Source organism: Bacillus sp. PSXD-155, from assembly GCF_049310765.1.
GTDB lineage: Bacteria > Bacillota > Bacilli > Bacillales > Bacillaceae_G > Bacillus_A > Bacillus_A cereus.
Window position 1 is genome coordinate 1 of the sequence record NZ_JBMOWC010000017.1, and the last position, 115,343, is coordinate 115,343.

Below are 115,343 nucleotides of genomic sequence, written 5' to 3' on the forward strand. Positions count from 1 at the left end.
ATAAATGAAGAAGAAATAATTAATAATAAAGAATTAGCAATAAATATCACTTTATTAGATTTTTGATTTTTAAAATGGTAATAAAGTAAAAGACCACAAATAGTAGAAACAATCCATATTGTTAGACCGTAAGGAGTCGTTATTTTTTCAAAATCGAAGATCCAAAAGTAAAAGATGACTATGTGGCAAGTTACTAGTAGAAATGTTGATGGAAGCATTATCTTTTTATTTAAAATCATTTGTTATCCCCCCCTTATGTAAATATTACCAAAAGGGTGTGGGTTTTAATATATAATAAGGAAGAAATACATCTTTAATTAACTTATTAAATGGAAAAATCCCTTATAGAAAAATCTATTTCTACAAGGGATAATAATGTTTTTATTAGAAAGACTGATTTTGAGCAGGTTTAATAAATTGTTCAGGGTTTTCAACAAGCCCACATACAGCGCATTGGACGCGGTATGTAGGTCCTTGATAGGCCATATGAAAAGCATTCATCGTTTCATTTGTGTATTCTTCTTCTACTTGACCAGTTTGTGGATTTAATTTGACTGGTTTTACTTGTTGTTCAAGAATATTAAAGCGAGTACGGTTCGTTTTACAGCTTGGACATAGCATTGGTTCCATATGTATACACCTCCATTTGTATCATTTCTTAAAATCTTTAATTTTATGCAAGCAAAAAACTTTCTCAATATAAATAGGTGTTTAATGTATTTAAAATTCAGAAAAAATAAAATATAATAAAAGTACGAACTGGTTATGTCCAAACCAAATCTCCTGTTTTATGCCAATAAGCTGGGGGCCGAGAAATCGGCCTCATTTTTTTTGCTCATTACTACAAGGAACAAGGTTTTTGTGAGACTTTTGTCGAAATTTTAGGGATAGATATAAAGGGGGATGTAAAATGGATTTGAAAATGAAGTACATCATTTTATATGTAGAAAAGTTTGAGGAATGTTTAAAATTCTATAAAGATATTTTACAGTTACCTATAAAAGCAGAGCACGGTACATATATTGAATTTAATACTGGAACTACCATTTTAGCGATGAATACGCGGCAAGATGTGAAAGAATTAACAGGACTACCGCTTACAGAAGGTGAATTAAAGTCTTCTCATTTCGGATTAGGATTCGTTGTTGAGAATGTACAAGAAACGATTGAGCAATTTAGAGAACAAGGAATCAAGATTTTAGTTGAACCTATTGTAAAACCGTGGGGACAAACAATTGCCTACATTGCTGATCCAGATGGAAATTATATTGAAATTTGCAGTTCATTAGAATAGAGGGAGAAAGAGAGATGGGATTTCCAAAACTAGAAACAGAACGTTTACTCTTAAGAGAACTTACACTATTAGATGCAGAAACGATGTTCCAATATTTTTCGAAAGAATCAGTTATACGTTATTTCGGAATGGATTCTTTTGAAAATATTGAGCAAGCGAAAACAACGATTCAAACGTTTAAAAATCGTTATGAAGAGGGCAGTGTATTTCGCTGGGGAATCGAGAAAAAAGGGACGGGCCAATTAATCGGAACGTGCGGATTTCATTTAATTAATAATAATCATAAACGAGCTGAAATTGGTTATGAATTAGATGATACATATTGGGGACAAGGATATGCATCGGAAGCATTACAAGCGATTTTAGCTTACGGATTTGAAATGTTGCAACTGATAAGAATCGCAGCGGTTGTATATGTAGAAAATAAATCTTCTCAAAAGTTGTTAATAAAAGCAGGATTTCAAGAAGAAGGATTACTTCGAAAACATATGATTCAAAATGGAGTTGCTCATGATACCATTTTATATTCTTTATTAAAAGAAGAGTGGAAGAAGTAATGAGTACAAACGAACTTATAACGATTATGAAGAATCATAGGGAAAATAGATTCATTTTAGGTATAGATGGTTTAAGTCGTTCAGGAAAAACAACATTCGTAGCAAATTTAAAAGAAAATATGAAACAAGAAGGCATTCCGTTTCATATTTTCCATATTGATGATCATATAGTGGAGCGTAATAAACGATATCATACTGGATATGAAGAATGGTACGAGTATTATTATTTACAATGGGACATTGAATGGCTAAGGCAGAAATTTTTTCAAAAGCTACAACATGAAACAAAATTGAAATTACCTTTCTTTCATGAAGAAAAAGATATATGTGAAATGGAAAAAGTACAGATTCCTATTGTAGGCGTAATTGTTATTGAAGGAGTTTTTCTGCAGCGAAAAGAATGGAGAGATTTCTTTCATTATATGGTCTATTTGGACTGTCCAAGAGAAACAAGGTTTCTACGTGAGAGTGAAAAAACGCAGAAAAACCTTTCAAAGTTTGAAAATAGGTATTGGAAAGCAGAGGATTATTACTTAGAAACGGAATTGCCGAGGGATAGGGCGGATTTAGTCATAAAATGATTTGAACATAGAAGGTGAATAGAATGAATATTTTATGGGATTTTGATGGAACGTTATTTGATACGTATCCTGCATATACAATGATGCTTTCTGAAATATTAGGTGATTTAGTAGAAAAACAAGAAATATACAAAAACTTAAAAATATCATACTCTCATGCAATTCAGTATTATAATATTTCATGCGAGCAGGAAGAAAAGATTAAAGTTTTGAAGGGAAAATTCACGTCAAAAGATATGAAACCTTTTGCAGGTGTCGAAGAGGTTTTGAAATTTGCAAATAAAAATGTGATTATGACCCATAAACATAGGGAAGGAGTTATGGGCATTTTAAAATATTACGGCTGGGAAAAATACTTCGTAGATATGGTTACAATTGACGATGGCTTTCCTCGAAAGCCAAACTCTTTAGCTTATAATCATCTGCATAAAAAATACAATATTGATTTAGCTATTGGAGATAGAGAATTAGATTTATTACCTGCAAAAGAATTAGGTATTTCAACATGTATGTTTCAAGGTAATTGTGATGTAGCGGATTATTCTTTATCACATTACTCGGAGTTTTTTAAGGTAGTGAGTGATAGAGAGTTTTCTTTATAAAAAAAGTTATTAATAAAGACTGTATCTTTCATTTTAAAGGTACAGTCTTTATTTTTTAGAGCTATTATATACCAATTGCCGTGGATTAAAGAATGATTGTATATCTTTAGTAAAGAAATAGTCAGGTTAGTTGTTAGATAGAAATAAACTGACAGATAAAGTGATAGTGTCCGTTTTATCTGCTTTTTATCATAACCAAATTATGGTTATTCATGTTAATATAAACTCATAGCTATATAGAAGGGGTGGGATTAGTATGAAAACAGAAATAGTTCCTAAAAAGAAGTACAGTATAATAAGCTATATATCTTTACTCATCGGCATTTTGTGTTTTCTATTCGTTTTTATAACGCCAACAAGGATAGCGAATGCAGGTAATATAGTTGGAGATTATATTACAATTGCCCTGACAGGTGTAGGTATCATGCTTTCAATAATCACAATGACGAAAAAAACAGAGAAGAAGGGGATTGCTATCCTTTCATTAATACTGTCCTCATCATTTTTTATATTTTGGATCATAGCGATTATCCTATTGTTTACTGGTCAAATTAGTTTTGCGCCGTAATGTGAAATAAAAAGAGTCCTTTTCGTATGATAACGGGTATAGTTACGGGAGTGAAAATATAAAATAACATACAAATTAGGGATGTAAATCACTTATGATTTAGTATCCCTTTTTTTATTGTTATTTCAGTGTTTAAGCGCTTTTATATAGTTAAATAGCGTTCTAAATAATAAGATAAATGGAAAATTTATGTTAAAATAATTATAGAGATTGTGAAAAAATGTTCTTAAACTAGCGTTCAGATTACTTTAAGAAGGTTTTTTCAAAGGAAATGGTAAATATCATATTTTGAAGGGGTGATTGTAGTGGATTAAGTGATTTTTTTAATCTTGGTTAAATACTTTGAAGATAGGGGTTTATAACTATGAATACAAAACTAATAATAGTAGAAGGGTTACCTGGATTTGGAAAATCAACCACTGCAAAGCTAATAAATGAAATTCTAAGCCAAAATAAAATTGAAGTTGAACTATTTTTAGAGGGAAATTTGAACCACCCAGCCGACTATGATGGTGTATCTTGTTTTAATAAATTTGAGTTCAATAGATTATTATCTAACAGTGGAGATTTTAAAGAAGTGCTCCTTAAGAAAGTTCTAAAAAAAGGAAGCAATTATTTATTACCATACAGAAAGATGAAAAATGAGTTTGGTGACCAGTTTTCGGACGAATTATTTAACATTATTTTAAAAAATGATATATACGAATTACCATTCGATAAAAATGTTGAATTAATTGCTGACAAATGGAATGACTTTACTGAAATCGCTCTAGAAGACAATAAGGTTTATATCTTTGAATGTTGTTTCATACAAAATCCATTAACTATTGGGATGATTAAATATGGTGAACAAAAAGAAAAAATAATAAATTATGTAATGAAAGTTGCAAAAATCATAGAGAATTTAAACCCAATGTTATTGTATGTAGAACAAGATAATCTTGAATTTTCATTTAGGAAGGCGTTAAAAGAAAGAACTCCAGAATGGTCCACAGGAATTATCGACTATTACACTAACCAAGGCTATGGGAAAGAACATCACCATTCAGGTGTAGAAGGAGCGATAAAAGTTCTTGAAGCTAGAAGGAATTTAGAATTAGAAATATTCGATATGTTAAAAATGAAAAAAGAAACAATCAATAATACAAAATATGAAATTGACTCATATAGGTCAATGTTAAAAGATAAGTTAGCCATACAAATGGTGAAATAGCTTTTTACACTAACTGGTGCTTTAGTTGAAGAAGGAAATAAAAAACGCTCAGAATATTTTCTGAGCGTTTTAGTTTGTTATTTCTAATGTTTATTAGCATTTTTCTCTTCCTAAACTGAACCCATTACTCGTATGAAGGACTCCTTTTATTCGGTATCTTTAGGTTGATATTCTAAAATATCCCCCGGTTGGCATTCTAATGCTTTACATATTGCTTCTAAAGTTGAAAAACGGACTGCTTTTGCTTTTCCATTTTTCAAGATAGAAAGGTTAGCCATTGTAATTCCAACCTTCTCCGAAAGTTCTGTTACACTCATTTTTCTTTTTGCTAACATTACATCAATATTAATAATAATTGCCATATTATTCACCTCAGACCGTTAAATCATTTTCTGATTTTATATCTATAGCATCTTTTAATAGTCTTTGGAGAACGGCAGCAAAGACCGCGATTACCATTGAAGCAAAAATCATAATCATTCCGATAATAATAATGCCAGGGGCATCATCTCTCTCTGCCACGAGATAGAAAAGTGGCATACCTAATACATATAATACACTAATTGCCAATGCGCTGTACTTAATATTTTTTAAAGCTTGAACAGATAACTCTGAGAATGCGTTGTTTTTATCAATATAGTTTAAAAGCTTAAATGTTTGGTACAGTGCGAAGTAATAAGGTATTGCTGTTGCGTATAAATTGATAAATACAAGATATTTAATATATGAAATATCTGGATATAATTCTGCGGCGAAATTTCCTATTTTAGGGACTAAAAAAATGCACATAGCAAGAACGGGGATTCCGATCAGAATCACAACGGTCTTTAAAAAGAGTGTGGATCCTTGTTTCATAAAAAGCACCTCATTTATTTATTATCTTATTAATTTAACATGAAATTTATTGTTTAACAATAAATTTTTATTCCTTTTAATCGAGGATTTATTGTTAAACATGTAATTAATGAAAAGGATGCTAAATCTTTTTTATAAGATAGATGACACATACCGGTATTTAATTAAGGAAAGAAAGAGAAAGTAACTATTGTTAGCTTTATGAGAATTGGGAACTAATAAAACATATGTAGGTTGTGGAATGAAAAAGGAAATAAGGTGTATTGAAATGAATGCAAAGTTTATGGAGGAACAATCATGGTTAATTATGGTGTGAAGATGAAAAAATTACTATTAGTGGGGGCTATAATAGTAAGCGTATTAAGTGCGGAAAGTATGATGAATTATCATGCGGCCAAAGCTAAGCTGAAAAAAGTAGAACACCAGCCTAAAAATATAATTATGATGGTTATGGACGGAACGAGTTCAACGGCGACAACATTGGCTCGCTGGTATAAAGGGGCACCGCTTACGTTAGATCAAATTGTAACAGGAGGTGTTCGTACGTTTTCGGCGGAATCAGCTATTACAGACTCAGCGCCAGCAGCAACAGCATTAGCAACTGGAAATAAATCGAATTCAGGATATGTAGGCGTACTACCTTCTATTGTAAATTCACCTAACTTAAAGCCAATAAAAGAAGAGGACAAGTTACGGCCGGTCGCAAACGTATTGGAAGGTGCAAAACGTACTGGCCGTGCAACTGGAATTGTTGCTACATCTGAAATTCAGCATGCTACTCCGGCGGGATTCTCGGCTCACCATGTCAATCGCAAGCAATTTGACGTAATTGCGAAGCAGCAAGTATATCAAAATATAGATGTCGTATTAGGCGGGGGAAAAGCGGCGCTGCTACCTATGAAAAGTAATGGAATCCGAAAAGATGGTGAAAATTTAGTAAAGGTGATTCAAGACAAAGGATACGATTTTGTTGAAACGAAAGATGCGTTATTGAACTCCAAATCTAATAAAATTTGGGGCTCTTTCTCAAATCATGCTCTTGCGTTTGATATAGATCGTATAGCAACAAATCCAGAACAACCAACACTTTCTCAAATGACAGAAAAAGCAATTCAAACATTATCAAAAGACAAAGATGGTTTCTTTTTATTCGTAGAAGGTAGTAAGCCTGATTGGGCAGCTCATGCTAATGATCCAATTGGGATGATTAGTGATGTATTGGCATTTGATGAAGCGGTAGCAAAGGCGTTACAATTTGCGAAGAAAGATGGGGATACGATGATCATCGCTTTAACTGATCATGGTAACAGCGGCATCTCTATAGGGAATAGGAATACGACAAAAGGATACAATACTACACCGATTTCTGCATACATTGATCCATTGAAAAAGGCGAAAATGACACTTGAAGGAACTATAAATAAATTGAAATCTGATTTATCAAATGTAGAAGATGTAGCTAAACTATACGGTTTGGATAATCTAACTCATGATGAAAAAGAAAAATTAAAAGCGGCAAAAAAGAAAATAGATGTAGGACGAATTCTTACTACATTATTGGCTAATCGTGCAAATATCGGCTTTACGACAGGAGGACATACAGGTGAGGATGTATTTTTACATTCTTATGGACCTCAAAAACCAGAAGGCTTAATCCAAAATACAGACATTGCGAAGACGATGGCGAAAGCGATGGGCTTTAACTTAGAAGAAGTAACGAATAAAATATTTTTAGAGAGTGAACAAGCCTTTAAGAAAGTCGGTGCAACTGTAACAGCTGACAAAACCGAAGGAGCAAACTCGTTACTCGTGGTAAAACATAATAAAGTAGAAGCACAACTATTTGGTAACAAAAATATAATTCGTATCAATGGTAAAGGGTATGAATTAGGAAGTATTATTGTAGAGAGTAATGGAAAGTGCTATGTACCAGAAGAAGCAATTCAACTATTTGTAAAGCATTCTCGTTAAAAAATTGCCAACCAGTTAAGCTAACTGGTGGCAATTTTTTGTGTTTATTCTAAATATAAGGGTTCGGATTGTTTTGGAAAGTTTTCCAGATGAGACTTGTATAAATGTGAAAGGGGAATTATATTTTTTTCATACATTAAAAAATTTCGTTTTGTAGAATAGAGAATTTATACATATAGTAAAGTCTAATGTATTATCAATTAATATTTACGAAAAATATATTAATACTTTAGAATTTCTTTAATTTTCGTTATTTTTTATTTAATATTATTCGTTATATTTATAATGTGTTTATTGCAATTTATCGTATTGAAGCGCAGTTTTATATAATTATAAAGCAATCATTAAAATAAAATCTCCACTAGAGTAAATTTATTATTTTTTTTGCTTCTTATTTATCCCGCTATTTGCCGGACAGTAAGACCCCCACCTCAAAATTAAGCGAAAGCAAAGAAGTTAGGTGGGGGTCGGGCTGCCTGTAAAAGCCCGATTGGTGAGGGCTGATTAAAGTTTCACTTTATTTACGAAAATTATTATGCAGCTAAGAAAACTGTAATTTATTGAATTAGAGATATATTAGAATTTAGTTGAAGAAAGAGAGAGGGAATAAAATGAATATAGTGCACTTACGTCCTAAACAGCGGTCTAAGTATCGTATTATGCTAGGGAAGTGGTATTACTCTACAAAGAGGTACATTCAGTGGTTAGTAGACGGAAAAACATATGCAAAAAGGCTCCAACAAGAAAAGCTACCTTGTACAGCAATTCAGCATCGAACGATATTACTTCGTAAGCTCAAAGATGTAGATATGTGGTATCAACAGAATAAGGTTGTTAATTTGAAAATTGCTGTTAAAAAACTAAATGGTATCGTCATTAGACCGGGAGAAACATTTTCTTACTGGCGTTTAATAGGTAAGCCAACGAGGAAAAAAGGGTATGTAGAAGGTATGGTATTATATTATGGATCTTTTCAAACAGGTATTGGAGGGGGTCTTTGTCAGCTTTCGAATTTAATATATTGGATGACTTTACATACACCACTGACAGTAACCGAACGATATCGTCATAGCTTTGATGTCTTTCCTGATTCTAGGCGAACTCAACCGTTTGGGAGTGGGGCGACTTGTTCCTATAACTATTTGGATTTACAAATTAAAAATGAAACGGACCAGCCGTATCAACTTCACCTTTATATGACAGATGAACATTTAGTTGGTGAATGGAGAACAGTCTATCCGCAACTTTATCAATATGAAGTGTATGAGAAAGAACACTCAATTCAACCTGCATACTGGGGCGGTTATATACGACATAATGTGATTCAACGTAAAGTATATAATCAACAGAAACAGTTAATAGAAGATCAATATGTAACAGAGAATCACGCTATAATGATGTACGAACCACTATTAGCTTGTAATAATGAGATTAGTGAGTAATATGGTAACCCATAGATTAAATAGTATAGAAAATATTTAATTCTTATTTTTACTAAAAAAGTTCACTGTTATTTATAGGAGAGTTTGTTTTTCTATCTTATGTATTTCACCCTGCATAAAAAATATTTCTCAACATTTTATTTGTTGAAAAAGATTGAATATTCGTATTATAACGAATATTATGTTGTTATCGGCAAAAAACGATAATTTGCAGACACTGGGGAGGAAATACATTGAAAAAGAAAAAGAAATTAAAGCCATTAGCGGTATTAACAACAGCTGCAGTACTAAGTAGTACGTTTGCTTTTGGAGGTCACGCTGCGTATGCTGAGACACCAACATCATCTCTACCAATAGATGAGCACTTAATACCGGAGGAGCGTTTGGCAGAAGCGCTAAAACAACGGGGGGTAATTGATCAATCTGCATCACAAGCTGAGACGTCAAAGGCTGTCGAAAAATATGTTGAGAAAAAGAAAGGGGAAAACCCTGGGAAAGAAATCTTAACAGGAGATAGTCTTACACAAGAAGCTTCTGATTTTATGAAAAAAGTAAAAGATGCAAAAATGAAGGAAAATGAACAGGCACAGCAGCCTGAAGTAGGCCCAGTAGCTGGGCAAAGTGCTGGATTGAATCCAGGAAAATTAAATGGAAAAGTACCTACTACATCAGCGAAGCAAGAAGAATACAATGGAGCTGTTCGAAAAGATAAAGTACTTGTTTTACTTGTAGAATTTAGCGATTTTAAGCATAACAATATTGATCAAGAGCCAGGATACATGTATTCTAAGGACTTTAATCGTGAACATTATCAAAAAATGTTATTTGGTGATGAACCATTCACTTTATTTGATGGATCGAAGATTAACACATTTAAGCAATATTATGAAGAACAATCTGGTGGTAGCTATACAGTTGATGGGACTGTAACAGAATGGCTTACTGTTCCAGGAAAAGCATCAGATTATGGTGCTGATGCGGGTACTGGTCATGATAACAAGGGGCCTTTAGGACCAAAAGATTTTGTGAAAGAAGCATTAAAAGCAGCGGTAGCAAAAGGAATCAATTTAGCAGACTATGACCAATTTGATCAATACGATCAAGATGGTGATGGAAATAAAAATGAGCCAGATGGCATTATTGATCATTTAATGGTTGTACATGCTGGCGTTGGTCAAGAAGCTGGCGGTGGTAAATTGAAAGATGATGCGATTTGGTCACATCGTTCAAAACTAGGTTCAAAACCATATGCAATTGATGGCACGAAATCTTCTGTTTCGAACTGGGGCGGAAAGATGGCTGCATACGATTATACAATCGAGCCTGAAGACGGAGCAGTTGGTGTGTTTGCGCATGAGTATGGTCATGATTTAGGCTTACCAGATGAATATGATACAAAGTACTCAGGACAAGGTGAACCTGTTGAGTCATGGTCTATTATGAGTGGTGGTAGCTGGGCTGGAAAAATTGCAGGAACAGAGCCAACGAGTTTCTCACCACAAAATAAAGAGTTTTTCCAAAAGAATATGAAGGGGAACTGGGCGAATATCCTTGAAGTAGATTATGACAAACTTAGCAAAGGCATCGGTGTTGCAACATATGTAGATCAAAGTACTACAAAATCTAAACGACCTGGAATCGTTCGTGTTAACTTGCCGGACAAAGATATAAAAAATATCGAATCGGTGTTTGGTAAGAAGTTCTATTACAGTACAAAAGGAAATGACATTCATACAACACTTGAGACACCAGTATTTGACTTAACAAATGCAAAGGATGCTAAGTTCGATTATAAGGCATTTTACGAACTTGAAGCGAAGTATGATTTCCTTGACGTATATGCGATTGCAGAAGATGGAACGAAGACACGCATTGATAGAATGGGCGAAAAAGATGTAAAAGGCGGCGCAGATACAACTGATGGTAAGTGGGTTGATAAATCATACGATTTAAGCCAATTCAAAGGAAAAAAAGTAAAACTGCAATTTGAGTACTTAACAGATATTGCAGTAGCTTATAAAGGATTTGCGTTAGATAATGCAGCCTTAACTGTAGATGGAAAAGTTGTTTTCTCTGATGATGCAGAAGGTCAGCCAGCAATGACGTTAAAAGGCTTTACTGTGTCTAACGGATTTGAACAGAAAAAACATAATTACTATGTAGAGTGGAGAAATTATGCTGGTTCTGACACTGCGTTACAACATGCACGTGGCCCAGTATTTAATACAGGAATGGTTGTATGGTATGCGGATCAAAGCTTTACAGATAACTGGGTAGGCGTTCATCCAGGTGAAGGATTCTTAGGAGTAGTAGATTCTCATCCAGAGGCAATTGTAGGGACATTAAACGGACAACCTACTGTGAAGAGCAGTACGCGTTATCAAATTGCCGATGCGGCATTCTCATTTGATCAAACACCAGCATGGAAAGTAAATTCACCAACTCGCGGTATCTTTGATTATAAAGGATTACCAGGAGTGGCAAAATTTGATGATTCTAAGCAATATATCAACAGCATTATTCCTGATGCAGGACGTAAGTTACCAAAATTAGGACTGAAGTTTGAAGTGGTAGGCCAAGCTGAAGACAAGTCTGCAGGTGCGGTTTGGCTTCATCGATAAAATAAGGTAAAACGAAGAGGAGCTGCCATAAGTCGGTGAAACTGACTTATGACAGCTCTTTTCTTCTTGTGAAAAAACTCTCTGTTTTTTTATGTACTTATTGGAAAAATTCGAAGTTTCTTTGATACATAAAATGCTCCGTCTGTCCAATTATAGAAGCTATTTTGGACGTAAGAAATTTGTAAGTAATGAGTAAGAAAAAAGAGATTTTCATAGTATAAAATATTTATTATAGCTACTTTTAACACCTGATACTAATAGTGTGCTATAATATGAATTAGCAACAAAAAGGAAAGGAATTAGAACAATGACCTTAGAAAATACTAAAAATTTAAAAAAACAAGTTGCTCCTTTTGAAAAATCAACGATTAAAAAAAGTGTTTGGCAACTGATCAACACAATCGTGCCATTTATTATTTTATGGTACCTTGCTTATAAAAGTTTGTCAGTTTCTTATTGGTTAACATTAGTTCCAGCACTGTTAGCCGCTGGATTTATGACAAGGATTTTCATTATTTTTCATGATTGCACCCATTATTCGTTCTTTAAAAGTCGACGTGCAAATAGAATAGTTGGAACGTGTATGGGTGTTTTAACATTATTCCCATTTGATCAGTGGGGGCATGAACATTCTATTCACCACGCTACAAGTGGTAATTTGGATAAGAGGGGTACAGGGGATATTTGGACGCTTACAGTTGATGAATATGTAGCTGCACCATTTAGACTTCGTTTAGCATATCGTTTATATCGCAATCCATTCGTTATGTTTGGATTAGGTCCGATTTATGTTTTCTTGCTTAAAAATAGATTTAACCGAAAAGGTGCAAGACAGAAAGAACGTATGAATACTTATTTGACGAATATTATAATTGTTGCTGTAGTAGCTATACTTTGCTGGGCAATTGGGTGGCAATCGTTTCTTTTAGTACATGGTACTATATTCTTAATAGCAGGTTCAGTAGGGATTTGGTTGTTTTACGTACAGCACACATTTGAGGATTCTTATTTTGAAGAGGATAAAGATTGGGAATATGTGAAAGCGGCAGTGGAAGGAAGTTCTTTTTATAAGCTTCCTAAAATTTTGCAATTCTTAACTGGTAATATTGGATTCCATCATGTTCACCATTTAAGCCCAAGAGTACCTAACTATAAACTAGAAGAGGCACACAATAATACGCTTCCGTTGAAAAATGTACCAACGATTACGCTTGCTACAAGCTTACAATCACTCCGTTTCCGTCTTTGGGATGAGAAAAGTAACAATTTTGTTAGCTTTAAAGATGTCAAAAATATAATTAAAAATAATGTTTCTGTTCGAGTGAAATCTGAACTATAATTGCATCGTATATAAAACTCCCCTTAATCATTTTCGATTTAAGGGGAGTTTGTGTTTAAAGAGTAGATGCCAGATAAGGAGAAAAATTAAATGATTCAAATTATAATTGAAGCAGATTAGGAATTGCTCGTACGTAAGTACAAATATAAGATGACAGTAAATGCATTATGTTAACAAATTTATAGTAAATGGGGAATCGTACAACATTATATCCAAAAATAAGAAAAGACTTGAACGGAAATTCCATTCATTTTTCTTGGTGTTCCTCATTCCATACACTTAAATAGGACGCATATTCTAATTCATCTGGATTCTTATGTAACATAGAAATGAATTCTAATTTATTTCCATCACAATCTAGAAAGTATACACTTGCAGCAGGCATCCACCTTTGGACAATTGGCTCTTGATTTCCTTTTCCTTGACTTCCTATCACTGCTATTCCACGTTCCTCTAACCACGCTTTAGAAGTCATTAAAAACTCTAAATTTACACCAAAAGCAAAATGTCTCGGCTCAAAGTCTTCAATGTTATGTACTTCCCATAGTCCAAGCATTTGTTGTTTATTTTCTCCGACCCAAAAGAAAGCCACTCTTCTTTTGGAGAATTTTCTTGCTAACGTTAATCCTAGCTTGTTTTGATAGAAATTTATTGCGTTTTCTAAATTTCTTACATGTAAATGAGTTTCGTATATGTTCTGTATTATTATGATCATTCCTTTCTTTATTGGTAACTACCAATTAAATAGTGAATGTAATTCTAAAGTTGAAATATGTATAAGCCTAGTAATGTACATCTATATCCGATATACCTATTTACTATTATATTGAAATTGGAATGTGATAAATCCCACTGAGGTAGTAAGTGTTTAAATGAACACTCTACTACTTTTGTAGGAGAGGGGATATATCTATTAAATTCAGATGAAATCATATTTAAATAATGAAAAACGCTATTCTTTTCGTAAGAATAGCGTTTTTTTATGTTTTTAAGTTGGTGGCCATAGGGTAGAATTTGAAAAATGAGGATTTACAAAGCTAAGAAGTTTAACTCCAAAAAAAAATCGATTTCCTGTGGAGTTAAAGGAATCGACTTTTTTATTTACCTTGATGTATTAACGCAGCTGTTAACTTAATAGTAAATAAGTAGAATCCACTATTTCTCCCAAAGTTCGATCAATCGACCTTCAGGATCCTTAATCCAAATAAACTGTCCAAATTCACTGATTTCTTCTTTCTTCTCAAGAGGTACACCAATATTCTCAAGATGCTTTATAGTCTCGTTTAGATTATGTACTTCGAAATTTAACATCACTTGTTGTTCTTTTGGAAAATAATTGTCATTCTCTGTAAAGAAAGAAAAGATGGTCTCATTTCCTAACAGGGGTTTAATCACAGTTCCATTCCAATCTTCTATATCAAGTTTCAACACTTCACTGTACCATTTTTTTATAACTTCAAGATTCTTAGTTCTCCAAAATATTCCTCCAAAACCTTTTATCATCGTATCTAACTCCTGTCTGTCTTTAAATATATATTAAATATATCAAAACAAAACAGTAATAGTAAGCAGAATCATCAACTTATGAATAGTAATTGTTAGTATTATAGTATTTACTACATTAACACTTTCTACAACATCATTAGCAGAACTTGAAATTTCGGGAAAGGTATAGAAATGCTCATTTTTCAACCCAAAGTTCACCTGAGCAATCCAGAACTTAAAGTGTTATAAATAATTCTTTCAATAGTAGGGGGAAATGAGAGAAGGAACGATAAAAGACCACACATGAAGTGAAACGCCATGTGTGGTCTTTTATGTATCGTCAAATATTACGAAGTCTCGCTAATTTTAGTTTCACTATGAGTGTTAGTAGAATTTCTTTTCTTAACTTTAAAGTGATAGTAAGTGTAGCAAAAGATGATAAATGGGACAGTGCAATAGATTCCAAGTCGTTGTTCTGGGATAAAAATAAGACTGATTAATATAATGCCATACAATCCAAAACCAAGAATTGGTACGAGTGGATAAAGTGGCGTTTTAAATTTTAAGTCTTCTAATTTTCCGCCGTCTGCTAAATAATGTTTGCGGAAAAAGAATTGAGAAACACAAATTGACATCCAAACAATAATGGTAATGACTCCGGAAATTGAAATGAGCCACAAGTAAACAGTTTCAGCAGCTACTACGCTTGTCAAAAGAGAAAAAGCAGAAATAGCTATCGTCATGATTAAAGCGTTGAGAGGAATCCCACGTGATGATAATTTCTTTAAAAAGGCTGGAGCCATTTCGTTTTTTGATAAAGACCAAAGCATTCGAGTAGCAGCGTATAGTCCTGAGTTTGCAACAGAAAGAACAGCAGTAAGAATAACAAAGTTCATAATATCAGCTGCATATGGAATACCGATATTATCAAAAACAGCAACGAATGGGCTCTTTGTTAATCCAGCTTCTTCCCAAGGAATTAAAGCAACAAGAACAAAGATTGCTAAGACGAAGAAAAACATCGTGCGCCATATAATATTTCTAATAGAACGAGGTAAAGTTTTTGCTGGATCTTCACTTTCACCTGCTGCGATTCCAACAAGTTCTGTACCTTGGAAGGAATAGTTGACTGTAACCATTGTTAAAAGAATAGCGGCAAGTCCATTTGGGAATAAACCACCATGATTTACGAAATTTGATAATAGCGGAGCGGGTTCGTCACCTTTTAAATCAATAAAACCGAACATAGCGGCGCCGCCAAGAATAATGAAAGCGATAATGGCAGATACTTTTATACTTGAAAACCAAAATTCTGTTTCTGCATAACTACGAGCAGATAACGCGTTAATAGTGAAGATTGTAACGCCAAATATTAAACACCAAACCCAAACAGGAATATCAGGAAACCAGCGCTGCATTGTAATGCCGGCAGTTGTAAATTCAAGACCGGTCGTATTCGCCCAGCTTAACCAATACAACCATCCGATTGTAAAGCCAGTTGCAGGATTGATGAACTTAGTGGCATATTCTTGGAAAGAACCTGAAACAGGCATGGCTACAGCAAGTTCACCAAGACATAGCATAACGAAATACATTAATAATCCACCGGCCATAAAGGCAAGTACGGATCCGCCAGGTCCAGCTTGACTTATAATAAAGCCAGATCCGTTAAATAACCCCGTTCCAATCACACCACCGAGTGCAATCATGAATAAGTGTCTACTTTTCATCGTCCGTTTTAATTCATTGTTTGTATTGCTTACTTGCGCCATTGTTTTCCTCACTTTCATAGTTGATAGAATAAAGTTTGATGTTTTTCCGTATTATGGAATGTATTCCGTGATGTGAAATCTTGTTATAATTTTCAGATAATTAAAAAGAAAAGTCAATATTTTTTTGTTTGCGTTTTCAATTCTTTGTTAGTGATATGTTTTTATTGTTAGAAAATAAATAAATAGATTGATTTCATTTCGAATGTTTGCTAAATTGATAGTTAATTAAGCATACTAACATATTACGAGTAAAGTTGAGGCGAGTTATGGTACAGTCCATTGATCGAGCGATAAGTATTATTAAATTATTGAATTCTACAAATGAAAAAGAGTATTGGGCTATTTCTGATATAGCTGATGGAACACATCTCCCGGTTAGTACAGTACATAGATTACTTAACTCTTTAATGGAGCATGGGTTAGTTACACAAATTTCAGAGACAAAACAGTACAAAATTGGACCAATGTGGATGGAAATAGGGTTACGTCAATTGGAGAAGGTAGACTACAGATCTGTTGCAAGAGAAGTGATGAAACGTTTAGCTGCTGAAGTGGAGGAAAGTGTCTATTTAAATATTCCAAACGGAACACATTCTATTATCATTGAAAGAATTGATAGTCCTTTAAAAATTCGAGTTATCGATAATCTAGGGGAACAAATTCCACTTTCAATTGGTGCCGCAAATAAAACGATGCTTGCCAATATGAAAACGAATGAAATGGAACATATTGTAGAAAATTTACTTTCTTCATTACCAGAACAAAAGCAAATTCTTCTTAATCAAATAAAGCAAATAAAAAATGAAGGATATGCTGTCAGTTATGGTGAAAAAACAGAAGGGACAGCTTCAGTAGCTGCACCTATTATCGGATTTAATCATAAAGTAGTAGGAGCATTAAGTGTTGGGTTAATTAGTCATCGTATTAATGATGATCGACTATCTTTTCTTATTAGCAAGGTAAAACAAGCGGCTCATGAAATATCAATAAAAATCGGCAGTACATCAGAACTATAATTTTGATAGCTGTCGTCATTTTTTTATTCATATATTGGAATTAGTTTTCATAATGCGGAAAAATAGGGGGATTTATATGTCAAAGTGGCAATCAAAAGAACAATTGATTCAATTATTAAGCAGTCTTGTTGAAATTCCTAGTATTACCGGTTCAGAAGCTGAAGTAATATTGCCAGACTTTGTTGTGGAACAGTTATCTGATTTACAGTACTTCAAAGAAAACCCGCATCATTTACAAAAAAATCCGACAGGGGACGGACGATATTTTGTTACAGCACTAGTAAAGAAAAGCGATAGTACCAAAAATACTGTAATTCTAGTAAGTCACTTTGATGTTGTAGATGTACAAGATTACGGAGTGTGGAAAGAAGATGCATTTAATCCTAAAAAGTTAACATCTATGTTTTATTCTCATAAAGATGAACTTCCAGACCATGTACGTGAAGATATAGAACATGGGGAATGGCTGTTTGGTAGAGGAACAATGGATATGAAATGCGGTCTAGCATTACAAATGGCAATGATTGAACAAGCATGTGAAGGAAGATTCGATGGGAATGTTCTTTTATTGGCTGTACCAGATGAAGAAGTGAATTCTGTAGGGATGAGGGCCGCTGTTCCAAGACTGTTAGATTTAGCTAGAGAGCATAACTTAGATTATAAAACGGTCTTAAACTCAGAGCCTATGTTTTCAAGACATCCTGGTGACCAAAATAAGTATATTTACACTGGCTCTATAGGTAAAGTGTTACCTGGTTTTCTTTGCTATGGAAAAGAGACACATGTAGGTGAACCTTTTGCAGGCTTAAATGGGAGTTATATGGCTTCATTAATAACAGCAGAATTAGAGTTAAACACAGACCTTTGTGATATTGTAGAAGGGGAAGCGAGTCCTCCGCCAACTAACTTACTTCAAAGGGACTTAAAAGAGGATTATTCTGTACAAATTCCGCATCGTGCAGTTACATTATTTAATTTGTTTTTATTAGAAAAATCAATGACAGATGTAGTTTCATTGTTACGTCAAAAAGTAACGAAAGTAGCAGAGAAAATAGAAGAGTCGTATGAAAAACATGCATATCGTTTTTCTAAATATAATCCATTTATACCACCTAATCTCAAAGTAAATGTATTAACTTATGAAGAGCTTATCACATATGCAATTGAGCAACATGGACGAGAAAAAATAAATCATATTCAATCTAATATTATAAAAAATAGAGGAGATAAAGATGATCGTGCGGTAACGATTGATTTAGTAGATAAATTAGCGATTTTATGTAAAGAAAAGGCACCGATGATTGTACTTTTCTTCGCTCCGCCGTACTATCCAGCTGTGAGTTCACGCAACAATCCTTTAATAAAAGAGGTAGTTGTAGAAATGGAAAAGTATGCACATTACAATCATAAAATTACATTTGAAAACCAAAATTATTTTGGGGGGATTTCAGATTTAAGCTATGTAGGCTTGCAGTATCCACTGGATTCAATGAGTTCGCTTGTAGACAATATGCCATTATGGGATAAAGGTTATTCAATTCCGCTTCAGGAATTAGAAGAGTTTGATGTTCCAGTATTAAATATGGGGCCGGTAGGAAAAGATGCACATCAATGGACAGAACGTCTAGATGTAAACTACGCATTTGAAACGCTATTAGATATGTTACCGAAATGCATTGAAAAATTATTAGTTTCTAATAAAATTACACAATCATAGTAGGGAATAGGTAAGGGATAAAACAGAACCTGTAAAGAAGATTCGAATGAAATTATTTTAATATAATTAAAACTGAAACGGCCAAACTCAAGTATATATGAGTTTGGCCGTTTATCATGTAGTGAATTTCTAATTAAATTCATATGAATTCATAGCTAACGCGATCTCTTTTACAGTTTTACTTTTTAGTTTGACCAGATAGTTCAACAGACTTTTGCGTACAACGCTGCATAGCTGAAATAATCGCTGTTCTCAGTCCTTTTTCCTCTAATGTTGCTACAGCTTCTATTGTCGTTCCGCCAGGAGAACAAACCATATCTTTCAATTCACCTGGATGTATTCCTGTTTCTAGTACCATTTTTGCAGAGCCTAACACAGCTTGAGCAGCGAATTTATATGCTTGATTTCTTGGCATACCATCTAGTACAGCAGCATCTGCCATCGCTTCTATAATCATATATACATAAGCTGGTGAAGAACCACTTACGGATGTGACAACATCCATTAATTTTTCACTTACGATCTCTGTTTGACCAAAACTATTGAAAATGTTTAGTACATCTTCTAAATCTTTTTCTGTCACCATTTCATTCGGGCATAATGCAGACATTCCTTCTCCAACAAGAGCAGGAGTATTAGGCATTACCCTTACAACCTTTACTTTTTTATTAAAGGCATTTTCAGTACTTTCAATACTTTTCCCAGCAGCGATCGTAACGATGATAGCATCGTTTTTGATTACTTCTTTTATTTCATTAATTATTGACGCGTATAGGTCTGGTTTGATTGATAAAATTAAAATATCAGCATTTTTAGCTACTTCATTGTTGTCGGTAGTTGTAGTTAGCCCATATTTTTCACTAGCATTTTTTAAATTAGCAGTGTTTAAATCTGAACAAATAATTTGATTTGAAGACACTATATTTTTGTTTATCATTCCGCCAATCATAGCCATTCCCATATTTCCGCAACCGATGAATCCAATTTGTTTATCCATAATAACTCAATCTTGCTCCTTTTATAATCAATTATATCGGTTTGATATTATTTTCTTAGAATAAGAATAACATCCCTGTGCAATATAAAGAAACATTCTAAGAGAATATATTCCTTTTTGCAACACTAAAAGATAAAAATTAATTATATTCGACATTATGTAAACATATACACTATAATTTAAGATTTTATGTTTATGAATATGAGTTAAACTTATATCATTTTGTATTTTCATTCAGTAGGGCGATAATTTCATACAAATAACTTGCGGCTCTATTTATTTTTAAAAATACCTCTTGACACCGAATCGAACTATATCGCATAATATAAAAAAATTAGATTGAAAATCGTTGAAGGGAATTAGTACATATGTCTTCTTGCGAAAGAGAGTGGAATTCACCGGCTGAAAGATTCCTCGTATAGAATATATCGAACCTATCCCTGAGTCTTAAATGAAAGTTTAGGCGTTCGCCTGCGTTATAGGCACCAAGTGGATATCTATGTATATCAATTAAGGTGGTACCGCGGAACAATGACCGTTTCGTCCTTTTTATTTTATTAAGGGCGAAGCGGTCATTTTTATTTTGCTCTTAAATACTTCAGTGCAGCATTGATGAGAATAGATATAGTTACAAAGTGAATGAAGTGTAATTTATAAAAAACTTTGATTTTAGACTTGGGGGATAAAAAAGTGAAAAAACAACGAGTTGTTGTAAAGATTGGGAGTAGTTCCTTGGCAGATAGTCACGGAGGCATCTCTACAGAACAGCTTTCAGATCACGTTGCCGCATTGGCTCGGTTGAAAGAAGATGGGCACGAGGTTGTGTTAATTACATCTGGAGCCGTCGCTGCAGGTTTTTCAGCGCTAGGATATCCTAGCAGACCTGTAACGATTAAAGGGAAACAGGCTGCAGCAGCTGTCGGACAAAGTTTGTTAATGCAGGCGTACACGGAGGAATTCCGTAAATATGGCATCGTTACTGCGCAACTTTTGTTGACGAGAAGTGATTTTTCTAGAAAAGAACAGTATAGTAATGCTTACGCTACGTTAGGAGAATTATTAAACCGTTCCGCTCTTCCAATTATTAATGAAAATGATTCCATCTCTTTAGAGGAGCTGACGTTCGGTGATAATGATATGCTGTCAGCTTTAGTAAGCGGGCTTGTTTCGGCGGATATGCTTATGATCTTTACGGATGTGAACGGGTTATATGACAAAAATCCTCAGAAAAATGCGGATGCAAAAAAATATTATTTTCTTCCTGAAGTTACGGAAGAAATTTCTTCTCTTGCAGGAGATGCTGGCTCAAAACTTGGGACTGGTGGTATGAAATCAAAAATCGATGCTGCAAAGACAGCACTCTCTCTTGGTGTGAGTGTATTTATCGGGACAGGACGTGGACAGGAAAAGTTTGTAGATGTTTTGAAGGGTAAGGGTGATGGAACGTATGTTGGTAATGCTCCTCAAAAAGAAATGAAGATGAACAAGCAATGGATTGCCTTGCATTCGCTTGTTAGCGGACAAATTGAAGTAGATGCTGGGGCGGCTACTGCCATCATTCAGCATGGTAAGAGTTTACTTCCAGCTGGTGTTACGAATGTATCAGGATTTTTCCAAGTGGGTGAAGTTGTAGAGGTTGTAACGCAACAAGGGCGCGTAATAGGAAAAGGACAATGCACATATAGTGCAGAGGAACTAAGAGATGTAAAAGGTATGCAAAGCCAAGATATTCAAGTAAGAGGCGAGAGACATAGTTATGAAGTCATCCATAGGGATCATTGGGTTTCACTTTAAAAAGGAGGAAATGAAAATGAATGAAGTGTTGGCAAAGGGGATAAAAGCAAAAGAGGTTGCTAGAGAACTTGTGCTTAAAACTACAGATCAAAAAAATGAAGCACTTGCTGCAATTGCTAATCAGCTGATAGTAGAAACAGCTTATATTTTAGAAGAAAACAAACGGGATATTGAAGAAGGTAAGGAGAAAGGATTTTCTCATTCACTCCTTGATCGCCTTTTGCTGAATGAACAGCGAATTGTTGATATGACAGAGGGTATTAAGCAGTTAATTGAATTACGTGATCCTATTGGAGAATGTGTAAGTGCATGGGAACGACCAAATGGACTATCTATTCAGGAGATGCGCGTACCACTTGGTGTTGTCGGAATGATTTATGAGGCAAGACCGAATGTAACTGTTGATGCTGCTACAATTTGTTTAAAAACAGGAAACGCAGTAATACTACGTGGTAGTTCTTCTGCTATCCATTCTAACAAAGCCATCGTTAGCGTTATTCACCGGGCGCTTAAGCAAACTAGCTTGCCTTCAGAAAGTGTACAGCTCATAGAAGATACAACGAGAGATAGTGCAAAACAGTTGTTTACATTGAACGAGTACTTGGATGTTCTTATACCAAGAGGCGGTAAACAATTAATTGATACAGTAGTGAGAGAAGCGTCTGTTCCAGTACTTGAAACAGGTGCGGGAAATTGTCATATATTCATTGATGAAACAGCAGATAAACAAATGGCGTTTAATATTATTATAAACGCAAAAACACAGCGTCCATCTGTATGTAATGCAATTGAGACGATTGTACTTCATGAGAATTGGGCAGAGCAATATGGTAGCGAGTTGTTTTCTTCCTTGAAGGAAAGAGGGGTGGAGCTACGTGGTGATAATAAAGCAGTGGCAATTGATACTTCTATCTTACTTGCGACAGAAGAAGACTGGGAAACTGAGTTTTTATCTCTCACACTAGCAGTGAAAGTGGTTTCCACTGTTGAAGAAGCGATTCATCATATAAATACGTATGGATCTATGCATTCTGAAGCAATTATTACTGAAAACGAGGAAAACGTCAGCAAGTTTTTTACTTCTGTAGATGCCGCGGCACTTTATCATAATGCATCGACTCGTTTTACAGATGGATCCGAATTTGGATTCGGAGCGGAAATTGGTATCAGTACACAAAAGTTACACGTAAGAGGACCAATGGGGCTTCCAGCATTAACTTCTACAAAATATGTGATTCGTGGAAATGGACAAATTCGAAAATAATAATAAAAGACACTCAATTGGCTTGAGTGTCTTTTATTATAAAAATTATTTACCATACAAATAGCCCAACGAGCATAGCACTTAATAAAGAAACAGCCATCCCGCTAACAAGAAGCTTCCAAACATTTTTACCGATGACTGATGATTTTTCTCCGCCAAATAATGAATTGTAAGTTCCGTAAATCATACCTACTGTACTAAAGTTAGCAAAAGAAGCTAGAAATGTCGTTGCAACCGCAACCGTATGCGGTTGTAGCGACTTTAAGTTTGATTTTAAATCCATCATTGCAACAAATTCATTCGTCGTTATTTTGATCCCCATTAATTCAGCTACATACATAGCATCACTGCCTGATAAACCGAGTAAAAATGCAAAAGGACTAAAGATAATGGAGAAGATTTTTTGAATTGTTAACCCCGTTACAAAAAAGCCTAAAATCCCATTTAAACATGCTGTTAAAGCTACATATCCAATTACCATGGCTAAAATAACGATAACCATATTCATCCCGACTAACATACTGTTTGAAATAGTAGAAAAGAAATCCTTTTTTTCATGTTTGGAAGGTGTGTAAACAACGTCTTCTTCTTTCGAAACTTCCACAGGATTTAATACATTGGCTAAAATTAATGCGTTAATACAGTTTAATGGGATTGCGCTGAAAATATATGTTGCTGGAACCATTGATAAATAAGCACCAAGAATGGATCCGCTAACGCTACTCATACTCATAATTCCAAAAGTCAACAAACGATTTTCTTTTAAAACAGATAATTGATCACGAACAACTGCAAGTGCTTCGGTGTTCCCTAAAAACATCATTTGAATGGAAAAGAAACTTTCTAACTTTGGCAAACGAGAAATCTTTGAAATAACTGCACCTACTTTATCAATAATCCAAGTTAAGATTCCGAAATAAGATAGAATATCGAAAAAAGTAATAACAAAAATGATAGGAAGTAATGCACTAAAGAAGAAATCAATGTGTGGACTGTCCATAGCGGAAGGAAATGCAAATCGAATACCTTCGTTCGCGCATGCCAGTAGCCAACTGAAAAATGACGCTATTTTATTAATGATAATACTGCCTAGCTTTGTGCCTAACATAAACCACGTAATAAAAAGCTCCAATAGGATGAGAATTACAATTGGTCTCCATTTTATATGTTTTTTATTAGGCGAACATAAGAAAACGATTAATATGACAACGAAAATCCCTAACATATTTAATATGAAATGCATGTCAACCACTCCTTGAGCTTTATTATTTGTATATAAAAAAGCTCTTATTCTTCTTAATTTAGAATGAATGTGGTTTAATTTATATTTTTGTAAATTCTAAAAATATAGAAGGTGAAATTCAATAAAAATAGAATTTAATACATAGCAAACAAGGAGGGGATAAAAATGGAGGTCTATCACATAGCGAGTAAAAAGAGGGAAACATACAACGTTCAGGTGAAATATTCGATACTTTTCGAATGTGCACTTGGCATTGCAGCAATTACTCATAAAAGGTTAATTGATACTCTTGAAAAGACTGAAAGTGAATGGAAAGGAATTAGACAATCATTAACAGATGAGATGGAAGAACACTTACAGTTTGTAGAAGAACATAATACGTGGAAAGCATTGCTTCAGTTATTGTATGAAGAGGATTTTCAAGATTTATCGCAGTTTCATGCTAAAATCGATTCACTTTCAGAAGAAGGTTTGAAGTATATATGTTTACCGTTTTTAGGAGAGAAGTACCAAGAAAAAAGAACTTTAGCGGCAAGTGGAAACGTAACTGCAATACATGAACTAATGGAACTGACACAAGAACATCAGTTTTTCTCTACGTATATTCGTTTTATATGTGATGTTGATGTCCAAGTGCTGAAATCTCATTTAATTGCTGTTATGACAGGTTGGTATGAGAGTGTAATTAAGAAAGAGGAAGAAGAAATACTTTCTATATTAAAACGAGATTATGAAGCAAAAAATGAAATGAATAAAAAGATGAAGCCGGAAGAGTTTGTCGAATGGACGACTGGCGGAGTGAACTATATGCCAGAGCCAAGTGTTCATCACGTACTTCTTATTCCGCAAATGACGTACAGACCGTGGAATATTGAAGCAGATATTGAAGATACGAAAGTATTTCATTATCCAGTTGCGAATGAAAGCATTCATCCCGAAGATCCGTATGAACCGAATTATTTTTTAGTTCAAAAACATAAGGCTCTTGGGGATGAGGCGAGATTGCGAATTGTAAAAATGTTGTTTGAAAAAGAACGTACATTACAGGAAATAACGGAAAGATTGCAGCTTGGTAAATCGACAGTACACCATCATTTGAAATTGTTACGTGCAGCGAAGTTAGTTGATATACATGACGGAAAATATGTATTAAGAAAGAAAGCAGTACAGTCTTTAGCGAAAGAATTAGATATGTTTTTGAATAGATAATTAACAACGAGAATGTACATAAAGGGAGGAATATAAAAGAAAAGTTGGTGTGTGAAATTGAAAAATATATTGAAAAATCGTTCGTTCCTTTTTATGTGGATTGGTAGTGCAATCTCTGAATTAGGAGGGGCTTTCGGAACGTTATGTAATTCAATTCTAGTATATGAGTTAACAGGATCAGAAATGGCTTTAAGTAGTATGTGGTTATTATATTTCATCCCATCACTCATATTGCAATTAATAAGTGGCCCATTTATTGATAAATGGAGCCGGAAGTGGATTATGATATTTTCACAATGGATACGAGCGTCCGTATTTTTATTACCCTTGGTGATGCTAGTTTCGGGTAGTATAGAAGTTTGGCACATTTATGTTGTTCAAATTGTAGTGGGACTTATTACACCACTTTATACACCTGCAAGTCAAGCAATTACACCGAGCGTTGTAGGGAAAGAACAACTTCAAGATGCAAATGCGTACATTGATGGAATGACTCGCCTTATGATGTTTCTTGCGCCAGTATTAGGCGGAGTAGTCATTCATTTCATTGGAACAGAACTTACATTATCTTTCGTATGCATATGTTTATTTGTTAGTGGTGCTTTCTTATTTTATATAAAAGAAAATAGAACGTCGCAACCTATTCGGAAAACGTGGCTAGAACAGTTTCTTCACGGTTTTACATATTTTTTCACAAAACCAATCATCGTTTGGCTCGGTATATTTCTTACTTTCGTGCAATTTGGAGTTGGGGTAACGATGGTTACAAATCTTCCTTATATAAAAGACGAGCTATCAGCGGGATATGTAGAATATGGTTATTTTATGGCCGGATTCCCACTTGGCTATGTAGTTGGATCTATACTAGTCGGAAAAGTAACATATAAAAGCCGGCGTATACTTATGCTCGGAGGATTGTTTATAGGGGGACTCACATACATTTCACTAGGTTTTAACCACAGTATTGTAATAGCGGTAATAATTGAAATAGTTGCAGGTGTTTGTATTGCATTTTTCAATGTTCATAACACGACAATATGCCAACAAACCGTCCCAAATAATATGATAGGACAAGTATTTTCAGTGCGTTTATTTTTTATACGATCCGCTATGCCATTAGGTGTGTTAGTAGGAGGAATATTGAGTGAAATGTGGGGAGTAAGAGCGCTATATGTAATCATCGGTGCAATTATATGTGTTACATCTTTAATAGGGATGTTACTTCCATATTTCAAATTTTTAGATGAGGCGATAGAAAAGAAATCAGCATAATTTAAAAAATTAAAATTTTACAATTGAAAATAATTATCATAATCAATTATAATAGGAGAATACTAGTATTCGTATAACAAAGAGGGAGTGGGATATATGTTTATCGAAACGAAAACATTTACAGTAAAAGAAGGTACATCAAATATAGTTGTAGAACGTTTCACTGGAGAAGGTATTATTGAAAAATTTGAAGGCTTCATCGATTTAAGTGTTCTCGTGAAAAAAGTAAGACGCGGCGACGAAGAAGTTGTCGTAATGATTCGCTGGGAATCTGAAGAAGCATGGAAAAACTGGGAAACAAGTGAAGAACACTTAGCTGGACATAGAGCGGGCCGTGGTAAACCAAAACCAGATCATATTATTAATGTGGATCATGCGGTTTATTATGTGAAATCATCGAAATCGGCTTATCAACAGTCGTAATATACAAGCAGAGGATACATGTTGTAGAAGCAAACATGTATCCTCTTTTTTATTACTGGGGGGATGTAAATGATAGGAAATCTTTCATTCATTAAAAAAATGTTCTAGGATATAGAAAAAAATATTAGACTTATAAAGCATAGTCTTAGATGGAACGCTTGAATATCTTGCCTTACATATTTAAGGGTTATGAAAATGAGTCTATATCCCTTCTGTTTAAAAGGAGATGAGTACATGAAGCTGAATCATTTAAATTTATGTGTTGATGATTTATCAGAAGCGAGACATTTCTTTGAAACATTTTTTGATTTTCAATTTTTGGAACAAAAAGGGAAAGCACTTGTAGTTATGAGTGATGAGAGTGGATTTATACTTGTGCTAAGTGATCCAAAAGCATTTAAAGGGAATAAGGAAGTTACGTATCCGGAAGCTTTTCATATTGGTTTTTTAGTGGTAACTACAAATGAAGTGGATCAAGCGTATAATCGTTTAGTAGCAGGCGGCATTGAAATAGATAAGGAACCTTATTCGATGCGAGGTAGTAGTTATGGTTTTTATTTTACAGTATTTAATGGCTTATTAATTGAAGTGTCTTGTCTTGATTATAGAGAAGGTAAGAAAGTTTCAAAGCTTAATAGTAATCATCAAGAGTAATCATTTGAAGGTGTATAGAATCTAAGTATGTATCATATTAGAAGATGGATTAAGCAAGCTTCACTGTAAAGTAAAAAAGACAGACTAATAAATAGTCTGTCTTTTTACATTAATTCTTCACATCATCATAAAGTTCAAGTGCCTCTTTCACATTCAATCCATTTTTCACAATGCCATGTATCGCTTGGATCATCGCAGCTGGGTGCTCGGATTGCCATATGTTACGGCCCATATCTACTCCAATTGCACCTTCTTGCAGCGCATTGTACGTAATGTTTAATGCGTCTTCAATTGAATCTAGTTTTGGGCCACCCGCGATGACGACTGGGGCAGGGCATGTGCTCGTTATTTTTTCGAATCCTTCGCAGTAATACGTTTTAATAATATCAGCACCCATTTCAACACATACGCGGGAAGCAAGTGCTAGAAAGCGAGCTTCACGTTTTTGTAATTCTTTTGCGACTGCGGTAATGCCGAGTACTGGTAGGCCGTAATCGTGAGCCTCAGAGACTACATTTGCGAGATTCGAAACAGTTTGTGTTTCATAGTCTGATCCGACAAAAACAGAAACGCCAACGCCAATTGCGTTTTGCTTCACTGCTTCTTTCACAGGTGTAACAATTGTTTCATTCGCTAAATCTTTACCGACGACAGTAGCTCCGCCAGATACACGCATAACCATAGGTGTACTGCAGTTTTCAGGAATACAGGAGCTAAGTACACCGCGCGTTAAAAAGAGGGAGTCTGTATAAGGAAGTAAGTTTTTAACTGTTTCAAGTGGTTGTTCTAGCCCGTGAATTGGCCCTAAAAAGTAGCCGTGATCTATTGCTAACATAACCGCTCTACCATCAGGTAAAATTGTATTTAATCGATTTTTAAATCCCCAAGTCATTCAAAATCACTCCTTCGTTAATGTTGGATTTTCCGTTTGTACCGTATCTTTATTTGGTAAATGTGGTGACTTTATAAAAACAGCTTTAAAAGGTTTGTTAGAATGGTTAATCAGATAGTGAGATTCATGAGGGCGAACTTGCAGGACATCACCTTGTTTAATCGGAACTCTTTCGTTATTTACATAGAAGTCTATTTCACCTTCTAACGCATAAAAAACTTCTTCACACGTTGTATGGTAATGATTTTGAAACTCTTGCCCAGGCTGAATGACAACAAGACCAAGATCAATATTCGGGCCTTGTATTAAATATTTCGGCCCGTTATCACCGAAGCGATAGGAGAAATCATTTTCATTCGCTTTTAACATACAGTTCACTCCTTTATGTAAATGAGTTACAGTGCACCAGGTGCAATCCACATATGTGTTGTAAGTCCTTTATCAGCTAAAGCGAGCTGACTGCTATACACGGTTTTCCATGTTTCATAGAATTCTTTGTATAGCTCGTGATTTTCAGTGATTGGTTCAAATGTATTTTCCCACTGTACAAATTGTTCGGCAGTCTCTTCCATAGATGAATATATGCCAGCGCCAACTCCAGCAGCAATCGCAGTTCCTAAAGCAGCTGCTTCTTTCACAACTGGTACTTTTACAGGAATGCCGAGAACGTCTGATAGAATTTGTGGCCATAGTTGCCCTTTAGCGGCACCGCCAGCAAAAATGACTTCAGAAGGGAATGTACCAGTAAGATTTTCAATTAGTTTTAAGTTTCCAAGTGTAACGAAGGCGGCATTTTCTTCAATAGCACGGAACATTTCTTTTTTTCCGCATTTGTCAGCGTCTAAACTTAAATTTAAGAATGAAGGTGCGGCATGACGCCAAGAAATGTAGTTCATAACGTTTGAAAAAGTAGGGATAATACCATATGAACCGACAGGTACGTCTTTCGCTTGTTCTTCTAATAATTCATAAGCGTCTACACCGAGTTTTTCAGCGAGCTTTTTTTCTTCTTGGCAAAAAGCGTCTCGAAACCAACGCATAACGAGGCCAGGGAAAAAGGCAATCGTTTCATATTGCCAAAGGTTCGGAACGACGTGACAATTTACTCGAATTGCAGCATTTGGATCCGTTGTTGACTCTGTAATATTCACTTCCTGTTGCCAAAAGCTGCCGCCGCATATTAAAGTTTGATTTGGTTTTACGACTCCAGTCCCGAGTGATGCCATTTGAGCATCACCGCCACCAGCGACGACAGGAATCCCTTCAAGTAAACCAGTTAGTGCTGCACACTCTTTTGTAACATTACCAATCACAGTGCCAGCTTCATTTACTTTTGGTGAAAATGGCAACGTTATACCACATTCTTTAGCGACTTCGTTATCCCAATTTCTATTTTGTAAATCAAAGATTCCAGACGTACAACCGTTGGAAGGGTCGATTTGCAGTACGCCGCTTAATTTATACAAAATCCAATCATTTAACATCGAAAAGGATTGAATATTGTTGTAGATGTCTGGTTCATGTTTTTTAATCCAAAGTAGACGTGGTAAAGCACCTAATGAAAAAGTTTGCCCAGATTTTCTGTATAAATCTTCTTCAAGATGTGAGCGGATTTCTTTTAGCTCACTAACTTCAGCGGATGCACGGCCATCAACATTTGCACATGCCCATATTTCTTGCCCATTTTTATCATATAAAACAAAACCTTCTCGCATACTTGTAGCGCTAATAGCTTGAATAGAAGAGGGAAGTATATTACTTTTTTGCAGAACTTCTTTCGTACACTGTTGTACAAGTTGCCAGTTTTCTTCTACATCAAAATTCATAGAACCGGGGTAACGAGGATCAGTTTTATGAACCCATTCTTTTTGACTTACTGCAATTTGATTGCCATGTAAATCAAAAAGAACAGCTCGAATGCTTCCTGTACCAGCATCGAAAGCTAATAAAGTAGACATTAAGAATCACCTTCCTTTCTTAATAAGGAGAGCGCAGTTTCTTCATCAGTAATTAATGTATGAATAAATTTCCCTTTTAAAGCCCCATATATGGCATCTATCTTTTGAGTACCTCCAGCCACACCAATGACATGCTTCATGCTGCGAAGAATCGTAAGTGGTGTGCCAATTAGACGATTATGATGCGAGAGCTCTAATAAATCACCATTCGTATTATAAAACTGTCCTAAAATATCGCCCGCCCCGTTTTGACTTCGAATATATGTCATTTCACGTAGCGTTAATTTTTCTTCTTTTACAATCGTAGCGTCTTGAGATAACCCGCCAATACCGACAACTGCCGTATGTGCAAGTGAAGCGACATGAAGCATATCTTTCACACTTGGTTCTGATAAAATACTTTGTGCCATTTCAGTAGAAGATGCTAGAAAAGGAGTAGGAATAATATGAAGATCACCTTGCATGTAGTGTAAATAGTTTTGTTTTCTTGGAAGATAGTGGTTTACTCCGCCTGTTAGCGTTACGAATGAAAGATTAATAGAACTTTCAAAATGAATGTTTTCTAGCATTTTACTTATTGTTTCACCCCAGCCGATGCCGAGTAAATCACCTTGTTGGAGATGAGTCTCTAAATATTGTGCAGCGGCTTTTCCGAGAGAAGTAGCATAATTGTCTATTGGAGTAGGGATAATAAAGGCATCTTTCAAGTGGAACTTTTTCATTAAGTCACGTTCAATGCTCAAGCAATGCAAACCGGTTCCTTTTACGTGAAATGTAACGATACCTTCACTGCGTGCCTTATCTAATAACCGGACGACTTTATTTCTTGAAATATGAAGAAGTGAAGCAATCTCTTGTTGTGTTAATTGATCTTTATAATAGTACCAGGCTACTTTAGTTAATAAATTTTCTTCAAAGTTCAGCTGTGACATACTCTTCATCCCTTTCAACAATTGACCAATGCTTAAACATATGTAGCATATATTTTGTTTATTCCAGTTGAAACGATTAATAGCACATTGAAAAAAGTGTTCTAGATATGAAAAAAGGAATATACAATGCTACAAAACAAGTAGAACAAATAATCATTTTCTCAAAAAATGTTCTGGATAGAGGCAGGTGACATCATGTGGAGAATGTGCCCTTATTACAAGTGAAGAAAATGAGTAAGGCGTTTTCGAATCAACTTGTGCTAAAGGAAGTGAACTTACAAGTAGAGCATGGTGATATATACGCTTTAGTTGGTGGCAATGGCGCCGGGAAATCGACATTAATGAAAATATTAACGGGGTTATATTCGTATGATAGTGGAGAAATGTATGTGAAAGGAAAGAGACAGCAGTTTGTAAATCCAAAAGAAGCACACCAAGAAGGGATTTATTTAATACCACAAGAACCGCTCATTTTTCCGCATATGACCATTGAAGAAAATATATGTATCGGGTTAAAAGAAAAGAAAAAGAAACTAAAAGTACAGATTCAGCAATTGATTAGCAGCTTAGGATGGGATATTGACCTTAATAAACTAGGAGGAACATTATCGATTGCGCAACAACAGTTAGTAGAAATCGTTAGAGGATTAATAAGAGAAGCTGAGATTCTTATTCTAGATGAGCCAACATCGACATTAACAACACACGAAATTAAGAGTCTTTTTGTGTTGATGAAAAGTTTACAAGAAAAAGGAATTGGGATGATTTATATTACGCATCGTTTTCCAGAAATCTTTGAAATTGCCAACAAAGTAGCAATACTACGTGATGGAATGGTTGTAAGCCAAGGTGATGTATGTGACTATACATATGACATGCTGATGGAGGGACTATTGCCAAAAGGATATAAACAGAAAGAGAAAATAGAAGTAGTTCAAGAGACAGCAAAGACGAAAAAAATATTAGAAGTGGTTGATATAAATGGTCACGCATTCGAAAATATATCATTCACTGTACATGCGGGTGAGGTTGTAGGTGTTGCTGGCATTATAGGATCTGGCAGAACGGAATTAGCAGCAGCGATATTCGGATTGAAAACTATAAAATCAGGGTCTATCTTATTGGGTGGAAAATCAATTGATACGTGTTCTTTGCATAAAAGGCTAGACGAAGGACTAGTTTATGTGCCAGAGGATAGGGCGAGGAATGGAATTTTCTCAATTGCTTCTGTTAAAGAAAATATTGCAGCAGCAAGTTTATATCAAAATAATCGCTTTTTTATAAATCAAGAAAAAGAAAGCGCTTTAGTTAATTTGTTTATAGAACAATTCCGAATTGTTGTACAGAATATGAATGAAGAACTCGCATCTTTATCGGGAGGTAATCAGCAAAAAGTCGTGCTTGCGAAATATCTCGCGTGTAATCCGAAAATTATTATTCTTGATGAACCGACTCGCGGAATTGATGCGAAAGCAAGGCTTGAAGTGTATGAGACGATAGAAAAAATGAAAAGGGAAGGACACGCCATATTATTCATTTCTTCAGACGTTGAGGAAATTGTCCAATTAGCTAACCGTGTATACGTCATGCGAAATGGTCAATTTGTTTCTCATTTGGAGAAAGAACAAATAAGTGTAGAAGAAGTTACACGTCTTGCATACGGAGGTGTAATGGAATGAAACGTATGTATAAAGTGCACGAAACGTCTATCATACTGTTACTACTAATTTATATAGCTATTGTCGGGATAATAAATCCTAATTTTGTTCAGTTTAACTCATTATCATTAATGATGAAATCAAGCGTTATTTTAGTCGTTCTAGCAATTGGCCAATCGTTCGTTTTATTTACGAAAAATATAGACGTATCAGTTGGCTCAATTATGGGATTAAGCGCGGCAGTTTGCGGGATGTTGTTAACGAACGGGTATAATGCATTCATGTCAATTCTTGCTGCGATAATGCTTGGTGCTATTATCGGTTTCATAAACGGGATTGGCGTTGCAAAGTTTCGGGTACCAGCCATTATTATGACATTAGGGATGCTAGGAATTGTTAGAGGTGCAATGTTAATCTTCACAGGCGGGAAGTGGATTGAAGATATTCCAAACGATTTTAAGCAGCTGTCATCTATCATCATTCTTGGTTTACCTATAACTGTATGGTTCGTTTTTATTATTTTACTACTACTATACTTCTTTTTAAGAAAAGTGCCATTGGGAAGATACTTTTATGCGGTAGGTGATAATGAAGATGGCGCGAGGCTTATTGGTATACCTGTTAATAAAGTGAAGATATATGCGTTTATGATTTCAGGCATAAGCGCTGCGCTCGCTGGTTGCATATTTGTTATGAATATCGGGTTCGTCCCAAATCAAACAGGTACAGGATTAGAATTACAAGTAATCGCAGCCGCTGTACTAGGAGGAATTCATTTAAAAGGAGGAACAGGTTCTATATTTGGAGCCGCATTAGGAGCATTGTTTCTAGAAGTGATAAGCAGCTCACTCGTCTTTTTAAAAATACCAGCATTTTGGAATAATGCCATTTCAGGCTTTTTATTATTACTCATCATCATATTAGATAGTGTTATGAAAAAGTGGAAGGCAAAAAGGAGGATGAATCTATGAAGTATTTATATAGATGGGAAGGGGTTCTAATTGTATTACTTCTTATAGAATTCATCCTTTTTAGTTTTATAAATAGTGATTTCTTAAATATTAGTAATCTCCTTTTTAGTACAAATGATTTCCTATTTATCGCAATTGCGGCGATACCAATGACTTTCGTTATTGTAACAGGAGGAATTGATGTATCGGTCGGATCAATAATGGGGCTCACTTCGATCTTGATTGGTGTACTTTGGATGAACGGAATACCTATTTTGTTTGCTGTCATAATCGCCCTAATAATTAGTTGTTTAGCAGGAGCTTTAAATGGACTCATTATAAAAATGACAGATGTAGAACCACTAGTCGTTACACTCGGAACGATGTTTTTATACGGAGGAATTGCGCTTGTCATTTCAGGAGGGGCGGGTGCTTCTGGATATGAAGGGATAAGCGGTTTACCTGATACTTATGTACAACTAGCAAATGGTAGTTTTATAGGAATACCCAATTTATTATGGTTACTTATTTCATTAACAATTGTATACACAATTTTGTTTCACCGAACGATATATGGACGCTACGTAAAATTAACAGGTGCGAATGAAAATACAGCAAAATACACCGGGATTAAGACGAAGAAAGTAGTAATCATTGCTTACATACTTTCTGGGTTAGGAGGTGGATTAGGGGGAGTTTTCTTAACTGCATATTTCGGTTCTGCACGTGCTGATATAGGAAGTGAAACAATATTACCAATCATTACAGCAGTCGTATTAGGCGGGACACTTATTACAGGGGGAAAAGGAAGTATTTTCGGTACTGTACTTGCAAGTATTTTTATAGGCCTTATGCAATATGGCCTACAAATGACAGGCTTAACAAATGAACAATCAAATGTCGTAATAGGTATTATCCTTATTCTTTCAGTTATTATGAGACATTTCAAATTACATCAATTTTTAGCGGGGAAAAGACAGAGTTGGCATAAGGGGGAAATGTCATGAAGAGAAAACTAGGGATTGTATTGATTGTATGTATTTGTTTAATAGGTTTAATCGCTTGTTCCAGTCAAACGGCAGATAAGAAAAAAGCGGATGATGTGAAATTTGCATTTATCCCGAAATTAACTGGAGTTGGCTTCTTTACATCGGGCGGTGAAGGAGCAAAGGAGATGGGAGATAAGCTAGGCGTACAAGTGAAATATGATGGGCCGTCTGAAGCGAGTGTATCAGGGCAAGTAAAGTATATAAATAATTTTATTAACCAAAATTATGATGCACTTATGGTTTCCTCTACATCAGTTGATGGTTTATCGCAATCATTGCAACGTGCTAAGAAAAAAGGAATGACTGTCTTAACGTGGGATTCTGATGTGAATCCCAAAGACCGTTCTTTTTATATAAGTCAAGGGACACCAGACCAACTTGCTAACTTATTAATTGAAATGACTTCCAAGCAAATTGGAGATAAAGGGAAAGTAGCGTTCTTTTATTCTAGTCCAACAGTAACGGATCAAAACCAATGGGTAACGAAAGCGAAAGAAATTATTAAAAAGAAATATCCGAACTGGGAAATTGTAACGACGCAGTACGGTGAAAATAATGCACAAAAATCTTTATCCGTAGGGGAGAACATATTAAAAACGTATCCAGATATTAACGCAGTTATTTGTCCAGATGCAACAGCACTCCCAGCTATGGCGCAAGCAGCTGAAAACTTAAAAATGGATAAAAAAGTAGTGGTAACTGGATTTTCTACACCGAACGTTATGCGTGATTATGTAAAACGAGGAACAGTACAACAATTCGGATTATGGGATGTCAAACAGCAAGGTGCGTTGGCAACTTATGTAGCAAATGAGATTGTTGTAAAAGGAAAGAAGTTAAAAGTAGGGGATAGCTTTGAAGTAAAAGGAATCGGAAAAGTGAAAGTAGAGCCAAACTCCATTCAAGGATATGATTATGAGGCAGAAGGAAACGGAATTATCGTATTGCCAGAACGAGTTGTATTTACGAAAGATAATATTGATAAGTATAATTTTTAGTAGACAAAAAAAACGTCCGAATATATCGGACGTTTTTTTATTTCTTCATTAATTATGAACAGTTTCTTTTTCGTTTAATCCAAGTGTACGACCAGTCGAAGTGTGAAGATCTTGGAACAATCTTGGATTTTCAGTTAGTGAAATGCCATATGAAGGAATCATTTCTTTTATTTTTTCTTCCCATTCTACCATGCGGCTTGGGAAACATTTTTCTAATACTTCAAGCATGACGTGAACAGCAGTAGAAGCACCTGGTGATGCACCTAGTAATGCGGCGATTGAGCCGTCAGCTGCACTTACTACTTCTGTACCAAATTGAAGTGTTCCTTTACCGCCAGCATCAGTATCTTTAATTACTTGTACACGTTGTCCAGCAACTACAATATCCCAATCTTCACTTTTCGCGTTCGGAATGAATTCGCGTAATTCTTCCATACGTTTTTCGTGCGATAACATAACTTGCTGAATTAAGTATTTTGTAAGTCCCATTTCTTTTACACCAGCAGCTAACATCGTTAAGACGTTATTCGGTTTTACAGAACCGATTAAGTCAAGGTTTGAGCCAGTTTTTAAGAATTTAGGTGAGAAGCCTGCGAATGGTCCAAACAGTAAAGCTTTTTTATTGTCTATATATCTCGTATCTAGATGAGGTACAGACATTGGCGGAGCGCCAACTTTAGCTTTACCGTATACTTTCGCATGATGTTGCTCTACAACTTTTTGGTTTTTACATACCATAAATAGTCCACTTACCGGGAATCCTCCGATATGCTTTGATTCAGGGATACCAGTCTTTTGAAGTAGAGGTAGACTACCGCCACCGCCGCCAATAAAGACGAATTTAGCAGTATGATGCTCAATTTTACCACTATTCATATCGTGTACTTTTACTTCCCACAAACCATTTTTCGTGCGCTTAATATTTTCGACACTATGCTTGTAGTTTAGCTCGACATTTTTTGTTTTTAAGTAATCAAACAACATACGTGTTAATGCACCGAAGTTAACATCTGTTCCAGAGTCAATCTTCGTTGCCGCCATCGGTTCATTAGATGTGCGGCCTTCCATAATGAGTGGAAGCCATTTTTTTAATGTTTCAGGAGCATCAGAAAATTCCATTCCTTGAAACAGTGGATTTTTTGAAAGCGCTTCAAAACGGTTTTTTAGAAATTCAACATTTTTTTCCCCTTGTACTAAACTCATATGAGGTAGTGGCATAATAAAATCTTGTGGATTACGAATTAATTTGCTCTTTACAAGATATGCCCAAAATTGTCTTGAAAGCTGGAATTGCTCATTCACTTTTACAGCCTTACTAATATCTATAGATCCGTCAGATTTTTCGGAAGTATAGTTCAGTTCGCATAGCGCAGAATGCCCTGTACCTGCATTATTCCATTCGTTAGAGCTTTCTTCCCCGGCACTTGCGAGTTTTTCAAAAACTTTAATTTCCCATTCTGGTGCTAATTCTTTTAGTAATGAGCCTAACGTTGCACTCATAATTCCTGCACCAATTAAGATAACGTCTGTTTTTTGCTGCATGTTGCTCATGATAATCTCTCCATCCCCTATATTGGCAAAAAAGTGTAGGTGTTTTCTATGTCTAAGCCGTAAAAGAGAAACACCGCCTAGGCCCCACCTAGGTGTATACCTTTTTTGTCTCAATTATATAACCATCTCATACTCTATTATAATAATTAATAGACTAAAATATCTAGTGTTATCTGATAATTTTAAACTATTTAACGTTTTATTCGCTAAAAATCTTATTTAACAAGCTCTTTTAAGGTGATAAATAGAAAAAAATTACAGTTTGAAATTATCTCGAAAAAGCTTACGTATCCTTAAGTGACTAAATCGAGTACCTTTTTATGGGATTATTCTTTCTGTAATGGTAAGATTATTCTGAAAAATAAAAAGGAGGGACTCTAATGTGTACAAAAGAACAAATTTCAAACTTATTTCGAAACTTTTCAATAAAGGAATGTAAAGGGTCAAGTGATTTATATGAATATTTATCAATGAAAATTGCTGAAGATGAGGAAGTACTTACACTATCGTCCTGTGCTCAGGTAGGTCAACCAGTCCCAAACTTACTATTAGGTGCAGTACATTATTTATTGTTAGCAGGGAAAGAACATCATTTAAAAACGTATTATAGTAGTTTAGTTGAAAATGCCGATACAAATTTAAATAAAGCTTTTGATCATTTTAAAGATTTCTGTAAAGAGTACCGAGAAGAAATCATTACATTGTTACAAACGAAGCTCGTTCAAACGAATGAAGTAAGACGGTGTGCATACTTATACCCAAGTTTCTGCTACATATTTAACAAAGTGAAGAAGCCGTTAGCGTTAATTGAAATTGGGACAAGTTCTGGGTTGCAACTGTTCTGGGACCAATATAGTTATTCGTACGGGACGGATGAAATGTACGGAAATATAAATTCAAATGTGCATGTAACTTCTGAAATAAGAGGGGAGAATGTACCGCATTTTCTAAAAGAAAGCCCATCTGTCGTAGAAAGAATCGGACTGGACTTACATGTGAATGATTTACATAATGAGGAAGATTATTTATGGTTACGTGCTTTAATTTGGCCAGAACATAAAGAAAGGCTTGAGATGTTTGATCAAGCTGCATCTTTAGTGAAAAATGAATCTGTCCAATTCATAGAAGGAGACGGTGTAGAGCTATTATCATCTATTATTGAACAAATAAGTGAAGAAGCTGTTATTTGTATTTTCCATACACACGTCGCAAATCAAATACCAGAACAAGTAAAACATAAGTTAGAAAAACAAATACAAGAAATTGGCGCAAAACGTGATGTATTCCACCTTTATAACAACATGTGGGATCGTGACCTTCATATTGATTATTATATTAACGGAAACGAATATCGTGAAACGGTTGGAGAAACAGAAGGGCATGGGAAATGGTTTAGCTGGAAGATTGGAAATGAGACGCCTATTTAGATTAATAGGGGCGCCCTCACTTGTAAAAGGTGGGGCCATAGGCTCAATCATGGACTAAATGGTTAAGGAAATAAATTTATTAGTAACATACAAAAAAAGCTTCGGAGAAATCCTAAGCTTTTTTTGAATTACATTTAAACCCCATAATGGATCATGTACTTCTGTTCTGCTGCGGCTTGTACAATTTTTGAAGCTAACTCATTCAGCTCATCATATTTTCTGAAGAACTTTGAAGATGTAACTGTTTCATAGAAAATTGCTAATGATTCAGGCGGGATAATTGTAATACCGTAATGAGCTAAACCGTGTTCTTGATTTTTGACTGTATGAAAGTAGGTTTTCATAATTGATAAATTTCGATTTAAGCTACTGATAATATCATCATCAACAGAAATACAATGATATTTCTCTGGTGTATAATCTTCGTAATTTTTTTGAGAAGTAAAATCGTCAATTATTCCAAAATCATGGACACATGCCATCATTATCATCCTTTCAGCTTTAATAAAGTGAGTTCTATTAAAGTAAAATGGTCATTCGTTTAAGTGTAATAGAAATAGTTATGTAGTTCATAAAATATCTTCGGTTCTTCTTCGTGAAGACAGTTTATTTATCGATAAACTCATCGGGAGCCCAAGTGGCGATTTCATTCCCAGGTGCAGCGACTACAAGCCATTGCTCACATAGAACACCAGATTGCCAACATTCATAATAATCATGAAAACCATTTACAAAAATAATTTGTCCACTCTCTAATGTAATAATTAAATGAGGGCTTTCTAAGCCGAGTCGTATATCGGTAACTTTTTGTTTTCTTATCTTAAATATTCTTCTTCCTCAGAATAAACTTCAAATTCATCTTCATTTAATGGGTATCTTTTTTGAAGTTTATTAAATAAACACCATTTGGATTCGATATTGATATATAATTGTCCGTCATAATCAACTGAGTCGTGAAAGTTTGTGAAATGAATCTTTATAGCGGCTGGAGAAATACCAAATTGTAATCCATCAACTTGTGATCCGATGAATAGATTTTTTAGCACTTTTTCAGCGTAAATTTTATCCTCTTGATTCATTCTTGAAATCCTCCTTTTCTTAAAAATATACCTTATATTTTTATTGTAATAAATAAATTTTCATGTAAAATGAACCTTTTGTGAAAAACGAGCGAATATAGTGTGAAAGATCACGAGAGGGGAACGAAACTTTGGATGAAGTACAATTAAAAGAATGGCTATATAAAAGAAAGTATGTTGCCCAAAAAAGAGTTTGAGAAAGTGTTACTTTGGATTGTTGAATAGATATTTAGCAAAAAAAAGTAACTAATAATTATGTTATGTAAACTTAGTTTATAAAACACCCATTTAAAAAATGGATGTTTTATATTTTGATATATTAGGTGGAATATATAGTTTAAAAAAGCGGAATACTTTGCGGAAAGTTAAAGACATTTTTCGGATCATATTTTGCTTTTACTTCCATTAATCGGTCAAAGTTGCAACTGAAGTATGCATCTGGCCAATTTTTAATGGATAGGTCAGGAGTATTAACATAGACACCTTTTGTAAATGGAAGCATTGCCAAACGGAAGTCTTCAACCCATCGAATACTTCCACCAGCACCTTCTGGTTGCTCCCAAGTAGCGAATATTGACATGTTTGATAGTGCTTTTCGGTAAAAGTAAGCAGTCGCCTCATTTGGCACCTCAGCAACAGCACCGCCTAATCCGTGGAAAAATACGGAGGTGGTGGAAAAGGGAGGTGCATTATTAATAAAGTGATCGATAATGGATAGTCCTTCTTCTGGTAATAGTTCATATACATATGGACCAACACTTTTAAATGGTAAAGGTGTTGCAGGTTGCTTCTCAGCTATTTTCGCTGCTGCTTCTGCCCATGGTATTTCTTCGATAGTTACTTGCAGTGGTGAACCGGCTTCTAGTAATGGCTGTAGTAGCGACTGCAATTCTTGTACAGAACCGAGAAATACACCTTGCATTAATAATGATGGTTCTAATCCTGCAGACATAAAAAGAGTAGTTGTAAGTCGTTTATTAGCGCAAGGTAGCGTATATTCTTGCCAAGAGGTTAATACAGGTTTTAAATCTGATATCCCCCAGCTTATTTCTGCAAATCCTACCGTATTAATTTTATGTGTTCGAAACTTAAACGAAGTACATATTCCAAAGTTACCACCACCAGCACCGCGCGAAGCCCAATAGAGATCGGAGTTACACTTGGCGTTAGCGCGTATTATACAACCATTCGCGTCTACCATTTCTAATTCAAGTAAATGATCGAGAGTTAATCCAAACGGACGAGAGAGAATACTATGTCCGCCACCTAAAGTAACACCTGCAATCCCGGGAGTAGGACAAACACCACTCGGCACAACTAATCCTTCAGCAGCAAGTGTTTCAATTAAAGAAATATTTCTCCATCCAGTCCCGATAGTTACAGTTCCATTATTGTGATCTATTTCTAATTGCTTCATTTCACTTACATCAATTACAAGACCAGCATTACTGACGGATAATGCCTCATAATTATGACGTCCAGAGCGCATGCGTATAGGAACGTTATGTAGCCTTGACCAGCGAACAGCGTTTACTACATCCTGCGTATTTTGAGCAAAAACAATGATTAACGGAAATTTGTTGAAGAATGTATTGAATTCTTCACGCGCTGAATTATAATCAGGATCATTAGGTGTAACGATACGACCAGTAAGTTCAATTTTTTGATTATTCATTTCAGTCATCTCTCCTTGACGTGAAATATTAATAATGTGGAAATACAGAACATAAAGAAGAACTGACAATACTTTATAAGTAAATGAATAAAGGAAAAGGATTATTCCAATAAAGAAAAAGGCAGTGCTACATAAGTAGCACTGCCTTTTTGTAATTATATGTATGTGCTCAAAATTTCCCCAGGTAATCCATCAATCTCACAAACTTTCTCCGATGTAAAACCTACGCTTAGTAAAATTTTGCGAGAAGGGATATTATTTGGATCGATCATTGCTTTTAGTACGTTTACATCTGTTTGCTTCGCTATTAAAGCTAGTTGTTAATTTTTGATTATGTACGTACATACAATGTGTAATTAAGTGAATGATTAACATAGTAATTACAGAAAAGGGTGAATGAAGCGTATGAATCAATTTGAGCAAATGATGTACGTTGGTGTCATCATGTCTATTGTACTATCCGTAATGATTTTAGGGTCCTTATATTATAATCCTCGACTTTCATTAACTGATTATCCGAAAGATATTCAAAAAGTAGTTTTTCCAAAATCGATTCATGAAAAAAAGCAAACCATTTACTTTAATATTGTATACAATACTATTCTTTTCGGTTGTCCTTTCGTTTCTACATATATATTACATAAGCATGAAAAATTATTGTATATTGATGCTTATTTACACACTTTTGGTATTTTAATGATTTTCAATTTAGTAGATTTACTTATAATTGATTGGCTAATTTTTTGCTGGATTACTCCAAGGTTTGTTGTGATTCCTAGTACGGCAGGTATGAAAGGATATAAAGATTATAAGTTTCATTTAAGAGGGGCTATAGTCGCTACTCAAATTTTAGCAATCGTAAGTTTATTTTTGGCGGGAATTGCAACAACTATTTAGTGTGAAGAAGGGCATGAAGCTTTTATAAAAGATAAGGAGATTTATAATATATAGAATTAGAAATAAGAATTTGTTAGTATTGAAGTGAGGAGTTTTAATAACAGTATATTAAGCCGTATTAATATACTGTTGCAAATGTTTTGATATTATGTAAAATTATACAATTTTACAGAGACATTTGATAAAATTCAAAAAAATATAATGGAGGCTAATATGAAAAAAGTAATTGGCGCAGCAACAGCAACTATTTTTGGATTGGGGGCGTTTACCACAACTGCTACCGCAGAAACAATCGTAACAGCAGATGTACTTAACGTACGTGAAAAACCGACTACAGAATCAAAAGTGGTCGAAAAAGTAAAGAATGGGCAAGAGTTAAAAGTCATCAATACCGAAGATGGCTGGTCAAAAATTGAATTGGACGGTAAAGAAGTGTTTGTAAGTTCGGAGTTTACAAAAGATGTGTATCATGTAACGGCGAATTTGTTAAATGTACGTACCGAAGCAAACACAGATTCAGAAATTCTTGGCAGACTAAAAAAAGATGATGTAATTGAATCAACGCATCAAGTAAAAGACGGATGGTTGGAATTTGAGTATAAAGGAAAAATTGCTTATGCAAACGTTTCTTTCCTATCAAGTACAGCACCAACTGAAAAGAAAACTGAAGAGAAAACGAAGCAAGTAGCGAAAGTACAAAAATCAGTTAAAGAAAAGAAAGAAGTAAAGACGCAGAAAGTAGCAAAAGCGAAAGAAACAACGAAAGCACAAGAAATAGTAAAGCCTAAAGAAGAAGTAAAAGTTAAAGAAGAACCGAAAGCACAAGAAATAGTAAAGCCTAAAGAAGAGGCAAAAGTCAAAGAAGAAGTAAAAGTTAAAGAAGAACCGAAAGCGCAAGAAATAGTAAAGCCTAAAGAAGAGGCAAAAGTCAAAGAAGAAGTAAAAGTTAAAGAAGAACCGAAAGCGCAAGAAATGGTAAAGCCTAAAGAAGAGGCAAAAGTTAAAGAAGAAGTAAAAGCTAAAGAAGAAGAAAAAGCGCAAGAAATAGCAAAAGCAAAAGAAGAAGAGAAAGCAAGAGAAATAGCAAGAGAAATAGCAAGAGCAAAAGAAGAAGAGAAAGCAAAAGAAATAGCAAAAGCAAAAGAAATAGCAAAAGCAAAAGAAGAAGAGAAAGCGCAAGAAATAGCAAAAGCAAAAGAAGAAGAGAGAGCAAGAGAAATAGCAAAAGCTAAAGAAGAAGAAAAAGCGCAAGAAATAGCAAAAGCAAAAGAAGAAGAGAAAGCAAGAGAAATAGCAAAGGCTAAAGAAGAAGAGAGAGCGAAAGAAGTATCAAAAAACAATATACAGTCTGCTAAACGTGAATTAACGGTAGTAGCGACAGCGTATACTGCTGATCCAAGTGAAAATGGTACATATGGTGGACGCGTTTTAACTGCGATGGGGCATGATTTAACGGCAAATCCGAATATGAGAATTATCGCAGTTGACCCGAAAGTAATCCCATTAGGATCTAAAGTATGGGTAGAAGGTTATGGAGAAGCTATCGCTGGTGATACTGGAAGCGCAATTAAAGGTAATCGTATTGATGTATTAATGGGGTCAAAAAGTAAAGCTATGAATTGGGGAAGAAAAACTGTTAAAGTAAAAATTTTATAGTAACTATAATGATCCAAATAGAAGTCAGTTCTCTTTATTGAGGCTGGCTTTTATTTTTTTAGTGGAAGTATAATAGGATTTTTAAATGACTTATTAATAAACCTGTAATAAAACATAAAAATTGTCTCATGTTTAGAAAAACTATTAAGAATGAGGTAAGGAAGTAGAACAGAAAGTTATTGAGAAGTAGAGAAGAATAGTATGTTGAAAACGAAGGGTTAACGTATAATGAAATATATAAATCGGATCAAATCGTTTACTAAACACTTTCACTCATAATAGTGTAATTAAGTTCAAAGGATAGGTGTATTTCATGAAAGAAGTAAGAGAATATATTGAAACAAAGAAACAAGGTGTATTGGAGTTGCAAATAAAAGAAACGGAAGAAAAGCTAGGTGCTGCTTTCCCAAATCAATATAGGGATCTTATTAAATTAGTTAATAATGCTGAAATAGGGGAATGGATACTATATCCGATTAAAGATAATAGAAATGTAACAAAAACTTGGGATGATATTGTTAGACAAAACATTGACATGAGAGATGAGTCTATGCCAGAAAATCTTATCATAATTGGTGACGATGGTTCAGGGGATAAATTGTGCTTTAAAATAAATAATGGAAAAATGGATGATAAAATATATATTTGGTATCACGCGGATGACGAAATGGAAGAAATATCTCCGAGTTTAAAAGAATTTATTATGGAAACTATTCAGGAAGACGATGTTTTTTAGTCTTAATTATTATCATTTTGTGAATCATTCTTATAAAAGGCGAGGATAGAATATGACAATAGAATTATATGGCGTACATTGTAATGAGCGGAAAGGGTATAGAGTAATAGAGGGAAAAGATTCATATAATCATTACTTTGGCGGTCAAGATTGTAATTTGCCAGTATGTAAGTTATGCGGTGAGAAGATGCATCAAATTCTCTGTTTTGATTTAAAAGATGGGAGACTTGCTGAACTTAAAAGTAATGAACTAAATATTTTACCATTCGTTTCATGCTTGAACTGCGCGATGGTGTGGGAACCGCAATATTTTCAGTTAAGTGATGGAGGTAAAACAGTTCAAATCATAAAGCAGAAAAATACAGAAGAATGGATAATGGAAGAGGAAGATAAGTTACCAGTTTCATTACCAAAAACAACGGTAAAGCTTATAAATATGAAAAATGAAGATATACCTACAGATGAAGATAGTTACTGGGAAGCTTTTGACTTGTTCGGTTCTGAATATGTATGTAGATTATTAGGGGCACCATTATATGCGGATCTTCCAGAGCATTTGGCGTGTCCAACTTGTTCTAAAGAGATGAAGTATGTTGCTACAATTACACAAGATATCGAGGAACGTGAACTTATTTCAGTAGTTGATTTCCAGTTCGGGGAAATGAATATATACTATTATTTATGTAAAGATTGTTCAATTATAAAAACGGAAACACAAAGAACATAACAAGGCTAACATATTATATTAGTCTTGTTTTTGTATCGCAACATCATTAAGAATCGCATCAAATATATCTTTTTGCGTAAAGTTATCTGTAAAAATAGTTTCTCTGGAAACCTCAATTGTATCGTGCGGAGTATACCATTTTTGTAGGGAATCTTCACCAAATTCATGTCGTTTGTCCCTTGTGTTATGTCGTCTAATGGTTTCCTCGAGTGATAAATCAAAGTAATATGTAAATGCATTTCCATCAAAATAACGAATTAATTCTTTCAACATATCACCGTATCTACGATTGTTTAAAATACCTTCTAAAATAACAAACTTACATTTTCCTTTTCCGTACTTCGTAATTTCAAATAGTAGATCATGAGATAAGTTCCCCATCGTGTCGTGTACTCTTAACATATCTCTACGCACGACGTCTTGAGAGACTAAAAGTGTACCTTGTCCGAAATGTTCTTGTAGTTGCTTTGCAATCGTTGTTTTACCACTTGCGGAGTTTCCTCTAAGAATGATTAAAGTGGATGTAAGTATAGGTTTAGACATAATGTATTCCCCCAACGGTATTAATTATATAGAAAATTTTAATAAATAAAGTGAGGAAAGTGTATAATTAATATGATGGATATTTAAGGAGGGGATTAGATGGGGGGTATATTAAAAAATGCACAACCTATATGGAAACGGACTTGGTTTCGTTATCTAGGGGCATTTTTTATTGTTCAGTTACTGTTTATTTTGTGTGAAATAACTGCGTGGGCACCAAACTTTAGGCCAGGCGGAGAGTTTTTTAATAGAATATTAAATTCTCAATTTTTCACTGAATGGTTCACACTCTATACAATCCCGCAATTTAACGTATTTACAGCATTTTTTGCGATTACATTACTACCATATGCATTAGTAGGTGCAATGAAAGATGTAACATCAAGAAAAAATATAAAGGAATAATAGAGGTATAATATGCTTTTTCAAAAAGAAGGTTTATTGATTAGATACGTAATGGAAAATGATGCAGCTATCATTTCTAAATGGTTAACGGACCCAGCAGTCCTGCGGTATTACGAAGGACGAGATAATCCGCAATCTGTAGCAAAGGTGCTTGATCATTTTATGCATAGTCCAAACAGTAATGAAAATAGATGTTTAATAGAATTTGATACCGTTCCGATTGGTTACATACAAATGTACCCAGTTGATTCAGAGTGGAAAGCGATATATGGCTATAAAGAATCACAAAATGTATGGGGAATGGATCAATTTACCGGTGAACCAGCCTATTGGGGAAAAGGAATTGGACAAAAACTCGTTCAGGCAGCAATTACATACATTATGGGTGAAATGGGAGCAGAAGCAATCGCAATGGATCCGAAAGTAAATAATGAACGAGCGATAAAGTGTTATGAAAAATGCGGATTTAAAAAAGTAAAGATTTTAAAGGAACATGAGCTGCATGAGGGGGAACTAGAAGATTGTTGGATGATGGAATACAAACAATTATAATGAATATGCAATGGCTTATATAAACGAAGGGAGCTGTGCGAAATGAAAAAAGCATTAATCGTAATTGATGTGCAAGCCGGTATGTATACAGCTGGAATGCCAGTACATAATGGGGAAAAGTTTTTACAAACATTGCAAGAGCTTATTGGGGAATGTCGTTCAAATGATATTCCAGTTATTTATGTCCAACATAATGGTCCTAAAGACCATCCGTTAGAAAAAGGTACGGATGGATGGCGAATCCATCCGACCATCGCTCCGCAAGAAGGGGATGATATTGTTGAAAAGACGACGCCAGATTCATTCCATAAGACAAACTTAAGCGAAGTGTTACAAGAGAAAGGAATTGAACACGTTATTCTTTCGGGAATGCAAACAGAGTATTGTGTAGATACGACAACGCGCAGAGCATGTAGTGAAGGATATAAAGTAACGTTAGTGAGTGATGCGCATAGTACATTTAATACAGAAGTGTTACGTGCTGAAGATATTGTGAAACATCATAACACAGTATTGGGAGCGTTTGCGGATGTTGTTGCATTAAAAGACTTGAAAGTGGCTGCCTCTAAATAAGAGGCAGTTTTTTTTATTAGAAAAATAGCGTCAAATATTGTCGGTAAGTCGATATTTTGAAATAATCGTTTATATAATTTCACGTACCATAATGAAAAAATACAAAAAAGGAGCACCACATAATTAAAAAGGGCGCTCCTGCATTAAAATGTTACTTCTTCTTGTCTTTATCCAATATATTTTGTTCTTCAGCAAACTCCGTACCATATGCAAAGCGGCGATTAATACGAATGTTATCATTGTTGTGCCTTGTATGAGAGTTAGAGAAGCGATGAACGATTACTTCAGATAAAGTGAAGACGATGGCAGAAAGGATACTGCCCCATGCAATTTGCATATAGTTGTCTAATAAAATATTACCGAAAATCCATACGCTTAAATATGTTAATAAGAAATCCGACATAATGGCACCAGTATTGCCAATTCGATTTAAAATAATTTTATCAACGAACATGTAGGATACGATTGTAACAAAGAGACTGAATGAAATAATTTGAACAAACGTTGCAGGGAAAAATAAAGCAAGCCCAATGCTAAATGCGATAATGCATGATATAAACTTGATAAGCACTACTGTGAAATCATTCAAAATTTACACCTCCGATTTATACATAGTTTTTCAATAAATTCTGTAGTTCATACATTGTAACGGATTTATTTACATAAAACTTTTTCATGTTCGGAATTTAGTCTAAATATTATAAAAATAACGAAAAAATGTTATAGTAAAATGAGAGTGTATGACATTTTTAGGTAAGGGGGAATCCAGGATGTGGATTACTTCAGAAGTAGAAATTCCAGATGAGTTAATTGATCACATTGAGCAAGGAAAGTTAGTGTTATTTGTTGGAGCGGGAGTTTCTATGAAAGGGAAATCAAACTTACCAAATTTTGATGATTTAGTTGATGAAATTGCAAAAACGTTATATGTCGAAAAGCGTGAAATAACAGAACCACATGATTATTATCTTGGTAAAATTGCGAAAACAAAAGATGTACATCAAGTCGCAAGAGATCTTGTTCATATAGAGAAATCAAAACCGAATCCATTACATTATGCAATTCCAAGGTTATTTCCTTTAGATACAGATATCCGCATTGTAACAACAAATTTTGATCAACATTTTACAACTGCAATTAAAGAAATAAATAGAGATATCAATGTTTATTACGCTCCAGCTTTACCGACTGGGAGAGCTTTTAAAGGTCTTGCTTATATACATGGTAATGTAGAACAGGAGAAAGAGGCTTTAATTTTAACAGACGGTGATTTTGGAAGGGCTTACTTAACGGAAGGTTGGGCGAGAAGATTTTTAGTCGATCTATTCTCAAATTACACCGTTTTATTCGTTGGATATAGTCATAATGACCCAGTAATGAAATATTTAGCAACTGGTTTACCACCAAGTACAAGACGATTTGCTTTTGTCGCACAAGGAGAAAATACGTACCACTGGGAACATTTAGGGATAAGACCGATTGTGTATCCGAATAAAGTGAATAATCATCAATCTCTCGTAAAAGCAGTAAAACGCTGGGCGGAATTAATGGGTGATAATTATATTACGAAAAGAATGCGTATTCGGGATATTGTAACGGTTCCCCCGTCAGTAGAACAGGAACAATTATCATACATAAAGCAATCAATTAAAAAAATTGAAACAGTTCGTTACTTTGTGGAATTTGCTCACGATTATGAATGGGTCGAATGGTTAGAAGCAGAAGGTAAATTACAAAATTTGTTTATGCTTACGCCAAACTATAATGAAGTAGATGAATTACTTGCAGAATGGTTAGTGGAACAATTTCTTTTTAGTCATCAGAAAGAATTATTTCAATTAATTTATAAAAACTATTCTAAAATATCAACGTTATTATGGAAAACAATTTGTAACTACTTAAACGAAACGAAGAGTGAGATGGACCCATTGTTGTTTGCCAGGTGGACACTCCTTTTATTAGAAACTGCTGAAAAAGATAGTAGCTCTATAGAAAAGATTTCTAAGTTATTGCAAAAATGTTCTTTTCCTGAGCATAAAGAAATTGCCTTATTGTTACTAACTTTTATTTTAGACGGAAAGCTGAAGTTGAAACGTGTAAGAAAATGGGGAAATGATACGCAAGAATCAATAGAACTCGAGGAATCGAGTCGCTTACCAGTATCTACATTTTCTCATGTGGAGCAAATTTGGAACGAAAAGATGAGGCCATATATCGCCTATTATGCTGTTCCAATTATGATGATCGGATTAGAAAAATTGAGAATGTTGTCGTTAAGACAAATGGCACTGAAAAAGAGAAATAAGGAAGATGTAGAAAAAGAATTTCATCAAAATGATCTTGCATTTTTAATACAAATTGTAAAAGAGTGTTTAACTTATTTATGTGAAAACAATGAGAAAAAAGCGGATTATTATATTACAGAAATGATAGAAGCGAATAGTGTACTTCAAAAGCGAATTGCAATTGATGCGATGAATAAAAATATTTTTGTTCGTGTAGATGACAAAATGAAATGGTTGTTACAGGAAGGACTTCTTTTAGATTTCACTTATAAACACGAAGTTTTCCAACTTTTAAAAAGTCATTATGCACATTGTTTAGAAAAAACAAAAGAAGAAGTCACTCGAACTGTAATAAAGCATCTTACAGAAGAGAGGGTATTTGATGCATGTCTCGTATTAGACTTATTATTCAAGTGTGATTCAAATAGTCCATCTACGGCAAATGGGTATGAGTTAATGAAGCAAAAGCATCCTCATTTTCATTCTGAACGATACAGTGTACAAAAGAAAGAGGATACAGCGCAAAGCATTACTTGTAATGTAACAGCTGACGGATTATTGCAGCTGAAAGATGTTGAAATTATGAAGCAAGTTCGGCAATTTTCGCAAGATGGTGTTTTTGAACAACGCCATTTTTTAGAGATGTTATCAAAAGCATGTAAATTGAATACAGAGTGGAGTATTTCATTCGCATATCAATTAGTAGGAGTGCAAGAAATAAGTAATGAAGTATGGTTTGTTTGTATTAGAGAATGGCGAAATAACAGAGGATTGACAAATGATCAAATCCAAAAAATTATTCCGTTATTGCAGAAATTTGTTAGAAATACTGCTTTTCATTGGTTAATTAGTAGTTTTCTATATGAAATTAGTAATCGACTAGAAGAGTTAGAAGAGAATAGTATACGTGTTGTAAAACGCTTTGCTTTTTCAGTGTTTCCTCAAGTTATGAAAAGTGATACGGATTTTAAGCTTGGAAAACAAGATTTTTACAATGAATCAATTCAGCATCCTGTTGGAAAAATGACGGCTGTATTATTAAAGTTGTTATCATATGATCATTTATACGATCGTAATGTATATGAATATTTATTTTTATTTGAAGAACAAGTAAGAGTTAATTCAGTACGAACAAACTTTATGTTTGCTCGTTTAATAGCAGATATTACATTTCTATATCATATTGAAAAGCAATGGTGCCGAAAATATTTGTTACCATACTTAGATTTAAAAAAACAAAATGAAATTACGGAATATGCATGGGCTGGTTTATGTTACACGCAAATAAATTTACCTTTATTTACAGAAATGAAGCGTTTTATTAAGTATGCGATAGAACATTTGGAAGTATTACATCCGCATACGAGGGAAGCTTTCTTGAAGTGGCTTAGCTTTGTATTTATTAAATGTGTACTATATTGGGAGCAAAAAACAGATTGGTTATACCCTTTACTCATACTAGAAAATGAAGAAAATAAAATTAAATTTATGCAGTTTTTATGCTATTACGTCAAAACATTAAGTGTAAAAGAACAACAAAAATTTTGGACAGCTTGGCTCAGTGTATTTTTGCGAGAACGACCAAAAATGGGTGAGATAACAGCGAGAGAATATGTAATGCTTTTACGTATTATTTTATACATGGATGAAATATTAGAAAAAGGATTATGTATTATGTCTCGTGCATTTTCAAGTGTAAATGGTAAATGTACAGGTGAGGAAATGAAGCAGTTATTGATTGAAATGCTTCATAAAAAAGAAAGTATGAAAGCGCATAAAGAAATGTTTGCAAATGTGTTTTTTATTTTACTACAAACATGTCAAGAAGCCGTTTTATTTGAAAAAGAAATCATACAAATAAAAGAATTATTAGTTCAGTATGAAGTAGAGGAATATGTTTTACATTTACTAGAAAATGAAATAATTCGCATAGGAATTGTAATGGGTGATTTACAAGAAGAATTATAGGACGAAAGTGGAATTTAAAAAAATATATAAAAAGTTGTTGACAGTGTTTTGAAAAGCGTTCTATAATACGAATCATACTTATTCAATTTCAAAAACATTTGAATAAACAAAGTGCAATGAAGAGATCACAGTAGTGGTTAGTCTTACTGTAACAGAGAGCTGGTGGTTGGTGTGAACCAGTACAGGGATAATCATGAATTACAGTCTTGGAGCATCTTTTTCGTAATAAAGATAGTTTGTCTTTATGAGGAAAAAGCGGTCAATTGATCGTTAACAGTGAAGAGAGGTAGACGGAAAGTTAGTCTACAACTAGGGTGGTACCGCGATAAATATCGTCCCTACTGATTTATTCAGTAGGGACTTTTTGTATTTTAGTGGTCCAACTTGAAAATAAAATAGTCATGCATTGAAAGGAAAAGCAGTAGTTGTTGTTTCCCTGTAACAGAGAGCTGGTGGTTGGTGCGAACCAGTACAAAAACAAGAGCGAATTACAGTCCTGGAGCATCTTTTTCGTAGTAAAGATAGTATTGTCTTTATGAAGGGAAAGACGGTCAGATGATCGTTAACAATGAAGAGAGGTAGACGAAAGAAGTCTACAACTAGGGTGGTACCGCGATAAATATCGTCCCTACTGATTGGATCAGTAGGGCTTTTTTGTACAAAAAAGTGGCTTTTTAACTAGTAGTTCATGTCTTTGTACGAATTATTAGTTTAAAATAAGAAGAGGTATCGATTCCACTATAAATTTGTATAATTAACCAGTTCAGAAAATAGAGAATCTTTTATTCTCTTACTATACTTTTAAAACATTAGAGGAGGATTTCCAAATGGCAAATCATGAATTAGATCAATTACGTAAACAGGTAGATGAAATTAACTTACAACTATTACACCTTTTAAACAAACGTGGTGAAATCGTTCAAAAAATTGGAGAGCAAAAGCAAGTACAAGGTACGAAACGCTTTGATCCAGTACGTGAGCGTGAAGTACTTGATATGATCGCAGAGCATAACGAAGGACCATTCGAAACATCAACAGTTCAACATATTTTCAAAACGATTTTCAAAGCAAGCTTAGAGTTACAAGAAGATGATAACCGTAAAGCGTTACTAGTATCACGTAAAAAGAAACAAGAAAATACAATCGTTGATGTAAAAGGTGAATTGATTGGAAACGGAACACAAACGTTCATAATGGGACCTTGTGCAGTAGAAAGCTTAGAGCAAGTTCGTCAAGTAGGGCAAGCGATGAAAGGCCAAGGCTTAAAATTAATGCGCGGTGGTGCATTCAAACCGAGAACATCTCCATACGATTTCCAAGGTTTAGGAGTAGAAGGACTACAAATTTTACGCCAAGTAGCAGACGAGTTCGACTTAGCAATTATTAGTGAAATTTTAAATCCGAACGATGTTGAAATGGCATTAGACTACGTTGATGTAATTCAAGTTGGCGCACGTAACATGCAAAACTTCGATTTATTACGAGCTGTAGGTAAAGTTAACAAACCAGTATTATTAAAACGTGGATTAGCAGCAACAATTGATGAGTTCATTAACGCAGCGGAATACATCATTGCGCAAGGTAACGATCAAATTATTCTTTGTGAGCGTGGTATCCGCACATACGAAAGAGCAACACGTAACACATTAGACATTTCTGCAGTACCAATTTTAAAGAAAGAAACACATTTACCAGTTATCGTTGATGTAACACATTCAACTGGACGCAGAGATTTATTATTACCAACAGCGAAAGCAGCACTTGCAATTGGCGCAGATGCAGTAATGGCTGAAGTTCATCCAGATCCAGCAGTTGCATTGTCAGATTCTGCACAACAAATGGACATTCCAGAATTCCATAGATTCATGGATGAGTTAAAAGGTTTCAAAAATAAATTATCTTAATTCCATATCATATATGCGTTGAAGAGGAAACAGTAGTGCTTATCTCACTGTTAAAGAGAGCTGATGGCTGGTGTGAATCAGTACAAAGGTAAGCATGAATTACAGCCTTGGAGCATCTTTCTCACAACTTATGGAGGGGAAGACGGTCAAACGATCGTTAAAGAAGAAGAGAGGTAGACGACAGTTGTCTACAACTAGGGTGGTACCGCGATAAACATCGTCCCTACTGAGCGCTCAGTAGGGACTTTTTTGTACAAAAAAATAGTAAAGGGGCAAGAGAAATGAGATACATTACAGCTGGAGAATCACATGGACCGCAGTTAACAGTTATTTTAGAAGGTGTACCAGCAGGTTTGACACTTACGGCGGAACATATTAATAAAGAATTATTAAGAAGACAAAAAGGTCATGGACGCGGAAGACGCATGCAAATTGAAACAGATACAGTTGAAATTGTAAGTGGTGTTCGTCACGGGATGACACTTGGATCACCGATTACGTTAATCGTAAAAAATGATGATTTTAAACATTGGACGAAAGTAATGGGTGCTGAGCCAATTTCTGAAAAAGAAAGTAAAGACATGAAACGTACAATTACAAAACCACGTCCAGGACATGCGGATTTAAATGGAGCAATTAAATATGGTCATCGTGATATAAGAAACGTATTAGAGCGCTCATCTGCAAGAGAAACGACAGTTCGTGTAGCTGCTGGTGCAGTTGCAAAACAAATTTTAAGCGAATTAGGCGTAAAAATTGCAGGACATGTTCTTGAAATTGGTGGAGTAAAAGCAAAACATATTTCAAACTTACCGATTGAAGAAATTCAAACGATAACTGAAAACTCACCAGTTCGATGTTTAGATAAAGAAGTAGAGCAAGAAATGATGGATGCGATTGACAACGCAAAAAGTAGCGGAGATTCAATCGGTGGTATTGTGGAAGTTATTGCAGTAGGTATGCCAATTGGCGTTGGTAGTTACGTTCATTACGATCGTAAATTAGATGCAAAACTTGCTGGTGCAATTATGAGTATAAATGCATTTAAAGGTGCTGAAATTGGCGTAGGTTTTGAAGCGGCAAGACAACCAGGAAGTAAAGTGCATGATGAAATTCTGTGGGATGAAGAAAAAGGATACACGAGAAAAACGAATAATGCCGGCGGTTTAGAAGGCGGTATGACAACAGGTATGCCAATTGTCGTAAGAGGCGTTATGAAGCCAATTCCTACATTATACAAACCGTTAGCAAGCGTTGATATTGATACGAAGGAAGCATTCCAAGCGAGTATTGAAAGATCTGATAGTTGCGCAGTACCAGCAGCGGGTGTAGTAGCTGAATCTGTTGTGGCATGGGAACTTGCAGATGCACTAGTCGAACAATTCGGAAAAGATCGTATGGAATTATTAAAACAAAACATTATGCAACACAATAACTACGCAAAAGAATTTTAATAAAAAGGTGGGTTTAACGTGCAAGTAAAAGATCAACTATCATCATTACAACCATATAAACCAGGTAAATCACCAGAACAAATGAAAGAAGTGTACGGAGATCATTCGTTTGTGAAATTAGCATCGAATGAAAATCCATTCGGTTGTTCACCGAGAGTTTTAGAAGAGTTGCAAAAATCTTGGTTGGAACATGCTTTATATCCTGACGGAGGTGCTACGACGCTCCGTCAAACAATTGCAAATAAGTTACATGTACAATTAGAACAAGTACTTTGTGGTAGTGGTTTAGATGAAGTCATTCAAATGATAAGCCGTGCAGTACTTAAAGCAGGAGATAATATCGTAACGGCTGGTGCAACATTCCCGCAGTACCGTCATCATGCAATTATTGAAGGCTGTGAAGTGATAGAAATTCCTTTAAATAACGGTGTATACGATTTAGACGAAATTTCGTCAGCGGTAAATAATAATACGAAAATCGTATGGATTTGTAATCCGAACAACCCGACGGGCACATATGTGAATGAGCAAAAATTAACTCAATTTATTGAAGGCATTAGTGAAAATACGTTAATTGTCATTGATGAAGCGTACTATGAATACGTAACAGCAAAAGATTTTCCTGAGACATTACCGCTTTTAGAAAAACATAAAAACATTCTTGTACTTAGAACGTTTTCTAAAGCATACGGATTAGCTTCTTTCCGCGTTGGATATGCGATCGGACAGGAAGAGCTAATTGAGAAATTAAATGTCGTACGTTTACCATTTAACGTATCTTCATTAGCGCAAAAAGCAGCTACGATTGCTTTTGGTGATGACGAGTTTATTGAAGAAATAGTTCGCGTGAATACAGAAGGATTACAGCAATACGAGAGTTTCTGTAAGGAAAATGAAATACCATTTTATTCGTCACAAACTAATTTCATCTTCTTACCGGTAGATAACGCCGGAGAGATTTATGAAGCTTGTGCACATGCAGGGTTTATTATTCGTCCATTCCCAAATGGTGTCCGTATTACAGTTGGAACAAGGGAGCAAAATGAAGGAGTGATTTCAGTGTTAAAACAACACTTTGAAAATAAAAAAAGTAAGTCTCGAGATGAGGCAAATGCGTAAAAAGGTAGTATTAATTGGAACAGGTTTAATAGGAGGCTCTCTCGCCTTAGCAATTAAGAAAGAGCACGATGTAACGATAACAGGGTACGATATATTTCAAGAGCAAGTAGGGCGTGCAAAAGAATTACACGTAGTAGATGAAGTAGCAGTTGATTTACAGCGTGCATGTGAAGAGGCACATTTAATTGTTTTTGCTTCTCCAGTTGAAGAAACGAAGAAGCTATTACACAAACTTGCGTCATTCCGTTTACGAGAAGATGTTATAGTGACTGATGTTGGTAGTACAAAAGGGTCTATTATGAACGAAGCGGAAGCTTTATTTTCAAAGGAAGTTTCTTTCATTGGGGGACATCCGATGGCGGGTTCTCATAAAACGGGAGTTGAAAGCGCAAAGGCGCATTTATTTGAAAATGCATTTTACATTTTAACACCGATGAATCATGTACCAAATGAACAAGTAGAAGACCTTAAAGTATGGTTAAAAGGAACAGGATCACATTTTCTTGTTTTAAATACAGAAGAACATGATTATGTAACAGGGATTGTTAGTCATTTCCCGCATCTTATCGCAGCAGGTTTAGTAAAGCAAGTTGAGAAACATGCAGGAGATAATCCGCTCATTCATCAACTCGCTGCTGGAGGTTTCAAAGACATTACACGTATCGCATCTAGTAGTCCGAAAATGTGGAGTGATATTGTAAAGCAAAATCGAGAGCATTTAATGGTATTATTAAAAGAGTGGATCTCTGAAATGGAAGGTTTATATAAGACAGTTTCTACCGGAGATGCAGGCGAGATTCAAAACTATTTTGCAGATGCGAAAGAATACCGTGATTCTTTACCAGTAAGAAAGAGTGGTGCAATTCCTGCCTATCACGACTTATACGTTGATGTATTAGATAAGGTGGGGGCATTGGCTCATATTACGAGTATTTTAGCGCGCGAGGAAATTAGTATTACGAACTTGCAAATATTAGAAGCGCGTGAAGGACTGCTTGGGGTATTACGTATTAGTTTCCAAAGGGAAGAAGATCGTATGAAAGCAAAGCTAGCGCTTGGAGAAGAAGAATACCAAACTTATGAAACAATTTAAATGAGAAGGTGAAAAACGTGAAAGAAAGAACAATACAACCTGTTAATAACGGATTGAATGGCAATATTACAATCCCAGGTGATAAATCCATTTCACACCGTGCTGTTATGTTCGGTTCGATTGCAGAAGGGAAAACAACAATTAAAGGTTTCTTGCCCGGTGCAGACTGTTTAAGTACTATTTCATGTTTTAAAGAAATGGGAGTAGAAATTACGCAAAACGGTGATGAAGTTATTGTAGTTGGTAAAGGATTAGAAGGTTTACAAGAACCGAAAGCTGTATTAGATGTTGGTAATTCTGGTACAACAATTCGATTAATGTCAGGTATATTAGCTAACACACCATTTTTCTCTTGCGTACAAGGTGATGAGTCTATCGCAAAAAGACCGATGAAGCGTGTAACAAACCCATTAAAACAAATGGGTGCAAACATTGACGGCAGAGAAGAAGGAACATTTACACCGCTAACAATACGTGGCGGAGATTTAAAAGCAATTGAATATATTTCTCCTGTTGCAAGTGCACAAGTAAAGTCAGCTATTTTACTTGCAGGTCTTCGTGCAGAAGGTGTAACAGCTGTTACAGAACCACATATTTCACGCGACCATACGGAAAGAATGCTTGAAGCATTTGGTGTTAAAGTAACTCGCGAAGGGAAAACAGTGAAGCTGTCAGGTGGACAAAAATTAACAGCAACAGACATTCAAGTGCCAGGTGACGTATCATCAGCAGCATTTTTCTTAGTAGCAGGTGCAATCATCCCAAATAGTAAACTAGTATTACAAAATGTAGGAATGAATCCAACTCGTACAGGTATTATTGATGTTTTAGAGAAAATGGGTGCTACGTTCACTGTAGATCTAATTAACGAAGGGGCATCAGAACCAGCTGCAAATATTACAATTGAAACATCTTCATTAAAAGGAATTGAAATTGGCGGAGATATTATCCCTAGATTAATCGATGAGATTCCTGTAATCGCATTAGCGGCAACGCAAGCGGAAGGAATTACAGTAATTAAAGATGCACACGAATTAAAAGTAAAAGAAACAAATCGTATTGATACAGTCGTTGCTGAGTTAACGAAACTAGGAGCTCGCATAGAAGCAACTGATGACGGCATGATCATTTACGGAAAATCAGCTCTAAAAGGCAATACAGTAAATAGTTATGGTGATCATCGCATCGGAATGATGCTTGCGATTGCTGGCTGCCTGGCAGAAGGAAAAACAATTATTGAAGATGCAGAAGCAGTAGGTGTATCATATCCTACATTCTTTGATGAACTTCAAAAGTTAGCTAAATAATAAGGATGGAAAGCAGATACGTGATGTATCTGCTTTTTTTGTTAAAACGTCTTTCTAATTTCACTTACCGAACTACAATAGAAAGAATTGTGATACAATTCAAACAGGGAATGGAGGAGAATTATATGAATGTCATACAATTAAAAGAAGATAAGTTCAGAGAAGCATTATGTTTATCAGAATACGCTTTTCAATATAAAGTAGATGAGGAACGATTACAGCAGCAACTTACAAAGATGAAGGAAAGTCATGAAATATACGGCATTATGGAAGGGGAAGACTTAGCAGCAAAACTACATCTTATTCCGTTTCATATTTACATAGGTAAAGAAAAATTTAAAATGGGTGGCGTTGCAGGGGTAGCGACGTATCCTGAGTATAGAAGAAGTGGGTATGTAAAAGAGCTACTTCAATATTCACTTCAAACGATGAAAAAAGATGGCTATACAGTCTCTATGTTACATCCATTTGCGGTTTCATTTTACCGTAAATACGGCTGGGAACTTTGTGCGAATTTAGTCACATGTCATATGACTAAGAGCGATTTATTGATGAAAAAACAAGTAAATGGCACTGTGAAACGTTTCAATAAAGAAAATCATCCAGAAGAAGTCGAGAAGCTCTATGAAGCATTTGCAGAACGTTTTTCAGGTATGTTAGTTCGAGAGAAGAACTGGTGGTTTCAAGCGGTTTATGATGATTTAACATTAGCGATTTACTATGATGAAAATAAAAAGGCAGCCGGTTACATGTTATACAAAATAGAAAACTATAAAATGACAGTAGAAGAATTTGTACTACTGCATAATGAAGCACGAAATGGTCTGTGGAACTTTATTTGCCAGCATGATTCTATGATTAAAGAACTTGAAATGACAGTAAGTGAAAACGAACCGTTGCTATATTCATTGCAAGAGCCACGCGTGAAGACAGAAATAAAACCATATTTTATGGGAAGAATTGTAGATGTAGAGCAGTTCTTAAAACAATATGAGTTGAGCTGGAACAATGTACAGCAAGAAGTGATTCTACACATTACAGACGCATTTGCTCCGTGGAACAACGTATCAGTGAGGCTTGCGAATCATGAAATAACAATTATGAAAGAGGAAACAATAGATAAAGGAATTAAGCTGGATATTAACGCATTATCTACAATAATGTTTGGCTACAAGCGTCCGTTAGAACTTAATGAACTAGAATTCATTAGCGGAAGCGAAGAGGAAATACAAGCATTTGAGAATATAGTTCCAGTACGTAAAGCTTTTATTTATGATTTCTTTTAAGCTTTAAATAGGAAATTGGGCTGTCCCAAACAAAATTTGGGACGGTTTTCTCTTTGGTTCTCGTTTTTGTCGGTAAGTCGATGTATTCTAAAAACCGCTGATATAAATTGATTCACAAACAAGGGATTAAAATTGCAACTATACGTAGTTACGCACTTGACTTTTAGTCCTTGTAATTTATAATTAAAAACGGAATGAATTTTCATTCCTAAAAATAGAGGTGGAAAAAATGGCTAAAAACAAACAAGAGGATATTTTTGATGCTGCGATGCAACTTTTTGCAGAGCGTGGTTACGATGGTACGACAATTCCAATGATCGCTGAAAAGGCAAAAGTCGGTGCGGGTACTATTTATCGCTATTTTGAAAATAAAGAGGCACTAGTTAACTCATTATTTTCAAAAAGTATGTTAGAGCTTTCTGAAATGATAAAAACAGATTTTCCTGTTGAAGCAAATATTCGTGAACAGTTTAGTCATACGTACAACCGTTTATTTGAATTTGCGAGAAACAATGTGGACGCTTTTTTATTTACAAATTCTCACTGTGACAGTTATTTTCTTGATGAACAAAGTAAGAAAATATTTGACGATTTTATAGGCTTCTTTATGAATATTATTGAAGATGGAATCGCAAAAGGTTTTCTTCGTCCATTGCCTCCAGTTGCTTTAATTATTATTGTATATCAGCCGCTAGAAGCATTAACGAAAGTAATTGCAACAGGGCAATTAGAATACTCGAAAGAGTTAGTAAAAGAATTGGAAGAAAGCTCTTGGAATGCTATTAGAATCATTTGATTCTATAGCTTTATAAGGACAGGAATGAATATTCATTCCTAAATAGATTTAAAAAATGAAAGTAGGAGAGGGTATTTGTGCAACCAAAGGAATGAACGTTCATTCCTAAAAATAGTTTCAAAATAATAGGAATGAATATTCATTCCGGAACTAACATTATACTTTCAAAATGGGAGATGATTAAAATGAGTAAGCTAAAAAATTGGAGAAGTTTATCTTTTCTATTATGGATAGTTATTACTATTACAATGATCGTAACGATGCCTAATATGGATAAATTAGTGAAAGAAAAAGGGCATATTACGATTCCGAATACAGAGCAAAGTAGTATCGCTGACAAAATGATAAGAGAGATGGATAAAGACGGGACAGAAAAATATGATGTTATAGCTGTTTTTAATAGTGGAAGTAAAGCAGCTTTAACAACTGAGCAAAAAGATGAAATAATAAAAACAATCAACGCTTTACAAAATGAAAAAGAGCAATTAGGAATTAAGGAAGTTGTTTCACATTTAGATAATAAAGACTTGGAAAAACAATTGATATCTAAAGACAATACGACCATTTTAACGCAAATTTCTGTAGATAAAAAACATGGTGAAATATCAAAAATTGCAAATGGGCTTCATAATAAAATTAAACCGAAGGGAGTTAAAACGTACTTAACAGGAAGTGATTTAATAGCGGGTGATTTTCTTACATCCTCTCAAGAGGGAGTGAAAAAGACAGAAGTTATTTCTATCATTTTCATTTTAGTTGTATTAATCATTGTATTTCGTTCACCAATTGTTCCAATCGTTTCTCTGCTTACAGTGGGTGTATCATATTTAGTTTCAATGGGGATTATTGCCCACCTAGTAGATCAATTTAATTTTCCGTTTTCTAACTTTACACAAGTGTTTGTAGTTGTTGTCCTGTTTGGGGTTGGAACAGACTATAACATTTTATTATATACAAGGTTTAAGGAAGAATTAAGTAAACAAGAAAATGCATTTTTAGCTACGAAAGAAACGTTTAAATCGGCAGGGAAAACCGTTTTATATAGTGGGATAGCAGTACTAATTGGTTTTGCATCTCTTGCTTTAGCGAGTTTTAAATTATATCAATCTACTTCAGCCGTAGCAATTGGTGTCGCAGTATTATTACTCGTATTAACTACGTTAAATCCATTTTTTATGGTGCTTTTAGGAAAAGGAATGTTTTATCCAGTAAAAACATTTAAAGGTCATGAGGATAGTCGTTTATGGGGATTTCTTGCGAAAAACTCAGTAGTAAGACCATTCGCAGCTTTAATCATTGTATTTGTGATATCGATTCCTTTCCTAATGAAATATTCTAACACACTAAATTACAATGATTTATTTGAAGTAGATAATAAATATGAATCGAAAAAGGGGATTAACGTAATAGAAGAACATTTTCCACCTGGTTTTTCTTCACCAAGTACGTTAGTCATTCAATCGGATAACAAGTTAGACGAGGCGAGTTCTCTTCAAACTTTAGATGAACTAACTGATAAGATTTTGAAAGTGAAAGGTGTGTCAGAAGTATATTCACCGACGCGTCCAACTGGGGAAAGGATAAAAGAACTATATATAAATAAACAAGCTGGAGAACTAAATACGGGGTTAGGAGATGCCAATGGTGGTATAAAGGACATTAATGATGGGTTAACTGCTGCGAAAGATAAAATGGGTAGTAAAGACTCAAATAGTCTTGCAAACGTTCAAAAGTTAATTGATGGAACAAACGAAGCGAAAAACGGTGTAACGGCATTAGGAACAGCTTTACATCAACTATCAAGTGGTATAAATGACGGAGCACAAGGTGCGCAACAAATTGAGGGTGGATTAACTTCAGTAAATGAAAATATAAATGTTTTATCTAATGCAACTTCACAACTTCATGCTGGTTATGCACAGTTAGAAAAAGGTTTAAGCTCTTACGATCAATACTTCGGAAGTATTTCTCAAGCAATTGATGGTGCGAAAAAAGGTTATGAACAAATTGAAGTGTTAATGACCAATTTTATTCAAACGAAACCAGAATTAGCAAATGATCCGAACATACTACAAACGATAGGAATTGCTAAAGAGGCTCAGAAGCAATTAGGTGTGCTTTCAAATGAATTAAATCAATTAGCAACGCATCATAAAGCGGCGATGGGCTCATTTAAAGAAGCGAATCAATCGTTATTGAAAGTGGATAACGGTTTAAAAGAAATGAACAATGGAGTTACTAAATTACAAAAAGGAGCAGCTGATCTTAAAAATGGATTAGATGAAGGTGCTTCAGGTTCTAAACAAATTGCGAACAAGTCATCTGAGTTACAAACCGGATTAACAAAAATAAATGATGGGCAAGGCCAGTTATTAACCGGGCTGAAAGACTTGCAAGAACAGATGGGGCAATTACAATCAGGATTATCTAAAAGTACAGAAGGGCTCGAAAAGGTAAGTAACGGACTAGGGGATGCTCAGAAATATTTAGGAGAATTGAATGAATCAAAAAGCTCTGAGAAATTTTATATTCCAAAAGAAGTTTTAGAGGGAGAAGATTTCCAAAAAGCATTGAATACGTACATGTCACATGATAGAAAGACTGCTAAAATGACAATCATTTTAGACGTAAATCCGTATTCAAAAGAAGCGATGCCAATCATTGAAGAAATTAATAAAACGATAGACGGTACATTAAATGGTACAGAATTAAAATCAACAAAAAAAGCGATCGGCGGTACAACAGCAAGAAACGTTGATTTAAAAGAAGTAACGGGCCAAGATTTCTTACGTACAGCTACAATTATGTTAATTGGAATTGCGGTTGTATTACTCGTTATTACACGGTCATTTTTAAATACAATCTTCATTATTGGATCTTTAATATTAGCTTATTTTGCATCACTTGGTATAAGTGAACAAATTAGTACACACATACTAAACGTAGAGTCATTGAGCTGGAATGTACCATTCTTTAGTTTTATAATGATAGTCGCTTTAGGTGTGGATTATAGCATTTTCGTAATGATGAGATACAATGAGCTAGAGGGGGACCCAGCAACGAAAATTGTAAATGCATCTCGTCACATAGGAGGAGTCGTATTATCAGCGGCACTTATTTTAGGTGGTACATTTGCTGCATTAATCCCTTCGGGTGTATTGACGCTTATACAAGTAGCATCTGTTGTTGGTGTTGCACTGTTATTATTAGCTATTATTGTGATGCCAATATTGATACCTGCGTTAATAGGGTTAACGAATAAAATGAAGAATTATACGAAAAAATTAAGTAAAAGAAAGTAAAGAATCCCCTTTTAAAAGGGGATTCTTCTTATTTAATAAATTTGTCCATCACATCTTTATATTTTGCGAATTTTTCATCTTTCATATCTCTGTTCATTATGAAATATGCTTCTATATAATATTATTTCGTTAAAAACGTACATTTTATTCAAGATAGAAAAGGGATGAATAGTAATCAACCGTTGCTATTCATCCAGCTTCTACTATATAATAGCTATAGTCTACAATAATTGAGTCGTAATATGCGATTTTTTAAGACAATCGGTGAGAAAACGCTGAAATAAGCGGTATTAGTAGGAGGACACAAATGATTACAGTAAGTAACGTTAGTTTGCGTTTCGCGGATCGCAAATTATTTGAAGATGTTAACATAAAATTCACGCCAGGTAACTGCTACGGTTTAATCGGAGCAAACGGTGCTGGTAAATCAACATTTCTAAAGATTTTATCTGGAGAAATTGAACCATCAACAGGTGATATACATATTACGCCAGGTGAGCGTCTAGCAGTATTAAAACAGAACCACTTCGAATATGAAGAGTTCCCAGTATTAGAAACAGTAATTATGGGTCACACGCAACTTTACAAAGTAATGCAAGAGAAAAATGCTATTTACATGAAAGAAGACTTTAGTGATGAAGATGGAATGCGTGCTGCAGAACTTGAAGGTGAGTTCGCTGAGCTTAACGGTTGGGAAGCTGAGTCAGAAGCTGCAATCCTTCTAAAAGGTCTTGGTATTGGTGAAGATCTTCATGACAAAAAATTATCAGAATTGACTGGTGCAGAGAAAGTAAAAGTATTACTTGCTCAAGCATTATTCGGTAAACCTGATATTCTATTACTAGATGAGCCTACCAACCACTTGGACTTAAAAGCGATTCAATGGTTAGAAAACTTCTTAATGAACTTTGAAAATACAGTAATCGTTGTATCCCATGACCGTCACTTCTTAAATAAAGTATGTACGCACATGGCTGATCTTGATTTCGGTAAAATTCAACTTTATGTTGGTAACTATGACTTCTGGTATGAGTCAAGCCAATTAGCTTTAAAATTAACACAAGATGCTAATAAGAAAAAAGAAGAGAAAGTAAAAGAGTTACAAAACTTCATTGCACGCTTTAGCTCAAACGCATCTAAAGCGAAACAAGCAACTTCTCGTAAAAAATTATTAGATAAAATTACATTAGATGATATTAGACCATCATCACGTCGTTACCCATTCGTTGGCTTCACACCTGAGCGTGAAATAGGAAATGACTTATTAACTGTTGAAGGCCTTTCTAAAACAATTGATGGCGAAAAAGTGTTAGATAATGTGTACTTCACTTTAAATAAAGGTGATAAAGTTGCATTTATCGGTCGTAACGATATCGCGATGACAACATTATTTAAAATCCTTATGGGTGAAATGGAGCCAGATAGCGGTTCATTCAAATGGGGTGTTACAACATCTCAATCTTACTTCCCAAGAGATAACTCTAAGTACTTTGAGAACAGTGACTATAACTTAGTTGATTGGTTACGCCAATTCTCTCCACAAGATGAGTCAGAAAGCTTCTTACGTGGTTTCTTAGGCCGTATGTTATTCTCAGGTGAAGAAGTTAAGAAGAACGTTTCTGTATTATCTGGAGGCGAAAAAGTTCGTTGTATGTTATCTAAAATGATGTTAAGTGGTGCGAACGTAATCACACTTGACGATCCAACGAACCACTTAGACCTTGAGTCTATCACTGCATTAAACAACGGTTTAATTGCTTTCAAAGGTACAATGTTATTCACATCTCATGACCATCAGTTCGTACAAACAATTGCAAACCGCATTATCGAAGTAACACCAAACGGTGTAATCGATAAAGAGGCAACTTACGATGAGTACTTAGAAAATGAAGAGCTTCAAAAACAAGTAGATGCAATGTACAAAGGTCAATAATATATCATGAAAAAACTCGCTCTTTTTAGAGCGAGTTTTTTTGTCGAGAAAACATAACACCACTGGTGGGGCAAATGAATAATTATTCAAATATAATATTAATGAACATGAGGATTTTTCATGTACGGAAGAGATGTAATGACTTTAAGATTTAGTTGAAGCAGGGGAATGTAAGGTGAGCAATATAATTAAATAACATTATTTTGTCATGTGAAATATGTACCAAAATTGGAGATAGAATAGTTTGCGAATGAGTTTATAAAGGTATATAGTATGGGATGTCATAATTAGTGGATGAATCTTGGGAGAAAACAGGAAATGTTACAAATTTATTTTGTTAAATAGAAACCAAGGTCAAAATGTTTAAAAAGAAATAGTTGAATAAATACTAGCTTCAAATTATAATTACTAATATTCTTCATATAGTTAAATAAAGATAATCTATTTGAAGAAGAAAATTTGAATAGAGAGACAGACTTATAAAAAATAAGCCTTGGATGATTAAAAGAGGTGGAGAAATGAAACAGTTCTTATTAAAGAGCAAAAGTGTGTTAAGCAATCATTTTGGATTCTTTCTGTTTGCCGTTATTTTATTTTGGCTCAAAACATATGCCGCGTATGTAACGGAATTTAATTTAGGAATTTCAAACACAATCCAAAAATTCTTGCTGTTTTTTAACCCGCTTAGTTCAGCAGTTCTATTTTTAGGACTTGCATTATTTGCAAAAGGGAAACGATCTTATATTTGGCTAATTGTCATCAACTTGTTATTGTCGATTCTTTTATACGCAAACGTAGTATACTATCGCTTTTTCAGTGACTTTATTACGTTCCCGACATTAACACAAACGAATAACTTTGGAGATTTAGGTGGTAGTATTCTTGCGTTGCTACATCTTTATGATCCACTATACTTTTTAGACACGATTATATTAATTGTGTTAGTCGCAACAAAATTTGCAAATCCAAAACCAATTCGTGTTGCGAAGCATAAATTATCTCTAGTATTTGTAGCAGGTATTTTATTATTCAGTGTTAACTTAGGTCTTGCAGAGTCTGACCGTCCTGAATTATTAACAAGAACGTTTGACCGTAATTATATTGTGAAATATTTAGGGGCATACAACTACACAATTTATGATGGAATTCAAAGTGCGAAAGCATCGACAGAACGAGCATTAGCTGATGGCGATAATATGACAGAAGTACGAAATTATTTAACATCAACTTATGCAAGTCCAAATCCTGAGTATTTCGGTAAAGGAAAGGGAATGAACGTAATTTATATTCATTTAGAGTCATTCCAAAACTTCTTAATTGATTACAAATTAAATGGTCAAGAAGTTACACCGTTCTTAAACTCATTTACAAAAGATGCGAATACACTATACTTTGATAACTTCTTCCATCAAACAGGACAAGGGAAAACATCTGATGCGGAGTTTATGTTAGAGAATTCAATGTTTGGTTTACCGCAAGGTTCTGTCTTTACAACGAAATCTCATAATACGTATCAATCAGCACCAGCTATTTTAGGACAACAAGGATACACATCAGCAGTATTCCACGGTAACTACAAAACATTCTGGAACCGTGACGATATTTATAAATCATTTGGTTTTAATAAATTCTTTGATGCGTCATACTACGATATGAATGAAAAAGACGTAGTAAACTACGGATTAAAAGATAAACCGTTCTTTAATGAATCTATTCCGTTATTACAAACGTTGAAACAACCTTTCTATACGAAGTTTATTACGTTATCGAACCATTTCCCTTATCCAATTGATAAGGCAGAAGCAACGATTGAACCAGCAACAACAGGTGATTCATCAGTAGATACGTACTTCCAAACAGCACGCTATTTAGATGAATCTGTAAAAGGCTTCATCGATTACTTGAAACAATCTGGTTTATATGATAACTCAATTATCGTTATGTACGGAGACCATTACGGTATTTCAGATAATCATAACGCAGCAATGTCAAAAGTAATGGGTAAAGAAATGAACTCATTTGAAAATGCACAGTTACAACGTGTACCTTTAATCGTTCGTGTACCAGGAGTGAAAGGTGGCGTACAACATCAATATGGCGGTGAAATTGACGTTCTTCCTACGTTATTACACTTACTAGGTACAGATACGAAAAACTATGTTCAATTCGGTTCAGATTTATTATCACCAGAGCATAAACAAGTCGTTGCGTTCCGTAACGGTTACTACGTAAGCCCAACTGTTACTGCACTAAACGGCAAATACTATGATACAACAACTGGAAAACCTGTAGAATTTACAGATGAAATAAAGAAAAATGAACAAATGGTTCAAAACTCACTAAAATACTCTGACCAAGTCGTAAATGGTGACTTATTACGATTCTACACACCGGAAGGATTCACTCCAGTAGATCGTTCGAAGTATAACTATAACAATCGTGATAAAAACAAAACGAAGGTAAAAACGACTCCGGAAGGGGAAGCTAAATAATAAAAAGCGCTATTCATATGAATAGCGCTTTTTATTTGTAAATATACCATCATTATTAGACAGAACTAGCTGTTGCTTTTTGTTTTGCTTTTCCGAAGAAAACTACACCAACAATGATAATAATGATAAATGTCCATTTAATGAAAGGGTTACTTTCAAAAAATCCAGCAAACCATTTCTCATCTACAATCATTTTTGCAGCAGTATAAGCTAAAACCGCTGCTCCAATCGTAATGATGACAGGAAAACGATCCACCCATTTTAAAATCAATGTACTGCCCCATACGACTACAGGAATAGAAACTAATAGACCAATGATTACTAAAGAAAAGTTACCATGGGCAGCTCCTGCAACAGCGAGTACATTATCAATGCCCATTAACGCATCAGCGATAATAATGGTTTTAATAGCAGACCAAAATCCTTCTTCGGCTTTAATATCATGATTTTTGCCCTCAGCAATCAACTTGTAAGCGATCCATATAAGAAGTACACCGCCAATTAGGAGTAAACCAGGTATTTTTAATAACCAAACGACAACTAAGGTAGCGAGGGCTCTAATAGCGATTGCCCCGACAGTACCCCATATAATAACTTTTTTTTGTTGGTTTTTCGGTAATCTTCTTGCTGCTAATCCAATTACGATGGCATTATCACCGGCTAACACTAAATCGATTACAATGATGGCAAGTAAGGCAGACAAATATTCAGATGAGAGAAACTCCATATACATATCACTCCTTATGGTTAATATGTGCTAAGCTATATTAAAAATTCTAAAGATCTTTTTGTCATTGCTGTAAATGAATAATGAGGGGAACTTTAGAATTAAAGGAAAATAAAGTATTCCATCGGGGGAATGTATGCTGAAGTAATTTTTAAAGCACAATCATTGCACTACAGAGAAAACAAAATTTGGACTTATATTTGGAGGTAATAAAAGATATTATATTAATAGAAAACGATTACAAAATCTAATTTTGCAAAGTTAGTATCTATACTTGCAAGTCAATTAGTGAACAAGTATAGAAAGGGTGTACACCATATATGATATTAGGTAATCGAAGTGTAAATATTTTGCAACAAATTATTCAAGCAGAAGGTTATGTGTCTATAAATCAATTAATTGATGTAATTCGAGTTTCTAAGCGAACAATTTATTATGATATTAAGAAGATTGAAGATTGGTTAGAAGAGGAAGGGCTACATTCAATTGAATATATCCGGCCTCTAGGTTATTGCTTAAATAATGAAACGAAACAGATAATAGTAAAAAAATTAAATGAATTTACGAGTGATCAATATGAATATTCTCCACAAGAAAGAAAAATATGGTTAATTTTATGCTTACTCATAAAGGAAAACAGAATTTTATTAGAAGACTTAATTGACCTTTTACAAGTAAGTCGTAATACTGTGCTTACAGATTTAAAAAAGCTAAAAGTAGAACTAAATAAGTATGATTTATTATTACAATTTGGGCGTAAACAAGGCTATCAAATTGCTGGAGATGAACAGGATAAACGAAATTTGTTAATTTCCAGTCTCTCTCACATTATTTCCAAAAACGGCTGGGAGTATTTAATATCACAAGTAAAATGCATTATAACTGACATGAGGAATGAAAAAGATACTCTGGAACGAGAAACACTTTACAACATAAAAAATATTCTTTCAAACTGTGAAGAGTTTTTAGGTATCCAATATACAGATGAGGTGCTTGAAAATTTAAGCGTTTACATGTATTTGTTCCATAGACGTATTTTAAAAGGACAGTACATTGAAATGGAAGAAGCAGAAAAAAATGTTCTTCGAGATTCAAAGCAATTTGAAGCAGCAAAGTATATCGCGAAGCAGTTTGAGCGAAAGTTTGCTGTTAAATTCCCAAGTGATGAAATTTATTATATTACGACGCATTTGTTAGGTGCAAAAGTAAATTACCAGGAAAATATGTATGAAAAAAATAATAAGGATGAAATACATTTGGTTGTTGACAGGATGATTAAAGAATTTCAGGACTATGCTTGCGTTATATTTGAAGATTTTAACGGGCTGTCTTCAGACCTATATTTGCATATGAAACCCGCATTTTATCGGGTGAAGTATGGAATAGATATTGAAAATCCATTACTGAATACGATTCAGCAAAATTATAAAGAGGTATATTGTCTTACAAAAAAAGTGATTCATCATTTTGAAGAATATGTGAGAAAATCTGTTTCAGATGATGAGATTGCATATATTACTATGCATTTTGGAGCGTGGATGAGGAAAGAAGGAATCGTTCCCAATCCGCGGAAAACTGCGCTACTTGTATGTCCGAATGGCATTGGAACATCACGTATGTTGCAATACCAATTAGAAAAATTATTTTCAAATGTGGATATATTAAATGCAATTTCAAAGCGAGAATATGAATCAAATACATTTGATGTAGATTGTATTATTACAACTACTGAAATTGAGAAGAGAGGGGTACCTGTTTTTAAGGTGAATCCAATTCTAACTGATTCTGAAAAAGCATCTCTTTTAAGAAACGTAAATGGAGTATTGTATGGTGAGAATCAAAAGGATTCTGTTGATGTAGTCATGGGAATTATTCGAAAATATTCCGATGTAGTAGATGAGCAATCTTTAAAAAGAGAATTGACTGAATTTATGAGTGGTCCGGTGTATTTTGAGAAGGAGGAGAAATATAAACCAATGTTAAACGAACTTTTAACTAAAGAGTTTATTCAACTACAAAATCGAGTTGATAATTGGAAAGATGCGATAAAGGTAGCAGCTGAACCGTTATTACAAAATCAATATATCATTGAAGAATATATTGATGAAATGATTGTAAATGTAGAAAAATTAGGTCCCTATATTGTTATTGCACCTAAAATTGCAATACCACATGCTCGTCCAGAAGCAGGAGTTAAGCAGCTAGGAATGAGTTTACTACAGTTAAAAGAAAGTGTTTCATTTTCAGAAAAACAAGAGCATGCTGCTAATTTGATTATTGTGCTAGCGGCTATAGATAATGAAACACATTTAAAAGCATTAGCACAATTAAGTGAGATGCTATCTGAACAAAAAAATGTGGAAATGTTAATACATTCAGATTCAAAAGATAAATTATTAGAAATGATAGCTAAATATTCTAATTAAAGGGGAAATTAAAATGAAAAAAGTATTAGTTGTATGTGGAAATGGTTTAGGAAGTAGTTTTATTGTGGAAATGAATGTGAAGAAAATTTTAAATGAACTAGGATTACAAGCAGAAGTATCTCATACAGATTTAGCTTCTAGTAAATCTGAGCAAGCTGATTTATATTTAGGTGCAAAAGATATTATTTGTAATCTTGAAGATGGCACACGCACAGTTGCTGGTTTAACAAATATTTTAGATCAAAATGAAATTAAAGAAGCATTACAAAAACACCTGATGTAGTACAGTGAAAGGGGAGTAATGCTATGTTTGATATAATAATGAAGGATATTTTGGGACAGCCTGCAATATTAGTTGGATTATTTGCTATGTGTGGTTTACTACTGCAAAATAAAAACTTTGCAGACACAGTTTCAGGAACCTTAAAAACAATTATGGGCTTTGTCGTTTTAGGAGGCGGAGCTACTATATTAGTAGGAGCTTTAGACGTTTTTGGTAAAATATTTGATAAAGCATTCCATATTAAAGGTATAATTCCAAATAATGAAGCTGTTGTTGCAATAGCTCAGCAAACATTAGGAAAAGAAACGGCATTAATCATGGTATTTGGTATGATTACAAATTTAATAATCGCACGATTTACGAAATTTAAATATGTATTTTTAACTGGTCATCATACGCTCTTCATGGCATGTTTAATTTCAGCGGTATTTTCAACTACAGGGATGCAAGGCGCTTCACTAGTCATTATTGGGTCAGTTATTTTAGGGGCACTCATGGTGATTTTTCCAGCATTACTACAACCGTATGTTAGAAAGATTACAGGGATGGATGATATTGCAATTGGCCATTTCGGTTCTGTTGGATATTTAGCGGCAGGGTTTGTTGGAAGTAAATTTGGAAATAAAGAAAAATCAACAGAACAAATTCAAGTTCCGAAATCACTTGGTTTCTTACGTGATACATCAGTATCTATGTCATTAACGATGGCTGTATTGTTCTTTATTGTCGCGCCATTTGCTGGTAAGGGGTTTATCGAAACTGAATTAAGTAACGGACAAAATTATCTCGTTTATTCTTTCATGCAGGCCATTACGTTTGCAGCAGGTGTATATATTATTCTAGCAGGTGTACGTATGTTAATTGCAGAAATTGTACCTGCATTTAAAGGGATTGCGGATAAACTTGTACCAAATGCAAAACCGGCATTAGATTGTCCAACAATCTTTCCGTTTGCACCAAATGCAGTTATTATTGGCTTTTTAACAAGTTTTATTGCTGGACTCCTTTCCATGTTTCTGCTTCCATTTATCGGTTTAAGTGTAATAGTACCAGGATTAATTCCTCACTTCTTCACAGGAGCAACAGCAGCTGTATTTGGAAATGCAACAGGAGGTAGGAGGGGAGCGATACTTGGCGCTTTTGTAAATGGGTTACTAATTTCATTCCTACCAGCGATATTATTACCTATATTAGGTGGTTTAGGATTTGAGAATACAACATTCGGGGATTCTGATTTCGCAGTGGTCGGTATTTTGATTAGTGAAATTGTGAAGTTAGTTGTCTATATTTTTTAATATATGGAATAAAAAAAGACTTGATAACCTACTAGAGGGAATCAAGTCTTTTCATTACATACGATTATCATGCCAGAAGTTTAATGGGAAGTGTTCGTTCTCATTATATGCTTCTAATTCATATCCTTTTTCTTTCAGTCCTTTAATAATTCCAGGAACTGCTTTTACTGATTGTGGATGAATATCATGCATAAGGATAACTTCTGTTGGATTTGTAGCACCATGTAACACGTTTTCTACAATTTTAGCAGATGCAGCATCAACTTGCATTTTGTTGTATTTCCAGTCTAAAGAATCAATTGTCCAATCCCAAACTTTTAAGCCATTTTCTACAACTTTGTTGCGAAGAGCTTCGTTTAATCCTGGCATAGAGCCGTAAGATGGACGAGTTAATACTGGTGATTTACCTAAAACACCAGCGATTAAGCCTTGGTCTTCCTTCATTTCATCTACGTAATGACCTTCTGTGTAAAGTTTCTTGTAGTTATGAGTCATACTGTGCATCCCAACGTAGTGGCCTTCAGCATCTTCGCGTTTTACAAGATCAGGGAAAGCTTTTACGTTTGAACCAATTAGGAAGAATGTTGCTTTTGCATTTTCTTTCTTTAACATATCTAAAAGCTCAGCTGTGTATTTTCCAGGACCATCATCAAATGTTAAATAAGCGACTTTTCTAACTTGCCCGTTATAATGTTTAGGAGCTTCTTTCGGAGCAAGAGATGTTTGAATCTCACTTACAAGTTGAACAGATTTTGCTTCATCCTCTGTACTAGCTAGAGCAGTATGTACTGATCCCAAAGCCGCTTCGTATGTGAATAATACCCCCGCACAAACTAACATAGCCCTTTTTACTAAAGTTGTCATTCGAATTCCATTGTGCATAATTTTCCTACTCTCTATAAAAGTTCTACTCTACTATATTAGCAATTATAGGTAGGGAAATGCAAAAAAACTTTTTTACAAGTGTAAAAAAGTTTACTCAAAAGTATGCAAGATTTTATATCAATTGCAGTTTTGAAAAATAGGATGAATTTAAACTTTATTATTTAAACTTTCAATCATCAAATTTAAATCTTCTAATAAGGATGCATGCGCTTTTTTAGGAGAACCTGTATCAAAGGGAGGCTGAGGGTCGTATTCTAACATGAGTTGAACTGCTTTGCTTTTTTCATCTCCAAATTCCCAAGCTATTAACTGAAGGGCCATATCAATACCTGCAGATACACCAGCAGCTGTTATAATTTTTTCATGGCGCACGAATCTCTCTTCAGTTGGAATAGCTCCGAGAGAACGAAGTAAGTTAAAACAGCTCCAATGACTAGTAGCATTAACACCATTTAGTAGACCAGTAGCACCTAAGATTAAGGAGCCCGTACATACAGTTGTAGTCCACTTTGTCGTTTTATGTATTTGGAGAATCCAATTAAGAGTTTCTTCATCCTTCATAAGTTGTGTAAAGTTTGGTGGACGACATCCGGGAATAATAAGAATATCTGCTGAAGTAATTTCATTAAAATTGTAATCAGCATGTAAATAGCCCATTTTCGAATCTAATTTTATTAATCCCTTCGTTTTAGCAACAAATTTTATGTTGTTGTTGCTTTCTGCAGCAAATACTTCGTATGGACCAATAGCATCTAATGCAGTAATTCCATCATAGAGCATAATAACGATTTCCATTAAAACCTCTCCTTTATTTGTTACGAATTGAATCTAGTAACGATAAGGAAGATAAAATTATTGAATATTCTTTTATCGTTACTTTAAATATACTATACCCCTAATGTGTATCGCTTAGTGCAACTTTGTCAAAGGTGTGACAAAATCTATGAATAGGTTCATTTATTTTGAAAAGATGTATTCACTTATTTAATGGGTAAAAGTTTAATTTACTTGGAATTTCTATTAAAAACGATATGCAACTTTCACAGAAAGAAGAAATGAAAAATATAGTACTTAGGCTAAAGTCTTAAAACGAAAGGAGACTAATCATACTTTCGTATCATTTCATTTTCGTTCCAATTATTGATTCGAATATTTTTGTTTTTTATTAAAATATTGGTAAAGAAACAATTACATGAAAAAAGGAGTGGGAATATGGATAATTATATTTGCACTACATGTGGAGTACAGTATCCCGAAAATGAAGAAGCACCTTCTCGCTGTAAAATTTGTAATGAGGAAAGACAATATGTTAATCCAATTGGGCAGTCATGGACAACATTAGAAACGATGCAAAATAGCAATTTATACAAAAACGAAATAATAAAAGAAGAAAGCGGTTTGTATAGCATTACTACTAAACCTAAATTTGCGATTGGACAAACAGCATTTTTAATACAAAGTAAAACTCTAAATGTTATGTGGGATTGCATTAGTTATTTAGATGATAAAACGATACAACGTATATATGATTTAGGTGGTATTCAAGCAATAGCACTTTCTCATCCACATTATTACTCTACACAAGTTAAATGGGCGGAAACATTCAATGTACCTATTTATATTCATGAAGATGATAAAGAGTGGGTGGTTCGTCCGAGTAAGCAAATTAAATTTTGGTCTGGGGAGCATCTGATATTATCGGAAGAACTTACATTGCATCGCTTAGGAGGCCATTTTAAGGGTGGAACTGTTATACATTGGAAAGACGGTAATGAAGGGAAAGGTATTTTGTTATCAGGTGATATTATACAAGTAGTTTCGGATCGAAAATGGGTAAGTTTTATGTATAGTTATCCCAATCTCATTCCATTACCAGCGAATAAAGTTAGAGATATGGCAGAGAAGGTAAAAGATATCCAATTTAGTCGACTATATAATGCATTTCATGGTGTGGTGGAAGATGCGAATAAAGCTGTACAAAGATCTGCTGATCGGTATATAAAGGCCCTGCAAGGAGAACTATTTCATACGTAATAGCTTGTAATTCATCTCTATATTTATATAACTAATTTTATATGAATTTTATACTAAAGTCCTATTGTTTATTAACTAATAGGTCTTTCAACTTAGGAAGTTCACACTAATGAGGGATGTTAAAGGGAATATATGTAACCTATACTAATTACTATAAAGCTTTGGAAAATGAAAAGGAGGAGATTTGCATGAAGAATTGGGTTCAATTTAGAATTGCAAGACCAACAGATAAATTTGAAGAAGTGATAAGTTTTTATGAAACAGGATTAGGTTTAAAACGTATAGGGGAATTTCACAATCATGAAGGATATGATGGGGTTATGTTTGGCTTACCAGATGAAGAGTATCATTTGGAGTTTACTACACATGTTAATGGAAGTCCATGTCCGGCACCGACAAAAGATAATTTACTAGTTTTTTATATGCCTATTAAAGATGAAATTGAAAAGATAGTGAATCGATTAAGTAATATGGGCTATCATGAGGTAGAACCTGAAAACCCGTATTGGATAGAGAAAGGAACCACAATAGAGGATCCAGACGGTTGGAGAATTGTGCTTATGAATGCATCTGAATAAGAAAACTATTTTCATATGAAATAGAGTGTAACAAAATGATTTAGACATAAATCCCTACAGTGTTTGTAGGGATTTTTATATAAGAAATTTTTATTGAGAGAGTTATTAAAATGTAGAAAGTATTTTGGCTAAGAACAAATGTAATAAACATAATTTATGAAGGAGGTATAAAAGTATGATAGTAAACCATTTTGAAGAGTTTTCTAAACATGTTGGAAATACACCTCTCGTGAAATTAGAATGCAAAGAAACGAAGGACCTTTCTATCTATGCTAAATGTGAATGGCATAACCCTACAGGGTCAATTAAGGATAGGGCGGCACTTGGAATGATTAATAAATATTTACAAGAAGCGGACAAAAAACAAAATATTTTAGAGTATAGTGGTGGAAGCTTAGCGAGGTCAATTGGGTGTATTTGTAATTATTTAGGGATTCAATGCACGTTAGTTTTAAGTTCTGGAACCGGTAAATCTCTCTTAAATGAACTTGATCGTTATGGTGCTAACGTAATCTTAGTTGATAAATATAAAGGGTTCTACGCAGTAATTGAGAAAACAATAGAGATTAGCAAACAAAAGCCAGAATTATACTTTTTATTCCAACATTATAATAATGCAAATCTAGTAAGTCATATAGAAGGTACAGGGCGAGAAATTATTGCACAAATGAATGGAAAACCAATACATGCATGGGTAGCATCTGCTGGTACTGGTGGAACTCTAATGGGAGTCTATACAGCAATAAAGAATTATACAAAAAATGTTGAACTACATTTAGTAATGCCTGCTGAATTGCCTTATGGTTCGGAACAACCACCAAATGATTTAAAGAAATATGCTGGATCAGGTGGGTTCGGCTTAGGAAGGAAACAACATTTCATAGAACAGGAAGAAAATTTGATAGAAAAACAATGGACTTATTCATATGAAGATACCCTGTATGAAATGGCACGTTTTTACAAAGATACTGGTATAAAAATAGGAACTTCTGCGGCAGCGAATTTATTAGCAGCTAAACAAATTGGGAAAGAAAAAGGTGCGAATTTTAATGTAGTTACAGTTTTTCCGGACGCAGGGTCAATAGAAGAGTGGTCAGATGTAAAAAATTTAGTTGAAAAAATAGGTGATTGAGAGGACCATTAAAAGTTCTTTCGTAGTTTATATCTTATTCTACGCAAAATTGATACCATCAAAAAACTGTATGTTTAACATGTACAGTTTTTTGATGGTATAGCTGTGCAATGTTTAGAAATTTCACATACCGTATTTTAAAAATAAATATAGGAAAAACAAAAAGTAATGTAGAATATATCGTACATACATATATACAGTCAACATAAAAGATAAAGAGGTGGGTATATGTTACTTGAGGAAGTAATGCAGCAACTAGAGGAATATGGAACAGAACAAAATCGAAAAACGTATAAAAACCACGGAGCGAAAGAGCCATTATTCGGAGTTAGTTTTGCGAATCTAAAATTGTTAAAAAAGAAAATAAAAAAAGATCACGATTTAGCAGTTGAATTGTGGGAAACAAAAAATATGGACGCGATGACATTAGCAACTTATATTTTAGACCCGAAGAATATAACAGCAGAACAGCTTAATAGTTGGGTTCAGGATGTTGATTATTACTGTTTAATGGATGTTTTTATGACATCTATATGTACTTCGCCAATTGCAATAGAAAGAATGGAAGAGTGGACAAAGTCTAATGATGAATGGATTGGAAGAGCTGGATGGTCTTTATTAGCAAATATATCGATTAAAAATAAAGCGTTACATGATGATTTCTTCTCTCCATACTTAGAAGAGATTAAAGAAAATATACATAATGAAAAAAATAGAAAAAAAGAAGCGATGAATAGTGCTTTAATCGCAATAGGAATTCGTAATGAAGACTTAGAGCGACAAGCGATTGAAATTGCACGTGAAATTGGAAAAGTAGAGGTTAATCACGGTACAACATCATGTAAAACACCAGATGCAGAAAGCTATATAAAAAAAGCGAGAGAAAGAGCTGAAAAAAAGAAAATGAAATAAGAAAAGAGGAACGGCTATGAAACCCATTGAAGCAGCACAAAGCATAATTACATCACAATTTCCGAATTGTGATGTAGCTTTACTCGGTGGAAGCGTTGCACGAGGAGAAGCGACAAAAACATCTGACCTTGATATTGTAATAGTTGACCAAAGTTTAACTTCTTGTTATAGAGAATCTTTCTATAGTAATGGATGGCCTGTTGAGGTGTTTGTTCATAATTTTACAACATATAAAACCTTTTTCAAAATGGATTGTGATCGAGGGAGACCGTCGTTACCACAATTAGTTTCAGAAGGGGTTGCATTAAAAGGGGAAAAGGAAATTGTTGAGAAATTAAAAAAAGAAGCGAATGATTTACTACATAAAGGACCAGCTAAATGGACCGAAGAAACGATTAAGCAGAAGCGATATTTTATTACGGATACTTTAGATGACTTTATTGGTGCAACAAAAAGAGAAGAAGAATTGTTTATCGCTAATTTATTAGCGGATTTAGTACATGAATATGTATTAAGAGTAAATGGTAGGTGGCTTGGGAGTTCAAAATGGTTTATTAGAGTGCTAAGAAGATATGATGAGCAATATGCAAACAAATTTGTAGCGGCTTTTGATCATTTTTATAAAACGGGAGAGAAAAATGAATTAATTCATTTTATAGAAATGACGTTAGAGCAGTATGGTGGAAGAGTGTTCGAAGGATTTTCTATTGGTAAATAAAAAGGGGAGAGAAAAATGAATGTACCATATGTTCAATTAAGAGAATTGACACTAGATGATGTAGAAGATCGCTATCAATGGTCGTTAGATAGCGATGTAACAAAGCATTTAGTCGTACCAGACCAATATCCTCCGTTCACTCGTGGAGATACGAGAATCTGGATTGAAGCTTGTATAAGCCGAAAAAATGGTTATGAACAAAGGGCGATCGTTACTGAGAAAGGTATACATATTGGATGGGTAGACCTTAAAAATTTTGATAAAACAAATAAAAATGCAGAACTAGGAATTACGATTGGAAATAAAGACTATTGGGGGAAAGGATTTGGAATGGCAGCTCTAAACAGCATGTTACAAATAGGTTTTTCCCAGTTTGAATTGGAGAAAATTTGGTTACGTGTAGATGAAGATAATACACAAGCTAAAAAGAGTTATGAAAATGCCGGATTTGTATGCGAAGGGTTAATGAGAAATGATCGATTGAGACAGGGGAAGTTCATTCATCGCTATCGTTACAGTATATTAAAAGAAGAGTATGAATCAAAAAATAATAACCTATAAAAATATTATGTCAATTAAAAAGGGGAAGATAAAATGATTCGATTACTTACAAAAGCGGATGCAAAACAATATTGGGAGTTACGTTTACAAGCACTACAAGTAAATCCAGAAGCATTTGTAACGACTTATGAAGAAGCAGTACGTCAAGAAAACCCTCTTGAACGCGTTGCGGGTAATCTTTCATCCAACAGTAGTTTTACATTTGGTGCTTTTAATAATGAAAATCGTTTAGTTGGGGTTGTTACTTTATTAACAGAAGAAAAGGACGCATATAAGCATAAAGGGCATATCGTTGCAATGTATGTAGATACTGAAAATCGAAGAAGTGGTCTTGCACGTGATTTAATACGTAAAGCAATTGAAAGGGCAAAAGAGATGAAGCTAGAGCAATTGAACTTAGGGGTTGTGTCAACGAACGAACCAGCCAAACGATTATATGAATCAATGGGATTTAAAACGTACGGAATTGAAAAAAGGGCTATAAAAATGAATGGTGTGTATAGTGATGATGAACATATGGTGTTGTTCTTTTAAGAGAGGAAGTTTTGTATGAAAGATCTCCATTTAGAAAGAAATCTGGACCCTCAAGTAGCGATTTTGTATGCGACGGTTGCTGATACGTTTAATAGATTGCAAAGGTTAGTAGAAGGTACTGAAGAGAACGAACTATCCTATAAAGGGTCTGAAAATAATGAAAATAGTATTGGGCAGTTACTTCAGCATTTAGCAGTTGTCGATTTACATTGGGTGTATCGTTTCAAGGGAGAAGATGTTCCAACAGCATTTGAAAATAAATATGGTCCTATGTTGAATGAAGTAGGAGAAATACCGAGTTTAAGAAAATACACGTTGCAAGAGTTAATGCAAGATTATGAAGCAGTGCAAAAATTGTTTTATGAAGAATGTATGAAACTAACAGAAACTGATTTAACGCGGGAAGTTTTGTATGAAAAAGGGGAAAATGCGACTATAAGATGGGGAATTTGGCATATAGCAGATCATAATCGGTATCATCAAGCACATATAAGTCGATTGAGGAAATTATATAGAGAATATAAACTGCATATTCTTTAATTTTTGAATAAACAAACGCCCCTAAATAATAATTAAAGGAGGCGTTTATTTTTATTCGTTTGTTTTTCTTCCCAAGCTATCATTAAATTTTTATGATAATTTTTTGGTTTTTCAATAGAAAACCAGTAAATTGAATGTGCAATAGTTGGTAGCCATCTTTTATGGCAGATTCGTATATTTTCATGGTGAGTATAGTGGGTCGAGATTAAGGTAGATTTTGACCCTTAAAAATTTTGGTATGTAATATCCTCGATTTCATACCAATACACTTTATTCCCATGCAAATCTACTACAATTCCTTTATCATCCCAATAGGAACCTATATCGTTTGCACGTGTTTTCCATAAGGTTAGGGCATACTTTAGTAGCCATAAGGAGAAAAATATTGAAATAATTCCTAGTAAATCAAATTCTTCCATTAAAGATAAAACACTTATTAGAAGGAAAACAACTCCGAAAGAAAGTACAAATAAAATAGATTGTATAGAGGCTCTGTATATTTTCAGTGTTATCACATCCATAGAAGTAACTTATTTTTAAAATTATTTCTGTTTAATGTTTTTATATTAAGTATAATAAATGAATGAATGAATGTATTATCATCTTTTTCATTGCAAGTGAATGGAAAGTGAAATGTAAGTTTGTATGTAGATTTTTCATCGCGTATACTAAAATATATGTTATAGAGATTAAAAATTAAATACAAGGGGTTTTACGATGAAAGCAATTGTTATAGGGATACTGGCATCATTTTTCTTTGCCTTTACCTTTGTTTTAAACCGGGCAATGGACTTAGAAGGTGGAAGCTGGATTTGGAGTGCATCATTACGGTATTATTTTATGGTTCCAATGCTATTACTTATTGTTATGTATAGAGGGAACTTAAAGCAACTCTTTCAATATATGAAAAACAATCCGAAAGAATGGTTAGTATGGAGTATCGTTGGATTTGGTCTCTTTTATGCACCGCTTAGTTTTGCTGGAGCGTTCGGACCAGGTTGGCTCGTTGCATCAACATGGCAAATTACAATCGTTGCAGGGATTTTGTTAACACCATTTTTTGCGGTGGATCCACTACATAAAAAACTTCCGATGAAGGAATTAGTTATGTCGGGCATTATTTTATTCGGTGTTGTTCTCATGCAAGTAGAACATGCTTCTTCATTAGGTATTCGTGAAACCGTTTTATGTGTAGTTCCTGTACTTATTGCAGCATTTGCGTATCCTCTTGGAAATCGAAAAATGATGCAAGTTTGTAAAGGGGAATTAGATGTATTTCAGCGAGTACTCGGTATGACATTAGCAAGTTTACCATTTTGGTTTTTATTATCTGGTTACGAAGTATCAACTGGCGGATTACCGTCAAGTAACCAAGTTTTTCAATGTTTTATTGTAGCAGTTAGTTCTGGGTTAATCGCGACAATATTATTTTTCTTTGCAACAGATCTTGTAAAAGATGATCCACAAAAACTAGCAACAGTGGAAGCGACGCAGTCTGGTGAAGTTTTATTTGCGCTAGTAGGAGAGCTGATATGGTTATCTGCACCAATTCCGTCATCTTTATCTTGGGTTGGTATGAGTCTCGTTATTATTGGAATGATACTTCATAGTTATGTAGCTGTCGTTGTAAAAAAAGAAGAAAAAATAACGGCGTAATGAGATTAGCTCTTTTTATTAAGAGTTAGTCTTTTTTCATAGAAAGGGATGAAAATATGAATTTACAGCGTGTTGAACAAATTGAAAAAGATTCAATATTAAATGTGCTACAATATGCCGTCGGTCCAAATGAAATAAGCTTAAAGAAGGCAGTAATATTTTATCAAAGTAATAAAGGGACTTTGTACAAATATGAAGAAAAAGCTTGTATAGGTATTGAAGTAATCGGAGCAACTAAAGCACGAGTATGTCATATAGCAGTGGCTTCAGATTATCGTCAAAAAGGAATTGCACTGCAAATGATTAAAGAAGTGGTAAGGATATATCAATTGACTTATATAGAAGCAGAGACAGACGATGGGGCGGTAGAATTTTATAAAAGAATTGGTTTTCAAGTTAAAAGTTTAGGAGAAAAATATATGGAAATCGAAAGATTTCATTGTTATTTGGAAAAATAGTATAAAAATATGCATATGGAGTATAGCTTGAAAAAATAAGATTTACATTTTTCTTCATTTAATAAAACTCTCGCTTATCATTCTCTACGATTTTAATAGAGTTTTGAGGCTTCAGTACACCCATATACATATTTTTGTAGTAATGAATATGATTAAGTTAAAAATTAAGAAAAATATGATAATATATTTATATAAAAGTTTAAATTTACGTGGCTAGTGAGGGAACCAATATGAAAATGAATGAAATAGTAGCAAGCACACAATTTCCAAATACAATCGAAACAATAACAAAAGATTTAAAAGCATTAGGAATCGAAAAAGGAATGACAATTATCGTTCATTCATCGCTAAGTTCTATCGGATGGATATCTGGTGGTGCGGTTGCCGTAGTAGAAGCATTAATGAAAGTTGTTACGGAAGAAGGAACGATAATAATGCCAACGCAATCTTCGGATTTGTCCGATCCGAAACATTGGTCAAGACCACCTGTACCGGAAGACTGGTGGCAAATTATCCGAGATAACCTCCCTGCATTTGATTCACGTATAACCCCAACAAGGGGAATGGGTGAAATAGTTGAATGTTTTCGTACATATCCGAATGTAGTACGTAGTAATCATCCGTTAGGAAGTTTTGCTGCATGGGGAAAACATGCAGTAGAAATAACAATGAACCATTCATTATCAATGAGCTTTGGAGAAGAATCTCCATTAAGAAAAATATACGATTTAGACGGGTACGTATTATTAATTGGTGTTGGATATGATTCAAATACGTCTGTTCATTTATCCGAGGTGCGTACTGGTGCATGTGAGTTAATACAAGTAGGAGCACCTATTATAGAAAACGGTGAAAGAGTGTGGAAAGAGTTTGTTGAAATGGATTACGAATCTGAGAAGTTTGTAGAAATTGGTGTTGAGTTTGAGCGAAAAGGAACTGTAAAAAATGGGAAGATAGGGAATGCAACGTGTCGTCTAATGAAACAGCGTGATATAGTTGACTTTGGAACAGAATGGTTTCGTAAGAAAAATTAGTAAGGGATGGTTACAATGAAAGGGAAAAAGGTATTAATTACGAGCGGTGGTTGTCTAGAAAAATGGGATCAAGTACGCGGGCATACGAATATGGCTAAAGGTACAATCGGAAGGATAATCGCAGAAGAACTTCTAGCTAAAGGGGCACATGTTATATATTTACACGGTTATTTTGCGGAGAAACCGAGCGATGTACATAGAGGGTTAGAATTACATCCATTTGAAGGGATTGTTGATTTACAAGATAAAATGAAAAGTATCATCACACATGAAAAGGTTGATGCGGTTATTATGGCAGCGGCTGGATCAGATTGGATTGTGGAGAAGATCTGTGATCAAGATGGTAATGTTCTTAATATGAACGGAAAAATTTCAAGTGATATTGCACCGATTATTCACTTTCAAAAGGCTCCAAAAGTATTAAAACAAATAAAAGAATGGGACCCAGAAACAGTACTTATTGGTTTTAAACTTGAAAGTGATTTAAATGAAGAAGAACTGTTTGAAAGAGCGAAAAATAGAATGAAAGAAGCAAGGGCGAATGTAATGATTGCGAATTCACCACATTCTTTATATTCGCGCGGAGCTGTGCATTATGTAATTGGACAAGATGGTAAAGGGAAGTTGTGTAATGGGAAAGATGAAACAGCGAAAGAAATTGTCAAAAGCTTAGAGGTATTATGTAATCGTGTCACTGCTTTTTAAAATTAAGTTTTTAGATAAGAATGAATCCGCATAGTAATAAGTAAGCGAAACTTTAATTGGTGGGAATTTTACTTTTACACGAATGTGAAGCGTATATCAATCAAGAGCTATACACAGAATAATTGGTGAGGAGTGGATTCTATGGAACATTTATTAAAGCAAGCTATTAAACTTAGAAACGAAAAGAAATATGCGCAGTCTAAAGAGATGCTTATAGGATTAACAAACTTTACAAAGGATGCAGAAGTACTGTATCAGTGTGCGTGGATACATGATGTAATGGGGCTAGAAACAGAAGCAGTTCCGTATTATGAGCAGGCAATCGCAAATGGACTTGATGGCGAATCCCTTTGCGGTGCTTATATTGGTCTAGGAAGTACATATCGTTGTATAGGGGAATATGAAAAGGCAATTACAGTATTAGAAGCTGGGGTGAAAAAATTCCCAGAGAACGATCCGATGAAAGTATTTTTATCATTAGCAAAATATAACGTAAACGATCACGAGTCAGCGATGAAATTATTACTTGAAACTGTCGTGAAAGTAGAGGAAGTAAAAGAATTTGAACGTGCCATTTCATTTTATAAAGACCACTTAAATGAGGTTTTTAAATAAAGGAGTGAACGTATGAATGTTACACTATCGCGAAGGCGAAAAGGTATTTGGATTGGACTCGTCTCTTTAATTATGCTATCAAACTATTTATTGTATGCTCTTCCAATAGTACCAGCTGCGCCGAAAGAAGTTGTACTTGGGTCATTATTAGATTGCATGTTTGTCATTCCAATCATCACGTATTTCTTCATTATTCGAAAAAGGTACTCGTTAACGTATATAGTTCCTGTTGTAATAGCTGGTTATATTTTTGCAAGATTTATTATTCCAAGTGACTATTTACAAGATTTTTCATACGTTTCTTATATTATAGTTGCAGGAGAAATTGCTTTTGTATGTTTAGAGTTATTCCTTCTATATAAAATTGTTAGAAAGCTTCCTACCATAATAAAAAAATATAAAGAATATAAAAGTGAGTACTCTTCATTTTCTTATGCAATTGATGCTGCGTTTGACGCTACTATGAAAAGAAATAAATTAATAGATATCATTGTAACGGAGTGTAAGTTAATCTATTATGCATTTTTATCGTGGCGTGAAAAAGTACCAGAAGGTGAATACGTATACTCATATCACAAAAAGACTGGTGCAATAGGTGTATATATCATGATCATCCATGCGACCTTAATAGAAAGTATTGGTTTTCATTATTTGCTACACCAGTGGAATCCAGTAATAGCATGGATTTTACTTATTTTAAATGTATACGCGATGATTTATTTTATAGCTGAAATACAAGCGATGCGTAAAAATCCACTTAACGTAACAGAAGAACAAGTAATCATTCAAATTGGATTAGGAAAGAAAATTGTTATACCATTTACACAAATTGATAATATTGCGTTCTACAAGGGTGATGAATTGCTAACGGCAAAAGAAGGGAAACAGGTATTGGATGCAACTGTTATGGAGTTCATAAAAGAACCTGCTACTTTTGAAATAACATTAAAAGAGCCAGTGAAAGCACAGTTGTTATATGGATTTTCTAAAACAGTAAGTCGTGTGCACTTAAATGTTGATGAAGAACGAAAATTTTATGATGCGGTTAAGGAAAAGTTAAAACATGAGTAATAGTGCTGTTAGTTACATAAAAACAAATAAGCTTCCGTTAGAAGTGAAAAAATATGAAACATGGATAGTGAAAAACTCTTTCTAAATAAGAAGGAGTTTTTCTTGTGTACTTGTATAAATCATTATATAAAAAACTATATACTTCTTTATCGTTAGATAAATGGATATAATTGAGGATAGAACTAGTATAAGGGGAAACAAAATAATGAATAAGTTACTTACATCGAAAGGTGAAATTATAGAAAGAAAAATCCGATATAACTCAACAATAGTAGATCACAATTGCTTATTACTTGAAAAGCAATCACAAAGTATCGTTTTATTTCACGAGGTGCAGTATTCATTTACAATGATTGCAAATGATACTAAGTTAACAATTCCAAAAGGGAGTTATACAATCGCATATTACTGGAAAGATTGTCCGTACAATTTATACGTATGGAGAGATATAAAAGGGAAGTATTTAGGTTCCTATTTTAATATCGTAAAAAATACACAAATAAAAGACGAAGTGGTTTCCTTCGAAGATTTAATCATCGATATTATGGTACTTCCTAATGGAGAATACTTCATATTAGATGAGGATGAATTACCAGAACCATTAGGGAATTTCGAAGGTGGTTATGTGAAGAAAGCTCTTTATGGACTGAAAGAAATCATTCAAAAAGAGCTTCCACAAATAGTTTTGGAGACAGCCAGGGTGCAGAAGAACTAAAATTTAATTACATAAATATTTTGAATGGAAATGAGTAGTCTCAAGTTATATGATCTAACTTTTTTGATAAATCTAAGGTTAGTAGCATATTTCTTGAGATTACTTTTTTTGTAGAAATTTCGTTGCTTAGTTATTAAATGGATTTTAAATTTATGAAATAAGATTGACTGAATAAAGTTCAGTCGTTTATGATTGAATCAGATTCAGTCGCAGGAAAAACAAAGTAGGAGATGACCTATGAAAAGAATATCAAAAGAACCAGATATAAGACGGCAAGAGTTAATGGATATTGGTTTTGAACTATATATGAAAAATGGTATGAAAGGATTTGGCATAAAAGATGTTGTGAATCATGCAGGTGTAGCAACGGGCTTATTTTATTATTACTTCAAGTCTAAAGAGATTTTTGTTGATGAAGTTTTAAATGACTGTATTGTGAAAAATATGGAGTTAATTGAAGAAATACTTGTTTCAAATGAACGGTCTGTCATGCAAAAGATGAAAGATTCACTAGATATATTTTGGACATTTATTGAAAAGTTAGCACCCTATAAAAATGTGAGTTCGTTTCAGACGGAACAACATTTTCAACTGGAACAGAAATTATTCGCACGTATGCAACCGTTAATTAGACAAGTAATTGAAGAGGGAGTAAACATAGGGGTTTTTTATACTGATAACTCATTATTAGCTTCTGGGTTTATTCTATACGGTCTTAGCAGTATTGCTCATTCAGAAGTAAAGTTGAATCTAGATACAAAACAAGAAATGGTTAATTTAGTATTAACTACACTACGATACAATCAAAAGGAAGGAGAAAGTTTATGAAAATTATTATCGATGGAAATAATATCTCACAAGAGCAACTTATAGAATGGAAAAGAGAACGGATAAAAAAAGTATTATATACATTAGGACATAAAGAGCTTGAAATAAATGATACAGATGTCATGATAAAACAGCTAACGGAAATAAAGTTGCGATATACATACAATGAAATGTACGAAAAGTTGAAATCAAAACTTAGATTAAGTGCAATAGGTATGCGTATCTGTACTCTTTTATCTGGTGATAGACGAAAATTTTCGAAAACTAGTATTTATTTAGACGGGATTACAGCAGAAGTAGCTATACATGGAATTGATAGTTTGATGCTTGAACAATCATGTGAAAATAACAAAGTGAATTTATCTGCTTGTCCTGATCACTATGTACTAAGACCCTTTGGGGAAAATGAATTAGAGGTTATCGAAACTACTGGTAATTCTCCGTTTCCAGTTCAATTTTTCATTGTTTTTGGTGACGAAACCGGATTGAAAACACCGAGAGATAAATCTTATCAATACCAATCAACAGGTGTTGCACGTATGAAAGATGGTACTACTATTGGTGGAGTTCGACATCAATTTAAAGATACTGATACAGGGATAGAAGTAAGTCTAGTTGTTGAGTTCCCAGCCCTTTGTCCTAATAGTCTAATTAAATCCCATCAAATGCATTTAGCGTGTGAGTTTTCTTATTGGTTACAGTGGATTAAAAATCAGAAAAAATAGTAAGTAAATGATATCGTTCAAATAAACAACAGTAAAAATATTTAAACGAATCATATGTATGTTTTGATAAAACCCAGTTGACTTATCGGAAATATTTGTATAATATGTACTTAATTCCATAACGTATTGCTGATTGGAGAAACCAAAGGCATTTTATCTGTTGATAAAATGCCTTTGGTTTTTTTATTGCACAAATACTGAATCTGTTCATTTATATGAATCATTTTAAGGAGGGGAAGAAATGACTGTTTCAATTGATGGGGTATCAAAATATTTTTTGAAACAAACTGGTACTGTTCAAGTATTAGAGAATATTAATTTTCAATTAGAGAAAGGGGACTTTGTTACAGTAATTGGTCCGAGTGGGTGTGGAAAAAGTACATTACTAAAAATTGTTGCAGGTCTAGATAATGATTTTGAAGGGGAAGTTGTTATTGATGGGGAGTCTATCTTAAAACCGAGTAAGAAACAAGGTTTTATTTTTCAAGAACATAGGCTTTTTCCGTGGTTAACGGTTGAAGAAAATATAGCGGCAGATTTGTCGTTAAAAGATAAGTATGTGAAAGATAAGGTGAGAGAATGGGTTGAAATCGTTCGGTTAGATGGCTTTGAAAAATCGTATCCGAAAGAAATTTCAGGCGGGATGTCACAACGTGTTGCGATAGCGAGAGCGTTATTAAGAGATCCGAATGTATTATTACTTGATGAACCTTTTGGAGCGCTAGATGCTTTTACTCGAAGTCATTTGCAAGAAGTATTGCTAAATATTTGGGAGCAGAAAAAAACAACAATGATATTCGTTACACATGATATAGACGAAGCGATATATCTTTCAAACCGGATCATCATTATGAATGCAAAACCAGGGAAAATACATAAAGTGATTGAAAATAATTTACCTTATCCGCGAAATAAAACTGCTCAATCGTTCCAACAACTTCGAACGAAAGTATTACAGCAGTTTGAATATGGAGGATTGATTCAAACAAGTATATAGGAAAAGGGTGATTTTATATGTATAAAAAATTTAAAGTTCTTTCTTTTGCTTTAGCTATATCAATGTTTTTATTAGGATGTGAAAAAAGTACAGCAAGTAGTAAGAAAGAAGATGTAACAATACAAATTGGTATACAGCAAGGATTAAGCCCGCTATTACTAGCAAAGAAAAAGGGATGGTTTGAAGAGGAGTTTAAAAAAGAAGGAGTTAAAGTGAAATGGACAGAGTTCCAAAGTGGACCTCCTTATTTTGAAGCAATCGCATCAAACCGGTTAGACTTTGGTGAAGTAGGGAATTCTCCAGTCATTTCAGCGCAAGCAGCAGGTATTGGATTTACGGAAATCGCCAATACAAGTTATGCGAGAAAAGGAACTGGAATTCTCGTTCAAAAAGATAGCAAGATTGCGAGTGTAAAAGATTTAAAAGGTAAAAAAATTGCAGTAGCAAAAGGAAGTAGTGCCTTTAATTTATTATATCGAGCGCTTGATAAAGAAGGTATTGATGTAAAAGATGTAAATGTCATTCAATTACAACCAGATGAAGCGCAGCCTGCATTCGAATCAGGATCAGTAGATGCATGGGCGATTTGGGACCCTTTCATATCATTACATACGTTAAATAAAGGTGCGAAGGTGGTTGCAGACGGTGAAACATTAAATGTCTCTTCACCAGAATTTTTAATTACGAGGACAAAATTTGCGAAAGAACATCCAGAATTAGTTGAGAAATTCCTCAAAGTTTATGAGAAAGCACGTGTATGGCAAGATGCTAACTTAGATGAAGCAATAAAAGTGTACACTTCTGTAAAAAAGATAGATGCAGAGATTGTAAAAGAAGTGTTTAATCACGACAAACCAATTTTAGTTCCGGTAACTAAGGAAATAATAGCAGAACAACAAAAGACAGCGGATTTTCAATATAAGCTCGGTTCTATAAAGAAAGAAATTAAGACGGAAAAAGTTGTAGATAATTCTTTCGTAGAAAAAGCATTGAAAGCGAAGTGAAAAGAGGTTTTGTAAAGTGGAAAATACGAAAGCTGTTATGAAACCAGCGAGTATAACGATTAAGAAAAATGGCATAAAGAAGGTACGAAAGTTAAATGTAAAAGTTTTAGTAAGGGCGATTACTATACCGGTTATTATATTAATAATTTGGCAGTTGGCTGGCGTATTCGGTCCTGTTTCTAAAACAGTTTTACCAACACCATTAGATATTTTTCTAGCTTTCCAAGAGCTTATTAAAACAGGAGAGTTATTCGGCCATTTAAGTATTAGTGTATTCAGGGCTGCGGCTGGTTTCTTTATTGGTGGGGGCTTAGGAATCATTTTAGGAACGATTGTTGGATTTTCAACGAGAAGTGAGCAATATTTAGACCCATCTGTGCAAATGTTAAGAACTGTCCCTCATTTAGCTGTTGCGCCGCTTTTCGTATTATGGTTCGGTTTTGGTGAAACATCGAAAGTGCTATTAATTGCAGATGGTGCATTTTTTCCTTTATACGTGAACGCATTTTTAGGTATTAGAGGTGTGGATTCAAAGTTATTTGATGTTGCGAGAGTATTAGAGTTTAGCAAAAGAAAACTAATTACGAAACTAATTTTACCATCTGCATTGCCTAACCTTTTACTAGGAGCAAGGTTATCGTTAGGTGTTGCATGGGTGAGTTTAGTAGTAGCAGAACTTATGGGATCTACAGAAGGTATTGGTTATATGATTATGGATGCAAGGCAATTTTCAAATACAGATATCGTATTTGTCGGCATAATTATTTTTGCATTTGTTGGGAAGTTTTCTGACTCTCTAGTACGTTTACTAGAAGTGAAGTTTTTAAGATGGCGAGATAATTTTAAAGGTGAGACTGGGAATTAACATATAAATTATTAGGGGTAATTTATATAGAATTTGTTAGTATACGTTTCAAAATAAATAAGGGGTGTGTAAAGGTATGGAATTATTATGGTTTATTCCGGCTTATGGAGATGGTCGATATTTAGGAACGACAAAACGAGGAAGAGCAGCTGAATATGGTTATTATAAGCAAGTTGCTGCGGCAGCTGATTATTTAGGATATACGGGTGTTTTACTTCCAACTGGTCAAGGATGTGAAGACCCTTGGGTGTTAGCTTCAGCTCTTGCTGCTGAAACAGAAAAACTAAAATTTTTAGTAGCAGTGAGACCAGGACTAATGTCACCTACAGTTGCAGCGAGGATGGCATCTACATTTGATAGAATTTCAGATGGGAGACTACTTATTAATGTAGTAGCTGGAGGAGATCCAGTTGAACTACAAGGAGATGGATTATATCTGGAGCATGATGAAAGATATGAAGCAGCGGATGAATTTTTAAAAGTTTGGAAATCGACATTGCAAGGTGAAACGATCTCTTTAGAAGGAAAACATATTCAAGTTACAGATAGTAAAGTTGTATTCCCGCCAGTTCAAACACCATATCCTCCTATATATTTCGGAGGATCATCAGCTGCTGGAAAAGAAGTAGCAGCTGAACATAGTGATGTATATTTAACGTGGGGAGAGCCACCAGAGCAAGTGAAAGAGAAAATAGAAGAAGTAAGAAAACTTGCAGAAGAGAAGGGGCGTACAGTACGATTTGGCATTAGATTACACGTAATTGTAAGAGAAACAGAAGAAGAAGCGTGGGAAGAGGCAGAACGTTTAATTCAATATGTGGATAATGAAACAATTGAGCTTGCTCAAAAGACATTTGCAAGATATGATTCGGTTGGTCAAAAGAGGATGACACATTTAAATAAAGGTACGAGAGAGTCGTTAGAGATAAGCCCTAATTTATGGGCTGGAATCGGACTTGTAAGAGGTGGGGCAGGTACTGCACTTGTAGGCAATCCACATACAGTAGCAGAAAGGATAAAAGAATATGAATCGTTAGGAATTGATACGTTTGTTTTATCAGGATATCCGCATTTAGAAGAAGCGTATGAGGTCGCAGAATTGTTATTCCCATTATTGAAAGACGAGAAGAAAGAAAAAAATAAAATTGTTGGTGAAATGATTGCTGATGCATATGCATTAAAAAAATAGTGAGAAATAAAGTTTCACATATTTATTGCTTTATTTTGTTCACTGCCTGTTAATACGGGATAAAAAACCCGCAAGTTATTCGCTTGCGGGTTTTCATCGTAAATTATTAGAAAATATGGTAAAATTAAAGGGTAACTTAAGGTGCGGTTGGTTGTTCAATTATCACTTCTCCGAGTAGGAGGGGGGTGATAATACGTGAGTGAAATAGCGTTGCTACTGCAAGGTGGACTGTTTCTCGTTGCATTGTTAACGTTCGTCGTCGTTTTAATAGACAAGCTCAAAAAATAACAACCCACCTATGCTTATAGAATGTGGGTTGTTTTGTTTGTAAGAAACAAATAGGATAAATGAACAATCCAATCTGCTAAGTTACGTGGACTAGTGTGTAGCCGCACACTAGTCTTTTTTATTTATATACAATTTATAATTGGTTTATGTGATTGTATTGTTCTTTTCATACTCATTATAACACAGTGTCTTTTCATCAAGAAAGGAGACCGTATGTTCTGGTTCCTGTTATATAGTAGGTGCTTTTTCTTTAAACAGCCCATCCATATACTGTTTTAAACTTTGGACATAAAATTTCTGCGTATTCACATTATTTACACCGACAATCGGCGATGGAAGGTCAAATCTTTTTTCTGATAAATGAACGACAACATCAAAGATGTCAAACAAACGAATGAAGCAAAACAGGCCGTCTTTATCGCTAAGTAAAATAAAGTAATGATTTTCACTACTTGTATTTAGCGTATTCCATAAAGAACTTTTGCTTAAATCACGTACAATGCTTTTTTCTTTTAGTTCCACGAAATCTGCATTTGAGAGAATGGTAGAAATATCAATTGCATCTTGATCTTCAAAGTAGCCATCAACTGTTTGTACAGCGAATGTATAAGCCATTTTTAATACACTCATTTTATATTTACGGTTATCTAATAGTAATTCACGTTGAATAGAACTCGCTACTTTCGTTACACGTTCCTCTTTCCAAATTTCATTATGTAAGGAAATATCATGCTTTTTACATAGTTTCATAATTAATGCATTAGAATAAAGAATCTCGTCGCTTACTTCGACAACATCAGTCTCAGCAGCCGCAAGTTCCTCACCGTGCTCATTCGTATAGAGTGGGGAATCAATTTGTCTTTTCATTTGTTCAATCTTAAATTGACTCAATTTATGCCTAATTAAAGGACGATCAATATTTGTTGTCATTTGTTCATGACAAGTATCACAAATTGAGTTTGTGAAATAATATCCACATAATATTTCTGGAATGACATATTGTTCACTAAGTTCTTTCGTATCTTTTCTGCAAATGATGCATTGTGTCATTTTTATCACCTTTACCTGCAAATTTGTATGTAATCTCATTGTAGTGTATTTATTGGCATTTTGGAATATTGTAAAGGAAAATATTATGTGAAATTCATACTTATTTTGGTACAATGAAGAGAAGTGCTAGTTTAAAGGAGGCCATTTTTTTGAAATCAAAAGTGCACTTTTGGACATTAGAAGTGCTAATGGTTGTAGGAATCATATTTATTTGCACAAAAATATCATTTTTATTTCAACCGATTGGTATCTTCATATCAACATTATTTTTCCCAATCTTAATCGCGCTTTTTTTATACTTCATATTTAATCCTGTATTAATCTTTTTGGAGAATAAAAAAGTACCTAGAAATTTAGCGATATTACTGTTATATCTTTTTATCATAACATTAACTGCGGTTGGCGTTGGAGTAGTTGTTCCTACGATTTCACAACAGCTAATGGACTTAGTAAAAAATATGCCAAGCTACATAAAAGAGGGGAAAGTATACATACAAGAATTATCACATCATAGGTTGTTTGAATGGTTATCTACACAAAACTACGTTTCCATTGAAACAATTGAAAAAAATGCGATTGAATACTTAAAAGATATACCAAATACAATTACGTCGAGTGCAACGGCTTTATTTGGTATTATCACGAACGTTGCATTAGTTGTATTTACTGTACCGTTCATTTTATTTTACATGTTTAAAGATGGACATGCCTTTCCGGGAAAAGCGGTAAGTTTATTACCAGAGCCTTACCGTGAAGAGGGGCTTCGTATCATTAAGGAAACGAACGAAACATTATCTGCATATATTCAAGGGCAAGCCCTCGTTTGTATATTTGTAGGTGCGTTTACTTTTATCGGTTATTTAATTATCGATTTACCGTACGCTTTCGTTTTAGGAATTATTGCAGCATTTACAAACATCATTCCTAACTTAGGTCCATTTATTGGGGCAGCGCCAGCTGTTATTGTAGGACTGTTCGTATCTCCGATGCAAGCCGTATACGTAATTATTATCGTAACAATTGTACAACAGTTTGAAAGTAACATCATTTCACCGCGTATTATGAGTTCGAAATTAAATATCCACCCATTAACAATTATTATTTTAATTTTAGGGGTAGGTAACTTTGCGGGAATTATCGGAATGATTTTAGCAGTACCAGTTTATGCAGTAACAAAAACTGTTGTTTCGAACTTAGTGAGATTGTTTAAGACAAAGAGAAGTAATCGGAAATAGTGAAACCTGAGAAAGATACACCGCTTTTTAAGAGGTGTATCTTTTGTTTATAAATAAATAATTAAAAGTGGATTGATTTGATTTTATTATATATTTTTTATACATCAAATTCAGTGATAAACTTGTGTGATATAAGCTCTATAAAACTATGTGGAATCCCTCTGAACTATCCAAATCATTTCCTTACAGCGTGCTATCAACATCAAAATCGACTCCTTTCAATTCTATATAGTTAAACGATTAAAGGTGAGTGTAGTATTTGCTTCTACGATCTCGAATTTCATCAATAACTTGTTTATATTGTCTTTCTTGTTTTAATTCATTTTGAGATATTGTTTCTTTTTGAATCGTAATCGTTAAAAAGAAAAGGTGAAACTTCATATGTGAATTCCTCCTTTCGAATTGGAATTACAGATGACTACAGTAATGACTTTGTCTTTCTTTTACATGATCTATAGCCTGATTAATTTGTCGTTCATGAAACATTTCAGACTCAGAAAATTTATTTTTTTGAATGGTAATGGTTAAAAAGAATACTTTAAATTTCATTAGATAATTGCCCCTTTATAAGTGATTTAGAAAAAACGAGTGTAATAAGAAATTACAGATGACTACAGTAATGACTTTGTCTTTCTTTTACATGATCCATAGCCTGATTAATTTGTCGCTCATGAAACATTTCAGACTCGGAAAATGTATTTTTTTGAATGATAATGGTTAAAAAGAATACTTTAAATTTCATTGGATAATGACCCCTTTATAAGTGATTTAGAAAAGACGAGTGTAATAAGAAGATTGGCGCTCTTTTACTTCGTCCATAATGCTTTGGATGTGTTGCTCACGTAAAATCTCTTTCTGTGAAAGCTTACGTTTTTGAATGGTGATTGTTAAAAAGAATGCTTTAAATTTCATGAATATATTACCCCTTTAAAATATATTTTTAATACATTTGAGTGTAGTATGAACTTTTAATGTCAGTTATTTTATCAGTCAGTTGTTTTAACTGTTGTTTACGATTGATTTCAGTTTCAGATAAAGTATTTTTTTGAAGCACAGTCGTAAAAAAGAAAATATGAAAAGTCATAAATGAATTCCTCCTTTCGAAAAGGAATTACAGGTGATCACAGTAAAGTGCTTGGCGCTCCTTAACATCATTCATAGCTTTTTCAATTTGCTCATTATGAAGAATTTCCCCTTTGGAAATTGTATTTCTTTGAATCGTAATACTTAAAAACAATACGCTAATAGTCATTGAATGTTGCTCCTTTCTTAGAAAAATAATGTAAGAGACTAAAAAATCGCGCAAAAAAACCACAGGAAGATACAGTTCTCCTATGGCTGGGCGTGAAAAAGCCACAGGAAAGTATACGACCTCCTGTGGCGAATTTATGAATTAAATGAAATAAATTACGATTTTCAATTCTCCATTAGGGTGGTCGAATTCATATTTAATTGTCCAGAAAACACAGGTGCAGTTAACGCTAAAGTTAATGCATGTAATTGTAATTTCATCATTTCCTTCGACCTCCTTTTAGAATTTTTTTCTTACGTTAGTAAGTATATACAATTAATGGATAATTGTAAACATAAAAAATGAAAATTTTTAATTTTGATTAAAATGCGTATATTTAAAAAGGGATTTGAAAGTAAATATTGTAATTAACGAAATATCGATAAAAATGGGGGATGCTAAATGAAATATATGCATCATAACATAATCGTTATGCTAACAATTTTTTTATTCATTACGGCTTGTTCTAACGGGGAAAGAATAAAAGATATATATGATGTTAGGTCAGATGATTTTAAGAAATATACTGGGACATACGTTGGTAATAATTCAGATGTGGTTGCAATTATTAATCATTTACCCGGTGGTGGAACAGTTCAAAGTATAAGTTTAGAAAATGAAAATATAAAAGTGAACTATGGTGCAAAAGAGAGTGGAGCTCTTACAGAAGAAATGATTGAGACGTATTGGTTTGATGAGAAAGATACGATGAAGAAGAATTTTCTCTTTAATGCTACCTATCTAGTAATTTTAGTACCAAACGCAAAAGCTTATGAGTTTCAAATAGAAAATAAAAACTTTAAGATAACGAGGGAAGAAATGTTATCAATTTTGCATAGGGAATTCGATGATTTTCCAAAAGAAAAAGATATATGGGATAAAAATAAAGTTATAAAGTTCTTTAACGGCAATGAAGAAAAAATTAAAATGCTTGTGGAAGATAAAGATTTTCGGAAATCTTTATTTGCTAAATATCCAGTGAGCCAGTTGAAATAATGGAGGGGAGAAGATGGAGTTAGTATACAAAATTTCTTATCATAGAATGCAGGATTATTATTTACCTAAGTTAGTACAGGCGATTAGGCTCGTTAGTGAAGAAGATTTGTGGAAACAAGAGACCTCTGTTAATTCAATTGGTGGAATCGTACTACATATTTGTGAACATTTACAGAGAAATACAAGGCGTTATAAGGATCCCAATATAGTTTTTGAAAATGGAATTGAAGAATATTTTCCAATAAAACATTTAAGCTTCGAAACTTTGTTAAAAATTGTTGAAGAAACATTTGATGAGTGGGGAAAAGTATATATACAAGTATGGAAAGAAAAAAGGCATATTGATCTTCAAAGTCTATTACATTTGGTTGAGCATACAAGCTATCATTTAGGGCAAGTAGTAGATCGTACAAAATGTATTGAGGGACAACAGTTTAATTTTTGTCAAAATGGTATAAATGAAAAGAATTTGAGAACAAGAGTTGAAACTTCGAATTTTTAGAAAGAGAGACATTTTAAGAGATATCCCTTATTTTATTGTTATTTCAATTGGATTAACAATTCTTTATATCATAACTAGTAGTATATTTATTCGTAAAGTATCATTTGAACGAACAGTTTAAAATAGTGATAGATTATTCTTTTAGGGAGAAGGAAAATATATGGGAGACACGTCCTCACTAATAACCGTCTTTTTATGCATTGCACTACTAATATTTTGGCGTCGTTATCGCTCCATGCATAAGCCAATAAAGGGATCGGGAAAACGTATTTTATGGCCATTACTATTTTTAACACCAGGTATTGTATGGTTTTTAGGTCCCGTACATCCAGCTATATTACAAGTAATTATAGCGGTATTCATTGGTGTACTTTTTGCTGTACCGCTTATAGTATTAACAAATTATGAACGAAGAGATGATGGGAATATTTATACGAAAAAAAGTGCAGCTTTTTTAATTACTTTTATTGCACTTGTCTTTTTAAGATATGGTTCAAGACAATTTATCGTTGATTTAGATCAACAAACGATTGGTTTATTATTTTACGTTGTTGCAGTATCGTATATTTTTCCTTGGAGAATTGCCTGTTATATAAAGTTTAGGAAAGTTTGGCTGGAAAATAATAATCATGCTATATGAAAACTTCTCATTTGAGAAGTTTTTTTATTTTTACAGGTAAGCAAAACAAGTTGTTGAAGGGCAGGCTGTCATAGAATATGATACATATTATAATGAGGAAAAGTTGAGGGGATAAAAATGCGTACAATTTTACTTTTTCTAAACAACATGTTCATTAGCGAAATCGAGGACATTAGGCAAAAACATGATCCTTTATTTGGATTAATTCCACCGCATATTACAATTGTATTCCCATTTGAAAGTTCGATTTCAAATGATGAGCTGAAATTACATATTATAAATGTATCAAAACCGATACAGAATATAGAAATTGAATTTAAGAATCAAATTACAAGTGAAAGAGAATATTTGTTTTTACGAGTTGAAAAGGGGAAAGAACAAATAGAGGAACTACATAATATTCTATATACAGGACCTTTATTACAATTTTTGAAAGAAGACATTCCGTACATCCCGCATGTAACAGTCGGAAGAAAAGAAAGTGTCGCGTTAGCTGCTGAAGTAGTGAAGGAGATTCCTAGTTTTCATGGGAAGTTAAATTGTGTGATTGATAGAATAAGCGTGGAGCGAATTGGAGAGAACGGGGAATCAATTATTGAATTTGAAGTGCCATTTCTAAAAAGCTGACAAAAGTCAGCTTTTTATTTCGTAGCATGAAGTAATGCACCAATTGCACCGCTATTACCACCATCTTGTAAAAAGATTGGTGTTTTATTTTGATATTCGGTGTAGCTACTAATAATATGTTGAAGTTGTACGTTATTACATAAAGTCGAACCAATATAAATAATATGTTCAATGTTTTTTGTTTCAGCGAATTGAAGGCTTAATGCAGTAACGACTTCACCGACAAGTCCTTGTACAGTAGCTAGTATATCGGAGCTACTATTATTTGATTCTGTAATGGCTGCTTTTCCGAAGTTACTAGCAGTTAAGTTATTATCGATAGGGGAAAGAATACCACCATAAATATCTCCAACCGTAATATCTAGTTCTTTTCTAGATCCTACTTTTGTTAGAGGGATTACATCTTCAAAATGATCTATATTTGTTAACAATTTTGAAAGTCCCATAATAGTCCCACCGCCAACTCCGGTTCCACCAGCGCGAATATATTGTTCATTATAAACGTAATGGATAGAAGTACCTGTACCGATATTGGTTAAAATAAAATTGCGTATAGCATGTTTTTCTTCTTTTAATATGTATTGGACACCTGCAAGAGTAGCTTCAAATTCGTTTAGCTCTATTATTTTATATGAACCTGTAAGCAGTTGCTGTAATAGTTTCGATTTACCACCCGTAATACATATTTGTTTTATGCCATTGTTGCTTTTAATCCAATCTATTATTTTATGTTGTTCATGCGAATAAAATTTTTCAAAAGTTAATAGCCTTTTTTCGTTAAAATAAGCTATTTTCGTTAATGTGCCTCCAGCATCGATACCGATAGTACGTTCCATTTTCCTGCTCCTAACTACGTAATATGTTTTCCTATTTATTTTTAATTGGTTGAGAATAGATATTCCCAACTGATATAAGGAACAATTTAATCTGCTTGATATATTAATAGTTTTTCTATAGTTACAATAGGCTGGTCGTTTACAGTTGCAATACCTTTACCAAGAACAAAACCTCGGCGATTGCGCGTTAGTTCATAATGTAAATCAAGTTTATCACCGGGATATGCTTTTCCTTGGAATTCAACTCCATCTAAAGAGGAGAGGAATCCTAGTCCTTCAGAATCACTTGTATGTACAAATGCACTAAGCTGAGCAAGTGCTTCTACAATTAACATATGAGGCATATGTTTGTGACTATCATTTATAAACCATTCGTTATTTGTAATGAGTTTATATCCTGTAACGAATTCATCTTGTTTTACATTTGTTACTTTATCAATCATTAAAAATGGATAACGATGGGGAAGTGTGTCTTTAATATGCATATGAAAGTACCTCCAATTAATAATACCCCTGCTAAAGTTAAGCAGGGGAGTGGGAACTAATTTTTAACTAATTCATTTACTTTTTCAAGGACGAAAATGCCGCTATTTCTAATGTTTTCAACAACTTGTTGCAACACTTCTTTATCTTGAACGAGTGCAATACGTACGAAGCCTTCTCCGTGAGGTCCAAATGCATGACCAGGTGTAACAACGACATTCGCACGATCCATTAATGCATAAGCGAAGTCTAGAGAAGTCCATCCTTGTGGAATTTCAGCCCAGACAAACATACTACCAGCTGGCTTATCGACATTCCAGCCAAATGTTCGGAATCCATCGACTAAAGTATCTCTCCGTTCTTGATAAATATCGCGGTTTTTCTCACAAAATACAGCGCCATTTCTTAGTGCTGCAGATGCCGCTTTTTGAATTGGTAAAAATACACCGTAATCGGTATTAGATTTAAATTGAGTAAGTGCACGAACAATTTCTTCGTTTCCAATCATATATCCAATACGGCTACCTGCTAAACTATAACTTTTTGACAAAGAATTGATTTCTACACCAACTTCTTTAGCACCAGGTACAGAGAGGAAGCTAATTGGCTTATTACCATCGAAATAAAATTCAGCATAAGCAAAATCATGGACAACGATAATATTATGCTTTTTCGCGAATGCGATTACTTCTTTAAAGAAATCTTCATGAGCCATTGCTGGAACGGGATTCCCTGGGAAGTTTAAAATCATCATCTTTGCTTGATCGGCAATTTCTTCAGGGATGACTTCTAAATCTGGTAAGAAATCATTCTCTTTCTTTAAAGGCATGTAGTAAGGTGTTGCACCAGCCATTTGAATACCTGTTTCATAAGCTGTATATCCTGGATCAGGAACTAATATAATATCACCTGGATTTGCATAAACCATAGGTAAATGAACGAGCCCGTCTTGTGAACCCATTAATAATAAAACTTCTTTATCCGCATTTAATAAAACGTTATGAGTGTTGTTGTAATATTCAGTTACAGCTTCGTGAAATTCTTGAATACCTGATAATGTATACCCGTAGCTCTCTTTCTCACTGGCTGTATGTACCATTGTTTCTCTTACAAAATCAGCGGGCGGCATATCAGGATTTCCGATGCTCAAATCAATCATGTTATGACCTGCTGCAATTTTTTCTTTTTTATAGGCTCCTAATTCACTAAATATAGAAGATTGGAATGCTTTCATTCTAGTTGCTAACGTGTAAGTCATCAAAACCCCTCCTAAAACAGTGCTTTCATTCTGCGTTTTTAATTATTCTGAAAACACATGTTTATATTTTATCATTTTTTTATGAAAATTAAAACGATTGACAAATTTAGAGGAAGGATTAGCCTATTTTGAAAAGTATCGATGTAAATAGCGTAGATGTGTTAATTGAAATGTCTATTATAGGATTCATTTTATATAACTTAAGGTATTTTCTAGTTTTTATTAAGTATATTTCTCATGTTTTGAATGAAAAAGAATACGAAAACAAGGGCTATTTTTGTGGCCGATTTCTAAAGTGAAATAACGCAGAAAATATTTTCTGCGTCTCCTCTGAAATGTAATCATTTCTTTTTATATGTGCATAATTTTTCGGCTGTCAAAAAGTATACATTTAATGTACCGTCGGCAACTTTTAAAGTTTGGTCCGATGTAAATGAATTACCATAATCAATGTGATATACATTAGAATTTTTGACAAATGAGCCTTTATATAAATCGTCTTTATTCTCTGTGGTTTGCATTTCTACTAAATTTTGCACAATTTCCTCTTTATTTTCTTTTTTGACAACTGTTTCAAATTTATAATATACAGGGCATTCACCATTTTTATTGTCAACGACTTCCCAAGAACCGTATATATCGTTATTGCTGCATCCACTAAGTAGGATGATTAGTATAGGAATTGTAAGTAGAACCTTTTTCATTTTGTACTCCTTTCTTTTAAATTTGAATAAACGTGCGAATACGATAGGGATATTATAATAAATAAAGTTTAAATTTTTTTAAAGAATTATTTAATTTCATATAAAAATTTAGGAGAAATTAAATAAGCATGAATCTAGTGTAAAGTCAGATTCATGCTAGTACTATAGCCTATGTTATGTCTTTTTTGAGGATAAATAAAGAGGAAAGCAGAAGCACTATTCCATTTATTATATATACGCTTGCGATCATAAAGGCTAACGTACCTGCGCCAAATCCTGCTTTATCGAATATAGAAGCAAATGTTGCGATAGTCAAAAAGATAATGGGAGTCAGTAGTAAAAATATGAAACCTGCCACGATTCTTTTTTTAAAACTATGTCCAGATAAGGAAATGGCTAAAAAGTTTAGGATGCTAAACAGAGCAATTGCAAAGAGCAGGACAATAAATACTTCAATGCCATCAGACATTTTACCACTCCTTTTATAAAGAGTACTCTTTATAATCTATTCGAAATAAAAGAGGGATACTCCTTTAGATAATTTCAATAAACGTAATAAATAGGCGTATTATAAAACAAAGAAGTATGGATTCAATATTATATCCATACTTCTTTGTTTATTTTATAAATTCGCAGATTGCGGATGCTGTTTTTCATAATGTTTCTGCTTAGAAAGGGAAATAGAAATAATCAATAATGAAACGACTCCGAAGATGAGAACCATATATTGTAACCCAATTGTATCTAAGAAGAACCCTGTGCCAAGTAAGACGATTTGGAACATAACCCTCTCAAACATATTACGGAATGAGAAGAGGCGACCGTGATAACTTTTTTCAACTTTCGTTTGGAAAATTGTCGACATAATAGGGAAGAAGCAGCCAACACTAAACCCAAACAAACCAAATGATGTAAGAGCCATCCATTTTATATCGCTAAAGAACAATGAAAGGTGTGCAAAAGCAGTACAAACTGCGAAGAAATATAGTAATTTTTCAGGTTTGAAATGATCAGATAGACGTTTAATTACGAAGGCACCTAACATAAATGCGACACCTTCAATTGTATATATGAACCCTTTAATCGTAGGATCATGTTGCATTTCGCTAATGTTAATAACCATTAAATTAAACCCAGCTATAAATAATAGAGGGATAATACTTAATATAAGTGCTGTAAAAGCAATAGGAATTCCTTTTAAAATACGAAATACTTCCATAAAGCTATTATCTTTTGCAGCTTGTTTACTTGGTGTTGTTGATTTCTTATCTTCGAATTGCAGGAAGAAAGTCGAGAGGAATAATAAGGCGTACGCTGCCATTGAGAAGGCATACATGTACTGTAAACTCATCACAACTAAAAGAATTCCACCTAGTGAAGTACCTGCAATACGAGCGATTGTACCAACATTCATATGTACACCGTTCATTTGTAATAACTCATGCTCACTTACGATGAGTGGAATCACAGATTGTAATGCAGGGAAATAAAATGCTGCTGAAATTTGAAGAGCAACCATAAATGCAATCATAAATGCGATACTTTCAAATTGAATAGCGAAAAACATGAAAATAACACTTAAAACTCGACCAAACCCAGCGTAAAGAAGAACTTTTTTCTTTTCATACTGATCGATGACACGGCCAGCCATAGGTCCAACTAGAACACCGGCTAATAGTCCGATAAATAATATAACTGATTTCATGAAATCAGAAGGGACATATTTTTGCATAAATTCAAGGTTGCCAAGAATACCAAGCCATAATCCTAGACCTGCAATAAACTCCCCAACTAGAACAATCCAAACGTTTTTATTACGCCACATAACATAAAACCTCTCCGTCTTTTAAAATGAAAAACTCGTATATAAAACCTCCTTATTTATGTAGTATTTTTATACGAACTTTTTTAGAGTCAGAGTCTATATTACGTGTTTCATAATTGGATTTCAATCTTTTTGATTTGTAAAAAATTTGATGTATTAATTGATGAAATAAGTGAATCAAAACGTAAAAAATTTATGATTAAAGCTAATAGAAAGTAAGGATAAATATAAAAAAGCAAGAACGTATAACTACGTCTTGCTTTTCTCAAGTACAAAATTAAAAATTAATTTCACTTAGCAACATTTACGCTCTTGTCCAATAGCTAAAGCGCTAAAAGATAGAGGACCAACAACTTCTGCACTTGCACCACTAGTAAGGTTTTCTGCAGTTAATGAATATTCGTGTGTTACACTGCCAACGTTTTGATCTATAGCTTGAAATGTTTGTACGTAAAATTGTTCAGAATCTGTTGATTCAAAACCTACTTGTGTATTGAAAATTTCAATATTATCACGGAAAATTCGGAATAAAACTTGTGAAGTCCCAGTTATACCATCTACACCAATTGTAGCGATTAATTCTACTCGATTATTTCGTGAATCTCTACTTGGAATTCTCAATTTCAAATTTGCTAGAATTGCTTTGTTTGGAGAAGAGGGGATTGCAAAAGTTGTTTCACCAGTTTTACTTAAAGGTTGAGTAGCTTGGTAATCAATGATATGTTTAGACAAATATTAGATTATTTAATAGAGTCAACAACAATTGTTGAAAAGAAGCAATTTACATAAAAGCATCAAGAATATATCACAATAAGATGATATTTTTCTTAATGCTTTTTGTAATTAAGCAGAATATTCTTCTTTACGTACTTCAAAAAATTCATTACGTCGTAAGTAATTATAGATTTTCTCTGAAACCTTTTCTTCTTCAGACACTAAGAAACGATGATCAAAAGCGTAGAAAGATTGACCTTTAATTAATTTTACGTAATACATATAATACGCCTCCTGACACTTGATTATTATTTGCTTCATATTATGATGGCCTATATGTCTGCTAAAAATACTTGGAGTTTCAAAGGGGGTACGTAAAGTGATGAAAGAGCTTACAATTCTGTAAGGTTTATGTCACCTTTTTCGATAGTTTACATTCACCAATTTTTTCTATACTACAAATAAGTTACATAAAATAAGGGGGTAAAAAGATGGATGAAGTAATTGGAGAAGTTGTAGCAGGTATTTGTGAATTTGTAGTGGAAGTAACAGCAGATGCTATAGGAAGTTTAGTTTCCGGAAATGATGAGGAAAAAGAAACATTATAATAATTTGTAAAAGCATAAAGTTGATCAAATTATAAAGGCTGATTTCTAAAGGGAAGTCAGCTTTTTTATTTTTTACATTATATTAATCTGATTTGAATATTCATTTGTTATTATATTGAAGAAACCTATATAAGGAGGTGAATAAACAAATATGTCGAATTCGGGGGCTGATTTATCTGTTTCTCGTTTGATTGTGGCAAATGTAGAGGAAAAAGAATATCATTTTATTGTTCGTGAACATCCGATTGTAGGGAAATTTATATCGCTATTTGAAAATGGAAAAGAATATGGTTTACTAGATAAACAAATCGCTAATAAAGATAAATTTATTACATCGGAGCTTACTAAATTAGATTATTTTAACATAGATGTTTTATATCATACACCTGGATGGATATGGATTGGTATGGATCAATTTGGATTACATGCTCGTGAGGCTACTTATAACGAAGTAGATGTTATTATGAAGTTGAAAGAGGATTTATATTATATAGACGTATATGAAGAAATGAAAATGTAATAAATATTTAATCAGGTTAGGGGAGAAGTTCCCGTAGCCTTTTTTGTTTAATAGTAAAAGTAAAATTTATATTATGTTGATGATAGGACAGCACGATAAGAAGTGAGATGAAAAGAGGATTTGAAAATACATGAAGAGAATTGTAATAATTATATGAATCGTATATGTAAATTACAATAGAAAGAAGATGATAAAATGAGTAAAGAGGAGCTTGTGAAAAAACAGTTTGGCAGTAATGCAGATAAGTATGTGAATAGTAAAATACATGCTAAAGGACAGGACTTACAGCATGTAGTTCAACAAGTTGAATCTCGCCATAATAATCGTCTTCTTGATGTTGCTACTGGTGGCGGACATGTTGCGAATATGTTAGCACCTATGTTTGAAGAAGTAGTTGCACTTGATTTAACAGAACAAATGTTAGAAAAAGCAAAAAGTTTTATAAAGCAGAATGGTCATGAAAATGTGTCTTTTGTAGCAGGAAACGCAGAGGATTTACCATTTGCAGATCATTTTTTTGATACAATTACATGCCGGATTGCAGCCCATCATTTTACGAATCCGGCTCAATTTATTTATGAAGTAAATCGTACGTTGGAGGATAATGGATTATTCATCTTAATAGATAATGTTTCGCCAGAAAATAATGAATATGATACATTTTATAATTTTATAGAAAAGAAGCGGGACCCAAGTCATGAACGAGCTCTAAAAAAGACAGAATGGCTTACTTTATTAGAAAAAAACGGTTTGCAAATGCAGTCATGTCTTACTTTTGATAAGAAGTTTGATTTTGACTGGTGGTGTAATATGATGGATGTCCCTGTACAAAAGCGTGAAAAATTAACAGAATGTATGATGAAAGCACCAAACGAAATGAAGGAATATTTTAATATTCAACTTAAAAATAATAAAGTAGATTCGTTCTATACTGAAATGGCTATGTTTATATGTAAAAAAAGTACAACATTAAAAAGATAAATGTGTTGCAGTCTTTCTGAAGTACGATATACTTAGTACAGAGAAACTGTGAATTGAGGAATAGTTATTATGATTCGTGTACGCATTGAAGGTACTGAGGAAGAAATGCTTGAATTTATGGGGAAAATGCCAGACATTCCTGGATTTGAAAAGACACATATGAGAGATCCAAGAAAAGGAAATAACCCGAAATACGATTCAAGTAAAAATGTACTAGCATATTTGTCTTATAAAAAGATTGAAGTCGCCAATAAATAGGCGGCTTTTTTAGTTTGCGCTGTTTCACCGCCTTGTCTTTTTCACATAATAATAATAGTAGATTATGCTGAAGAGGGGTGAGAATAGTTAATAAGAAAATCATCTTTTTTGGAGACTTTGGTATTGATGACGCCGTAGCGTTAATTTATGCAAATAAAACATGTAAATTAGATATTCTAGGTATTGTTGCAGAGTACGGGAATGTATCACGAGATATCGTTACGGAAAATGTTTATTTTTTAGAAAGGTACTATGCTACACAAGTGAAAATTATTGAAGGTGCGAGTAGGCCGATGACAGCTGAAGAACCTTTGTTTTTCCCTGAAATCCATGGGGATCATGGTTTAGGTCCTATTATTCCGCCTGAAATGAGAATTTGTAAACGAGAAAATTTTTGTGAATTAATCAAATTAATCGAACCTTGTCCAGAAGATATTATAATTGTGGCGACTGGAAGACTAACGACGCTTGCTACGTTATTTTTATTGTATCCAAATATAATGGATCGTATTTGTTCGTATTATATAATGGGCGGCGCTTTCCTATTTCCAGGTAATGTTACACCAGTATCTGAAGCGAATTTTTATGGTGATCCAATTGCAGCAAATATTGTTATGAAATATGCGAAAAACGCTACTATATACCCGTTAAATGTAACACAGGGTGCGCTTATTACGCCTGAAATGGCCAATATAATAGATAAACAAGGAACTGGACAGGCGAAACTCATTAAACCAATGATTGATTTTTATTATGAGAATTTTTATAAAAAAGAATATCCAGGTATTGGTGGAAGTCCCATACACGATTTACTACCGTTTGTCTCGTTTATAAACGATAGTATTTTCGAATATAAAAAATCGGCAGTGTGGATTAGTACGACAAATGATGTGACTAGGGGCCAAAGTGTAGCTGACTTTAGAAAAATAGCTGAACCAACAAGGTTTGATGATCGGCCGATTCAGAGAATTGCTGTTGGTTTTAACTATCCTGCTTTTAAAGAAGAGTTTATGCGAACAATATTGAAGCCAGATTGTCCTTAATGTGTGTAATAACAAGTCGGATAAATCGTTAGTTCGAAAAATAGTTTATCGGTGTGTATTATTCTCAAAAATCTTATAGTTGAGCAGCATGAATAACTTATGAAAAATGTCACATAACTAATAGTAAGCAATTGTTTCTAATTATATTTTGATTGGTTAAATATAAAGGAGGTTATTATATGATTTGGTCTTTAATCGTTGGTGGTTTATTAGGATGGTTTGCAAGCTTAATTACTGGAAGGGATGTACCAGGTGGTGTAATTGGTAATATTATTGCTGGTATTATCGGTTCTTGGATTGGTACGAAATTACTTGGTAGTTTCGGTCCTGTAATAGGCGGATTTGCAATCATTCCTGCTTTAATTGGTGCGGTTATTTTGATCTTCATTGTGAGTTTTTTACTAAGAGCAATGCGGAAATGAATGTAGCAGGACTGTTTACATTTGTAAGCAGTCCTTTTTATATGTTATGCTAGTATTATACAATCAGGAGGTGTCAGCATTGAAATCATTTACAGTAAATTTCCATCAAGAAGATAATGCAAAAGCGACAACAGTACATAAATTAAGTGAAGAGGACTTCAATAAAGCAACTGAAAAAGGTACTCGTCATTTATTTGATTTAGATACAAACGTTGGCTTCTTCGTATTCTTTGATGCAGAAGATGCAGAAGGAAATGATCAATACTTAATGTTACAATATGAAGGAGATCATGAAGAACCAACTGCGTGTTATGGATTTGATTTAAAACTATACTATCAATTTTTAGCACTATACTTAAATGATCTGGAATACCAAGGTGAAACAGATGAGGAAGAGGAAGAATATGGTCCAATTCATCATTTAGCTCACTTACTTTATCATATTGTTGAAGATGGTAAGTCAATCGAAGTGTAATATACATATTTAAATTAAAGCTGTCCTTTTGGGGCAGCTTTTTTATATGACATTGAAATGGTGTACTTTGAGCTAAATAAAGTGAAGCTTTAATCAGTGGGGGGTTCATCCCAACTGATTATTAGCCCTACCAATCGGGCTTTTACGGGCAGCCCTTACCCCCATCTAACTTCTTTGCTTCGACGTGGGGATCTTACTGCCCGGCAAATAGCGGGATAAATTAATAATAGAAATTTATTTATTAAGTAGGATTATTTATTACTTTCATGTTAGTATCGTAAAACACCTGTTATAATGATTGTAATTAAATTCATGGAGGCTAATTCTATGCTTGTAGATGTAAAAGCTTTTATTAAAGCTGCAGGTTTAACATGTATTTCATCATTAAGTGGAGATAATACATTTGCTTATAATTTTGAAACTGTAAAAAGCACTATCGCTACATTTTTTAAGAAACTAAGATTTACCGTTTAATTTCATTTCAACCAGTAGGAAAAGAGTAATCACTTCCTACTGGTTTTTTTCTGTTTCTAGGAGCTGTTGTGACGGCATATTTTCAGCTATAGATAGAGGATATTATCATTGAGAAGAGAAGGTTTAAATAAGGAGATGAATACAGTGATTAACAATATAATTCCAAGTTTTTTAAAATTATGGGAAAGTGACGATTTAGAATTAGAACTCCTTAATCGATACTTTACTTCGCATTCAGAGATATTTGAAGAATACTTTAAGTATCATTGTCCTAAAACGAAAGAACGTCTTTCTAATTCCATTAAACAATATCCCGCAAAAATAGAAGATATTCGTATTATTGCAGAATTATTACCAATCATTATTCAAGAGGTAACAAATGAATATCGTAATAAATATAACTTTGATGTAAATATGAAATTCCATTTATTCGTTGGAGGATTTGGTTCAAATGCATTTGTAGAAAGGGAAATCATTGGAGACATATTTTTTGCGGCAGAAAAATTATCTCCAGATTTGAATCATCTTCGTGTTATTGCTGCTCACGAAATAGGTCATATATATCATAATGTTATGCTACAAAATACTGGAATGGATTGGACTAGGGCTGAATGGACCGATGCGTCGGTAAGTTTGTATCGTGAAGGTGTTGCAACTTATTTATCAAAAAAAATCGTTAAAGATTTAAATGAGTCTGTTTACTACTCATATAATAGTGACGGTGATCCATGGCTACAATATTATAAAGAAAATGAAGAGAAAATAAAGAAACGTTTTTTACAAGATTATGTTGAAGGATGGACAGATGAAAAAGAGAAAGAATGGTTCCGTTTATCAGGAGGTAGTTACTTCGGATATAACAGACTTGGTTACTTTTTAGGAACAGCTTTTGTAACATATTTTGTACAAGCCTTTGGAGAGAATGAAGCACTGACTTTTTGGAACAAACATAATTTGAAAAGTAGTGTAATGGGTTGGTTATCGAAATGAATAAGATGCAATAGGGGGGTAAAATGATGAAAGGGTATTTGAAAATAGTCATGTTGTTTTTGGCTTTAGCATGTATGTTTGCGCTAGCAGCATGTAATGGGACAGACGAAAAAAAGGAAACAAATCCAACCTTGGAAAATAATAAAAATGAACAAAGCAATTCTTCAGAAGAACAAAAAATCCTGAAGCAAAACCAAGTAAAGAAAAAACAACAAAACCATCACCTGAGCCAGATTCGAAAGATAGAACACTTAATCAAAAATCAATTAACCACGTTAAAGATTTGTTTGAACTAGCAAAAGAAGGAAAAGTACCTAATGTACCATTTGGAGCCCATACAGGGGATATTGAAGAAATTGAAAAAGCGTGGGGAAAAGCAAATAAAACCGAATATGCAGGGAATGGAATGTACGCAACTTTTACAAATAAAAATGTTGTTTTCGGATTTAATAAAGGCTCACAAGTTTTTGATGTACGCTCATATCATGCAGAACTAAAATCGATTACATTACAAGAAATTGAAAAAGCGTTAGGAAAACCATCTTCAGTTAAAGGGAATGGTGAAGACAAAATATATGTATACAAAGTAAATAACCAGTATGAGTTAAAATTTGTCATTCCAAAATCGACTGGTAAGGTAGATCATATTTCCGTGTTTTCACCAGAGGATAGTATTAATAAAATGGCAGGATAAGAAATTAAGTGATTTCAAAAACACCTCACTTTCTTTAAGTGAGGTGTTTTTAGTTGTAAACAAGGAACGTTTCCTTTCATATGGGAAATACTTCACTTTTGTTTTTTAGCATGCATCGAATAAGAAATGTTTATCTACTGAAAAAGTAGTAACCTATAAATTATGTGTAGGCTGGTTCACGATTTTTTTTCGTTCCAAATTTTGAACAAATAACGCTTGTACAATACCTCCAACTAATAAGAAACTAGCGCAAATATAAAACAGCATACTTCCATTTAACTTACTTAATAAAACTGCACCAATAACTGGTCCACACGTTCGAGATATATCCCAGTGTATACCGTAAATTGAAAAATATAAACCACGTTTATCATGAGGTGCAATTCCTGAAACGAATCGTAATAAATGGTTTAGAGCAATACTTTCTCCAATGACTAAAAAGAGTAAGGTGAAGAATAACGACAATATCGTCGTTGAATAACTAAAGCCAACTGCAGCTATTGTAAAGCAGGTATAAGAAATAAGGATGATTTTCGCCATAGAAAATCGTTCAGACCATTTTACGAGGAAGATTTGTAGAATGATTTCCAAAATGGCTTTGCATGTTGAAATAAATGCGAGTATGAATACGAGATTAGGAAATACATGTTCTGCAAAAATACGATAATTCGTCTCAGTTTGTGCATAAAAAAAGCTAATAGGAAGTGTAGAAAACATAAGACCGAATATGGCGTAATGTTTAAAAACAAATTGCTTTGGTGAACTTGCCTCAATTGTTTGTTTCGTCTTACTTATAGTCGGAACGGTTTCTGGGATCTGGGTCCAAACAACAACGGCATATATCGTAAGGGTTACACTTTGCACGATAAATAAATATTCTGGGTGAGTATTATAAAAACTTGCACCGATTAAAGGGCCGATTACGGATCCAACTGCTCCCATCGTTTGTAGAAGAGCAAAAATTTCTGCTTGCTGCTCTTTTTTTGTTAAATCAGCAATTTGTGCACGTTGAGCCGGAATATATAAGGAACGGCCAATGCCATTAATGACATATAACAGTGCAAATATAAAAACGGATTGAGCGAAAACGAAACTACCGATTGCAACACTTTGTAGCAATAAGCCGAGTAACATAATCTTTTTCCGGCCATATTTATCAGTAATTCCTCCAGCAATAAGTGTAAATAAAATGTCTGAAAGTGGCTGTAATCCGAAAATCAGCATAGTTATTATTACATTGCCGTTTAACATTTTATTAACGTAAATAATCATAATGATAGCTAGCATAGATTCAGTCGTTCGGGTTAATAATTCACCACACAGTCTAATAAAAATAGGTTTATTGTAACGAAGTAAGAGATAATTCAATATTAATTCCTCCTTTCTATATTGAAATGATAAGATGAAAGAAGAATTGGAAAAAGGGTAGAAACAATAGGGAGTATTTTTCACCTTTTAGGGGGATTATGATGTTTATTTTAGATCAATATATTGAACTATGGATTGCTTATGGAAAAGGGAAAAAAGAGGGAGAACGATTGGAAGTAACAGTGCAAAATATATCTGAAACATTATTTTGTACAGAGCGTAATAGTAAATTAATTATAAAAAAATTAGATGAGTTAAATTGGATCAAGTGGTTTCCAGGTCGCGGCAGGGGAAATCGTTCTAAGTTAATATTTCAAAAGCACCCGATGTCTTTAATTTTAGATAGAGGAAAAGAAATAACGAAAAAAGGGGATGTGAAAAGCGGAAGCATATTTGTGGAACGCTATAGCTCACATTTTCCGTCAGTAAAGGGAGAATATCACTGCTGGGTAGATTCAATATTTGGTCATAAGATTGAAATGACATCTGAAGGGAGAAGAGATGTACTCCGGTTGCAAGTACAAATGAATTTAGATATCACATTAGATCCTGTATACGCTACAATGCGTTCAGAATGTCATATGGTAAAACATATATTCGACACACTCGTGTATGTAGACGGTAATACAAACATTATAGAGCCAAGACTTGCATTTCACTGGGAATATAATGACGCTGAAAAAATATGGACGTTTTATTTACGAAAAGGAGTTCACTTTCATAATGGAAAACAACTTACTGCACATGATGTTATATACTCATTGAATCGATTTATGAAGCTGGAAAATAATGCACACGCATGGATGTTACAACACGTTGAAAGTATCCGTTCAGTGGATGACTACGTTGTCGAAATTCAATTACAAACGGAAAATAAAATGTTTTTACATATGATAAGTGCAGAACAGTGTTCTATCGTGAATGAAGATGAAGCAGGAGAGCTAATTGGAACAGGGTCTTTTCAATTATATAAAAGTAATGAAAATCTGTTCATTTTAGAAGGTCATCCTTTATATTTTCGTGAAAGACCTTTTTTAGATCGTGTTGAGTTGTGGAATGTAGAACAAGGTGTAAGTACATACGATGTTTTAGTAAAGGCGCAGTATAAAGATAAAGAAAAACATAATAAAGAATTGTCTCGGCTTGAGTCGAACGTGACATATATAACATGTAATCTTACGAAAGAAGGACCAATGCAAGATGAGTTATTTCGGAAAGCGTTATATAAAATCATTCATGGTTATACAATCGTTCAAGAACTCGGCGGAGAACGTGGAGAAGTGGCAAAGAAACTAATATTAGCAGGTGAAAGCATTGTAGAGATTGAGGAAGATGTAGAAAGTTTAATTAAAAGGAGTACTTATCATAATGAAGTGCTACAGCTCTACACATTTACAGGACGAGATCATGTTGAAGATGCACAATGGATACAAAAAGAGTGTGCGAAGTACGGGATTCGTGTAGAAAATAATTTTCTTGATATAGAAG

Annotated in this window: 118 protein-coding genes, 4 pseudogenes and 4 other annotated features (1 of these 126 running past the window's edge); of the genes and pseudogenes, 82 read left to right on the top strand and 40 right to left on the bottom strand. The window is 34.1% G+C overall.

The genetic code is table 11. The features are described from left to right. Both ACO6VI_RS18770 and ACO6VI_RS18775 read right to left on the bottom strand, forming a co-directional pair. On the bottom strand, positions 1-239 hold a 239-nt coding region (locus tag ACO6VI_RS18770; protein ID WP_422423816.1), incomplete at its 3' end, for a hypothetical protein. A gap of 145 nt (positions 240-384) precedes the next feature. Next, the gene (locus ACO6VI_RS18775) at positions 385-630 is read right to left on the bottom strand and encodes a hypothetical protein (protein ID WP_000433609.1); all 246 of its coding nucleotides are present in this window, start codon (positions 628-630) and stop codon (positions 385-387) included. Between the two features lie 280 nt (positions 631-910). Here ACO6VI_RS18775 and ACO6VI_RS18780 point away from each other — a divergent pair, with 280 nt between their 5' ends. From ACO6VI_RS18780 to ACO6VI_RS18805, 6 genes are all read left to right on the top strand, one after another. Then, positions 911-1,294, top strand: a complete 384-nt coding sequence (locus ACO6VI_RS18780; protein ID WP_063547726.1) for a VOC family protein — start codon at positions 911-913, stop codon at positions 1,292-1,294. Between the two features lie 14 nt (positions 1,295-1,308). Next, the gene (locus ACO6VI_RS18785; protein WP_063547724.1) at positions 1,309-1,851 is read left to right on the top strand and encodes a GNAT family N-acetyltransferase; all 543 of its coding nucleotides are present in this window, start codon (positions 1,309-1,311) and stop codon (positions 1,849-1,851) included. Further along, a complete protein-coding gene (locus ACO6VI_RS18790) occupies positions 1,851-2,432 on the top strand; it encodes a kinase (RefSeq protein ID WP_023522305.1) in 582 nt (193 codons plus the stop codon). Before ACO6VI_RS18785 ends, ACO6VI_RS18790 begins: the two co-directional genes overlap by 1 nt. A 23-nt stretch (positions 2,433-2,455) precedes the next feature. After that, entirely contained in the window at positions 2,456-3,034 is a 579-nt protein-coding gene (locus ACO6VI_RS18795; protein ID WP_065484177.1) for an HAD-IA family hydrolase, read from the top strand. Between the two features lie 256 nt (positions 3,035-3,290). Next, a complete protein-coding gene (locus tag ACO6VI_RS18800; protein WP_000845548.1) occupies positions 3,291-3,602 on the top strand; it encodes a hypothetical protein in 312 nt (103 codons plus the stop codon). Between the two features lie 364 nt (positions 3,603-3,966). Then, complete coding sequence (locus ACO6VI_RS18805) at positions 3,967-4,815, top strand: hypothetical protein (RefSeq protein ID WP_001093199.1); 849 nt, start codon at positions 3,967-3,969, stop codon at positions 4,813-4,815. Between the two features lie 146 nt (positions 4,816-4,961). Here the strand turns inward: ACO6VI_RS18805 and ACO6VI_RS18810 are convergent, their stop codons facing one another. Together ACO6VI_RS18810 and ACO6VI_RS18815 are read right to left on the bottom strand one after the other, a co-directional pair. Next, the gene (locus tag ACO6VI_RS18810) at positions 4,962-5,177 is read right to left on the bottom strand and encodes a helix-turn-helix domain-containing protein (RefSeq protein ID WP_000974623.1); all 216 of its coding nucleotides are present in this window, start codon (positions 5,175-5,177) and stop codon (positions 4,962-4,964) included. A gap of 10 nt (positions 5,178-5,187) precedes the next feature. Continuing rightward, on the bottom strand, positions 5,188-5,670 hold the full coding sequence (locus ACO6VI_RS18815) for a DUF2975 domain-containing protein (protein WP_000809125.1): 483 nt from the start codon (positions 5,668-5,670) through the stop codon (positions 5,188-5,190). Between the two features lie 297 nt (positions 5,671-5,967). On the opposite strand from ACO6VI_RS18815, the gene ACO6VI_RS18820 reads away from it, so the two are divergent. The 4 genes from ACO6VI_RS18820 (at position 5,968) to ACO6VI_RS18835 (ending at position 13,043) form a co-directional block, all read left to right on the top strand. After that, positions 5,968-7,641, top strand: coding sequence for an alkaline phosphatase (locus ACO6VI_RS18820; protein ID WP_065484176.1), 1,674 nt, complete (start codon positions 5,968-5,970; stop codon positions 7,639-7,641). 611 nt (positions 7,642-8,252) lie between these two features. Then, a complete protein-coding gene (locus tag ACO6VI_RS18825) occupies positions 8,253-9,083 on the top strand; it encodes a VanW family protein (protein WP_088020652.1) in 831 nt (276 codons plus the stop codon). Positions 9,084-9,316: 233 nt separating this feature from the next. Beyond that, the gene (locus tag ACO6VI_RS18830; RefSeq protein ID WP_063547708.1) at positions 9,317-11,704 is read left to right on the top strand and encodes an immune inhibitor A domain-containing protein; all 2,388 of its coding nucleotides are present in this window, start codon (positions 9,317-9,319) and stop codon (positions 11,702-11,704) included. Positions 11,705-12,011: 307 nt separating this feature from the next. Beyond that, entirely contained in the window at positions 12,012-13,043 is a 1,032-nt protein-coding gene (locus ACO6VI_RS18835) for a fatty acid desaturase (protein WP_000171504.1), read from the top strand. Positions 13,044-13,290: 247 nt separating this feature from the next. Here ACO6VI_RS18835 and ACO6VI_RS18840 read toward each other — a convergent pair whose 3' ends face one another. The 3 genes from ACO6VI_RS18840 to ACO6VI_RS18850 all read right to left on the bottom strand — a co-directional run bounded on the left by ACO6VI_RS18840 (position 13,291) and on the right by ACO6VI_RS18850 (position 16,300). Further along, positions 13,291-13,749, bottom strand: a complete 459-nt coding sequence (locus tag ACO6VI_RS18840; protein WP_063549329.1) for a VOC family protein — start codon at positions 13,747-13,749, stop codon at positions 13,291-13,293. Positions 13,750-14,198: 449 nt separating this feature from the next. Next, entirely contained in the window at positions 14,199-14,546 is a 348-nt protein-coding gene (locus ACO6VI_RS18845; RefSeq protein WP_422423821.1) for a VOC family protein, read from the bottom strand. Positions 14,547-14,875: 329 nt separating this feature from the next. Continuing rightward, the gene (locus ACO6VI_RS18850) at positions 14,876-16,300 is read right to left on the bottom strand and encodes an amino acid permease (RefSeq protein ID WP_000079995.1); all 1,425 of its coding nucleotides are present in this window, start codon (positions 16,298-16,300) and stop codon (positions 14,876-14,878) included. A 266-nt stretch (positions 16,301-16,566) separates the two neighbouring features. Here ACO6VI_RS18850 and ACO6VI_RS18855 point away from each other — a divergent pair, with 266 nt between their 5' ends. Together ACO6VI_RS18855 and ACO6VI_RS18860 are read left to right on the top strand one after the other, a co-directional pair. Further along, complete coding sequence (locus ACO6VI_RS18855; protein WP_000250751.1) at positions 16,567-17,316, top strand: IclR family transcriptional regulator; 750 nt, start codon at positions 16,567-16,569, stop codon at positions 17,314-17,316. A 52-nt stretch (positions 17,317-17,368) separates the two neighbouring features. Beyond that, entirely contained in the window at positions 17,369-19,033 is a 1,665-nt protein-coding gene (locus tag ACO6VI_RS18860; protein ID WP_141435868.1) for a M20/M25/M40 family metallo-hydrolase, read from the top strand. Between the two features lie 178 nt (positions 19,034-19,211). Here the strand turns inward: ACO6VI_RS18860 and proC are convergent, their stop codons facing one another. After that, entirely contained in the window at positions 19,212-20,030 is an 819-nt protein-coding gene (proC, locus tag ACO6VI_RS18865; RefSeq protein WP_000360725.1) for a pyrroline-5-carboxylate reductase, read from the bottom strand. Positions 20,031-20,370: 340 nt separating this feature from the next. After that, positions 20,371-20,581, top strand: a binding site (T-box leader). 139 nt (positions 20,582-20,720) lie between these two features. Between proC and proB the strand changes: the two genes are divergently transcribed. Together proB and ACO6VI_RS18875 are read left to right on the top strand one after the other, a co-directional pair. Then, on the top strand, positions 20,721-21,824 hold the full coding sequence (gene proB, locus ACO6VI_RS18870; RefSeq protein ID WP_006924529.1) for a glutamate 5-kinase: 1,104 nt from the start codon (positions 20,721-20,723) through the stop codon (positions 21,822-21,824). Positions 21,825-21,840: 16 nt separating this feature from the next. Then, the gene (locus ACO6VI_RS18875) at positions 21,841-23,088 is read left to right on the top strand and encodes a glutamate-5-semialdehyde dehydrogenase (protein WP_063547702.1); all 1,248 of its coding nucleotides are present in this window, start codon (positions 21,841-21,843) and stop codon (positions 23,086-23,088) included. A 49-nt stretch (positions 23,089-23,137) separates the two neighbouring features. Here ACO6VI_RS18875 and ACO6VI_RS18880 read toward each other — a convergent pair whose 3' ends face one another. Further along, on the bottom strand, positions 23,138-24,331 hold the full coding sequence (locus ACO6VI_RS18880) for a NupC/NupG family nucleoside CNT transporter (protein WP_063547700.1): 1,194 nt from the start codon (positions 24,329-24,331) through the stop codon (positions 23,138-23,140). A 165-nt stretch (positions 24,332-24,496) separates the two neighbouring features. Here ACO6VI_RS18880 and ACO6VI_RS18885 point away from each other — a divergent pair, with 165 nt between their 5' ends. The 4 genes from ACO6VI_RS18885 to ACO6VI_RS18900 all read left to right on the top strand — a co-directional run bounded on the left by ACO6VI_RS18885 (position 24,497) and on the right by ACO6VI_RS18900 (position 27,889). Beyond that, on the top strand, positions 24,497-25,540 hold the full coding sequence (locus ACO6VI_RS18885; protein ID WP_063547698.1) for an ArsR/SmtB family transcription factor: 1,044 nt from the start codon (positions 24,497-24,499) through the stop codon (positions 25,538-25,540). Between the two features lie 51 nt (positions 25,541-25,591). Next, positions 25,592-26,812: an MFS transporter gene (locus ACO6VI_RS18890; RefSeq protein ID WP_161519831.1), complete on the top strand. Its 1,221-nt coding sequence runs from the start codon at positions 25,592-25,594 to the stop codon at positions 26,810-26,812. Positions 26,813-26,908: 96 nt separating this feature from the next. Next, positions 26,909-27,235: a heme-degrading monooxygenase HmoA gene (gene hmoA / locus ACO6VI_RS18895; protein WP_000469498.1), complete on the top strand. Its 327-nt coding sequence runs from the start codon at positions 26,909-26,911 to the stop codon at positions 27,233-27,235. 234 nt (positions 27,236-27,469) lie between these two features. Beyond that, positions 27,470-27,889, top strand: a complete 420-nt coding sequence (locus ACO6VI_RS18900; protein WP_063547696.1) for a VOC family protein — start codon at positions 27,470-27,472, stop codon at positions 27,887-27,889. A 109-nt stretch (positions 27,890-27,998) separates the two neighbouring features. Here the strand turns inward: ACO6VI_RS18900 and lsrF are convergent, their stop codons facing one another. From lsrF to ACO6VI_RS18920, 4 genes are read right to left on the bottom strand one after another with little or no spacing between them, the layout of a single operon-like run. After that, on the bottom strand, positions 27,999-28,781 hold the full coding sequence (gene lsrF / locus ACO6VI_RS18905; RefSeq protein ID WP_000219772.1) for a 3-hydroxy-5-phosphonooxypentane-2,4-dione thiolase: 783 nt from the start codon (positions 28,779-28,781) through the stop codon (positions 27,999-28,001). A gap of 6 nt (positions 28,782-28,787) precedes the next feature. Next, entirely contained in the window at positions 28,788-29,150 is a 363-nt protein-coding gene (locus ACO6VI_RS18910) for a cupin domain-containing protein (RefSeq protein ID WP_000909988.1), read from the bottom strand. A gap of 26 nt (positions 29,151-29,176) precedes the next feature. Continuing rightward, the gene (gene lsrK / locus ACO6VI_RS18915; protein ID WP_063547694.1) at positions 29,177-30,739 is read right to left on the bottom strand and encodes an autoinducer-2 kinase; all 1,563 of its coding nucleotides are present in this window, start codon (positions 30,737-30,739) and stop codon (positions 29,177-29,179) included. Next, positions 30,739-31,689, bottom strand: coding sequence for a sugar-binding transcriptional regulator (locus tag ACO6VI_RS18920; protein WP_140155490.1), 951 nt, complete (start codon positions 31,687-31,689; stop codon positions 30,739-30,741). The genes lsrK and ACO6VI_RS18920 overlap by 1 nt, the downstream gene beginning before the upstream one ends. Positions 31,690-31,868: 179 nt before the next feature. Here ACO6VI_RS18920 and ACO6VI_RS18925 point away from each other — a divergent pair, with 179 nt between their 5' ends. The 4 genes from ACO6VI_RS18925 to lsrB are packed head-to-tail and all read left to right on the top strand — an operon-like array spanning position 31,869 to position 36,326. After that, complete coding sequence (locus ACO6VI_RS18925; RefSeq protein WP_161519832.1) at positions 31,869-33,350, top strand: sugar ABC transporter ATP-binding protein; 1,482 nt, start codon at positions 31,869-31,871, stop codon at positions 33,348-33,350. Then, the gene (locus ACO6VI_RS18930) at positions 33,347-34,300 is read left to right on the top strand and encodes an ABC transporter permease subunit (RefSeq protein WP_063547690.1); all 954 of its coding nucleotides are present in this window, start codon (positions 33,347-33,349) and stop codon (positions 34,298-34,300) included. Before ACO6VI_RS18925 ends, ACO6VI_RS18930 begins: the two co-directional genes overlap by 4 nt. After that, entirely contained in the window at positions 34,297-35,286 is a 990-nt protein-coding gene (locus ACO6VI_RS18935; protein WP_000876510.1) for an ABC transporter permease, read from the top strand. Before ACO6VI_RS18930 ends, ACO6VI_RS18935 begins: the two co-directional genes overlap by 4 nt. Next, complete coding sequence (lsrB, locus tag ACO6VI_RS18940) at positions 35,283-36,326, top strand: autoinducer 2 ABC transporter substrate-binding protein LsrB (protein WP_000823652.1); 1,044 nt, start codon at positions 35,283-35,285, stop codon at positions 36,324-36,326. Before ACO6VI_RS18935 ends, lsrB begins: the two co-directional genes overlap by 4 nt. Before the next feature lie 48 nt (positions 36,327-36,374). Here lsrB and ACO6VI_RS18945 read toward each other — a convergent pair whose 3' ends face one another. Beyond that, on the bottom strand, positions 36,375-37,877 hold the full coding sequence (locus ACO6VI_RS18945; RefSeq protein ID WP_000069161.1) for a malate:quinone oxidoreductase: 1,503 nt from the start codon (positions 37,875-37,877) through the stop codon (positions 36,375-36,377). 380 nt (positions 37,878-38,257) lie between these two features. Here ACO6VI_RS18945 and ACO6VI_RS18950 point away from each other — a divergent pair, with 380 nt between their 5' ends. After that, positions 38,258-39,304 carry a DUF2332 domain-containing protein gene (locus tag ACO6VI_RS18950; protein ID WP_063547688.1) on the top strand — a complete coding sequence of 349 codons (1,047 nt, stop codon included), beginning with the start codon at positions 38,258-38,260 and terminating at the stop codon, positions 39,302-39,304. A gap of 134 nt (positions 39,305-39,438) precedes the next feature. Here ACO6VI_RS18950 and ACO6VI_RS18955 read toward each other — a convergent pair whose 3' ends face one another. The 4 genes and pseudogenes from ACO6VI_RS18955 to ACO6VI_RS18970 form a co-directional block, all read right to left on the bottom strand. Further along, positions 39,439-39,789: a hypothetical protein gene (locus ACO6VI_RS18955; RefSeq protein ID WP_003270899.1), complete on the bottom strand. Its 351-nt coding sequence runs from the start codon at positions 39,787-39,789 to the stop codon at positions 39,439-39,441. 121 nt (positions 39,790-39,910) lie between these two features. Further along, positions 39,911-40,383 (bottom strand): annotated as a pseudogene (locus ACO6VI_RS18960) (hypothetical protein). A gap of 337 nt (positions 40,384-40,720) precedes the next feature. Then, positions 40,721-42,058, bottom strand: a complete 1,338-nt coding sequence (locus ACO6VI_RS18965; protein ID WP_063547686.1) for an FAD-binding oxidoreductase — start codon at positions 42,056-42,058, stop codon at positions 40,721-40,723. Positions 42,059-42,213: 155 nt separating this feature from the next. Continuing rightward, positions 42,214-42,378: pseudogene (locus tag ACO6VI_RS18970) on the bottom strand (N-acetyltransferase); the annotation flags it as partial. 85 nt (positions 42,379-42,463) lie between these two features. Between ACO6VI_RS18970 and ACO6VI_RS18975 the strand changes: the two are divergent. The 4 genes from ACO6VI_RS18975 (at position 42,464) to ACO6VI_RS18990 (ending at position 46,074) form a co-directional block, all read left to right on the top strand. Continuing rightward, a complete protein-coding gene (locus ACO6VI_RS18975) occupies positions 42,464-42,955 on the top strand; it encodes a hypothetical protein (RefSeq protein WP_063547684.1) in 492 nt (163 codons plus the stop codon). A gap of 213 nt (positions 42,956-43,168) precedes the next feature. Beyond that, complete coding sequence (gene entB, locus ACO6VI_RS18980; protein WP_088020666.1) at positions 43,169-44,611, top strand: cell wall-binding protein EntB; 1,443 nt, start codon at positions 43,169-43,171, stop codon at positions 44,609-44,611. Between the two features lie 313 nt (positions 44,612-44,924). Then, positions 44,925-45,347 (top strand): SMI1/KNR4 family protein, encoded by a 423-nt coding sequence (locus tag ACO6VI_RS18985; protein WP_063547680.1) that lies wholly within the window; start codon positions 44,925-44,927, stop codon positions 45,345-45,347. Positions 45,348-45,399: 52 nt separating this feature from the next. Then, complete coding sequence (locus ACO6VI_RS18990) at positions 45,400-46,074, top strand: hypothetical protein (protein WP_063547678.1); 675 nt, start codon at positions 45,400-45,402, stop codon at positions 46,072-46,074. Between the two features lie 18 nt (positions 46,075-46,092). On the opposite strand, the gene ACO6VI_RS18995 is transcribed toward ACO6VI_RS18990, so the two are convergent. Further along, positions 46,093-46,617 (bottom strand): kinase, encoded by a 525-nt coding sequence (locus ACO6VI_RS18995; protein ID WP_063547676.1) that lies wholly within the window; start codon positions 46,615-46,617, stop codon positions 46,093-46,095. 99 nt (positions 46,618-46,716) lie between these two features. Between ACO6VI_RS18995 and ACO6VI_RS19000 the strand changes: the two genes are divergently transcribed. The 3 genes from ACO6VI_RS19000 to ACO6VI_RS19010 are packed head-to-tail and all read left to right on the top strand — an operon-like array spanning position 46,717 to position 48,147. Beyond that, positions 46,717-47,022 (top strand): YfzA family protein, encoded by a 306-nt coding sequence (locus ACO6VI_RS19000; RefSeq protein ID WP_063547674.1) that lies wholly within the window; start codon positions 46,717-46,719, stop codon positions 47,020-47,022. A gap of 12 nt (positions 47,023-47,034) precedes the next feature. Continuing rightward, the gene (locus ACO6VI_RS19005; RefSeq protein ID WP_063547672.1) at positions 47,035-47,574 is read left to right on the top strand and encodes a GNAT family N-acetyltransferase; all 540 of its coding nucleotides are present in this window, start codon (positions 47,035-47,037) and stop codon (positions 47,572-47,574) included. Positions 47,575-47,616: 42 nt separating this feature from the next. Further along, positions 47,617-48,147, top strand: coding sequence for a cysteine hydrolase family protein (locus ACO6VI_RS19010; RefSeq protein ID WP_063547670.1), 531 nt, complete (start codon positions 47,617-47,619; stop codon positions 48,145-48,147). Between the two features lie 151 nt (positions 48,148-48,298). Here ACO6VI_RS19010 and ACO6VI_RS19015 read toward each other — a convergent pair whose 3' ends face one another. Continuing rightward, entirely contained in the window at positions 48,299-48,736 is a 438-nt protein-coding gene (locus tag ACO6VI_RS19015; RefSeq protein WP_000997702.1) for a YndM family protein, read from the bottom strand. A gap of 181 nt (positions 48,737-48,917) precedes the next feature. On the opposite strand from ACO6VI_RS19015, the gene ACO6VI_RS19020 reads away from it, so the two are divergent. The 11 genes from ACO6VI_RS19020 to ACO6VI_RS19070 all read left to right on the top strand — a co-directional run bounded on the left by ACO6VI_RS19020 (position 48,918) and on the right by ACO6VI_RS19070 (position 69,086). Beyond that, on the top strand, positions 48,918-52,400 hold the full coding sequence (locus ACO6VI_RS19020; RefSeq protein ID WP_063547668.1) for a DUF4020 domain-containing protein: 3,483 nt from the start codon (positions 48,918-48,920) through the stop codon (positions 52,398-52,400). 107 nt (positions 52,401-52,507) lie between these two features. Next, positions 52,508-52,743: a binding site (T-box leader), on the top strand. 54 nt (positions 52,744-52,797) lie between these two features. Continuing rightward, positions 52,798-53,033: a binding site (T-box leader), on the top strand. A gap of 194 nt (positions 53,034-53,227) precedes the next feature. After that, positions 53,228-54,304 carry a bifunctional 3-deoxy-7-phosphoheptulonate synthase/chorismate mutase gene (locus tag ACO6VI_RS19025; protein WP_161519834.1) on the top strand — a complete coding sequence of 359 codons (1,077 nt, stop codon included), beginning with the start codon at positions 53,228-53,230 and terminating at the stop codon, positions 54,302-54,304. A 9-nt stretch (positions 54,305-54,313) separates the two neighbouring features. Next, positions 54,314-54,532, top strand: a binding site (T-box leader). 53 nt (positions 54,533-54,585) lie between these two features. Next, positions 54,586-55,758, top strand: coding sequence for a chorismate synthase (aroC, locus tag ACO6VI_RS19030; protein ID WP_063547666.1), 1,173 nt, complete (start codon positions 54,586-54,588; stop codon positions 55,756-55,758). Positions 55,759-55,776: 18 nt separating this feature from the next. Next, positions 55,777-56,877, top strand: a complete 1,101-nt coding sequence (hisC, locus tag ACO6VI_RS19035) for a histidinol-phosphate transaminase (protein WP_063547664.1) — start codon at positions 55,777-55,779, stop codon at positions 56,875-56,877. Continuing rightward, on the top strand, positions 56,870-57,970 hold the full coding sequence (tyrA, locus tag ACO6VI_RS19040; RefSeq protein ID WP_063547662.1) for a prephenate dehydrogenase: 1,101 nt from the start codon (positions 56,870-56,872) through the stop codon (positions 57,968-57,970). The genes hisC and tyrA overlap by 8 nt, the downstream gene beginning before the upstream one ends. 17 nt (positions 57,971-57,987) lie before the next feature. After that, positions 57,988-59,277, top strand: coding sequence for a 3-phosphoshikimate 1-carboxyvinyltransferase (gene aroA, locus ACO6VI_RS19045; protein WP_000664625.1), 1,290 nt, complete (start codon positions 57,988-57,990; stop codon positions 59,275-59,277). Positions 59,278-59,402: 125 nt separating this feature from the next. Continuing rightward, complete coding sequence (locus tag ACO6VI_RS19050) at positions 59,403-60,563, top strand: GNAT family N-acetyltransferase (protein ID WP_422423832.1); 1,161 nt, start codon at positions 59,403-59,405, stop codon at positions 60,561-60,563. Between the two features lie 229 nt (positions 60,564-60,792). After that, entirely contained in the window at positions 60,793-61,359 is a 567-nt protein-coding gene (locus tag ACO6VI_RS19055) for a TetR/AcrR family transcriptional regulator (RefSeq protein WP_001107300.1), read from the top strand. Positions 61,360-61,544: 185 nt separating this feature from the next. Beyond that, positions 61,545-64,661, top strand: coding sequence for an MMPL family transporter (locus ACO6VI_RS19060; protein WP_000040248.1), 3,117 nt, complete (start codon positions 61,545-61,547; stop codon positions 64,659-64,661). Between the two features lie 307 nt (positions 64,662-64,968). Further along, on the top strand, positions 64,969-66,594 hold the full coding sequence (locus ACO6VI_RS19065) for an ABC-F family ATP-binding cassette domain-containing protein (RefSeq protein WP_000633860.1): 1,626 nt from the start codon (positions 64,969-64,971) through the stop codon (positions 66,592-66,594). A 518-nt stretch (positions 66,595-67,112) separates the two neighbouring features. After that, on the top strand, positions 67,113-69,086 hold the full coding sequence (locus ACO6VI_RS19070) for an LTA synthase family protein (protein WP_161519835.1): 1,974 nt from the start codon (positions 67,113-67,115) through the stop codon (positions 69,084-69,086). Positions 69,087-69,141: 55 nt separating this feature from the next. Here the strand turns inward: ACO6VI_RS19070 and ACO6VI_RS19075 are convergent, their stop codons facing one another. Then, entirely contained in the window at positions 69,142-69,813 is a 672-nt protein-coding gene (locus ACO6VI_RS19075) for a TerC family protein (RefSeq protein ID WP_088020671.1), read from the bottom strand. A 320-nt stretch (positions 69,814-70,133) separates the two neighbouring features. Here ACO6VI_RS19075 and ACO6VI_RS19080 point away from each other — a divergent pair, with 320 nt between their 5' ends. Genes ACO6VI_RS19080 through ACO6VI_RS19090 form a run of 3 tightly spaced genes read left to right on the top strand, consistent with a single transcriptional unit; the run spans position 70,134 to position 73,817 of the window. After that, a complete protein-coding gene (locus ACO6VI_RS19080) occupies positions 70,134-72,239 on the top strand; it encodes a BglG family transcription antiterminator (protein ID WP_078993804.1) in 2,106 nt (701 codons plus the stop codon). A gap of 13 nt (positions 72,240-72,252) precedes the next feature. Further along, positions 72,253-72,522, top strand: a complete 270-nt coding sequence (locus ACO6VI_RS19085; RefSeq protein ID WP_000757316.1) for a PTS sugar transporter subunit IIB — start codon at positions 72,253-72,255, stop codon at positions 72,520-72,522. Positions 72,523-72,545: 23 nt separating this feature from the next. After that, entirely contained in the window at positions 72,546-73,817 is a 1,272-nt protein-coding gene (locus ACO6VI_RS19090) for a PTS ascorbate transporter subunit IIC (RefSeq protein ID WP_161519836.1), read from the top strand. Between the two features lie 54 nt (positions 73,818-73,871). Here ACO6VI_RS19090 and ACO6VI_RS19095 read toward each other — a convergent pair whose 3' ends face one another. Beyond that, a complete protein-coding gene (locus tag ACO6VI_RS19095; protein WP_000551449.1) occupies positions 73,872-74,699 on the bottom strand; it encodes a peptidoglycan-N-acetylglucosamine deacetylase in 828 nt (275 codons plus the stop codon). A 150-nt stretch (positions 74,700-74,849) separates the two neighbouring features. Continuing rightward, entirely contained in the window at positions 74,850-75,497 is a 648-nt protein-coding gene (locus ACO6VI_RS19100) for a DJ-1/PfpI family protein (protein ID WP_000407025.1), read from the bottom strand. Between the two features lie 417 nt (positions 75,498-75,914). Here ACO6VI_RS19100 and ACO6VI_RS19105 point away from each other — a divergent pair, with 417 nt between their 5' ends. The 8 genes from ACO6VI_RS19105 (at position 75,915) to ACO6VI_RS19140 (ending at position 81,711) form a co-directional block, all read left to right on the top strand. Continuing rightward, positions 75,915-76,736, top strand: a complete 822-nt coding sequence (locus tag ACO6VI_RS19105; RefSeq protein WP_000371021.1) for an MBL fold metallo-hydrolase — start codon at positions 75,915-75,917, stop codon at positions 76,734-76,736. A 188-nt stretch (positions 76,737-76,924) separates the two neighbouring features. Then, on the top strand, positions 76,925-77,314 hold the full coding sequence (locus tag ACO6VI_RS19110; RefSeq protein ID WP_000800667.1) for a VOC family protein: 390 nt from the start codon (positions 76,925-76,927) through the stop codon (positions 77,312-77,314). A 175-nt stretch (positions 77,315-77,489) separates the two neighbouring features. Further along, positions 77,490-78,446, top strand: a complete 957-nt coding sequence (locus tag ACO6VI_RS19115; protein WP_098818872.1) for a PLP-dependent cysteine synthase family protein — start codon at positions 77,490-77,492, stop codon at positions 78,444-78,446. Positions 78,447-78,674: 228 nt separating this feature from the next. Then, on the top strand, positions 78,675-79,358 hold the full coding sequence (locus ACO6VI_RS19120) for a DNA alkylation repair protein (RefSeq protein ID WP_065484122.1): 684 nt from the start codon (positions 78,675-78,677) through the stop codon (positions 79,356-79,358). Between the two features lie 16 nt (positions 79,359-79,374). Further along, positions 79,375-80,076: a nucleotidyltransferase domain-containing protein gene (locus tag ACO6VI_RS19125; protein WP_000802433.1), complete on the top strand. Its 702-nt coding sequence runs from the start codon at positions 79,375-79,377 to the stop codon at positions 80,074-80,076. Positions 80,077-80,091: 15 nt separating this feature from the next. After that, positions 80,092-80,637 (top strand): GNAT family N-acetyltransferase, encoded by a 546-nt coding sequence (locus ACO6VI_RS19130; RefSeq protein ID WP_023522259.1) that lies wholly within the window; start codon positions 80,092-80,094, stop codon positions 80,635-80,637. A 33-nt stretch (positions 80,638-80,670) separates the two neighbouring features. After that, positions 80,671-81,171 carry a GNAT family N-acetyltransferase gene (locus ACO6VI_RS19135; protein ID WP_098033217.1) on the top strand — a complete coding sequence of 167 codons (501 nt, stop codon included), beginning with the start codon at positions 80,671-80,673 and terminating at the stop codon, positions 81,169-81,171. A 15-nt stretch (positions 81,172-81,186) separates the two neighbouring features. Further along, complete coding sequence (locus ACO6VI_RS19140; protein WP_000653846.1) at positions 81,187-81,711, top strand: DinB family protein; 525 nt, start codon at positions 81,187-81,189, stop codon at positions 81,709-81,711. Between the two features lie 224 nt (positions 81,712-81,935). On the opposite strand, the gene ACO6VI_RS19145 is transcribed toward ACO6VI_RS19140, so the two are convergent. Further along, complete coding sequence (locus tag ACO6VI_RS19145; protein WP_237655332.1) at positions 81,936-82,130, bottom strand: hypothetical protein; 195 nt, start codon at positions 82,128-82,130, stop codon at positions 81,936-81,938. A 298-nt stretch (positions 82,131-82,428) separates the two neighbouring features. On the opposite strand from ACO6VI_RS19145, the gene ACO6VI_RS19150 reads away from it, so the two are divergent. From ACO6VI_RS19150 to ACO6VI_RS19215, 14 genes are all read left to right on the top strand, one after another. Further along, complete coding sequence (locus ACO6VI_RS19150) at positions 82,429-83,367, top strand: multidrug resistance efflux transporter family protein (RefSeq protein WP_000644593.1); 939 nt, start codon at positions 82,429-82,431, stop codon at positions 83,365-83,367. 56 nt (positions 83,368-83,423) lie between these two features. Continuing rightward, on the top strand, positions 83,424-83,825 hold the full coding sequence (locus ACO6VI_RS19155; protein WP_088020676.1) for a GNAT family N-acetyltransferase: 402 nt from the start codon (positions 83,424-83,426) through the stop codon (positions 83,823-83,825). A gap of 230 nt (positions 83,826-84,055) precedes the next feature. Further along, a complete protein-coding gene (locus tag ACO6VI_RS19160; protein WP_161519837.1) occupies positions 84,056-84,859 on the top strand; it encodes an aminoglycoside N(3)-acetyltransferase in 804 nt (267 codons plus the stop codon). Positions 84,860-84,874: 15 nt separating this feature from the next. Then, positions 84,875-85,564, top strand: coding sequence for a phosphopantothenoylcysteine decarboxylase (locus tag ACO6VI_RS19165; protein WP_000676727.1), 690 nt, complete (start codon positions 84,875-84,877; stop codon positions 85,562-85,564). A 141-nt stretch (positions 85,565-85,705) separates the two neighbouring features. Beyond that, a complete protein-coding gene (locus tag ACO6VI_RS19170) occupies positions 85,706-86,179 on the top strand; it encodes a tetratricopeptide repeat protein (RefSeq protein ID WP_000400637.1) in 474 nt (157 codons plus the stop codon). Positions 86,180-86,191: 12 nt separating this feature from the next. After that, a complete protein-coding gene (locus ACO6VI_RS19175) occupies positions 86,192-87,250 on the top strand; it encodes a hypothetical protein (RefSeq protein WP_023522255.1) in 1,059 nt (352 codons plus the stop codon). Between the two features lie 205 nt (positions 87,251-87,455). Next, the gene (locus ACO6VI_RS19180; RefSeq protein ID WP_023522254.1) at positions 87,456-87,965 is read left to right on the top strand and encodes a DUF402 domain-containing protein; all 510 of its coding nucleotides are present in this window, start codon (positions 87,456-87,458) and stop codon (positions 87,963-87,965) included. A gap of 237 nt (positions 87,966-88,202) precedes the next feature. Continuing rightward, positions 88,203-88,793, top strand: coding sequence for a TetR/AcrR family transcriptional regulator (locus ACO6VI_RS19185; RefSeq protein WP_023522253.1), 591 nt, complete (start codon positions 88,203-88,205; stop codon positions 88,791-88,793). Further along, complete coding sequence (locus tag ACO6VI_RS19190; protein WP_065484115.1) at positions 88,790-89,518, top strand: hypothetical protein; 729 nt, start codon at positions 88,790-88,792, stop codon at positions 89,516-89,518. Before ACO6VI_RS19185 ends, ACO6VI_RS19190 begins: the two co-directional genes overlap by 4 nt. A 241-nt stretch (positions 89,519-89,759) precedes the next feature. Next, positions 89,760-90,515, top strand: coding sequence for an ABC transporter ATP-binding protein (locus ACO6VI_RS19195; RefSeq protein WP_063547626.1), 756 nt, complete (start codon positions 89,760-89,762; stop codon positions 90,513-90,515). A 17-nt stretch (positions 90,516-90,532) separates the two neighbouring features. Further along, positions 90,533-91,519, top strand: a complete 987-nt coding sequence (locus tag ACO6VI_RS19200; RefSeq protein ID WP_023522250.1) for an aliphatic sulfonate ABC transporter substrate-binding protein — start codon at positions 90,533-90,535, stop codon at positions 91,517-91,519. 16 nt (positions 91,520-91,535) lie between these two features. Beyond that, positions 91,536-92,384, top strand: a complete 849-nt coding sequence (locus tag ACO6VI_RS19205; protein ID WP_161519838.1) for an ABC transporter permease — start codon at positions 91,536-91,538, stop codon at positions 92,382-92,384. A 76-nt stretch (positions 92,385-92,460) separates the two neighbouring features. Further along, the gene (gene ssuD / locus ACO6VI_RS19210) at positions 92,461-93,573 is read left to right on the top strand and encodes an FMNH2-dependent alkanesulfonate monooxygenase (protein WP_098355917.1); all 1,113 of its coding nucleotides are present in this window, start codon (positions 92,461-92,463) and stop codon (positions 93,571-93,573) included. A 195-nt stretch (positions 93,574-93,768) separates the two neighbouring features. Next, positions 93,769-93,861: a putative holin-like toxin gene (locus ACO6VI_RS19215; RefSeq protein WP_001289320.1), complete on the top strand. Its 93-nt coding sequence runs from the start codon at positions 93,769-93,771 to the stop codon at positions 93,859-93,861. Between the two features lie 228 nt (positions 93,862-94,089). On the opposite strand, the gene ACO6VI_RS19220 is transcribed toward ACO6VI_RS19215, so the two are convergent. Beyond that, entirely contained in the window at positions 94,090-94,911 is an 822-nt protein-coding gene (locus ACO6VI_RS19220; protein ID WP_000189715.1) for an HNH endonuclease, read from the bottom strand. 149 nt (positions 94,912-95,060) lie between these two features. Here ACO6VI_RS19220 and ACO6VI_RS19225 point away from each other — a divergent pair, with 149 nt between their 5' ends. Next, complete coding sequence (locus tag ACO6VI_RS19225) at positions 95,061-96,146, top strand: AI-2E family transporter (RefSeq protein WP_023522247.1); 1,086 nt, start codon at positions 95,061-95,063, stop codon at positions 96,144-96,146. 240 nt (positions 96,147-96,386) lie between these two features. Here ACO6VI_RS19225 and ACO6VI_RS19230 read toward each other — a convergent pair whose 3' ends face one another. The 6 genes from ACO6VI_RS19230 to ACO6VI_RS19255 are packed head-to-tail and all read right to left on the bottom strand — an operon-like array spanning position 96,387 to position 97,398. Next, the gene (locus ACO6VI_RS19230; protein ID WP_000668497.1) at positions 96,387-96,527 is read right to left on the bottom strand and encodes a YrzI family small protein; all 141 of its coding nucleotides are present in this window, start codon (positions 96,525-96,527) and stop codon (positions 96,387-96,389) included. A 27-nt stretch (positions 96,528-96,554) separates the two neighbouring features. Continuing rightward, complete coding sequence (locus ACO6VI_RS19235) at positions 96,555-96,695, bottom strand: YrzI family small protein (RefSeq protein ID WP_000669802.1); 141 nt, start codon at positions 96,693-96,695, stop codon at positions 96,555-96,557. Between the two features lie 52 nt (positions 96,696-96,747). Then, positions 96,748-96,888 (bottom strand): YrzI family small protein, encoded by a 141-nt coding sequence (locus ACO6VI_RS19240; RefSeq protein ID WP_000669797.1) that lies wholly within the window; start codon positions 96,886-96,888, stop codon positions 96,748-96,750. A 26-nt stretch (positions 96,889-96,914) separates the two neighbouring features. Further along, complete coding sequence (locus ACO6VI_RS19245) at positions 96,915-97,058, bottom strand: YrzI family small protein (protein WP_000668965.1); 144 nt, start codon at positions 97,056-97,058, stop codon at positions 96,915-96,917. 28 nt (positions 97,059-97,086) lie between these two features. Continuing rightward, positions 97,087-97,230: a YrzI family small protein gene (locus ACO6VI_RS19250; RefSeq protein WP_000142729.1), complete on the bottom strand. Its 144-nt coding sequence runs from the start codon at positions 97,228-97,230 to the stop codon at positions 97,087-97,089. Positions 97,231-97,257: 27 nt separating this feature from the next. Next, positions 97,258-97,398, bottom strand: a complete 141-nt coding sequence (locus ACO6VI_RS19255; protein ID WP_000156197.1) for a YrzI family small protein — start codon at positions 97,396-97,398, stop codon at positions 97,258-97,260. A gap of 441 nt (positions 97,399-97,839) precedes the next feature. Here ACO6VI_RS19255 and ACO6VI_RS19260 point away from each other — a divergent pair, with 441 nt between their 5' ends. From ACO6VI_RS19260 to ACO6VI_RS19280, 5 genes and pseudogenes are all read left to right on the top strand, one after another. Beyond that, the gene (locus ACO6VI_RS19260) at positions 97,840-98,433 is read left to right on the top strand and encodes a DUF4825 domain-containing protein (RefSeq protein ID WP_074047318.1); all 594 of its coding nucleotides are present in this window, start codon (positions 97,840-97,842) and stop codon (positions 98,431-98,433) included. 13 nt (positions 98,434-98,446) lie between these two features. Further along, complete coding sequence (locus tag ACO6VI_RS19265) at positions 98,447-98,935, top strand: DinB family protein (protein WP_161519839.1); 489 nt, start codon at positions 98,447-98,449, stop codon at positions 98,933-98,935. A 13-nt stretch (positions 98,936-98,948) separates the two neighbouring features. Beyond that, a pseudogene (locus tag ACO6VI_RS19270) lies at positions 98,949-99,056 on the top strand (DUF4052 family protein); the annotation flags it as partial. 39 nt (positions 99,057-99,095) lie between these two features. After that, positions 99,096-99,575, top strand: a complete 480-nt coding sequence (locus tag ACO6VI_RS19275; protein WP_000502962.1) for a CcdC family protein — start codon at positions 99,096-99,098, stop codon at positions 99,573-99,575. 117 nt (positions 99,576-99,692) lie between these two features. Then, on the top strand, positions 99,693-100,202 hold the full coding sequence (locus ACO6VI_RS19280) for a 2'-5' RNA ligase family protein (RefSeq protein ID WP_001259198.1): 510 nt from the start codon (positions 99,693-99,695) through the stop codon (positions 100,200-100,202). A gap of 14 nt (positions 100,203-100,216) precedes the next feature. Here the strand turns inward: ACO6VI_RS19280 and coaW are convergent, their stop codons facing one another. The 8 genes from coaW to ACO6VI_RS19320 form a co-directional block, all read right to left on the bottom strand. Further along, entirely contained in the window at positions 100,217-101,038 is an 822-nt protein-coding gene (coaW, locus tag ACO6VI_RS19285; RefSeq protein WP_063547606.1) for a type II pantothenate kinase, read from the bottom strand. An 86-nt stretch (positions 101,039-101,124) separates the two neighbouring features. Next, a complete protein-coding gene (locus ACO6VI_RS19290) occupies positions 101,125-101,523 on the bottom strand; it encodes a 3-hydroxyacyl-ACP dehydratase FabZ family protein (RefSeq protein ID WP_063547604.1) in 399 nt (132 codons plus the stop codon). A 56-nt stretch (positions 101,524-101,579) separates the two neighbouring features. Next, positions 101,580-102,779 carry an LL-diaminopimelate aminotransferase gene (locus ACO6VI_RS19295; protein ID WP_063547602.1) on the bottom strand — a complete coding sequence of 400 codons (1,200 nt, stop codon included), beginning with the start codon at positions 102,777-102,779 and terminating at the stop codon, positions 101,580-101,582. A 341-nt stretch (positions 102,780-103,120) separates the two neighbouring features. Further along, positions 103,121-103,483 (bottom strand): hypothetical protein, encoded by a 363-nt coding sequence (locus ACO6VI_RS19300; RefSeq protein WP_063547600.1) that lies wholly within the window; start codon positions 103,481-103,483, stop codon positions 103,121-103,123. Between the two features lie 169 nt (positions 103,484-103,652). Further along, positions 103,653-103,952, bottom strand: a complete 300-nt coding sequence (locus ACO6VI_RS19305; RefSeq protein ID WP_063547598.1) for a hypothetical protein — start codon at positions 103,950-103,952, stop codon at positions 103,653-103,655. A gap of 153 nt (positions 103,953-104,105) precedes the next feature. Next, positions 104,106-105,308: an MFS transporter gene (locus ACO6VI_RS19310; RefSeq protein ID WP_161519840.1), complete on the bottom strand. Its 1,203-nt coding sequence runs from the start codon at positions 105,306-105,308 to the stop codon at positions 104,106-104,108. A gap of 294 nt (positions 105,309-105,602) precedes the next feature. Then, positions 105,603-106,040 (bottom strand): exosporium protein ExsC, encoded by a 438-nt coding sequence (gene exsC, locus ACO6VI_RS19315; RefSeq protein WP_088020688.1) that lies wholly within the window; start codon positions 106,038-106,040, stop codon positions 105,603-105,605. Between the two features lie 111 nt (positions 106,041-106,151). Next, a complete protein-coding gene (locus tag ACO6VI_RS19320) occupies positions 106,152-106,304 on the bottom strand; it encodes a YqbF domain-containing protein (RefSeq protein ID WP_000291907.1) in 153 nt (50 codons plus the stop codon). 477 nt (positions 106,305-106,781) lie between these two features. Between ACO6VI_RS19320 and ACO6VI_RS19325 the strand changes: the two genes are divergently transcribed. From ACO6VI_RS19325 to ACO6VI_RS19365, 9 genes and pseudogenes are all read left to right on the top strand, one after another. After that, positions 106,782-107,150, top strand: a complete 369-nt coding sequence (locus ACO6VI_RS19325) for a hypothetical protein (protein ID WP_000071473.1) — start codon at positions 106,782-106,784, stop codon at positions 107,148-107,150. A gap of 195 nt (positions 107,151-107,345) precedes the next feature. Further along, complete coding sequence (locus tag ACO6VI_RS19330; RefSeq protein WP_000031312.1) at positions 107,346-108,131, top strand: class I SAM-dependent methyltransferase; 786 nt, start codon at positions 107,346-107,348, stop codon at positions 108,129-108,131. Between the two features lie 69 nt (positions 108,132-108,200). Then, positions 108,201-108,389 (top strand): DUF3970 family protein, encoded by a 189-nt coding sequence (locus ACO6VI_RS19335; RefSeq protein ID WP_088020689.1) that lies wholly within the window; start codon positions 108,201-108,203, stop codon positions 108,387-108,389. 77 nt (positions 108,390-108,466) lie between these two features. Beyond that, positions 108,467-109,432, top strand: a complete 966-nt coding sequence (locus ACO6VI_RS19340) for a nucleoside hydrolase (protein WP_001223685.1) — start codon at positions 108,467-108,469, stop codon at positions 109,430-109,432. Between the two features lie 179 nt (positions 109,433-109,611). Further along, a complete protein-coding gene (locus ACO6VI_RS19345) occupies positions 109,612-109,854 on the top strand; it encodes a GlsB/YeaQ/YmgE family stress response membrane protein (RefSeq protein ID WP_000638310.1) in 243 nt (80 codons plus the stop codon). A 79-nt stretch (positions 109,855-109,933) separates the two neighbouring features. Continuing rightward, the gene (locus tag ACO6VI_RS19350; protein WP_000834885.1) at positions 109,934-110,329 is read left to right on the top strand and encodes a hypothetical protein; all 396 of its coding nucleotides are present in this window, start codon (positions 109,934-109,936) and stop codon (positions 110,327-110,329) included. 327 nt (positions 110,330-110,656) lie between these two features. Further along, the gene (locus ACO6VI_RS19355) at positions 110,657-110,803 is read left to right on the top strand and encodes a hypothetical protein (RefSeq protein ID WP_000959551.1); all 147 of its coding nucleotides are present in this window, start codon (positions 110,657-110,659) and stop codon (positions 110,801-110,803) included. 135 nt (positions 110,804-110,938) lie between these two features. Next, on the top strand, positions 110,939-111,793 hold the full coding sequence (locus ACO6VI_RS19360) for an Hsp33 family molecular chaperone HslO (RefSeq protein WP_161519882.1): 855 nt from the start codon (positions 110,939-110,941) through the stop codon (positions 111,791-111,793). Between the two features lie 26 nt (positions 111,794-111,819). Then, positions 111,820-112,487 (top strand): annotated as a pseudogene (locus tag ACO6VI_RS19365) (YjgB family protein). Between the two features lie 153 nt (positions 112,488-112,640). Here the strand turns inward: ACO6VI_RS19365 and ACO6VI_RS19370 are convergent. After that, positions 112,641-113,855, bottom strand: a complete 1,215-nt coding sequence (locus ACO6VI_RS19370; protein WP_161519841.1) for an MDR family MFS transporter — start codon at positions 113,853-113,855, stop codon at positions 112,641-112,643. A 101-nt stretch (positions 113,856-113,956) separates the two neighbouring features. Between ACO6VI_RS19370 and ACO6VI_RS19375 the strand changes: the two genes are divergently transcribed. Next, positions 113,957-115,343 carry the 5' portion of an SgrR family transcriptional regulator gene (locus tag ACO6VI_RS19375; protein ID WP_071732081.1) on the top strand. Its footprint extends 350 nt past the window's final position, so 1,387 of the gene's 1,737 nt are visible here — the first part of the coding sequence; its start codon is at positions 113,957-113,959; the stop codon falls past the right edge of the window.

Coding starts and splice junctions, on each gene's coding strand:
- tyrA (WP_063547662.1), top strand. CDS start 56,870: ATGCGTAAAAAGGTAGTATTAATTGGAACAGGTTTAATAGGAGGCTCT.
- proC (WP_000360725.1), bottom strand. CDS start 20,030: ATGGATAAACAAATTGGATTCATCGGTTGCGGAAATATGGGAATGGCT.
- ACO6VI_RS19070 (WP_161519835.1), top strand. CDS start 67,113: ATGAAACAGTTCTTATTAAAGAGCAAAAGTGTGTTAAGCAATCATTTT.
- ACO6VI_RS18900 (WP_063547696.1), top strand. CDS start 27,470: ATGAAGCTGAATCATTTAAATTTATGTGTTGATGATTTATCAGAAGCG.
- ACO6VI_RS19090 (WP_161519836.1), top strand. CDS start 72,546: ATGTTTGATATAATAATGAAGGATATTTTGGGACAGCCTGCAATATTA.
- ACO6VI_RS19155 (WP_088020676.1), top strand. CDS start 83,424: ATGAATTTACAGCGTGTTGAACAAATTGAAAAAGATTCAATATTAAAT.
- ACO6VI_RS18850 (WP_000079995.1), bottom strand. CDS start 16,300: ATGGCGCAAGTAAGCAATACAAACAATGAATTAAAACGGACGATGAAA.
- ACO6VI_RS19360 (WP_161519882.1), top strand. CDS start 110,939: ATGAATACAGTGATTAACAATATAATTCCAAGTTTTTTAAAATTATGG.
- ACO6VI_RS19075 (WP_088020671.1), bottom strand. CDS start 69,813: ATGGAGTTTCTCTCATCTGAATATTTGTCTGCCTTACTTGCCATCATT.
- ACO6VI_RS18795 (WP_065484177.1), top strand. CDS start 2,456: ATGAATATTTTATGGGATTTTGATGGAACGTTATTTGATACGTATCCT.
- ACO6VI_RS19055 (WP_001107300.1), top strand. CDS start 60,793: ATGGCTAAAAACAAACAAGAGGATATTTTTGATGCTGCGATGCAACTT.
- ACO6VI_RS18935 (WP_000876510.1), top strand. CDS start 34,297: ATGAAGTATTTATATAGATGGGAAGGGGTTCTAATTGTATTACTTCTT.
- ACO6VI_RS19200 (WP_023522250.1), top strand. CDS start 90,533: ATGTATAAAAAATTTAAAGTTCTTTCTTTTGCTTTAGCTATATCAATG.
- ACO6VI_RS18875 (WP_063547702.1), top strand. CDS start 21,841: ATGAATGAAGTGTTGGCAAAGGGGATAAAAGCAAAAGAGGTTGCTAGA.
- ACO6VI_RS18880 (WP_063547700.1), bottom strand. CDS start 24,331: ATGCATTTCATATTAAATATGTTAGGGATTTTCGTTGTCATATTAATC.
- ACO6VI_RS19175 (WP_023522255.1), top strand. CDS start 86,192: ATGAATGTTACACTATCGCGAAGGCGAAAAGGTATTTGGATTGGACTC.
- ACO6VI_RS19195 (WP_063547626.1), top strand. CDS start 89,760: ATGACTGTTTCAATTGATGGGGTATCAAAATATTTTTTGAAACAAACT.
- ACO6VI_RS19130 (WP_023522259.1), top strand. CDS start 80,092: ATGAATGTACCATATGTTCAATTAAGAGAATTGACACTAGATGATGTA.
- ACO6VI_RS19135 (WP_098033217.1), top strand. CDS start 80,671: ATGATTCGATTACTTACAAAAGCGGATGCAAAACAATATTGGGAGTTA.
- ACO6VI_RS18785 (WP_063547724.1), top strand. CDS start 1,309: ATGGGATTTCCAAAACTAGAAACAGAACGTTTACTCTTAAGAGAACTT.
- ACO6VI_RS19275 (WP_000502962.1), top strand. CDS start 99,096: ATGGGAGACACGTCCTCACTAATAACCGTCTTTTTATGCATTGCACTA.
- ACO6VI_RS18790 (WP_023522305.1), top strand. CDS start 1,851: ATGAGTACAAACGAACTTATAACGATTATGAAGAATCATAGGGAAAAT.
- ACO6VI_RS18835 (WP_000171504.1), top strand. CDS start 12,012: ATGACCTTAGAAAATACTAAAAATTTAAAAAAACAAGTTGCTCCTTTT.
- ACO6VI_RS19235 (WP_000669802.1), bottom strand. CDS start 96,695: ATGAAATTTAAAGTATTCTTTTTAACCATTACCATTCAAAAAAATAAA.
- ACO6VI_RS18990 (WP_063547678.1), top strand. CDS start 45,400: ATGACAATAGAATTATATGGCGTACATTGTAATGAGCGGAAAGGGTAT.
- ACO6VI_RS19020 (WP_063547668.1), top strand. CDS start 48,918: ATGTGGATTACTTCAGAAGTAGAAATTCCAGATGAGTTAATTGATCAC.
- ACO6VI_RS19325 (WP_000071473.1), top strand. CDS start 106,782: ATGTCGAATTCGGGGGCTGATTTATCTGTTTCTCGTTTGATTGTGGCA.
- ACO6VI_RS19065 (WP_000633860.1), top strand. CDS start 64,969: ATGATTACAGTAAGTAACGTTAGTTTGCGTTTCGCGGATCGCAAATTA.
- ACO6VI_RS19110 (WP_000800667.1), top strand. CDS start 76,925: ATGAAGAATTGGGTTCAATTTAGAATTGCAAGACCAACAGATAAATTT.
- ACO6VI_RS18860 (WP_141435868.1), top strand. CDS start 17,369: ATGCGGAAAAATAGGGGGATTTATATGTCAAAGTGGCAATCAAAAGAA.
- ACO6VI_RS18815 (WP_000809125.1), bottom strand. CDS start 5,670: ATGAAACAAGGATCCACACTCTTTTTAAAGACCGTTGTGATTCTGATC.
- coaW (WP_063547606.1), bottom strand. CDS start 101,038: ATGGAACGTACTATCGGTATCGATGCTGGAGGCACATTAACGAAAATA.
- ACO6VI_RS19220 (WP_000189715.1), bottom strand. CDS start 94,911: ATGACACAATGCATCATTTGCAGAAAAGATACGAAAGAACTTAGTGAA.
- lsrK (WP_063547694.1), bottom strand. CDS start 30,739: ATGTCTACTTTATTAGCTTTCGATGCTGGTACAGGAAGCATTCGAGCT.
- ACO6VI_RS18945 (WP_000069161.1), bottom strand. CDS start 37,877: ATGAGCAACATGCAGCAAAAAACAGACGTTATCTTAATTGGTGCAGGA.
- ACO6VI_RS18965 (WP_063547686.1), bottom strand. CDS start 42,058: ATGAATAATCAAAAAATTGAACTTACTGGTCGTATCGTTACACCTAAT.
- hmoA (WP_000469498.1), top strand. CDS start 26,909: ATGTTTATCGAAACGAAAACATTTACAGTAAAAGAAGGTACATCAAAT.
- ACO6VI_RS19010 (WP_063547670.1), top strand. CDS start 47,617: ATGAAAAAAGCATTAATCGTAATTGATGTGCAAGCCGGTATGTATACA.
- ACO6VI_RS19170 (WP_000400637.1), top strand. CDS start 85,706: ATGGAACATTTATTAAAGCAAGCTATTAAACTTAGAAACGAAAAGAAA.
- ACO6VI_RS19305 (WP_063547598.1), bottom strand. CDS start 103,952: ATGTCTGATGGCATTGAAGTATTTATTGTCCTGCTCTTTGCAATTGCT.
- ACO6VI_RS18780 (WP_063547726.1), top strand. CDS start 911: ATGGATTTGAAAATGAAGTACATCATTTTATATGTAGAAAAGTTTGAG.
- ACO6VI_RS18995 (WP_063547676.1), bottom strand. CDS start 46,617: ATGTCTAAACCTATACTTACATCCACTTTAATCATTCTTAGAGGAAAC.
- ACO6VI_RS18775 (WP_000433609.1), bottom strand. CDS start 630: ATGGAACCAATGCTATGTCCAAGCTGTAAAACGAACCGTACTCGCTTT.
- ACO6VI_RS19140 (WP_000653846.1), top strand. CDS start 81,187: ATGAAAGATCTCCATTTAGAAAGAAATCTGGACCCTCAAGTAGCGATT.
- lsrF (WP_000219772.1), bottom strand. CDS start 28,781: ATGACTTGGGGATTTAAAAATCGATTAAATACAATTTTACCTGATGGT.
- ACO6VI_RS18810 (WP_000974623.1), bottom strand. CDS start 5,177: ATGGCAATTATTATTAATATTGATGTAATGTTAGCAAAAAGAAAAATG.
- ACO6VI_RS19260 (WP_074047318.1), top strand. CDS start 97,840: ATGAAATATATGCATCATAACATAATCGTTATGCTAACAATTTTTTTA.
- ACO6VI_RS19005 (WP_063547672.1), top strand. CDS start 47,035: ATGCTTTTTCAAAAAGAAGGTTTATTGATTAGATACGTAATGGAAAAT.
- ACO6VI_RS19000 (WP_063547674.1), top strand. CDS start 46,717: ATGGGGGGTATATTAAAAAATGCACAACCTATATGGAAACGGACTTGG.
- ACO6VI_RS19100 (WP_000407025.1), bottom strand. CDS start 75,497: ATGGAAATCGTTATTATGCTCTATGATGGAATTACTGCATTAGATGCT.
- ACO6VI_RS19185 (WP_023522253.1), top strand. CDS start 88,203: ATGAAAAGAATATCAAAAGAACCAGATATAAGACGGCAAGAGTTAATG.
- ACO6VI_RS19240 (WP_000669797.1), bottom strand. CDS start 96,888: ATGAAATTTAAAGTATTCTTTTTAACCATTATCATTCAAAAAAATACA.
- ACO6VI_RS18805 (WP_001093199.1), top strand. CDS start 3,967: ATGAATACAAAACTAATAATAGTAGAAGGGTTACCTGGATTTGGAAAA.
- ACO6VI_RS19125 (WP_000802433.1), top strand. CDS start 79,375: ATGAAACCCATTGAAGCAGCACAAAGCATAATTACATCACAATTTCCG.
- ACO6VI_RS19295 (WP_063547602.1), bottom strand. CDS start 102,779: ATGACTTACACGTTAGCAACTAGAATGAAAGCATTCCAATCTTCTATA.
- ACO6VI_RS18800 (WP_000845548.1), top strand. CDS start 3,291: ATGAAAACAGAAATAGTTCCTAAAAAGAAGTACAGTATAATAAGCTAT.
- aroC (WP_063547666.1), top strand. CDS start 54,586: ATGAGATACATTACAGCTGGAGAATCACATGGACCGCAGTTAACAGTT.
- ACO6VI_RS18955 (WP_003270899.1), bottom strand. CDS start 39,789: ATGATGGCATGTGTCCATGATTTTGGAATAATTGACGATTTTACTTCT.
- ACO6VI_RS19250 (WP_000142729.1), bottom strand. CDS start 97,230: ATGACTTTTCATATTTTCTTTTTTACGACTGTGCTTCAAAAAAATACT.
- ACO6VI_RS19050 (WP_422423832.1), top strand. CDS start 59,403: ATGAATGTCATACAATTAAAAGAAGATAAGTTCAGAGAAGCATTATGT.
- ACO6VI_RS19080 (WP_078993804.1), top strand. CDS start 70,134: ATGATATTAGGTAATCGAAGTGTAAATATTTTGCAACAAATTATTCAA.
- ACO6VI_RS18950 (WP_063547688.1), top strand. CDS start 38,258: ATGTGTACAAAAGAACAAATTTCAAACTTATTTCGAAACTTTTCAATA.
- ACO6VI_RS18910 (WP_000909988.1), bottom strand. CDS start 29,150: ATGTTAAAAGCGAATGAAAATGATTTCTCCTATCGCTTCGGTGATAAC.
- ACO6VI_RS19280 (WP_001259198.1), top strand. CDS start 99,693: ATGCGTACAATTTTACTTTTTCTAAACAACATGTTCATTAGCGAAATC.
- ACO6VI_RS19335 (WP_088020689.1), top strand. CDS start 108,201: ATGATTCGTGTACGCATTGAAGGTACTGAGGAAGAAATGCTTGAATTT.
- ACO6VI_RS19120 (WP_065484122.1), top strand. CDS start 78,675: ATGTTACTTGAGGAAGTAATGCAGCAACTAGAGGAATATGGAACAGAA.
- ACO6VI_RS19300 (WP_063547600.1), bottom strand. CDS start 103,483: ATGAAAAAGGTTCTACTTACAATTCCTATACTAATCATCCTACTTAGT.
- ACO6VI_RS18985 (WP_063547680.1), top strand. CDS start 44,925: ATGAAAGAAGTAAGAGAATATATTGAAACAAAGAAACAAGGTGTATTG.
- ACO6VI_RS19085 (WP_000757316.1), top strand. CDS start 72,253: ATGAAAAAAGTATTAGTTGTATGTGGAAATGGTTTAGGAAGTAGTTTT.
- ACO6VI_RS19265 (WP_161519839.1), top strand. CDS start 98,447: ATGGAGTTAGTATACAAAATTTCTTATCATAGAATGCAGGATTATTAT.
- ACO6VI_RS18825 (WP_088020652.1), top strand. CDS start 8,253: ATGAATATAGTGCACTTACGTCCTAAACAGCGGTCTAAGTATCGTATT.
- ACO6VI_RS18820 (WP_065484176.1), top strand. CDS start 5,968: ATGGTTAATTATGGTGTGAAGATGAAAAAATTACTATTAGTGGGGGCT.
- ACO6VI_RS19230 (WP_000668497.1), bottom strand. CDS start 96,527: ATGAAGTTTCACCTTTTCTTTTTAACGATTACGATTCAAAAAGAAACA.
- ssuD (WP_098355917.1), top strand. CDS start 92,461: ATGGAATTATTATGGTTTATTCCGGCTTATGGAGATGGTCGATATTTA.
- ACO6VI_RS18845 (WP_422423821.1), bottom strand. CDS start 14,546: ATGATAAAAGGTTTTGGAGGAATATTTTGGAGAACTAAGAATCTTGAA.
- ACO6VI_RS18855 (WP_000250751.1), top strand. CDS start 16,567: ATGGTACAGTCCATTGATCGAGCGATAAGTATTATTAAATTATTGAAT.
- ACO6VI_RS19290 (WP_063547604.1), bottom strand. CDS start 101,523: ATGCATATTAAAGACACACTTCCCCATCGTTATCCATTTTTAATGATT.
- ACO6VI_RS19025 (WP_161519834.1), top strand. CDS start 53,228: ATGGCAAATCATGAATTAGATCAATTACGTAAACAGGTAGATGAAATT.
- ACO6VI_RS19330 (WP_000031312.1), top strand. CDS start 107,346: ATGAGTAAAGAGGAGCTTGTGAAAAAACAGTTTGGCAGTAATGCAGAT.
- ACO6VI_RS19105 (WP_000371021.1), top strand. CDS start 75,915: ATGGATAATTATATTTGCACTACATGTGGAGTACAGTATCCCGAAAAT.
- ACO6VI_RS18975 (WP_063547684.1), top strand. CDS start 42,464: ATGAATCAATTTGAGCAAATGATGTACGTTGGTGTCATCATGTCTATT.
- ACO6VI_RS19115 (WP_098818872.1), top strand. CDS start 77,490: ATGATAGTAAACCATTTTGAAGAGTTTTCTAAACATGTTGGAAATACA.
- ACO6VI_RS19095 (WP_000551449.1), bottom strand. CDS start 74,699: ATGCACAATGGAATTCGAATGACAACTTTAGTAAAAAGGGCTATGTTA.
- entB (WP_088020666.1), top strand. CDS start 43,169: ATGAAAAAAGTAATTGGCGCAGCAACAGCAACTATTTTTGGATTGGGG.
- ACO6VI_RS19165 (WP_000676727.1), top strand. CDS start 84,875: ATGAAAGGGAAAAAGGTATTAATTACGAGCGGTGGTTGTCTAGAAAAA.
- ACO6VI_RS18930 (WP_063547690.1), top strand. CDS start 33,347: ATGAAACGTATGTATAAAGTGCACGAAACGTCTATCATACTGTTACTA.
- ACO6VI_RS18885 (WP_063547698.1), top strand. CDS start 24,497: ATGGAGGTCTATCACATAGCGAGTAAAAAGAGGGAAACATACAACGTT.
- ACO6VI_RS19060 (WP_000040248.1), top strand. CDS start 61,545: ATGAGTAAGCTAAAAAATTGGAGAAGTTTATCTTTTCTATTATGGATA.
- ACO6VI_RS19180 (WP_023522254.1), top strand. CDS start 87,456: ATGAATAAGTTACTTACATCGAAAGGTGAAATTATAGAAAGAAAAATC.
- ACO6VI_RS19145 (WP_237655332.1), bottom strand. CDS start 82,130: ATGGAAGAATTTGATTTACTAGGAATTATTTCAATATTTTTCTCCTTA.
- ACO6VI_RS19320 (WP_000291907.1), bottom strand. CDS start 106,304: ATGTATTACGTAAAATTAATTAAAGGTCAATCTTTCTACGCTTTTGAT.
- ACO6VI_RS19190 (WP_065484115.1), top strand. CDS start 88,790: ATGAAAATTATTATCGATGGAAATAATATCTCACAAGAGCAACTTATA.
- ACO6VI_RS19160 (WP_161519837.1), top strand. CDS start 84,056: ATGAAAATGAATGAAATAGTAGCAAGCACACAATTTCCAAATACAATC.
- ACO6VI_RS19255 (WP_000156197.1), bottom strand. CDS start 97,398: ATGACTATTAGCGTATTGTTTTTAAGTATTACGATTCAAAGAAATACA.
- ACO6VI_RS19355 (WP_000959551.1), top strand. CDS start 110,657: ATGCTTGTAGATGTAAAAGCTTTTATTAAAGCTGCAGGTTTAACATGT.
- lsrB (WP_000823652.1), top strand. CDS start 35,283: ATGAAGAGAAAACTAGGGATTGTATTGATTGTATGTATTTGTTTAATA.
- ACO6VI_RS19245 (WP_000668965.1), bottom strand. CDS start 97,058: ATGAAATTTAAAGCATTCTTTTTAACAATCACCATTCAAAAACGTAAG.
- ACO6VI_RS19150 (WP_000644593.1), top strand. CDS start 82,429: ATGAAAGCAATTGTTATAGGGATACTGGCATCATTTTTCTTTGCCTTT.
- ACO6VI_RS19345 (WP_000638310.1), top strand. CDS start 109,612: ATGATTTGGTCTTTAATCGTTGGTGGTTTATTAGGATGGTTTGCAAGC.
- ACO6VI_RS19310 (WP_161519840.1), bottom strand. CDS start 105,308: ATGTGGCGTAATAAAAACGTTTGGATTGTTCTAGTTGGGGAGTTTATT.